Origin of the sequence: Oscillibacter sp. 1-3 (genome assembly GCF_000403435.2) — a bacterium.
In the GTDB taxonomy this organism is placed as follows: domain Bacteria; phylum Bacillota; class Clostridia; order Oscillospirales; family Oscillospiraceae; genus Oscillibacter.
Map to the genome: position 1 here is coordinate 384586 of NZ_KE159703.1, position 115343 is coordinate 499928.

The window sequence follows — 115343 nt, forward strand, 5'->3', positions numbered from 1 at the left end:
GATGACCACCACCCTGCCCGCCATGGAGGAGACCGTCCGCCGCCTGCGGGCCCTGGACAACCCGCCGGCGGTCTTTGTGGGCGGCGCAGTGGTAACGCCGGAGTACGCGGAGAGAATCGGCGCGGGCTATGCCAGGGACGCCCGCCAGTCTGTGGAGATCGCCAGGAGGGTGCTGGGATGACGGATATTCGGACATATCTGAAAGCGGGAGAGCCGCTGCTGTTTGACGGGGCCATGGGGACCTGGTTTGCCGCCCTGCCCGGCCGGACGGGGGAGCGCTGCGAGTTGGGAAGCCTGAACTGCCCGGAGGAAATTGAGGCCATCCACCGGGCCTATCTGGAGGCCGGGTGCCGGGCGGTCAAAACCAATACCTTCACGGTGAGCCTGGACCTTGCCCGAGGGGACGGGGAGACGGCGGAGCGGATCGTGGAGGCCTCCTGCCGTCTGGCGCAGGCGTGCGCGGAGCCTTACGGGGCCTATGTCTTCGCCGACATCGGTCCCGCTCCGGAGAGCCGGGAGCTGAGCCGGGCGGAGAACTACTGCCGCCAGGCGGACCTCTTTTTGGACCGGGGCGTCCGGCACTTCCTGCTGGAGACCCTGCCCAGCGACCACGGCCTGCGGCAGCTGGCCCAGCACCTCAAGGCCCGCTGTCCGGAGGCGTATCTCATCACCTCCTTCGCCGTGTCCTTCGACGGCGCCACCCGGGAGGGGGACTTCGGACAGACGCTGCTCCGCCGCGCCGCCGCCCTGGAGGAGATCGACGCCGTGGGCTTCAACTGTGTCTCCGGCCCCCACCACCTGCTGGAGTACATCCGGGGGCTGGACACCGGCGGCGTGACGCTGTCCGTCATGCCCAACGCGGGGTACCCGTCGGTGCTGGGCCGCAGAACGGTGTTCCAGGGAACGCCGGACTACTTTGGCCGGAAGCTGGCGGAGATCGTCCAGGCGGGGGCCTCCATCGTGGGGGGCTGCTGCGGCACCTCCCCCGCCCACATCGCCGAGGCGGCAAAGGCCCTTGCCGCGCCGCGGCGGATTACGGTTTGCGTCCGCTCCGGCGGAGCGCCGGAGCCCCGTCCCGCCGCCTCCGCCAACACCCTGGCGGAAAAGCTGGACGCCGGACGGCGGGTGATCGCGGTGGAGCTGGACCCGCCGGTGGACGACGACATCTCCTTCTTTCTGGAGGGGGTCAGAAAGCTGCGGGACGCGGGGGCGGACGCCGTCACCATCGCCGACTGCCCCATCGGCCGCCCCCGGGCGGACAGCAGCCTGCTGGCCTGCAAGATAAAGCGGGAGCTGGGCGTCGAGCCCCTGCCGCACATGACCTGCCGGGACCGGAACCGCAACGCCGCCAAGGCGCTGCTGCTGGGACTGTCTATGGAGGAGGTCCACAACGTGCTGCTGGTCACCGGGGACCCCATCCCCTCGGAGGACCGGGACGAGGTGAAGAGCGTCTTCAACTTCAACTCCCGGCGGCTGGCCGCCTATGTCTCCGGCCTGAACGAGACCGTTCTGCGGACGCCCTTTCGCATCTTCGGCGCCTTGAATGTCAACGCGAAGAACTTTGACCAGCAGCTGAGGATTGCCCTGGAGAAGGAGGAAAACGGCGTCACCGGCTTTCTGACCCAGCCGGTGCTGTCCCGGGAGGCGCTGGAGAACCTCAAAACCGCCCGGCAGACCCTGCGGGGAAAGATCCTGGGGGGCATCTACCCGGTGGTGAGTCACAAAAACGCCTGCTTTCTCAACAATGAGATCGCCGGAATGCACATCTCGGAGGAGATTGTCTCGCTGTACGAGGGAAAGGGCAGGGAGGAGGCGGAGGACCTGGCAACAGCGGTCTCCGCCCGGATCGCGGGGGAGATCGCCTCCTGCACCGACGGCCTGTACCTGATGACCCCCTTCAAGCGGGTGGCGCTGATGGCGCGCATCCTCCGGGAGATCCAGGGAGCGCATAGGGTTTAGGACCGCCCTTTTCAAAGGGCGGCGGGTCCAGGGCTCTGCCCTGGCAGATCCGGGCGGAGCCCGGAAGAAAGGCGGACGCCTCCCGAAGGGGAGGCGTCCGCCTTGTTTACCGGCTTCCGTATTTCCTTTGAAATACCGCCAGGGCCTTCCGCAGGGGCTTGAACAGCGCCAGGGCTACCACGAAGTTTCCCGCCCCGTGGAACAGGTCCATGGGGATGCCGGCCACCCACCAGCTCACGGCGAAGGCCCACCCGCCGGTAACCCAGTACACCAGGGCGCACAGGGCGCCGAACAGCAGCCCGAAGCACCCGGAGAGGGCCGCCCACACCAGTGGGGACTCCACCCGCCGCAGCAGCCGCGCCGCGGCGAAGAGCACCAGCCACACGTACAGATAGTTGATGTTCCACAGTCCGATGCCCCACACCGCAAACTCCAAAAACACATAGAGATAGACGGCATACAGCCCCCGCCAGCCAAAGCACACGGCCGCCAGCATGACCATCAGGGACACCGGCTCAATGTTTGGCAGCTGGGCCATGGCCATTTTCAGTGCGAAGGTCATGGCGCCCAGCAGGCCGAACAGGGCCAGCTCCGCAGTGGTCAGCCGCCGGTCAGCCGACGGTGTAGAACCACCCATACCGGTCACCGTCGTGGAGAACCACGGAGTCGGCGCCGGTGGCGGCGTCCTCGCCGTTGCAGGTCAGGCGCCACCAGCTCTGATTCTCGGCGTAGTCCACCGTCTCGCCGTCCACGGTCTCCACGAACAAGCCGTAGTCCCCGGCGCTTCCGGAGATCAGCCCCTCCTGCTGTAGGAGCTCGCCCAGGTACTCCAGGTCCGTCCGGTAGGTGAACTCCGCGGTGGAGCCGTCGGCGTGGGAGACCTCCACCGTCACCGTCTTGACGCCCTCCACCGTCTCCGGCAGGCTGGACTGCCATACGCGCCACAGGCCGAAGGCCAGCGCGCAGAACACCGCCGCGGCAATGATTCCATAGAGGTATTTCTTCTTCATCCCGATTCCTCCAGATTCTCTATTTTGCATATCCGCTTGGTTTCAGTATACCATAAATTGGGACATTGTAAAGGTCCGCTTGATTTTCGCGGTCTGGAAACTTTCAAAAAATGGCAAAAAATCTGAGGGGACGCTATTGTCTTTATAGATAAGGTGTGATAGGATATGGTCAGGAGTATACTCCAAGTGCTTTTTGAGTGCGGGAGCGTCCGCCGGTTCAAGGCGGGGATTCCTGCTCCCCGGGGTGGGCTGCGGCGCGCCCCGGACTTTTGACACGGAAAGGAGGGGGAGGCTCTATGGAACACCGGCCGCCGGGAGGGCGGCCCGCCGGCGCTGGCATTGGCGGCGGCGGTGACCTGCACAGATGCAGCGGCAAACCATTGGAAACGATGGGACGCAAAGCTACGGAACTAAGGCGCATGGTGAACGCCCATGGGCGTTCATTCATGGGGAGAAGCCTCCCCATGAATGCGCTATGTCCGCCGGGCTGCGAGCATGAGCAAACCACGGGAAACCGTGGGACGCAAAGCTTTGGGGGCTAATGCGCCGGTAAGCGGCGTGGACAGAGGCCGCGCAGCGGCGCGACGCCAGCCCGGCCGCCGGATACTTTGCATCCGAATTCTGCAAAGAAAGGAAGAGAATTATTGAGCAAAAAGAAAATTTCCTGCAGGCGGGGACTTTCCCTGTTCCTGGCCCTTGTGATGTGCGCGGGTCTTCTCCAGATGCCGGCATTGGCGGCGGAGCATGAGCACAACTCCGCGGGGTGGGCCTGTGAAAAGGATGAACTGACCTGCACAATTTTGGAGCACACGCATGAAGAAGCCTGTACTTCTGAGGAACCGCTGTGCGGCCTGGAGGAGCACCGGCATACGGACAGCTGCTGGAGCTGGAACTGCGCAGAGCCTGAGCCGGATGAGCCGCCTGTTCAGCCCGGACTGTCCGCGCAGGATGAGCTGCCTGTACAGGATGAACTGCCCGTTCAGGATGAGACGCTTGTGCAGGATGAGGTTCCCGCTCCGGACGAGCAGCCTGTGCAGGATGTGCAGACCCATGTCCCCAGCGCGTACATGGACATTGGGGAGATGACGCCTGAGGGGAAGGTTGACCGAATCATCGAATTGATGAAAGAGGTTCCAAATCAAATCACCGAGGAGAACATGGATGTGTATGGCCCCATTCTGGAAGAGTGCGACCAGATTATGGGCGGCGAATACATGGAAAACTTTGGCGACGCTGAGTTGGACTATGCGTATGAGGTGGTATTTGAGGAATTTTTTGCCGCGATTGACAAATTTGTCCCTGCATTTAATGCATATCAAGAGCTGCTCGCAGAGCAGGGCAATGACGGAAAGGCCCTCATTGAGTCCCGGGACGAGGGGATTCAGCTGACATATGCGGACGGCGTACTCACCGTCAGCGGGGAGGGCATGTTTACCGGGCTTTTGATTAACAAGGTGTCTTACACCAGCATTAAAGACTACAACAGCGAGCGGCCGGAGACTGCCATCAGCGAAGTTGTTATTGAGGGCGAAAACGCCGAGAATCCCATAAAGATTGGGTCTTCTTTGTTTAGAGACGCCGGATTGACGAAGCTGACTGCGGGAAATATTTTGGCTGAAAGCATGGCGTTTCAGGAAGCGTTTGTCCAGGGCGCCAACATTGAGCTTACCGATTCCACTGTATGCGCCTCAGTCTTTACGGACTGCGAGGGACTGGGTACGGTTACGCTGAATCATGTGACTTTTCATGATAACTACGGCAGATTCCATCTGTTTTCCGGGAGCTCTATCGACCGCCTGGTCATTCGGAACATGGATCGGATTGGAGGCTATGCGTTTTCCGGCTGCAAGATCAAGGGCGAGGTCGATCTGTCCGGCGTGCTCTATATTGGCGAGCATGCATTCAGCGGAACGGGCAGCCCCGAGCTGAAAAACATCAGCGAGGACGCTGTTGTGGAATACAGTGATGTATTTGCCAGCCAGGTGGAAAACTGGAGCGAGCGTGTGGCGGGTATTCTGCAGGGCAAGTTCCGGATGGACCCCCCAAAGACTGCCGAACCCATTGCGCCCCAGGGCTGGACGTCCAGCAAGACGGGGAAGGAGAACAGCACGGAAGGGCAGACGAGCACACAGATCACCGAGGAGGCCCGCTGGAGCGACGCTGAACTCACAGAGGCCGACGTGCTGATCCAGACCTACCTTGCCGACGTGCAGCAGATGGATTTCATCTTCGTGATGGACCTGTCCAACTCCATGAGTTCCCGCGGCGGCAGCGATTCCCGCTATTCCCGCTTTAACGAAATGCAGTCCAAGCTGCTGGATGTGAGCGGGGAGCTGCTGGCCTCCGGTGATGAATACGACTGCCAGGTTGCCTTTGTCACCTTTGGCGGCGATTCTGATCCATGGTATCCTCTTCCATGGGGCGAGTCCGTTATTACAAAGGGCACCATGGATTTCCAGGATTTCACAGACGAAGTGGATGAAGCCGCGGCGTTTATCACCGGCTCGAAAGTGTATGATGAATATACTGATTACGGTTTGGGGCTGAACAAGGCCCTGGAGCTGGCTGAGAGCAATCAGGAAAAGGGCCGCAGCACCGCTGTCATCCTCATCTCTGACGGCAGCCCGAACAAAGGCGACGGCAAAACGGAGGCGGAGCAGATCAAAGCCCTGGGAGTGCCTGTTTTTGGGGTGCTTCAATCCGTGCCTGAAAGGGAAATGGAAAATGCCGAGGCCGCTATGCGGAATATCTGCACCAACGGCTTCTTCTTCAACGGAGATGATACGGAAGGATTCAGCAAGGCTGTGAACGACGCCGTACATAATGCCTTGAGGACCTGCATCCTGACTGTGGATGTCAATTCCAGCTTTACGTTGAACGCGGACAGCATAACGGCTTCTGCCGGTGTGGCCGATGTCAGCGAGGACGGAACGGCCATCACTTGGACAATCGTCGGCAAGACGTTTGAGAAGCATACGCTGAGCTACAAGCTCAGGCTGAATCCTGAGAACGGCGCCTATCCTGAGGGGACGTTCGATACCAACGCCGGCAGCGCGCATCTGCTGGTGAGCGGTCTGGAGGTCAATGAGGTGGAGACGCCGCAGCTGACCCGTACCCAGCCCGTGCGGTCCCATACGCTGACGGTCCGCTACCAGTATTCCAACGGCACCCAGGCGGCCGCGGCGGCGGTGCAGACAGTGGCGGAGGGCGCGAGCTACTCCGTGACTTCTCCGGCCATCAGCGGCTTTAGAGCCAGTATCGCTGTTGTAAGCGGCACCATGGGCACCGAGGATCTGCTGTTTACCGTGACCTACACCTCCACCGGCGGCGGAGGCGGAGGCGGTGGCGGCGGTGGCGGTGGCGGCACCGGAGGCGGCGGAGGCGGCGGAGGCGGCGGAGGCGGTACCGGCGGTACCACCATCGCCGATACCGAGGTCCCCCTGGCTGGTGATCTCCAGCTGAACCGGGAGGACCACTTCGCCTACATCAAGGGCTATGAGGACGGCACCGTCCGCCCCAACAACCCCCTGACCCGCGCCCAGGTGGCCACCATCTTCTACCGCCTGCTGGACGAGATGTCCCGCACCATTTACTTCCAGGATACCAATGAATTCACCGACGTGGCCGATACCTTCTGGGCCAACAAGGCGATCTCCACGCTGACCAACGCCGGCATCATTACCGGCTTCCAGGACGGCACCTTCCGTCCCAACGCGTATATCACCCGCGCCCAGTTTGCGGCCATCGCCGCCCGTTTTGACAACGTGGTGCCCGGCCTGGAGAATCCCTTCTCCGACGTGGCCGAGGACTACTGGGCCCGCGACCTGATCGCGTACGCGGCGGACCGGGGCTGGATCAACGGCCAGGGCGGAAAGTTCCGTCCCCTGGAGAACATCACCCGCGTGGAGGCCATGGACTTCATCAACAACGTCCTGGAGCGCCACGTGGACGAGGAGGGCCTGCTGGAGAACGCCACGACGTGGAGCGACGTTCCCGTCGGCGATCCCAACTACTATGTGGTTGAGGAGGCCACCAACTCCCACGACTACACCCGCCGCAAGGAGGGCGAGCTGATGGAGAATTGGACCGCCCTCAACGAGGACCCCGTGTGGGATGAGTAAGTTCGGGTACCGCGCAGGTTCCGGCTTCTGAGCAAAAAGGCCCCTCCGGTATTTGCCGGAGGGGCCTTTTCCGCTTTGCGAAAAAATCTCTGGACACAGGGCGCAATGTGTGCTATAATCACTGTCGCTTTCGTACTGTAAAGCGATATATCGGCAAAGTTAGGAGAGAGAAAATTTGAAAGTATTGCTGAAAAAAGAGAACCTGTTCCTGCGGGTCGCCGTCGGCTTCGTCCTTGGCGTCATCCTGGGCCTGACGGCAAAGGATTTCTCCATTGCCACCAAAGTGGTGGGCGACCTATACCTCAACCTCATCAAGCTGATGATTATTCCCATCGTGGTCTGCGCCGTCTTCTGCGGCATCGCCAACATCAAAGACGGCAATCTTCTGCGGCGCATCGGCGTGCGCACCGTGGCGCTGTATGTGCTGATGTTCATTGCCTGTGCCGTCATCTCCCTGGCCATTGCCTGGGTCATCCGGCCGGGCCTTGGCACCGTGTTTGAAAACGCCCCCGTCTACGAGGGGGAGATCACCACGCCCACCGTCACCAGCTTCCTCATGACCATCGTGCCCACCAACATCATCAAGGCCGGCGCTGACGGCAGCACCCTGCCGGTGATCCTCTTCACCATCGTCTTCGCCATTGCCATCCTCTCCGTCGGTGAGAAGGGCCGCCCTGTGCTGGACTTCATGAACAGCCTGTCCGACGCCTTTTTCAAGATGCTGGGCTACTTCATGGAGATCTCCCCCATCGGCGTGCTGTCTCTGATGGCCTACTCCGTGGCCCAGTACGGCGCGGGCATCTTCAGCGCCCTAGCCAAGTACATCGGCACCTGCTGGCTGTGCTGCATCGTGGTGTTCCTCGTGGCCATGGTGCTGCCTGTGAGCCTCTACACCAAGGTCAGCCCCATAAAATTCATCAAAGCCTGCGGCAAGGTGGCCCTGGTAACCCTGTCCACCACCTCCTCCGCCGCCACTCTGCCCACCACCATCAACGTCAGCGTGGAGGACCTGGGCGCGCCGGAGGGCGTGTCCAAGTTCACCCTGCCCCTGGGCTGTACCATCAACATGTGCGGCGGCGCCTGCTCCTTCTGCTGCCTGGCCGTCTTTGTGTCGGACTTTTACAGCATCAACCTGCCCCTGGGCACCATCATCTTCCTGGTGCTGGTGGCGACGCTTTTGAACATGGCGGCCCCGGGCATCCCCGGCGGCGGCGTGGTGCTGGGCGCGTCCTTCCTGTCCATCCTGGGCCTGCCCATTGACCTGATGGGGCCCATCAGCGGCTTCTACCGCCTGCTGGACATGGCCTTTACCACCATCAACGTGGAGGGCGACGTGGCCGCCAATCTGATGATCGCCAAGAGCATCGGTGAGTACGACGGCTCCATGGCGAAGTGAGCGCGCGATGATGAAGATCGGTTATCAGGGCATTGAGGGCAGCAACTCCGAGGCCTCCGCCAAGAGCATGGCGGCGCGTCTTGGGTGGACCGATGTGGAGTACGTCCCCCTGGTCCACTCCCAGGGCGTCGTCGGCGCCCTTAAGGCCGGAGAGGTGGACTACGGCGTCATGGCGACGCTGAACCACGTGGCCGGGGTGGTGCTGGAGACGGAGACGGCCCTGCGGGGCCTCAGCTACCGGATGCTGGCGCTGGACTGCATTCCCATCCACCACTGCCTGTTTGTCAAGGACCCCTCTGTGAGGGAGATCCGTGCCGTGGCCTCCCACATCCAGGCGCTGAAACAGTGCCGGGAGAGGTTGGCCCGGGACTATCCGCAGGCCGAGTGGAAGGAGGAGGAGGATACCGCCATCGCCGCCCGGCATCTGGCGGAGGGCGTCCTGCCGCCGGACACCGGCGTGCTCTGCCGCAGGGACGCCGGGGAGTCCTTTGGCCTGCACCTGCTGCAGGAGAATCTGGAGGACGACGCGGAGAACGCCACGGAGTTTGAGCTGATCCGCCTCACCGAGCGGGGACCGGACAAGCTGATTGTTGTGGCGGGCCTGGGCCTGCTGGGCGGGTCCATGGCCAAGGCGCTCAAGCGCTACACCGGCTGTACTGTGTACGGCTGGAACCGCACCCGCTCCGTGGCGGAGGCCGCGCTGGCGGAGGGCGCCGTGGACGGCATCGCCGACGAGGCGATCTTTGCCCAGTGCGACCTGCTGATTCCCGTGCTGTACCCGGAGGCCACCATCCGTTTTCTCCGCGAAAACATCCCGCTGATGAAGCGGGGGGCCCAGGTGGTGGACCTGGTGGGCGTCAAGCAGCGGCTGGTGGAGGAGATCACGCCCCTCGCCCTGGCCTGCGGCGTCCGCTACACCGGCGGCCACCCCATGGCGGGACTGGCCAGGGCCGGGTATGAGCGGTCCACCCCGGACCTGTTCCAGGGGGCCAGCATGATTCTGGCACCCACAGAGGCCACCGCTCCAGGGGATCTGGAGACGTTGGAGAGCCTCTTTGCCCAGGTGGGCTTCCGCCGGGTCAAGGTCTGCGACCCGCGGACCCATGACCGCATGATCGCCCACACCTCCCAGCTGGCCCACATTGTGTCCAACTCCTACGTGAAAAGCCCCGTCTCCCCGGACTACGTGGGCTTTGCAGGGGGAAGCTACAAGGACATGACCCGCATCGCGTGTCTCAATGAGAAGGTCTGGAAGGAACTGTTCCTGCTGAACCGGGACGCCCTTTTGCCGGAGGTGGACCTGCTGATCCGCCACATGATGGAGCTGCGGGAGGCCATCGCGGCGGAGGACGGGAAGCGGCTGGAGGAGCTGCTCCGCCTGGGCCGGGAGGCCAAGGAGCACATTGACGCACTGAACCCGGACCAGCCCTCGGAGTAATCGGAGAAGAGAGAGACCCCTCCTGGGTTCCCCGCACACACCCCTCCTTCCCGTTGAATCAATCTCCAGCGTTTTTTGACCGCCTGGGACTGCCCCAGGCGGTCTCTCTTAATTTCACAGATATACCTGCACATGGGGCAGACGCTCCAGCTCCCGGCGGAGACAGCCCAGAAACGCTCCGCTCAGCTCCGGCTTGCGACGGGGGCCCAGGAGGCAGAAGATCCGCTCCTCCGGCGGTCCCTCCTCCAGCTCCAGGATTCGGATGTCCACCCGGCGGCGCATGGAGAGGGCCACAGATACGGGCGCCGCCGCCCAGCTGTCCGCCCAGCTTCCCTGCCAGCTGAAAAACTGCTCCAGCAGGGACATCTGGTCCAGCACCGCCCGGGGCTGGGCCCCGCCGGAGAACCAGAAGCTGTGCCAGAGATCGAACTCCGGGTTCCAGGGCAGCCGCAGCTCCCGGGAGGGGTCCAGCATGGAGGGGTGTACCCGGGGCGGCAGACTGCAGGCGTTTCCCGCCGCCAGCACCATGGGCTCCCGGTAGGCGGGAATGGTCTCCACCTGGGGATAGAACATATCGTCCGAGATCAGCGCGATGTCCAGCGTCCCCTCCGCCATGTACTGGTACGCCTCCCAGGAGTGGCAGTTGTGAAAGGTCAGGGCGCAGGCGGGGTTTTTCTCCAGAAAGGTCCGGAACACGGCCGGCAGCAGATAGGTGCTGACGCTGCCCACAGACCCCACCCGCAGTGTCCGGCTTCGGTCCCGCCGGGCCACGTCCCGGGCCTCCTGCCACACCTGCCGCCACTTCTCCGCCACCAGGACGAAGTCCTGCCCCTGCTCCGTCAGCTCCAGACGGCGCCGGCCCCGCTTTCGGACCAGCAGGACGCAGCCCAGCTCCTGCTCCAGGGCTTGGATGTGGCGGCTCACCGCCGGCTGGGTGATATACAGCGTCTGTGCCGCGCCGGAGAGACTGCCGGTCCGCACAGCGGTCAGAAATACCTCAATCTCCTGATATGTCATAATCTGTCCTCATAAATATAATATTTTTATTATATATTAACGCCTCATTTGGCATTTTACAAGGGGGAATTTTGCCGGTATACTGAATAGGCCGATTCTTCAAGGGGGTGCGCGCATGACAGCCGATCTGACACAGGGGCCCATCCGGCGGCAGATGGTCTCACTGGCCCTGCCGCTGCTTGCCGGCAATATTTTGCAGCAGCTCTACAACACGGTGGATGTGACCGTTGCGGGGCGGTATGTAGGCGAGGAGGCCTTCGCCGCCGTGGGCGTGGCCGGGTCCGTGATGAACCTCTTTTTGTTTCTCATCACCGGCTGCTGCAACGGCGTCGGCGCCCTGCTTTCCCAGTCCCGCGGCGCCGGGGACGCCGGCGCCTTCCGGCGGGAGTTCTTCCTGGCCTCCGCCTTTGGCGGCGGGTGCTCCCTGGCCCTGGCAGCGCTGGCTGCTCTGGCGCTGCCGCCGCTTCTGACGGCCCTTCGCACGCCGCCGGAGATCGCGGCCCCCGCCGCAGTCTATCTCCGGGTGATCTTCCTGGGATTTCTTCCGGCCTTTGCCTACCAGCTGGGCTTTGCCGTGCTGCGGTCCGTGGGCAATACCGCCGCGGCGCTGGGGTTTCTCATGGCGTCCATGGCGGCAAACCTGGCGTTGGACCTCCTCTTTGTGGCCGGGCTTCACTGGGGCATTGCCGGGGCGGCCTGGGCCACGGTGCTGGCCCAGACGCTGGCAGCGGTGTGCTGTCAGGTCTACCTCCGGCGGCGGTTTTCCCATCTGGTCTTCCGCCGGACGGACATGGGGTACGATTCCCGGCTCCTGGGAAGGATCGTCCGGTTCAGCCTGGTGTCCGCCCTGCATATGTGCAGCCTGTACGTCGGCAAGCTCCTGGTCCAGGGCACGGTGAACGGCCTGGGGGCCGGGGCCATCACCGCCTACACCGCCGCCACAAGGGTGGAGGGGTTTGCAAACTCCTTCGGAGACAGCGGCGCGGCCTCCATGTCGGTCTTCACCGGGCAGAACACCGGCGCGGGAGACGCCCGGCGGAGCCGGGCGGGCTTTTTCACCGGCGAGCGGCTGCTGGCGGTCCTGGGGCTGGTGATGTCCGCCCTGATGATCGCCGGGGCGGTGCCGGTCCTCACTCTGGTGCTGCCGGAGGGGAGCGGGGAGGCGGTTTTCTCGGAGGCCCGGGGGTATCTCCGGCTGGTGGCCTGCTTCTATCTCTTCAATTTCCTGGGCAGCGGCATGGTGGGCTGGTTCCAGGGCCGGGGACTGGTGAACCTGCCGGCCATGGGCGCCGCGGGACACATCACGGTGCGGGTGGTCCTCTCCGCCCTGCTGGCGCCCCGGATGGGCCTGCCCGCCGTGGCCCTGGCCACGGGATTGGGATGGGCGGGGGTTGTCTCCGTCTGGAGCTTTCCCTTGCGGAGGGACCTGCGGAAAGCGGCGTCAGAGAGCTGAATCAAAACGGGGCGCGCCGGTTCCCGGCGCGCCCCGTTGGCGTTTATTTGGTGTAAACGGAGAGGGTCCCATAGTATTTGCAGATGGTAGAGCCGTCCGTTACATACGGACCCACGTCCGCGGGACCGTACCGCAGGAGGAAATAGTCCAGGTCGTGGAGAGCTCGGTACTCGTTGTTGGCGTGCTCCATGGAGTGCTGCTCCGCGGCCAGCCGGACCTCCTCCCGGATGTATTCCAGGGCGGAGCGCAGGCTCTGGCTCCGGACGCTCGCGGTCAGCTCGTCCAGCAGGGCGATGAAGTTGTCCGCATCATACGCGTTTTCCGTGACCACCGGCGTTCCATATTTGGCGTAGAACTGGTCCTCGGTGAGATGCTCCCGCCGACAGACGGTCTCTATATCCAGCTCTCCGTCATAGGCCCAGCCGGTTTGGATCTCGCCTGTCCGGTCGAAATAGTTCCAATAGAGGCTCTCCGGGTTCTCCAGCTCCTGAAAGATGTTGTCGTACAAATATTTGTGCTCCCACCACAGATTTGCCTGCCGGATGACCGTATTCAGCCGCTGGACCTGGCTCTGGGTCATCCCCGCCAGAGCCTGCCTCCGGGCGGCGAGGACCTGCTCCTCCGAGGGGACAAAATCCTGTTTCTCCGCCTGCCCCCGGGGCGTAATCACAACGCTGCCCCGCACGTTCCCCACGGCGCCCTCCGGGGCGCGGACGAACAGGCGGTAGGTCCCGGCCTCCGCGGGGAAGGTGAAGCTGGAGGCGCAGCGCAGTACGCCGTCTGTGCGCGGGTTGGATACGGAACAAAAGCGCCGGCTGTCGGGGCTCTCCTGTCCCCTCACAAAGCCCACCTGGAGAAACGGCCCCGTCTCCGCGGAGACGTCGTAGCGGATCTGGTCCCCGGGGGCCAGATCAAATTCCCCCAGCCAGGCGATTCCGTCCTGCTGCGGCCCCAGACGGGGGATGTTGACGGTGACGGCGCCTCCGCCCGCCGTCGCTCCCGCCGGAGACGCTGTGGTTACCGGCTTATCCCAGCCGTCGTCCGGGTCGTTCATGTCCGCCAGCAGGGCCTCCGCCTCCGCGCTGTCCATGAGCGAGACCGCTGTGATGGCGCCGTCCCCGCCCCGGGAGACCTTGATGTCCACGGTGCCCTTGGGATTTATGCTCAGCGTGACAAAGGAGCTGTCGGCTGAGCGCACATCCAGGAAGATCCGCACCAGCTGATTGTTCCAGCGGTACTCCTGGCCGTTTTTGGTGACGCCGTGGGCGGCGTACTCCCGGACCAGCCGGGCCTCCGCCTCCGCTTTCAGGGTCTCAAGCTCCTCGTCCCGGTCCAGGGTGTCCAGCAGCACGGAGGTGAAGTTGAGCCGTCCGTCCTCCCGGGCTCTGGCCAGCCAGACCTCCAGCTCCGCCTGGCTGGCCGTGTGCTCCACCAGAAGGGAGAAGAAGGCGATGTTCCCGCCGTCATAGGCCCTCTCCGCCAGGCGGGCGGCCAGGGGGCTGCCCGGCTCCAGGTGCTTGAGGGCCATGGAGAAAAAGGCGGTGGAGCCGTCGTCATAGAGCTTTTCCAGCATCGCCTCCTGGGCGTTCTTGTTCAGCTGGGGGAACACCGCCCCGAACTGGGGAAGTGCCCCCTCCTCGTAATACCGCTCCGCCAGGGCGGCGGGGTCGGCGCCCTGGATGTTCCGCGCACTGACCACCAGCGGCCGGGTTATGGGAAAAGGCTCGGACCGGAGCCGGCCCAGCAGGGCGGACAGGGCGTCCATGGCGGTTTTGTCCCCCGCCATACCCTTGCAGGCGTCTTCGAAATAGACGGTCATCGCGCCGCCCTCCGGCAGGGCGGCCCTGGCGCTGGCATAGTCCTTTGTTGCGGCTTCGCTGATGTTCCAGGCCACCTCGAAGAGATAGGGCGGCTGGTAGTAGCCCTCCTGGGTGTAGAAAAACGCGGCGTCCGTGTCTCTCTCGGGGGCGGCGCTGCTCCGCGCGGGACCGCTGTAGGCCCCCGCCGCCGCGGCCCCTGCCGTCAGGGCGATGGTCAGCACCAGGGACAGCGCCGCCGCCGTCCGGGTGGTCTTTTTGAAGCTCATGATTGCCGTCAGCCTCTCTTTCAGCAGTTTTCCGTTTTCACTCAGCGTCGCCGAGCCGCAAGATGCCCCGAGAACTCCGCCGGCCTCCGCGGCCCGGAGCAGCATATCCCCGTAGGCCCGCCGCTCCGGGCCGTCCAGAGTACGAAGAACCGATTCGTCACAGGCCAGCTCGCAGGCCCGGCCGATCTCCCGGGCCATCAGCCACACCAGAGGGTTGAACCAGTGGAGGCACACCGCCGCCTGTACCAGCCATTTATAAGCCAGGTCCCGCCGGCGGCAGTGGGTCAGCTCATGGAGGACCGTGTAACGGAAATCGTCCTCCGGCATCTCCAGAGCGGTCAGGACGATGCGGGGCCGGAAAAGGCCCAGCAGCATGGGGGAGGAGGCCTCGGGGGCGACAAACAGCTCCACGGGCCGCCGCACGCCCGCCTCCGCTCCGATCCGGGCCAGACGGTCCAGCAGGACGGGATCGGAGACCTCCCGGCACCCGGCCCGGATGAACCGGGAGAAGTCCTGATAGGCGGTGACCTTCCGGGCCAGCAGAATCAGCGCGCCGCCCAGCCACAGGGCGGAGAGGAGGCTCCAGAGGTCGATCTCCGCCTTCGCCGGCGCGGTCTCCGCGGGGACGCCGGGAGAGACGGGGATTTCGCCGCCGTCCCCGGCGGGCTCCGGAAAGTCGGGAGCCGTATTGCCCGGGGCGGCAGGCGCGGGAACGGAGCCGGAGACGGCCGCCGCATCCGGCTCGACGGTCCGCTGGAACAGCGTTCCCACAGGACTCCCCTCCGGTGAGAAGGGCAGGAGCAGGCGGGCCACCGCCGCCAGCCAGATATAGTACTGCCACCGCCGGCTGAGCCGTTTCCGTGCCAGCGGCCCGCACAGCAGCAGCACCAAAATCACCGCAGAACCGGAGACGGACAGGGACAGCACGGTCTTGAAGACGCCGCTCATGCCTCTCCCTCCTCCCAGAATCGCCTCAATTCCTCATAGTCCCGGGCGGACAGGGCCTCCCGCCGGATCAGGGCGGCCACCAGGTCTCTGGCGCTGCCCTGATAGAGCTTGTTCACCAGGGACTGGGTCTGGGACGCCTGATAGTCCGCCTGGGATACTGCGGCGGTGTACTCGTTGCGCCGGCCGATTTTCCCCACCTTCAAAAAGCCCTTGTCCACCAGACGGGACAGCAGGGTGATGACGGTGTTTTTCTGCCAGGCGCGGCCCGTCTTGGCCAGCTCCGCCATAATGTGCGCATAGAGCGCGGTGCCGCCGGCGGCCCAGACGATCTTCATCAGCTCCAGCTCGGAGTCGGAAATTTGCTGCGGCATACCATCAGACCTCCTTTTTCTTGGACTATATCTTGTAGTCTTGACGCTATGATAACAGTGTGTAGTCCAAATGTCAAGAGGGAAGCGAAAAAATTCCAGGTCCCAGAGCAGCGGGTAAAAGTCCGGGGAAGCGTCCTCTTCGCAGATTTTATGCAGGGGCCGGGATTTGTCCCGGTCCGTCCTCCGGAAACCTCAGCGTTTTCAGAAAACGGGCGGGGACAGAGCCCCGCCCCTGCAAAGCCGCAGATGCTTGGGCGTTTTGCCATTTATCAAACAAGGCCTGAAATCACGGATGGCAAAATGCGCGGCCGGACACGCCCGAGTCCGAAAAACTCTTGCCAAAACCTAGGGGAATTGGTATAATACTGCCGGAATTTTGACATTCCCGCGGTGTTTTGCGGCGGGTTTACGAAAGCGAGGAATGAGAGAGATGAAAAGACGAATTCTTTCCCTGCTGCTGGCGGCGGCCCTGCTCGGGGGGACCGTTCCCGGGACCCTGGCGGCGGAGACGGCTGCGGGACAGGTCCTGGGAACCGTCGCCGCCACGCTCCGGCTGGATTTCCCCCAGCGTTTGGAGGAGATCCGGGAGCGGGACGTGCAGGTGGCGCTGTTCCGGGACGGAGAGCGCCTGGGGCGCCTCTCCCTGGGCTGGGAGGACGGCGGCGCCCAGGTGGGCGGCTATCCGGCGGCGGTGGCCCTGCGGAACGAGGACGGCGGAGAGCTGGGCGGCGGAAGCTGGCCCGGCTATCTGGACGTCACCGTGGAGAACCTCCCCCAGGGGGACTACGCCCTGGAGTTCACCGGGGAGGGGTATGTCCCCTATACCCAGCGTCTCACCCTCTGGGACTACTCCCAGCACGTGACCCTGGGCACCGGCGACGGCACCTTTACCCTGGGCGACGTGGACGGGGACGGCGCCGTGAACCGCCGGGACCGGGAGCTTCTGAGCGAGGCCCTGGGCTCTGATGACCGCCGGGACCTGGAACAGTTCGACCTGGACGGCAGCGGCGAGATCGACGTGGTGGACCTGGCCTATCTCACCCGGGCTATGGATGCAGACGGCGGCGCGGCGGTGCGGAACACCGCCATTCTGCGTCCTCCGGTGGACACGGCGGCCATGCTGAACGCCCTGCTCCGCTCCGGCGGGAGCGTGCTCTCCGGCAGTGTGGACGACCTCTTTTTGAGCAACGGACAGACCGTCGTCCTCTCCGGCGGGGACGGCGTTTTGGAGCTGGACATTCCCCTGGCGGACCCGGTGGAGCTGGAGGAGCTCCAGATCGTCTCCCCCGAGGGCCTGGGGGCCGTTCTGGCGGGCTCCGCCGCGGTGGAGTACCAGGACGGCGTCCGGGAGGACATCCCCTTTGACCTGTCCCTGCCGGAGGGGATCTACGCCATCGGTCCCATGCCGGGCAGCAGCGTGGTCTCCATCTCCCTGGGCCGCCGGGTGCCGGTGAAGGAGATCGTCATCTCCGTGACCCGCACCGAGGGCGGCGATTACGCCGTGGTGGAGTCCATCCGCTTTCTCCAGGAGATCGTGCCGGACAATCCCGCCCCGCCCAACAGCGAGATCAAAAATCTCACCGCCCAGGCCGGGGACGGCCGGGTGGACCTGCGCTGGGGCGAGCTGCCCAACGTCTCCGGCTACCGGGTGGACTACCGCCTCCGGGACGGCGGCGAGGCCCGGTCCCAGACCGTGGACGTGCCCCGGGCGGAGATCACCGGCCTGGAGAATCTGAAAACCTACCTCTTTACCGTGACCCCCGTGGACGGCGGCTGGCAGGGGAGAACCTCCTCCGCCGTGGCGGCCACGCCCCAGCCTGCCAAGGCGCCGGACGCGCCGGACATGGTGAACGTGGGCGTGCTGGACGCAGCCCTCACCGTGTCCTGGAAGGCCGCGAAGAACGCCACCTATTACGAGGTCTATTACCGGCAGGAGGGGAGCGGCGTCTTCCAGCGCTACGGCGGGCAGCTCTCCGGCACCGGCACCACCATCAACGGCCTGACCAACGGCGTCACCTATGAGATCTATATTCTCGCCGGCAACAGCATGGGCCTCAGCGGACCCTCCCGCACCGCCTTGGGCACGCCGGAGTCCCCGGATTACAGCCGCCCGGAGGGAATCCCCGCAGCCGGCGTGCTGGACTGGCAGGATATTGATCGGGTCTGGCTGGGCGACCCCAACAACGTCTCCCCCAGCGCCTACACGGCGGCCAATCCCTTCCGGCCGGAGAACATGGCGGACGGGAATTACAGCACCCACTGGACCTCCCACTCCTACGGCGACGGCAACTGGTGGGACAGCAAGCAGGTCTTTGCCTCCTTCAGCCGGCCCGTGGATCTCAGCGCGGTGATCTGGGTGCCCCGGCTGGACGGCGGCTACGCCTCCAATCTGCGGCTCTACGCCGTCACCGTCTGGCGGCAGGGCGATAATCTAAACGGCCCCGGCACCCTGCTCGCCCCCGAGCCCGGCCAGGGCGGTAGCGTCTCTGACGCCAATACCTGGCTGCCGGTCCAGGGGAACCCTGTCTCCACGAAGTTTGCCGTAATGCCCTTTGAGCCGGTGACGGACGTGGTGCAGATCGCCGTCTCCATCGAGCAGTGGGCCTATACGGCGGTGAGCCTGTCGGAGCTGATGTTCATGGAGTACGACCCGTCCCGCAGCCTGCAGGACGACATCTCCGCCCTCTTTGCCGGCGGGCTGGGCGGCCCCCACACGGAGCTGGTCCCCGGCGTCACCCAGGGGACCATCGACGCCCTGCGCCAGCGGCTGGAAAGCGACGAGCGGAACTACTACCTCTACACCGCCACCATGGCGGACGAGCTGGACCTGGCGGAGGCCCTTCTTCTCCGTCAGCCCACAGGCAGCCGCGTTCTCACCGGCCTGGACGGCCGCAGCGGCGCCCTGGACGGCGCGAAGTACAGCCAGGGCGGCAGCGAGCTCCAGCCCTTGGGCGCCGCCGCCGGAGCCGGAGAGGAGATCACCGTCTACGCCTCCATCCCCGGCAGTCAGACGGTCACGGTCTACGCCAGCCAGTACAACGCCGAGGCCAGCCAGTGGCTCCAGAAGATCGGCACCCTGCGAAACGGCCGGAATGTCCTGACCGTCCCCAAGATCGGCAGCCAGAACACCCCCCGGGGCGGCAGCCTGTACGTCACCTGCAGCGGGGAGAATCCGGAGCAGGTCTCCCTCACCGTCCGCCGGGCGGTGAAGATCCCCCTGCTGGAGCTCTCCGACTGGTACGCCCTCAGCGACACGGCCCGACAGGACCGCATCTGGGAGTACGCGGCGGAGCTGGAGGCATATGTCTCCGCCCAGGGCGTCACGGACGCCGCCAAAACCGCCGACTGGCACAATGTCACGGAGATCTCCCTGCCTGCGGTGCTGCTGTCCCTGCCCGCTCTGGCGGCGCTGAACGGCAGCGGCAGAACCCAGGCGGAGCGGGCGGAGACCCTGTACAATAACGTTCTGGCCTGGGAGGACCTGATGCACATCTGCAAGACCACCCAGGGCATTGACAACACCTATGAGAAAAACGACATGACCACCCGGCAGAATATCCGGTGCATGCAGATGTTCTCCGGCGCGTTCATGTACGCCGCCGGGAGCCACATCGGCATCGGCTACGGCTCCTGCGCCGGCATGGTCTGCGGAAAGCCCGTCAGCGCCATGGGGGCGGGGGCCTCGGCCAACGGCCTCTTCGGCTGGGGCATTGCCCACGAGATCGGCCACAACATGGACAAGCTGGGCAAGGCGGAGATCACCAACAATATCTACGCCCTGATGGTCCAGACCTACGACGGGAAGCAGAACACCCTGGCCTCCCGCCTGGAGAGGAGCGGCAAGTACCCGGCCGTCTTCACCAAGACCGCCCAGGGGCTTCCCGGGGACTCCAACAACGTCTTCGTCCAGCTGGGGCTCTACTGGCAGCTCCACCTGGCCTATGACGGCGGTGACAGTCCCATGGACTTCTACAACCGCTTCTTCAAGGCCTGGAAGTCCGGACAGTACTTCGCCGGCGCGTCCTCCTATCAGGACAGAGTGGCCCTGACGGCCTCCGCCATAGCAAACCGGAACCTGGAGGAGTTCTTCACCCGCTGGGGCATGGTCCTCAGCGACAGCGCCAGGGCGGCGCTGGCAGGGTACCCGGAGGAGCCCAGGGCCGTCTGGTACCTCAGCGACCAGAGCCGCCGGGCGCGGCTGGCGGGGACCCAGCCGGCCGGCGGGAGCGCGGCCGTTTCGGCATCGCTGACGGCTGACAGCGAGATCACCCTGACCATCGCACCCAGCTTTACCGGGACCATCCAGGGCTATGAGATCCGCCGCAGCGACGACGGCGGGCAGAGCTTCCGGCCCATCGGCTTCACCGCGGAGACCACCTATCAGGATGTCGTGGGCTCCGCCAACCACCGGACCTATACCTATGAGATCGCGGCCTATGACATCCTGGGCAATGCCGTCAGTACAGCCCGGTCCAACGAGGTGCGGGTGGCCTATGACAAGACCCTGCCGGAGAGCGCCTACACCGTGAGCCGGAGCGGGGACACCGTGACCTTCACCCTGCTGGAGGAGACCGCCGTCTCCGGATGGAAGGTGAAAAACGCCCCCGCGGAGGGAGAGTTCTCTGTGGAGATTCAAGATAGCGCCGGACAGTCCCGCATTGCCCGCTCCGGCAGCTTCGCCCAGGGCAATCAGGCTGTGGATGACCAGAGCAGCTACCTCGCCTACTTCCAAAAGCCCGGTGCGGGGCCGGAGGACACCCGCATCTGGACCTATGACGCCGGAAGCGTCACCGTCACCGGCGTTCCCGCCTCCGTGCCGGAGGGGGACATCCAGCTCATCAGCTACGCCGGGGACGACGTGGCCTTCCTGGAGGGGGGCTCCGTGGGCGTCCTGGCGGAGGACTACCGTTATCTCACGTCCTCCGGCAGCGCCGTGATTCCCGCCGGGACGCTGGTGATCACCGGCACCTATCGGGGCGACCCGCTGTACCAGACTGTGAAGATCGAGGGCCGGTTCACCCGGACCGCGGTCAACGGGGACGGCACCGAGGCGGAGGACGCCGTGGAGACCCGCTTCCTGGACGGCAGGGCCCTGCTCTTTGCCGAGGTGCCGGAGGACGGCGCGGTCAGCGACATCAGCGACGGACTGTTCCTCTTCATCCCCAACGTCCAGCGGGAGGCGGAGCTCCAGGGGGAGCAGAGCGACTGCGGCGGCGAGAACCTGCTGCCCAGCCAGATGCGGGCGGTCCTCTCCCGTACGGACCTGCCAGACAGCGCGGAGACCCAGCGGGTCACGGCGGAGACGCTCTGGACCGACACCCCCGGCGGCGCGGACCTGCCCGCCATCGTATTGGAGGATTGAGCCTATGAGACGGATGAAAGCGGCCCTGCTTGCGGCGCTGTGCCTGTTCTGGACCCTTCCGGCCGCGGCGTCGGCCTGGGACAGTGAGCCAAGGCTGGTCCTCCAGGAGGAGGGGGATCGGGTGTACCTGACGGTGGAGGGCCTGGAGGACCAGGTCTACGGCCTCCAGCTGGAGCTGACCCTGGAGGGGAGCTGCCCGGACGCCGCCTTTACGGCGGAGGAGCTGGACGCCTACGTCCCGGACTGCCGGGCGGAGGCGGAGGGCGGTGAGACCGCCGTCACTATCTACATGAGCGCCCTGACCGGCGAGGACCCCATCAACCGGGGCCGCCGGCTGTACCTGGGGTACCTGGAGCCCAAAAGCAGCTGTACCCTGCCGGACCGGGCCCGGCTGACCCTGCTGGACCGGGACCTGCGGTCCTACACGGAGACGGTCTCCATTGGCTCCGACTTCCGGGACGATTACGACGGGGACGGATACCGGATCTACACCAACGATCCCAGCCACGGCACACTCCGGGTCCGGCCCTCTTTCGCGGAGGAGGGGGAGACGGTGACCGTCACCGTCACGCCGGACTCCGGCTATGAGCTGGAGGAGCTGACCGCCTCCTTCGGGTGGCGGGACCTGCGCCTCACGGACCGGGGCGGCGGGAGCTATACCTTCACCATGCCGGACGGCGAGGTGGACGTGGAGGCCTCCTTCCGTCTCCGGGAGGGGGGTGCGCTGCCCTTCACGGACATTCCGGAGGGCTTTTGGTGCTATGACGAGGTGGGATACGTCTATGAGCGGGGGCTGATGAACGGCACCGGTCCCAACTCCTTCTCCCCCAACGGCTCTACCACCCGGAGCATGATTGTGGCGATCCTGTACCGGATGGAGGGCTCTCCCGCTGTGGGCAGCGCGGACTTCACCGACGTGTCCTCCGGCATGTACTACGCCCCCGCCGTGGCCTGGGCCAGCGCCAACGGCATTGTCAACGGCTATTCGGACGGTACCTTCCGGCCCAATGCGGCCATCACCCGGGAGCAGATGGCGGCCTTTTTGTACCGCTACGCCCGCTATAAGGGGAGCGGCGTCTCCCAGCGGGCGGACCTCTCCGCCTACACCGACGCCGCCGGGATCGCCGGCTACGCCGTGGAGGCCATGGCGTGGGCCAACGCCGCGGGGCTGGTCAACGGCACCTCCCAGACCACACTCTCTCCCCGGGGCACCGCCACCCGGGCCCAGGCGGCGGTGATTCTGACCCGCTTTGCCCGAAATCTCTGATGGGACCCCGGCAGGGCCGGGCTGGGAGATACAGAAGAGAAAAAGCGCCGCCTGCTGAAAGTAGGCGGCGCTCTCCTTTTTTTCCAGCTCTTTCAGGTTGGATTCAGCATCCCGTGTTAAAGTGCGTCCATCTCAGCACGAATTGGAAAGGACGTGAAAGCCATGACCCAGTACCGGCACGAGTGGAAGCACGAGATCAGCCTCTCCGACCGGATTGCCCTCCGCCAGCGGCTGCGGGCGGTGGCCAGGCCGGACGGCCACGCCCGGGACGGGCGGTATTTCATCCGCAGCCTGTATTTCGACAACCTGGCCGACAAGGCTTTGCGGGAGAAGCTGGACGGTGTGGACCGGCGGGAGAAGTTCCGCATCCGGTATTACGACGGGGACGTCTCCCTGATCCGCCTGGAGAAGAAGAGCAAGCGCAGCGGCCTGGGGAGCAAGGTCTCGGCGTTTCTCACGGCGGAGGAGGCCCAGGCCGTTGTTGACGGCAGCTGGGACTGGATGCCCGGCAGCGGCAGGGACCTGGTCCTGGAGCTGTACAGCAAGATGAAGTCCCAGGGCCTGCGGCCCCGGACCATCGTGGACTACACCCGGGAGGCCTTCGTCTACGGCCCGGGCAACGTCCGGGTGACATTGGACTACGACATCCGAACGGGTCTGCGGTGCACGGATTTTCTGGACCCGGACTGTATCACCGTTCCGGCGGGGGACGCCCCCGCCATTTTGGAGGTGAAGTGGGATGCGTACCTGCCCGCCGTCATCCAGGACGCAGTGCAGCTGCCGGGCCGCCGGGCAGGCGCCTTCTCCAAATACGCCGCCTGCCGGGTCTACGGCTGATGCCGCGTTTCAAAAGCCCCCGCCGCGCCGGGACCGGCGCCAATTGAGTACATCAATAAGGAGCAGAATCATGACTTTCAACGACATCTTCAAATCCAGCTTTCTGGAAAACGTCACCAGCGTCAGCCTCCTGGATACGGCCATCGCCCTGGCGCTGGCCTTCGGCCTGGGGCTGTTCATCTTCCTGGTCTATAAGAAGACCTTTACCGGCGTCATGTACGCCTCCAGCTTCGGCGTCACCCTGGTGGCCCTGACCATGATTACCACCGTGGTCATTCTGGCCGTCACCAGCAACGTGGTGCTGTCTCTGGGCATGGTGGGCGCGCTGTCCATCGTGCGCTTCCGCACCGCCATCAAGGAGCCTCTGGACATCGCCTTTCTCTTCTGGTCCATCGCCGTGGGCATCGTGCTGGCGGCGGGGATGATCCCCCTGGCGGTCTTTGGCAGCGTGTTCATCGGCGCGGTGCTGCTGGTCTTCGTCAACCAAAAGTCCCATGCAGACCCCTATATCGTGGTGATCCAGTGCGACGGCCACGACAGCGAGGCCCGGGTCAGCGCCTGCCTGGAGCAGCACACGGAGCGGTGCGTGGTCAAGAGCAAGACCGCCCGGCGGGACATGGTGGAGCTGAACATGGAGATCCGTCTGAAGGATGCAGACACGGACTTTATCAACACCCTGGCGGAGCTGGAGGGCGTGGACAGCGCCGTGCTGGTGAGCTACAACGGGGACTATATGGGATGAGGAGGCGCGGATGTCGACGCATAAATCTATCGACCGCATCTGTGCCGCGGTCTTTGCGCTCACCCTGCTTCTGACCGTCCTCTTTGTCAACGGCGAGGCCCTGGGCCTCCAGCCCGCCTCCAGAACCCAGGGGTACGAGGCGCGGCTCTTTGACACCGCAAGGGTACATACCATCGACATTGTGATGGACGGCTGGGAGGACTTCATCGAGACCTGCGAGAACGAGGAGTACGCCGCCTGCGCCGCCGTCATCGACGGCGAGGCGTACAAAAACGTGGGGATTCGCGCCAAGGGCAACACCTCCCTCAGCACGGTCTCCGCCCTGGGCAGCGACCGGTACAGCTTCAAGATCGAGTTTGACCACTACGACGCAGGCAAGACCTATTACGGCCTGGATAAGCTGTGCCTGAACAACATCATCCAGGACAACACCTATATGAAGGACTATCTCACCTACCGGATGATGGGGGCCTTCGGCGTGGCCGCGCCCCTGTGCAGCTATGTCTATATCACCGTCAACGGGGAGGACTGGGGGCTGTATCTGGCGGTAGAGGGCGTGGAGGAGAGCTTTCTCCAGCGAAACTACGGCAGCGGGTACGGTGATCTCTACAAGCCGGACAGCCAGAGCTTCGGCGGCGGCCGGGGCAACGGCCGGGACTTTGACATGGAGAACTTCATGGAGAATCAGGCCGGCGGCGAAAACAGCCCCCGGGTTCTGACTGTGGCGCCTCCGGAACTGCCGGAACAGGGCGTGGCGCAGGCGCATGACCCGGCTTCCCTGTCCGGCGGCGAGGCGTCCGGCGGTCTTCCCATGGAACAAAAAACGCCGCCCTCCGGCGGCGGCTTCGGCGGCATGGGCTCCGACGACGTGAAGCTGAAATACAGCGATGACGACCCGGACAGCTACGCCAACATCTTCTCCAGCGCCAAGACGGACGTGACGGAGGCGGACCAGGAGCGGCTGATCCAGGCCCTGAAAGCCCTGGACGAGGGGACGGACATCGAGCGCGCTGTAGATGTGGATCAGGTCCTGCGGTATTTTGCGGTCCACAACTTTGTGGTCAACGGAGACAGCTACACCGGCTCCATTATCCACAACTATTATCTCTATGAGGCGGACGGGCGGCTCAGCATGATCCCCTGGGACTACAACCTGGCCTTCGGCACCTTCCAGGCCAGGGACGCCTCCGACGCCGTCAACGACCCCATCGACACCCCGCTCTCCGCCGCCGGCGACGGCGACCGGCCCATGTTCGACTGGATCTTTGGCAATGAGGAGTACACGGCGCTGTACCACCGGTATTTCCAGGCGTTTTTGGAGACCGTGGACCCCGCCGCCATCATAGAGGAGGCCCGCGGCCTGATCGCCCCCTATGTGGAGCGGGACCCCACAAAGTTCTGCACGTACGACGAATTTGAGACCGGCGTGGACGCCCTCAAGGCCTTCTGTGCCCTCCGTACCGAGAGCGTATCCAGCCAGCTGGCGGGGGAGATCCCCTCCACGAAGGACGGCCAGTCCGCCGCCGGCGCGTCTTTGGTGGACGCCTCGGATCTGACCCTGTCCGATATGGGCACCATGGAAATGGGCGGCGCCGGAGGCCGCGGCGGACGGGCGGAAAACGGCGGTCCGCAGATGGGCGGCGGAGCCGGGCCGGCCGGCCGGGAAATGGAAAACCGGCCGGAGGGACAGCAGGGCCCCTCCGGCTGGCCGGGACCCATGGAGATGGCAGTCCCGGGTGAAAACGGTGATCCGCAGGCCGCCGTCCCGGACGGACGGACGCCGCTCCTGCTGGGCGTTTCAGCCCTGGTCCTGCTGGCGGGTGTTCTGGCCGCGTGGAGATTTCGCCGCCATGGGCGCAGACCGCCGCCCGGACCCGGCAGAATCAGCCCCGCCGAAGCTCAGGAGAACTGGGAGTGCCCCCGCCGGTAGGCGTCGTTGTCCTTCTGGGACAGCTCCCGGTCCACCTGGGCCAGCTGCCGCTCCAGCTCCCTGACCCGGGCCTCGTCCGTCTCGGTCCGGAGTCGGCTCTCCAGCTGTTCCCGGCGCTTTTTCAGCTGTTCGATCTCCCGGTCCACCTTGCTGGTGTCACAGGTGCATTTCTCCTCTCCTCTGCCGGAGGCCGGTTTTTCCGGTCCCCCCGGCGGAGTGGATTTTTCATCCTCCGGCGGTGTATCCGCCGTCTTTGGCTCCGGGTCGTCAAAGAAGATCCTGGGACTGCCGTCCTCGTCCTTTCCCACCCAGTAGAGGCCGCAGGGCGTGTGCGCCTCCTCAGGGACGTACTGGTCCGTCGCGGGAACCGGGGCGGCGGTCCGGGGGGCCTCCCGTTGGGGCGGCTGAACAATGGACGTCTCCCGAACGCCCGCCGGGGCGGCGGGGGAGTGGATCATGCCGGAAATGGGTTCCATACCTGTCTCTCCTTTCAGAGTTGTTCTGTGAGTCCAGTATCCCGTTTCCCGGCGGAGATTTCAAGACATTTGCTCTGAACGGCCCTCTGGCCGCTCTGAGATGTTCAGCAGCACATGGAGGCGGAAGCGGCCGCCCTCCATTTCCGTCTGCATGGCCCCGTGGTACTTCTCCGCCGCCGCCTTCACATTGCGGAGGCCGGTCCCAATGGGCGGCAGGGGGCCGGGGGGACAGGTGTTTTCAAAGGACAGCCTGTAAAAATTCCCCTGGCGGCTGCCCGTGATCCGCAGAGACCTGGGCTCCGGAGCGGCGAGACAGGCCCGGACGGCGTTGTCCAGGGCATTGGCGAAGATGACGCACAGGTCAAAGTCGTCCACGCCGCTCTCCCGGGGCCAGAGCAGGGAGACCTCCGCCGTGATGCCCTGAGCGGTCTCCAGCTTGTCCGCCAGCAGGATGTCGATCACGGCGCTGCCGGTGCGGAAGGTGGGAGACAGGGCGTCCGCCGCAGTCCGCAGGGATGTCAGGTAGGCGGCGGCCTCCTCTGCTGCGCCGGTATTCAGCAGTCCCTCCAGTACCGTGAGGTGGCTGTTCAGATCGTGGCGGAGGGCGCGGGTCCGCTCCTCCCGGGCCCGCGCCTCCCGGATATAGGCCCGCTGGGCCCGGGCGGCCTGGGAGAGGGCGTCCAGTGCCGCCTGGGCCCGCTGTCCCTGGCAGGCGCGGCGGTAGGCGTGCAGGGTACACAGCAGAGCGCTGAGGCCCAGGACCTGGAGAGCCAGCAGGCCCAGGTGCTTTCCCGGTTCCGCCGGTGCGGGAACAGACAGGCGGCCGTAGACGGTCTGGGTGAAAAAGACCTCTGCGGCGAAGAAGAACACGGTGGTCAGCAGGGGGAGGCGGAGATAGGGGGCCGGCTCCTCCTGCGGAGGGAGACACTTCAGGATCAGCTGGCAGCTGCCCCAGCACAGGGCAAAGGCCAGCAGGACGGCCAGGATGACCAGCGGATACAGAAGAGGCGTGCCCGTTATCCCAATAAAGGCGATACACTCCAGGGACCCTATGATGCCGGAGGAGAGCTGAGAGGTGTAGACCGCCAGCACCGCCGCCGCGCAGGAGAGAGACCGGGAGCTCTTCAGCGCCAGACGGCTGAAGGCGAAGAGGGCCAGCAGCTCCCCGCCCGCGGCAAAGGCCTCGCCCAGAGCGAGGACGTGGGAGATTGCGTCTATGGCGCAGAGAAACAGGAGATACCCGCCAAAATACCGGCGTTTGGCGGGCTTCCCCGACAGGCGGCAGGTAAACGCGATGTGGGCGGTCACCAGAGTGGCCAGGGTCAGACCCTCCAGAAGCAGGCTGAACCAGTCCATATCAAAAAGACCTCTCTCTCATGCGGCGCAGCAGCGCCTGGGTGAAGTCCCGCTCCCGCAGCCGGGAGACCGGGACCTCGCCGCCCTGGGACAGCGTTACCCGTCCTCCGCCGCAGCCCAGGACAAAGTCCAGGTTGACAAGGTAGCTCCTGTGGCACCGGAAGAAGCGCCCGTCCACCTGCCGCTCCAGGTTCTCAAGCTTTTCGTAGTAGTCCACCAGTCCGCCGCTTTGCAGGTGGAGGTAGACCTTCCGGCCCAGAACCTCCCCGTACACGATGTCCCCCAGCGGGATCATCCGGCGAAAGCTTCCCCGCTGGACCAGAATGCGTCCGCTGTCCCGCCGCTCCAAAGCCCGGAGGGCCCGGTCCATGGTACACTGGAACCGGACGGCGTCCAGGGGCTTGAGCAGATAGTCGAAGGCCTCCACGGCGAAGGCGTCGAACACCAGCTCGCCCAGCACCGTCACAAAGATCAAAAGCCCCCGGCATCCGGCCTGCCGCAGGCGGCGGGCCGTCTCCATGCCGTCCATCCCCTCCATCTGGATGTCCAGAAGGATCAGGTCAAAGTCCCCGGCGTGTTCCAGCAGGGCCGCGCCGGAGGAGAAGCCCTCTGTCCGGAAGGGCAGGCGCTGTTCCGCCAGATAGGCTGTGAGACAGGCGGTGAGCTCCTCCAGCATCCGGGGCTCGTCGTCACAAAGCGCGCAGTTTATCATAACAATCACCATTTTACAGCATACCAAATATCCGAAAAAAGAGCAATCCCGCTGTCGTGAGACGGCGGGATTGTGTTATGAACGGCACTAAAAGAGGTCCGCCCACTGGCGCAGCAGGGATTCCGCCAGGGCCTCGTCCTCTTTCAGATAGGCCAGGTGCAGATTGTACAGCACTCCGTCCTCCACCAGATAGCCGCCCATGCCGTAATAGCCGCTGGCAAGGCCGGTGTCGGTGATGACCTGGTACCGCCGCCCGCCGGCGGTGGTGCGGAGGGATTCGCTGAATTCCACATCCTCCGTGGTTCTGGCCCCGATGACGACCGTGTCCTCGCTGTCCTCCGTGAAGATGGTGGCAAAGGTCTGGAGGCGGACGCCCTCCACCTCATAGTCCACCTCCAGCTGGATGCGCAGCAGATGTCCCTGGGGATCACCGGTGACGTCCAGCGTCGTCCGGGTCTCCTCCAGGTCCCAGTCCAGCCCCCGCAGGGCATCCAGGCCGATATACGCCCGGGCCTCGGCGGCGGAGGGGAAGTGTGTCCGCCGCAGGGTGCCGGGATACCAGCTGCTGAGGGGGTTATAGTTCTGGAATTGCCGGGCGATCTCCTCCCCCGCCTCCCGGATGTCTCCCGTCAGGGCGGAGACGGGGAATTTCTCCACGTCCGCCGCCAGGTCGTAGCCGGATTGGGTGAAGTCCGAGCCCGGCGCTCCCCGGGCGGTGAAGCTGTCCAGCAGCCAGGTGCCGCCCCCGGCGGCCACCGCCGCCGCGGAGGCCAGAAGGCACACGCACGCCGCGGCCAGGACGGTCCGCCGTAGCCGGGGACGCCTCCTTCCGGCGGGGACCTCCGCCGCCGCCCGCACATAGGCTGGGTCCGCCAGCTCCAGCTTTCTCAGCAGTTCTTCGCCTGTCATGGGTCGTAGCCCTCCTTTTTCAGAGATTCCCGGAGACGGTTCCGGCTTCGGTAGAGGGAGACCTTCACCTTGCTCCGGGTCAGGGCGTACCGCTCCGCGATGGCGGCCACGGAGTCCATGTACCAGTACCGCCGCAGGAAGATGTTCCGGCTCTCCTGGCTGAGAGACCCCAGAAAGCGGTTGATGGTCTCCGCCAGAACCAGGTCGTCCAGGTGCTCCGCGGCGTTGTCCGGGGCGGGAAGGCACCGCTCCAGCTCTCCGGTGAGCTGGAGAAGGGGGGCGCCGCGCTTCCGGCGGCTCCGCTCCCGGCAGCGGTCCAGCGCCGTGTGGCGGGCGATCCGGGCCAGGAAGGGGAAGAGGTAGTCCCGGGGCTCATGGGGCGGGATGGAATTCCAGGCCGCTAGATACACGTCGTTTTCGCACTCCTCGGCGGTCTGGGGGTCCTCCAGCAGGTTTTCCGCCAGAGCCCGCAGGGCGGGGCCGTACTTCTCGGCGGTGCGGGCCAGGGCGGACTCGTCCCGGGCCAGGTATAATTCTACAATCTGACGGTCCTCCACAGGCCATGTCCCCTCTCCGGTATGGATCTCTCTGCTGATCTAAGCGCTGATTGCGGCGGTCCGGTTACGGTTTTTCAAAAAATTATAGAGGAAAATCCTGTTTCTGTAAAGATTCCGAAGCCGCCCTCGTCCGGAGGAAAAATTTCTCTTGACAAACAGGGGCCCTGCGGATAAAATAGCTTCAATTATTTTAGTTAAAATAATTTAATTAAAATAATAAAAATTTCGACAGACGAGGAGCGGACATATGGAATTCGAGAAAGTGCGCGACGTGATTGTGGAGACGCTGGGCTGTGAGGCCGAACAGGTGACGGAGCAGGCCACCCTGGAGGAGCTGGGGGCGGACTCCCTGGCCGCCGTGGAGCTGATTATGGCCCTGGAGGAGTCCACGGGCATCTCCATTGACGATGCCGACGCGGCCAATCTCAAGACCGTGGGGGACATTCTCAGCTATCTGAAGTCCCATCAATGAAGCCCCTCCGGCGGGGGAGGCGCGCCTCCCCCGCCGGACCAACCTGAACGGAGAGGAACTGTCATGACCAACCAGGAGATTTACGATTTGATTGCCTGCTTTGACCGCAGCACCGCCCAGACGATGCGGCTGTCCATGCAGGATTTTTCCATAGAGCTGACCCGGGGCGGGGCCCAGGCGCCCGCGGAGCCCGCCGCCAAAGGGGCGGAGATGGCCCCCGCGCCCAGAGCCGGGGAGACCATCAACGCCCCGCTGGTGGGGACCTTTTACACGGCCTCCTCGCCGGACAGTCCGCCTTTTGTGACGGTGGGCGGCCGCGTGGAGAAGGGGCAGACTGTGTGCCTCATCGAGGCCATGAAGATGATGAGCGAGGTCTCCGCCCCCTGTGACTGCGTCATCGAAGAGGTGGTGAAGGCCAACGGCGAGCTGGCGGCCTTCGGCGAGCCTCTGTTCCGCTACCGGCCATGCTGAGGCGGGTATTGATCGCCAACCGGGGCGAGATCGCCCTGCGGGTTCTGCGGAGCTGCCGGGAGCTGGGCATTGAGACTGTGGCCGCCTATTCCGAGGCGGACAGCGAGGCGCTCCATGTCCAGCTGGCCACCCAGGCGGTGTGTGTGGGCCCCGCCCGGGCGGCGGACAGCTATCTCAACCAGGAGGCGCTTTTGACTGTGGCAAAGGCCGCTGACTGCGACGCAGTCCACCCTGGGTACGGTTTTTTGTCCGAGAACGCGGACTTTTCCGACGCCTGCGCTGCCGCCGGCCTGATCTTCATCGGCCCCTCCGGGGACGCCATCCGGAAGGCGGGGAGCAAGTCCGCCGCCCGGGAGATCATGCGCGCCGCGGGCGTGCCGGTGACGCCGGGGTCCGACGGGGCGGTGCGCTCCGCGGAGGAGGCTCTGCCTGCCGCGGAGCGGGTGGGCTGGCCCGTGCTGCTGAAAGCCAGCGCCGGAGGCGGCGGCAGGGGCATCCGCCGCTGTGACGGCCCGGAGGACCTGTCCGCCGCCTTCGCGGAGGCCCAGGCGGAAGCCCGGGCCTGCTTTGACAGCGATGAGATGTACCTGGAGAAGCTGGTGCTGAATCCCCGGCATATCGAGTTCCAGATCCTGGCGGACCGCCAGGGCAATGTGATCCACCTGGGGGACCGGGACTGTTCCATCCAGCGGCGGAACCAAAAGCTCATCGAGGAGGCCCCCGCCCGGTGCCTGACGCCGCAGCTGCGGCGGGAGATGGGCGAGGCCGCCGTCCGGGCGGCTCGGGCCGTGGGATACGAGGGCGCTGGCACGGTGGAATTTCTGCTGGACAGCGATGGAGAGCAATTCTACTTCATGGAGATGAACACCCGCATCCAGGTGGAGCACGGGGTCACGGAGATGGTCACCGGCGTGGACCTGGTGCGCCAGCAGCTGCGGATCGCCTCCGGCCTCTCCCTGGGCATTGCCCAGGAGGATGTGCGGCTGGAGGGCCACGCCATGGAGTGCCGCGTCAACGCCGAGGACCCGGCGCAGGATTTCCGGCCCTGCCCCGGCAGAGTGGAGTTTCTGCACTTTCCCGGCGGGCCAGGGGTGCGGGTGGACTCCTGCCTGTACAGCGGCTGTACCCTGCCGCCGTACTACGACTCCCTGGCGGCAAAGCTGCTGGTCCACGCTCCCACCCGGCTGGAGGCTGTCCGCCGGATGCGCCGCTGCCTGGAGGAGTTTACCCTGGAGGGCTTCCCCACCAACGCGGAGCTGTCCTACGAGATCTTGTATCACCCGGTGTTCCTCCGGGGCGGCTGTACCACCGCCTTTTTGGACGGACACCTCAAAGAGCTGCTGGAGTTTAACCGGCGGCTGGCGGAGAAGGAGGGAGAGGCATGAACGGCGTCTTTGCCAGGCGGCGGGCCCGCCTGCTGGCCATGAAGGCCCTGCGGGACAGCTACGCCGCCGGAGAGAAGACCTTCACCTGTCCCCGCTGCGGCGGAGACAGCGACCGCAGGCAGGTGGCGCAGGCGCTGTACGTCTGCCCTAGGTGCGGACACCACCTCCCCCTGGGGGCCTATTACCGCCTGAGCACCATCCTGGACCCCGGCTCCTTCCGGGAGCTGAACGGAAAGCTCTCCGCCGCGGACCCGCTGAGATTCCCGGGCTACCGGGAGAAGCTGGACGCCGCCCGGAGAATGACCGGCCTTCAGGAGGCCGTGGTCACCGCCGCGGGGACCGTCGACGGGCGCAGGTGCGTTGTGGGCGTCATGGACAGCCGCTTTCTCATGGGCAGCATGAGCGCCGCCGTGGGGGAGAAGATCACATTGGCCATTGAGTACGCCGCCAAAAACAAGCTGCCGCTGATTCTCTTTTCCGCCAGCGGCGGGGCCCGGATGCAGGAGGGGATTTTGTCATTGATGCAGATGGCCAAGACCAGCGCCGCCCTGGCCCGGTTTTCCCAAAAAGGGCTGCTGTTCATCTCTGTGCTGACGGACCCCACCACCGGCGGTGTCACCGCCAGCTTCGCCTCCCTGGGGGACGTAATCCTGGCGGAGCCGGGGGCGTTGATCGGCTTTGCAGGTCCCCGGGTGATCCAGCAGACCATCGGAGAGACGCTGCCGGAGGGCTTCCAGCGCGCGGAGTACCAGGATGAGCACGGCTTCGTGGACGCGGTGGTGCCCCGGAGCGAGCTGCGGGAGACCCTGTCCCGGCTGCTGCGCCTCCACGAGAGGGGAGGAAAGACATGAGCGCACTGACACCGGCCCAGCGGGTGGCCGCGGCCCGGCACCCCCAGCGGCCCGGCATCACCGACTATATCGGGACGCTGTTCACCGGTTTTTTTGAACAGCACGGCGACCGCCTCAGCGGAGAGGACGGGGCCATTCTGGGCGGAATCGCGCTGTACCACGGGCGGCCTGTCACCGTTATCGGCACCCGCAAGGGCCGGACGGCGGAGGAGAACATCCGGTGCAATTTCGGGATGCCCAGCCCCGCAGGCTACCGCAAGGCCCTGCGGCTGATGCGGCAGGCGGAGAAGTTCCGCCGTCCGGTCATTACATTCATTGACACCGCCGGGGCCTATCCCGGCCTGGAGGCCGAGGCCCAGGGCCAGGGGGAGGCCATCGCCCGGAACCTCTTTGAGATGAGCCGCCTGACGGTGCCCGTGATCGCCGTCATCACCGGCGAGGGCAACAGCGGCGGCGCCCTGGCCCTGGGCGTTGCCGACCGGGTGCTGATGCTGGAGAACGCCGTGTACGCCATTCTCTCCCCCGAGGGCTTCGCCTCCATTTTGTGGAAGGACGCCCAGCGGCATCAGGAGGCCTGCGGCGTCATGAAGCTCACGGCTCCTGACCTCCTGGGCCTGGGGATTATCGACGAGATTATCCCGGAGCCGGAGGGCGGCGCCCACCTGTCCCCCAGGGCCGTCCTGGGCGAGGCGGACCGCTGTCTCAGCCGCCATCTGGCGGAGCTGCTCCGCCAGAGCGGGGCGGCTTTGGCGGAGGGACGGTACCAGAAATTCAGACGGATGGGCGGAAACATCCGAAAGGAGGACCCATGAAGGGAATCAAGATCAGAGGCATGGGCCGCTGTGTGCCGGAGCGGGTGGTCACCAACGGCGACATGGCGGAGCGGGTGGACACCAGCGACGAGTGGATCACCAGCCGCACGGGTATCCGCCGCCGCCATCACTGCACCGGGGAGACCCACACCTCCCTCTGCGCCGGAGCGGCCCGGGCGGCGCTGGAGCGGTCCGGCGTCTCCCCGGAGGAGATCGGGGCCTGCATTGTGGCCACGGTGACGGCGGACAATCTGGTGCCCTCCGCCGCCTGCGCCCTCCAGCGGGAGCTGGGCCTGCCCGGCGACATCCCCTGCTTCGACCTCAGCGCCGCCTGCACCGGCTTTCTCTTCGCCCTCCACACCATGGAGTGCCTGCTGAACGCCTCGCCCCGGAAATTCGGTCTGGTGGTGGGGGCGGATACCCTCAGCCGCGTGACCAACTGGGACGACCGGGGCACCTGCATCCTCTTCGGGGACGGGGCTGGGGCGGCGGTGGTGGAGTGCCGGGAGGGCTGGCCCTCCATCGGCGCGGAGCTGGGCTGCCACGGAGACGAGCGGCTGCTGCGCCTGCCCGGTGTGGAGAGCGGGGAGCGGAGCCTGATCTCCATGGAGGGGACCCGGGTTTTCAAATTTGCCGTGGAGGCGGTGCCCTGGTGTATGGACCGGGTGCTGGAGCGGAGCGGATATACTCTGGAGGATGTGGATTTCTTCGTCTTCCACCAGGCCAACGCCCGGATCATCGACCTGGCGGCCCGAAAGTACCGCATCCCGCCGGAGAAGTACTACAAGAACATCGCCGAGTACGGCAATACCTCCGCCGCCAGCATCCCGCTGGTGCTCAGCGAGCTGGAGGACATGGGCCGCGTGGGTCCCGGCTCCCGGACGCTGGTCGTGGGCTTCGGCGGCGGCCTCACCTGGGGCGGCTGTGTGATCGAATTCACGGATGGCAGAGTGTGAATCGGGAATTTTGGAATTTCGGGTCCGATTCCTGAGCATATAGAGAGGAATGTAATTTTGATGAAGCTGAATGAGATTCTGGGGACCGAGTTTCCCATCATCCAGGGCGGTATGGCCAATATCGCCACCGGTGAGTTTGCCGCCGCCTGCTCCAACGCGGGGGCGCTGGGCATGATCGCCACCGGCGGCTGGGACGCGGACCGGCTCCGCAGGGAGATCCGCCGGGCCAGAGAGCTGACTGACAAGCCCTTTGGCGTAAACCTCATGCTGATGAACCCCTGCGCTGACGAGATGGCCGGGGTCATTGCGGAGGAGGGCGTCCAGGTGGTCACCACCGGCGCGGGCAACCCCGGCAAGTACATCCCCGCCTGGAAGGAGGCGGGGATCAAGGTTTTGCCCGTGGTGGCGGCGGCGGTGCTGGCCAAGCGGCTGGAGCGGTATGGAATTGACGCCGTCATCGCCGAGGGCACGGAGTCCGGCGGCCATGTGGGGGAGATGACCACCATGGCCCTGGTGCCCCAGGTGATCGACGCGGTGGATGTGCCCGTGGTGGCCGCCGGCGGCATCGCCTCCGGGCGGCAGATGGCGGCGGCCCTGGCGCTGGGGGCCTGCGGCGTCCAGGTGGGCACCTGCCTGCTGGCAAGCGAGGAGTGCCCCATTCATGACAACTACAAGCAGGCGGTTTTGAAGGCAAAGGACAGCGACACGGTGGTGACGGGCCGGTCCGTGGGCGGACCGGTGCGGTGCCTGAAAAACAGGATGACCCGGGAGTACCTGGCCCTGGAGAAGCGGGGCGCCACGCTGGAGGAGCTGGAGACCGTCACCCTGGGCGGCCTGCGCCGGGCGGTGTTCGACGGCGATATGGACACCGGCAGCGTCATGGCCGGACAGGTGGCGGGAATGCTCCGTGAGATCAGGCCCCTGCGGCAGATTTTTGAGGAGCTGTATCAGGGCGGAAAGGCCGTTTTGGAGTCGGTGAACCGGGAATGGCAGTGATCATCCGGGGAAGGACGCTGTCCATCCCCATTTTACAGGGCGGTATGGGCGTGGGCGTCAGCCTGGACCGCCTGGCGGGGGCAGTGGCCGCCTGCGGCGGAATGGGCACCATCTCCACCGCCGCCTGCGGCTTTGACGAGCCGGACTATGCGCAAAACCCCAATGGCGCCAACCTCCGGGCCCTGGCCCGGCAGGTGCGCCGGGCCAGGGAGGCGGCCAGAGGTGTGGGAATGGTGGCGGTCAACGCCATGGTGGCCACTACGCAGTACGCGGACAGCGTCCGCACCGCCCTGCGGGCAGGGGTGGACGCCGTAGTGAGCGGCGCGGGGCTGCCGCGGGACCTGCCCGCCATTGCGGCGGAGGTGCCGGAGAGCGGCGCCGCCCTGGCGCCGGTGGTCAGCAGCGGGCGGGCCGCAGCCCTAATTTGTAAGCTGTGGGACCGGCATTACCAGAGAGTCCCCGACTTTGTGGTGCTGGAGGGTCCCCTGGCGGGGGGACACCTGGGCTTTTCCAGAGAGGAGGCCCTGGCGGCGCAGAGGGGACGGCTAAAGCCCCTCAGCACTCTGCTCCATGAGGTTTTGGAGGCGCTGGCCCCCTTCCGGGAGAAGTACCGGCGGGACATCCCCGTGTTTGTGGCCGGCGGCGTGAAAGACGGCGGGGAGATGCGCCGCTGCATGGACCAGGGCGCCGCCGGGGCCCAGTTTGCTACCCGCTTTATTGCAACAGAGGAGTGCGACGCCAGCCCCGCCTATAAGCGGGTGCTGCTGAATGCCCGGAGGGAGGACATCACGATCGTCCAAAGTCCGGTGGGACTGCCGGGCCGCGCCCTTCGCAGCCCGCTGATAGAGCGGGTGGAGCAGGGCATCCAGCCGGCGATTGACCGCTGTATCCAGTGTCTGGTGCCCTGTGGCCGGAAAACAGCGCCCTACTGTATCTCCAAAGCGCTGGTTGCGGCGGTGCGGGGGGACTGGGAGAACGGCCTGTTCTTCTGCGGCGCAAATGCTGGAGAAGTGACAGTTCTCTCCACAGTGCGGGAGCAGATAGAACAGATTATGAACGAATGGAGGGCCGCCATATGAAGCTGGGCTTTTTATACGCCGGACAGGGCAGCCAGCACCCTGGCATGGGGGCGGATCTGTACGAGGCGTACCCTGTCTTCCGGGCGGTGCTGGACGAGGCGGCAGGGGAGGTGGACTTCGACCTGCGGGAGACCTGCTTCCAAGATCCGGACGGGGTATTGAATCAGACCCGGTATACCCAGCCCTGCATGGTGGCCTTTGCCGCCGGCCTCACGGCGGTGCTGGCGGAACAGGGGATTGTTCCCTCCGCGGCAGCGGGCCTCAGCTTGGGAGAGTATTCGGCGCTCCACGCCGCCGGGGTTTTTGATGCGAAGACTGCTGTAGGGCTGGTGGCGTTCCGGGGAAAGGCCATGGAGGAGTCCGCCGCCGGACACGACAGCGCCATGACGGCGGTTTTGAACCTGGACCGGGAATCCCTCCAGGCCGCCTGCGAGGAGGCCTCCGCCCTGGGCGCCGTGGTCATCGCCAACTACAACTGCCCCGGCCAGCTGGTAATCGGCGGAGACCGGGCGGCGGTGGAGAAGGCCGCCGCCCTGGCAAAGGAGCGGGGCGCGAAGCGGTGTCTTCCCCTGCGGGTCAGCGGACCCTTCCACACGCCGCTGATGGCCTCCGCCGGGGCGGCGCTGGAATCGCACCTTCGGACCGTTCCCTTTGAGGAGCCCCGGATTCCGGTGATTTTCAACTGCCTGGGGGATGTGCGGGAGGAGGGAACGTCCATTCAGTCGCTGCTGGTCCGGCAGGTTCAGAGCAGCGTCTATATGGAGGACTCCATCCGGAGGATGGCCGCTATGGGCCTGGATGCACTGGTGGAGATCGGCCCGGGGAGGGCCCTGACCGGATTTGTAAAAAAGACCGTGCCGGAGTTCCCGGTCTGCCCGGTGGAGACTGCGGCGGATGTGGAGGCCCTGACGGACACCCTGAAACAGCTGACGGAGGGAAGGACATAATATGGATTTTACAGGAAAGACAGCCCTGGTCACCGGCGGCAGCCGGGGGATCGGACGGGCCGTGTGCCTGGAGCTGGCGAGAGGCGGGGCCAATGTGGCGCTGTGCTTCGCCGGAAACGAGGCCGCTGCCCGGGAGACGGTCCGGGCCGTGGAGTCCCTGGGGAGAAAGGCGCTGGCGGTCCGGTGCGACGTATCTGACGCGGGCCAGGTCAGCGGTCTTTTGGACGCGGTGCTCCATGGCTTTCAAAGGATCGACATCCTGGTGAACAACGCCGGGGTCACGCGGGACAATCTCCTGATGCGGATGAGCGAGGAGGACTTCGACGCGGTGATGAACGCCAACTTGAAGGGGACGTTTTTGTGCATGAAGGCCGTCAGCCGCCTCATGCTGAAACAGCGCTGCGGCCGCATTGTCAATCTCAGCAGCGTGGTGGGCCTGCGGGGCAATGCCGGACAGGTGAACTACGCCGCCAGCAAGGCCGGGGTCGTCGGCATGACCAAGTCCCTGGCCAAGGAGCTGGCGGGCCGGGGGATCACCGTCAACGCCGTGGCCCCGGGCTTCATTGAAACCGACATGACCGCCGCCATGCAGGACGCCGCCAGAGCGGCCGCCCTGGCGGCCATCCCCATGGCCCGTCTGGGCGCCGCCGAGGAGGTGGCCAGGGCCGTGGCCTTTCTGGCCAGCGATGACGCCGCCTATATCACCGGCCAGGTGCTGGCGGTGGACGGCGGAATGGCAATGTGAAAATTGGGGAGTGGGGAGCTTTGCAATTCGCAGTCCGATTCCTCATTCCTAAGAATCTGTATTCATAGGCGGGAAATATTGGATGGGCGAGGTGTTTTACTGTCCTGCAAGGCAAAAAATCGCAGGAATACCGGATGTATTTCACGATTTTTTACGCGGCAGGGCGGCAAAAGGCCCGGCCGGAAGGTGTTCAGCGCCTGTGAATACAGGCGCTAAGTCCTGCAGTAATCGTCAAAATTGCTGACAACAGGCCGCCGAGAGCGGCGAACCCTGTGCGTTGTCTGTAGGGGCCGGCCCGTTTGTCAGAGATTTTGACGTCTGCTATAATTCCTGATTAAAACAGGGGGTTTTCGTATGGAACGACGCAGAGTCGTCATCACCGGCCTGGGCGCGGTCACGCCCCTGGGCCTCACCGCGCCGGAGAGCTGGCAGGCCGTGCGGGAGGGTGCCTGCGGCATTGGGCCCGTCACCCAGTTTGACCCAGCCGGCATGAAGGTCCGTCTGGCGGCGGAGGTCAAGGGCTTTGATCCGGAGATCTGTATCTCAAAGCCGGAGGCCAAGCGCATGGGCCGCTTTACCCAGTTTGCCGTGGTCTCCGCCAGGGAGGCCCTGGAGGACGCCGGATTTTCCCCGGAGGAGGCGGAGGCGGACCGCTGCGGCGTCATTGTTTCCAGCGGCATCGGCGGTCTGGGCATCACTGAGGAGGAGCACGACCGGGGACTGGCCCGGGGCTGGGACCGGGTATCCCCCTTCTTCATCCCCTCCGGCATCTGCAACATGGCAGCGGGACAGGTGGCCATCGCCGCCGGCTTCCGGGGGATGTGCGCCTGCCCTGTGGCCGCCTGTACCGGCGGCACTAACGCCGTGGGGGACGCCTTCCACTACATTCGGGACGGCTACGCCGACGTGTGCCTCTGCGGCGGCACGGAGTCCGCCGTCACGCCTCTGGCGGTGGGGGGCTTTACCTCCATGCGGGCCCTGACCCAGACGGAGGACCCCTGCCGGGCCTCCATTCCCTTTGACAAAGAGCGCAGCGGGTTTGTCCTGGGCGAAGGCGCGGCCGTTTTGCTGCTGGAGGAGCTGGAGCACGCCAAAAGGCGGGGAGCGAAGATCTACGCCGAGGTGGCGGGCTACGGCGCCACCTGCGATGCCTACCACATGACCGCCCCCCGGCCCGACGGCAGCGGCGGCGCAAAGGCCATGGCCATGGCTCTGGCGGACGGGGAGACCGCGGCGGAGGCGGTGGGCTACATCAACGCCCACGGCACCTCCACCCACCTGAACGACGCCATCGAGACCGCCGCCGTCAAGGCGGTGTTCGGGGACCACGCCCGCAGACTGGCCGTCAGCTCCACCAAGTCCATGACCGGGCATATGCTGGGGGCGGCGGGGGCCGTGGAGGCTATGTTCACCGCCCTGGCCCTGCGGGACGGATTCCTCCCCGCCACCATCAACTACCGGGTGCCGGACGGGGAGTGCGACCTGGACGTGGTGCCCAACGAGGGCCGCGCCGCGGCGGTGGAGTACGCCATGAGCAACTCGCTGGGCTTTGGCGGCCACAACGGCAGTATCCTTTTGAGAAGATGGGAGGCGTGAGAGATGGGAATGCAGTATGACTCCAATCAGATCGCCCGAATTCTGCCCCACCGCTACCCCTTCGCCCTGGTGGACCGCATTGTGGACGGTGAGCCGGGCCGGTGGGCCAAGGGCATCAAGTGCGTCACGGTGAACGAGCCCTTCTTCCAGGGCCACTTTCCCCAAAAGCACGTGATGCCCGGCGTCCTCCTCATCGAGGCCATGGCCCAGGTGGGGGGCGTGGCCATTCTGGCCCTGCCGGAGAACCAGGGGAAGCTGGCCTTTTTGGGGCGGGTAAAGGATGCCCGCTTCAAGCGGCAGGTGGTTCCCGGGGACGTGGTGGAAATGGAATGCGTGCTGACAAAGCGCAGGGGCCCCGTGGGTGTGGGGACCTGCCGGGCCACGGTCAACGGGCAGGAGGCCGCGGCGGCGGAGCTGACCTTTGCCATCGGCGGGGAATGACCCTTGCCGTTTTCCCGAAAGTTTGCTATACTGTAAAAAGAACGGAGACTCTGCGGGAAAGCGGGCGAGGGCAATGTTGCAGCATGCGTTTTTCAATGTCTATACCAAGTTCAAGGTGCATTTTTACCAGGAGATCTTCCAGCGCTTCCAGACCCGGGAGGCCAATCTGACCACGGTGGAGACCTTCTGCGTGGAGACGATCCAGGCGCTGGGCAGCCCCACGGTGAACGAGTTCGCCACCTTCATGCGCATCTCCCCGCCCAATGCCACCTACAAGGTCAACAGCCTGGTGAAAAAGGGCTATATCCGCAAGGTGCAGTCCGCCGAGGACCGCAGGGAGTACCACCTGGAGGTCACGCCCAAGTATTTTGACTACTACAATATCTCCACCAGCTACCTGGTGGAGGTGATGGGCCGGGTGACCAGGCGGTTTTCCGCAGAGGAGTGCGCCCGGCTGGAGGAGATGCTGAACGTCGTCAGCCGGGAACTGATGCCGGAGGTCCAGATCCCGGATGTGAAGTTGTGACTGGCAGCGCAAAAAGGCCCCGGCGGTTTCCGGTGAAACCGCCGGGGCTGTCTATCTGTCTTCATAATGAACAGATCCGCCTTTGGTGCAGCGGCCAGCGGCTGGCCCGCCGGATGAAAACAATGGATCGGGGAGCGCCGGGCTCAGATCGCGCCGCCGTTTCCGGCGGAGGTCTGCCGCAGCAGGTCGGCAATGGTGACGCTGTCCAGATATTGGCCGATCACCCGGTCCAGCCCCTGCCACACGGGCAGGGTGAGACAGGCGGCGGCCCTGGCGCAGGGGACGGCGTCCGAGTCCAGACAGGCCACGGGGGCCAGGGAGCCCTCCGTCAGCCGGAGGACCTCGCCCGCCGTATACTCCCCCGGGGACCTTGTCAGCCTGTATCCGCCGCCCTTGCCACGGAGGCCGGCGACCAGACCGCCTCTGACCAGCAGTTTGATGATGGCCTCCAGGTATTTCTCCGAGATCTCCTGCCGCTGGGCGATCTCCTTCAGCGGAATGTATTCTCCGGGTATCTGACCGGCCAGATCGGTCATGACCCGCAGCGCGTACCGTCCTTTTGTAGAGATCAGCATATGGTCCCCTCCGTCTGCGTATATGCCTAATTATACAATTGAGCCGATGGGAAATCAACCTTTTATTGAGAAGCTGTACCAGTCGGCGGCGGGCATACCGTAAAAAACGGAGATTTGCCTTTAGTCGCTATTGAGAAAATCGAATCTGTGTGCTATGGAGGTACTGCGAGGTCTGCACCGCCCCATGAAAAGTGGACAATGGACAGTAAAGGGGAGAAGCGATACAATAGAGAAAGAGAGGAGAGCGCCATATGCCCGGGTACCACATCACGCCACGGCCAGTTGTGGAAGAGATCCTGCGGCTGCATATTGAAGAGGGATATACCTACCGGCAGCTGGCAGATAAATTCAATAAGCCTTTTAAGACGATCCAGAACACCATTTACAATGAATACAAAAAGCAGAGGCTGCTCGTTGAACATGGCAAGGTTCCGAAACGTCCCAGCAGCTTCCTCACTCCAACTGCGGACCAATATCTTGCTCTGCAAAAGGAGAACCGTCAACTGCGAATGGAAAATGAGCTGCTGCGAAATTTTCATCAAAAGCTTGGAAAGAAGTGAGGCCATGCGTGAAGTTTGCTGTTATCCATCAATACCGGAAACAATATTCCATTCAAATGATGTGCCGTTTCTTCGGCATCTCCCGCAGCGGTTATTACCGCTATGTAAAGAACCTGGACAGGCCCAGGAAGAACGCAGACATTGCGGATATGATCCGCCAGTGCCATCAAGCCTGCCGCAGAACTTCCGGATGCCGGAGAGTCCAGATTTGGCTGGAACAGGAGAAGGGAATCCGCCTGAATGAAAAGACGGTCCTGCGTATTATGCGAGATTATGACCTGTTCTCGCAGATTCGCCGCAGACGGTCTTACAACAAGGCAGTGGAGTGCTTGCGCCGTTATTCCAATCTCTTGAACCGGGAGTTCCGGGCAAAACGTCCCAATCAGAAATGGGTAACAGATATCTCTTACATCATACCGCCGCTCCAAAATCATCTCCATCTGCCTGTAATCAGGAACGCCATGTTGGCTTTGGTATATCCCAACAATCAGGCGCGCCAGCCTTTCGTCTTCCAGCTGCTTGACGCTTGCTGTCCGGTTAAGCTATTTATAATACCCGGCCCGGCTGACGTCCGCCGCGGCGTAGAGTTTGTACACAGGCCAATGATACGCTTCATGCAGTTCCTTGACGGACTCATAGGCTGCTTTCTGCCGTACCCCGCTGATGTCCGGCAGTTGATCCCCGCGCCAGCAAAGCTGCTGGTACTTCTGTTGTACCACCAGTTCCATTTCCAATTTCAGGTTGCTTACCATCAGATGCTGATTCTCTGCGGCAAGTCTGGAAGAACGATGTCCGCCGTCCAATCCTTCCAGGCCAGCCTTATGATATCTTTGTACCCACCCATAGATTTGCTGGTATGTAAATCCAGAGTGAGTCGCAGCCAGTTTATAATTTTTCCTGTGAGCAATACAATACTCCACCGCCTCTTTACGTTCCTTATAAGATACCATGGTCAATTGAACACCTCTTCTGCCTCCGGGAGAACGGAATCCTTTTTGACCATTATACATCATAACCCATTGTTCCAGCTGCGATTTTGACCGCAGCTGGTATTTTTTGCAGACTGCCTCTATGCTCATCTGGCCGGACAGATACGATTCTGCCGCCTGCTGCTTCACAATTGCGGGATAGTGATGGTTCCCGGCATGATGGCACAGTCCTTCCTCGCCAAGTAAATCATAGTTCAGCAGCCACTTCTGCAATGTGCTGCGGTTTACCCCGGACCTTGCCGCAATTTGATTGAGGCTGCCGACTCTGGCATAACACTGTTTTACTGCGTGGATTTTCGTTTCCGAGCTGATCGTTTCCATAATAATGCTCCCCTTCGAGTAGTGTTCGAGTTTTCTCTTGCTTTGTCTAGGCCATGTTTGAAAAAAGTCAAAACGCCCAAACGGTGGATCTTTATCCGCCACTCTGCGTTAAATGTTCTTGCCGGGCGTCAGCCCGCCTGCAAAGATTTGCCTTGATTGGCAAAAAATCTCTCGCCGTTGGGCATTCTGCCTTTTTTCAAACAAGGCCTACTCTATGGGGAGCATATCAGAAATTTAGCGCCTTTTTTCAATGGTGTGCTGTGAGGGTTCAATTCCCTCCAGTTGCTCGAAAAGCGGGATTAACGCTTATCCACATTCAATGTAAATGCATATATCCCTCTTTGTCAACTCCTTTACGAATCAAAGTTTCTGAAATTCACTCTTGAATTTTAGAAAAAAAGCAAGTATAATAGTTATATTGTATGCCGGTGTGATGGAATTGGTAGACGTAGCGGATTCAAAATCCGCCGGTGGCGACACCGTGTGGGTTCGAGTCCCACCACCGGCACCAAACCAAGAACCCACTTTAGATGCCGTAGGCGTTCAGCCTACGGCATCAGTGGTTTCCAGGGATTTTGACCCTTGATTTTTCACCAGTCAAACGGGAGATGTAAATAAGGGTTTTCGAGCAGCTGGGGGGATTCGAACCCTCGTAATACACAATTGAAAAAAGGCGCTAAATTTCAAGCGCCGATTTTATGCGTCGATCAGATGGCAATGAACAGTGAAGTGCCCCCTGTCAAGTAGACAAAACAGAGAAAAAGAAAGGCAGGAATGGCAATGAGATAGCTTTTGCCTCTATTTCACCCCAGCTGCCAAGAATTCCATAGGCGTCACACACCCAAGCTTTTTTTGGTATCGTTCATGGTTGTAGAAATAGATGTATGCGGCGACCGCCTCGCAAAGCTGGCTGTAGTCATCAAAATGATGTAAATAGTACATCTCGGATTTCAAAGTACCCCAAAATCCTTCCATGGGCGCATTGTCCAGGCATTTTCCTGGACGGGACATACTTTGACAGACACCGGCCTCCTTCATCCTTTTTTGAAAGGCGCGGCTGGTATATTGTGCGCCCCGGTCGCTATGAACCAGCGGATGCGCATCGGGATACTGCCGGAACGCCCATTCAAAGGCTTCGAAGACCAAAGCGATGTTATTACGCTGCCCGAATGAAAAACCTACAATATTCCTTCCGTACAAATCCAGGACTGCGCACAAATAAGCTTTTCCGCTTGTCCCATATTTGAATTCTGTTACATCCGTCAGCCACTTTTCATTTGGTTTCTTTGCCGCAAAGCCCCTGTTCAAAATATTTTCCGCAAGATATTCATCCGAAGACTTCTTCCTGCGTGTCCGCTTTCTTCTCCTGCATACAGAGCGGAGGTCAAGGAGCCGCATCAGCCGGTATACCCTCTTCAGATTACACTTGATTCCATACCGTCGTTCCAAAATGATCTGCATCTGCCGGTAACCGGGAACGCCGTGCTGGCTTTGGTATATTTCAACAATTAGATGAGCCAGCTTTTCGTCTTCCCTCTGCTTGGGACTTGCCGCTCGGTTGAGCCATTTGTAATACCCAGCCCGGCTGACGCCTGCTGCCATACAGAGCTTGCACACAGGCCAGTGATACGTCTCATGCAGTTCCTTGACGGTTTGATAGGCCGTTTCATGCCGGACCCCGCTGAAGTCCGGCAGCTGATTTCTGGGCCAGCATATCTGCTGGTATCTCTGCTGTACCGCCATTTTCATTTCCAGTTCCAGGCTGTTCATCCGCAGGCGCTGGTTCTCCGCGGCAAGGCCGGACGAACGATGGTCACCGTCCAACCCCTCCAAGCCTGCCTTGTGGTATCGCTGTACCCAGCCATAAACCTGCTGATATGTGAACCCGAAGCAAGCCGCGGTCAGCTTGTAGTTTTTTCCATGAGTGATGCAATACTCCACCGCTGCTTTACGCTCTTCATAAGATACCATGGTCAACGGAACACTCCTTCTGCCTCCGGGAGAACGGAATCCTTTTTGACCATTATACAACTTAATCCACTGTTCCAGCTGCGATCTTGACCGCAGCTGATATTTTTTGCAGACTGCCTCTATACTTATCTGACCGGACAGATACAGCTCTGCCGCCTGCTGCTTTACGATTGCGGGATAGTGATGATTCCCCTTCCGGTGACGCAGCCCTTCCTCACCAAACAGATCATAATTCTGAAGCCATTTCTGTAGGGTGCTGCGCTGCACCCCAAATCTTGCTGCGATTTGATTCAGGCTCCCGGCTCCGGCATAGCACTGCTTCACTGCATCGATCTTTGTTTCCGCACTGATTGCTGACATAATGATGCTCCCCTTCGAGTAGTCTGCAAGTTTTTCTCGCTTTGTCTACTCTATGGGGAGCATATCATTCTGAAGCAGAAAGGAGAAGCAAACATAATGAATACAGACGAAAAAAACAGGTATTTTCAAGAGCTTGCCCACAATCTCCAGCATGAGGGATTCACCGTAAAACCGGAAACGGAAGACGGCCTTCTGCCGGTGGACCTGGACGGACAGCGTCTCTGTCAGATCACGGAGACCAGCGGTGTCCGATACTGGAAGGAGGACGTGGCCAGTGACAGCCGGCAGGAGGCCTTGGACTGGGTAACGGCCATCACCAAGTCCACTGCCGAGTATATGCGCCAGATGGAGACAGCGCCTCAGCTGACGGCCAGCGGTCTGACGGGTGACTACCGGCTGCTGGCTGATTTCAATAATGTAGTGCTGGCGGGTCACCCTACCCGGTACGGCGTCCAGTTTGTCACCTGGGAACGGGTGCGGGAACGCACCGCTTTACACCAGGGACACTACCACGGTCCTGACATCGGCCTGGAAAGCTATACCGCCGCCAAGCGAGACTTCGCAACCCGTTCCGGCCTTGTTCCCCGCAGCGCCCTTTTTGCTCCGGAGCAAATGACGGAGATTTACCGCTGCATACATGAAACATTGGACGGCAGCTGCCCCATCACAGAAGAACGGCAGAAATGCCTGGAATCCACTGCGGAGCAGATTGAGCACAGCGTCCCGGATCTGGACGAGCGGGTGGCGCTCTCTAATGGCAAAGAATTAGAATATGCAGATGCATTATTCGCTGAAAGCAATGGGATGCAGTTCGGTATTTAGCTTTGGTTTACAAGGAAAAACAGCTCCCTGATTAACAGGCATAAACGGGAGACAGTTATGGCCCAATATCACAGCGGTTATTTTCGCCTGCGTGTACTTGGCCTGGGCAGTAATGGCTCCCCCTCAAGCCATATCCCATTATAACTGACGTGTGTATTTGAAAGCTTCATACCCACGAGTTTGGAAAGTCCCTCCAACGCTTCAAAATCCGATATACAGGGCTCTTCCTGTGAGTCATCCAAATTTGGATCATATATGACAGCACGCCAGAAATACCGGTCTTTGACTTCAACGCTGAAGTTCTCTCCATGTGTAAAAACGGTGCGCCGGAGAAGGTCGTGAAATTCATCAAAGCTATAGAATATACAGGTGACTCTTTTCATAAGCATCTTTCCCCTACTGTGTTTCCCGTATTTTTCGGAAACAGAAATTGCGCTCCATGGGAATTCCATTCGGAAAGGAACCATCCGATGGGAAAAAATATTCCGGAGGCTGAAGCCCTGGTTCAATGGTGGCATGAACCTGATCATAAAAGCGTATCGTTCCCAACAGCTCATAATCCGGATCTTTAAAAACTGATCTTATATTTTCCCCACCTTCTGCAAGCAGCAGAATGCCGCCAGGACGCAGGCAGGACTTCATCGTTTGGCTTACATCCCCTGCGTTCTGCGAAATCAGAAGGTCTGCCTGTGGGATGTCAAGCGGATACCGGTAGTCCTGATAGTAAAAACAGAACCTGCATGGTTCAGAATATACCTTGTTTTTATCCAGGTATTTTTGAATACGTTCCCGCTGCTGAAAGAAATCATTTATGACCGAAAATTGGTCAATATAAATGACATTCGGAATATAGAGTGACGGAAACAAATCATCGGCTGAACCGGGGTAGCACGCGGTTTGAACTTGATATGCTTTCGCCACGGTCCGATAGAGCAATGGCTTGCCGGGTGTATAACAGATGAGATCAAAATCCGGAAGAAGCAGCTCCATAATGGCCTCCCATGTGTGGCTTTCAGCGCAGAAAACACTCTGTGTTACACAAGTATTGTAGCGAATTTACCCGGAAAAATCAATCGTGGCAAGGCGGAATGTAATTCTACTAGAATTTTATATTTGTACCATTTGAGGCCGTTTCCCGGAAAAAGGGCAGCGCCTCTTTTCTTTTTGTCCTTTTTTCGGGAACTGCAAATAACATTGAGGAGGACAAAAAGAATATGGCACGATATTTCATGGGTGACACCCGTCTGGCGGGATTTGAGAGGATGATGATGGACCCATCCAGGAGGGTTCCCATCCAGACCGATACCCGGAGGAAAAGGCCCCAGAAGAAGCCGCCCCGCAGCCAGCCGCCGCTTTCCCCAGCGCGGAAGACGCGGGAGGGCGGCGTATGAGCTATGTGATCAAAGCGGTCCTAAGCAACCCCCAGCGACCGGAATGCGGGCAGATCACCATCCCCTTCCCCATCCCCGCTGACCAGTACGATCAGACGATTGAGATGCTCCGGGCAATGGACCTGGGCCACTCTGTGGACCGGGACTGCGCGGTGGATGATGTGGACAGCCACTACAGTGTGCTGAGCACACTCAATGGTACGCTGGTCAATGTGGACCAGCTGGACTATCTGGCAAAGCGGCTGGACAGCTTCTGCACGGGCGAGGACGCCCAGTTCCAGGCCATGGCCTGTAAGCTGGAGTTAAAGGACGTCAAGGATTTCATCAATCTCACGTTCTGCTGCCTGCAGGCCACGGTCATCACAAACTTTTCCGAACTGGAGCAAGTCGGGCGCAGCCATTACATGAATCTGAATGGTGGCAGCGCCAAAACGAAGGAGCTGGAAAATCTGGATGGCGTTGAAACCGCCCTGCTGTTGATCGACAGCGGCGGCGAGACGGTTACCCCTTACGGTGTGGTCTACGACAACGGCATGGTGCTGGAGGAGCTCTACAACGGGCATCAATTCCCCGCATATCTCTATGACAGCCCTCTCATGGTGCTGGAGGTCACGTCGAAACAGGGCCTCGCGGAGGGGAAAAATCCGGAACACCTGTACCTCCCCGCTTCGGAACACCAAATTGAGCGGACACTGCTCCGGGTTGACATTGACACAATGTCTGACGCACGGGTGCGCCTTGATTTTGATGAGCTGCCGGAAAAAGTGGCGGAGGCCTTGAATCTGGAGCGGCTGTCCGGTGATGGTCTTTCCGCTCTCAACCGGATGTGCCAGGCCATTTCAACGATGAACGAAGCGGATATGGAGAAGCTGAACGCGGTGGTCCTGATGGCAAAGACATCGGGCGCTGTCTCCATCTGCCGTCTGGCGGAGAACCTGGGCCAGTTCAGCTTCGTTCCCGGCGTTCGGACTCCGGAGGAATATGGCAGATACATGATCCGGCAGTCGGGAAAGTTTCAGTATGACGAAGATCTGGAGGACTGCTATGACTACCGGCGCTATGGGGAACAGCGCGTCCGGCAGGAGAGCGGGCAGTTCAACGAATGCGGCTACGTGGTATATCACGGCGGCGTTCCGCTGGAGGAGCTGACACGGGACGCACCCATGGAACCGCGCCGGGAAAGCCCGGCTCCGCGGGAAGAACCGCCGGGGAAGATTGCCCTGACCCTCGCCACCGCGGACCGGTGGTATTATCTTACGCTCCCCGCCTCCGAGGAGGAGATGACACAGGCAAAACGGGACCTGGACGTGGAGGACTTTTCCCAGGCCGGCATCACCGCCGTTAAATTCTCCGCACCGCAGCTGGACAGCCTGATCCCGCTGGATACGATCTGTGTAGAGGACGCAAACACATTGGCGCACTGTCTCCAGAAGATGGAACGGGAGGAGGGCGAACTGACAAAGTTCTGCGCGGTCCTGGAGGCGGAACAGCCGGACACCCTTGCGGAGGTCCTCAAGATTGCCATGAACCGGGATGACTATGAGCTGGCCTCGGAGAACGCGGAGGAGTACGGAAAGCAGGTGCTCCGCCGCATTGGGGCAGACGATGAGATCATCGACACCATCGACGGCTATATGGACTTCGCCCAACTCGGCACAGACTCCCTGGCGGAGGATGGCGTTCGCCGGACAGAGTTCGGTCTGGTCCGCCGCCTGAGCAATCCCTTTCCGCCTGAGCCGGAGATCGGACAGACGATGCTGTGAAAATCGGCCTGATTGACGTTGACGGCCACAGCGGATTTCCCAATCTGGCGCTGATGCGTCTGTCCGCCTGGCATAAAAACCGAGGTGACGTTGTGGAGTGGTGGAACGGCTTCTGCCATTATGACCGCGTCTATATGAGCAAGGTCTTCACATTTACTCCGGATGTTGATACTGTGATTGACGCAGACGAAATCATCCGGGGCGGCACCGGCTATAAGAACTACGGCAGTCTGCCAGACAAAATTGAGAGGGCCTCACCGGATTACTCGATCTACCCAGGGGTTGATTACGCCATCGGCTTTCTGACCAGGGGATGTATCAGACGATGCCCCTGGTGCATCGTCCCCCAAAAAGAGGGGCAGATCAGACCGGCGGCCACCTGGGAGGAGATCAAGCGTCCGGACAGTGACAGGATCATCTTCATAGACAACAACGTCCTGGCCTGCGAACACGGCCTCCAACAGATCGAGGCCATGGGAGGACAACGGATTTGGGTAGATTTCAATCAGGGATTGGACGCCCGCCTCATTACTCCGGAAACCGCGGCGCTCCTGGCCCGGCTGAAATGGATCAAATTTGTCCGTCTGTCCTGTGATACCTCTGAGATGCTCCCGGTAATCGAGCGGGCTGCTGCGTATATGAAGGAAGCCGGAATCGCGAAATCCAGGTTCTGGGCCTACATGCTGGTCCAGGACGTAGAGGAGGCAAACCGGAGGGCATGCGCCCTGGACAAGATGGGTATAGAGATCTTTGCCCAGCCCTACCGAGACTACAACGGCAGCGAACCCACCGAGGAACAGAGGCGGTTTGCCAGATGGGTAAACAGAAAGCCGATCTTTCGCTCCTGCACCTGGGAGGAGTTCAAAAAAGAGTAGACTTCCGGGCGGTTCTGTGGTATCTGTTGTGTTCACAAATCAAGGAAAAGGAGATGAAACCCCTTGTACATTGACCTTTACAAAGACCGGATGCACCCGGCGGAGCTGTTCGGGAAGCAGGTCCTCTACAGCGAACAGCCCATTGCTCGGGAGGAGGTCCCGGAGGGCTGGCACTGCTATGATCTCTGCGGGACCGACCGGAAACCGGATCAGCCGCTGAAGCTGACGGACCTTGCCGTGGTGTACCGCGTCGGCACGGTGCTTTCCCCCCAGCCCTTGAAGAAGGTTACCACCGCAGAGAGAAAAGTGAAGGACCTGGTTCTAACCTATGAGGAGCCGGTCACGCTGGCGGAGTTCTGCCGTCAGCAGCATCTGCCCTGTCCCCAGGACCCGAGAAAATTCACTCTGCGCCCCGCTTCCCCCGAGGAGGCGGGGCTGTTTTTTTCCCAGACGCCGGAGAAGGATAAGAATCTTGGAGCAATCGGCCACGTCCGCATGGACTTCGGCAGCGGTGGGAAGTCCTTCTATCACACCTGGTGGCCCAGGGGGCCGGAGGAGCTGAACACGCAGGAGTTCAAGGCCGAACTCCAGGAGGTTGTAGACGAGCTGAGGAAAACCGTGCTGAAAAGCCTCGGTTCCATGCGCCGCTACTGCTGGGGCCACGGCGGGGAGATCAACGGCAGTTCCCTCTGCCAGAATTACGGCTTCACCGTGGAGACGGAGCGGTACCTCTACCGCCTGCGGTGCAATCCCGCGGAGGGCGACTACCAGGCGTACCTCTCCTGCTTTGACAGGCAGGCCCAGCAGATGGGGCTGACGGAAAAAGGGCACCGGATGCTCAGGGACACCGCCGATCCCGCCCTTCCCCACAGCTACGACTGGTATGTGATTGAGCATATCAATACGCCTGAGCGGCGGTTGGATCACCACCTCCCCCTGGAGGAGGCCATACCGCTCTACGCAAGTCTTGACTGCGGGGACAAGCGGCTGGGCGTCACCAAGGACGGCATCGCCGCCGTGGATCTCGCCATTTACTGGGATGGCCGGGAGTGGCTGTCCGAGGACCGCCTGAAGCTGGACAGCTTCAAGGATGACCCGGTGGTAACGGACGCCGCCAGCCGGCTCCAGCAGATGCTGGATGAAAGTCCGGCTGTCGGGCGGGTGACCTTTGCCAGCGGTGAGAAGTGGAGCTTCACCGATCCCCAGAGGTACCTCCAGACCGTCCGGGAGGAATTGCCATACCAGGCATCCACCGGTTTCCGCTGCGAGACCTTGACCGATGACCCCGCAGTCAGAAAGGCTGTGGATGATATGATCTATGATCTGTACGGGGAGGAAAATCCCCGCCGGATTGAGGACTATGGCAATACGGGCATGACGATGGGAGGCATGAGCTGATGGAGCCGCGGTACAGAGTATACGAAAACGCCATGTGCCGGTGTATCGCCGGCCTGACAGAACACGCAGCCCCCTTCGCGGCACAGCATCTGGAGAAGCAGATCCCCCCGTCTCCGCCAGCACTACAGATGGAGGGGATAAGCCTATGAGAGAGATGCGTACAGACTCCTTTTGGAGTCTAATCGCGGAGATGAAAAAAGAGTGCGGTCAGGATATGGACGCATCTCTCCAATGGCTGACAGAACAGCTCACCGCCCGCGGCCCTCAGCAGGCTCAGAATTTCCATGACATTTTTCACGGATACCAGCAGCTCGCCAATCAGTATGGCCTCTGGAACGCCGCCTCGCTGATGTGCGGTGGGTGCTCGGATGACGGCTTCATCGATTTTCAGGCCTGGTTGATCGCCCAGGGCAGAGAAGTCTATCTGGCGGCGCTGGCAGATCCGGACTCGCTGGCGGATACGGAAGCCTATGGCGGCTGCCAGTTTGAGGCCCTGACCTATGTGGGGAATACAGTGCTGGAGACGCTGACAGGTCAAAGCGCCTATGACAGTATGGACCCGGCCGCTTACGACGCGCTGGTGGCGGAACTGAGACAGGATATTACCTATGGCGAGGGAATTGGCTATCCCTACGAATGGGATGAGCTTGAAACGTATCTTCCCCGCCTGTGCGCCAAATATCTGGAGCCGGGCACGGTGGAGTCCATGCTGGAGACTGGCAGTACAATATGGTACTCCGGCAGTCCGGACATCCAAAAAGCGCGGGCAGGCGGCCCGCCGCAGCGAGGTGTACCGCAAATCAACATGAATATGGAGGGGATGTAAATGAGTCAGATATCAAAAGAGTGGCTGGACTTTCTGCGCCAGCAGTTCCCTGTGGGAAGCCGGATCAAGCTTCAGGAGATGAAGGACCCCTACTGCCCTGTGGAGCCGGGTACCATGGGGACGCTGGAGAGCATCGACGACATCGGCACCTTCCACGTCAAGTGGGACAATGGCCGGGGCCTCGGCCTCGTGCTGGGTGAGGACCGGTTTTCCGTCCTGCCCCCGCCCCTCCAGACGCTGAAGCTGTACGCCCCCATGACAGCAAATTTGTTCACATCCGATGAGTACGGCGATGTGAGCGGGGAGAGCGAACCGCTTAACGGGAAAGAGCTCCGGAGCTATCAGGATCAGATCCTGGCGGCCCTGATCCGGGAACGGAAGCCGGAGGAGGCGGAACGGGGCGTCATGCACTGGTACGGCAAGGACGACGCCGTGAACCAAAAGGTCCGCTCCGCCCTGTTCACCGCGGAGGAGCGGGAGGGACAGCTCTGGGCGGTGGTGGAATGCCAGGTGCAGGATACTTTGACGCCCATGGAACTGGAAACCCTGACTGATTACCTGGGCGGACAGATGTCCGATGGCTGGGGAGAGAGCTTCGAGCAGCACGATATTGATGTCGGTGATGGCTGTGAGCTGTACGTCCATCTGTGGAACAGCGATGACTGGAGTATCATGACGGAGCAGGACCGCTTTGATCCTCACTTTACTGAACGTCTCCCGGAGCTGTGCTATTCGGTCCTGCCGGAGGATGGCTCCCTGATCTGCATCACCAAGGATGCTGGTTGGCAGGCAGCGGAGAACAACAGCGAAAAGCCTGGCCTGAACCGCCACATGGCGGACTACCGCAACCGATACCGGGGGATTACCCCGGCTCAGGAGCAGGCCATGCTGAGTGGCTGTCTCCATGGCTGGGACTGCCCCGCCGCGGACCCAAAGACCTATGAGCAGGCCCTCCAGTCCCCCACCGATATAGAGGCTGGAATACCGATGGGAGGGATGACTCTTGGCTAAGGTGTTCGACATTTATCTGGCGAAAGCGGACCAGCCGGACAGCGCCGCCTGCGCGGAACTGTCCCTCCCCGCAACGCCCTATGAGATGCAGGACGCCTTTGACAAGCTCCGGCTGACAGAGGGCGAAATCCCGTACTGGGAGATCACAGGGTACCGTCAATTCGAGGAACTGTCCTCCGTTTTGAACGATACCTGCGGGCTGCAGGACCTGAACGCCCTGGCGCAGAAGCTGTCGGAGCTGGATGAACGGCAATGCACCGCCTTCGCAGGACTTCTGGCCATAGAACAGCGAAAAAATCAGCCCATCCCCATCTCAAGGCTGATTGACATCGCCCATAGCACGGATTGCTGTCATGTGGTGGATACGGCTCTGAACGACTTCCGGCTGGGCCAGTTCCTGGCGGAAAACGACTTCCTGCCGGAAGCTGTTGATCTGACAGACGAGGTGTTCGAGCTGCTGGACTTCGAGCGGATCGGGCGGGAACACCGTCAGGCGGAGGGCGGGGTCTTCGTGGAGCGCACCGCGGACCACCCCGGCAGCTATGTGGAACAGCACAGCGCACTGGCGGAGGTGTATAAGCCGCTGGATCTGGCACCCAAAAAACCGGATTATATATTCCGTGTCGGCGTGATTCACCACCCTGACGCCGTGCCCGGCGCAGATCCCACGAAGGAGGTTTTTCTAAATCTCCCCGCCGCAGAGGAAGAATTTCAAAAAGCAGAGGAGCAGCTGGGTGACACTGGCTGGCTCGGAACCGTATTTACCAGCTTTGATGGCGTTATACCCGGCATAGAGCAAATGCTCTATACAACCGAAGATCTGCCGGAGCTGAATCAGCTGTCAGAGAAGCTGTCCGGCATGGAACCGAAAGAATTGACCGCATACAAGGCCCTGCTGGAAGCCGCAAACTGCCGTGATCTTCTAAGCGCCTCCCTGCTGGCGGATTCGCTGGACAAGTACATTTTCTCTCCGCAGTACAGCTCCCCCATCGAAGTGGCGAAGGGGGAGCTTTCCACAATTCTCTGTGACCGGGAGGCGGAGATCATCACGCCCTATGTGAACCTGCATCAATACGGGCAGGCGCTGATCCGGAGCTACAATGGAGTGCTGACCGCCTACGGCCTGATTGAGCGGGTGGATGGGCAGCCGATTCAAGGCGTAGAAGAGAGCCCCACGCAGGGCGGAATGGAGATGAAGTGACATGGGAGAGTTTGATCATCTGCTGGACCTGCCCGGTACTCCCCAGGAACGGGCGTGGCTGGAGGAGCGGCTGGAGACACTGAGCGTCCGTGAGGGTTATGTCCGCGCTGCCGACTCTATGCGGCACCCGCCTGAAACCGCGGCTGAGGTTATCAACAGCATTCAGAATCTGTCCGGGTGCGAGATCCATCCGGCCGGCAGTTACGAGGAATTGGGCCGGTTCAGCCTGGGTCAGGCGTCCAAGCTGCCGGAGGAAGTCCTGCCGTATGTGGACTTCGACCATATCGGGCAGCAGTTTGAAAACGATCATCCCGGCCTGTTTATTGGGAGCTGCTATGTGGAATATCCGAAAGAGCCGCCGGAACCGGCCTACCGCGGAGAGGGCACCCCTCTGCCGGAGGACAGCGACTGGAGCGTCAAGCTGAGGCTGGCCTCTCCCGCTGTGCCGGAGGGGGTGTGGCTGCGGCTGCCGGATTATGACGGACAGACGCCGGAAAAATCCACCGAAGTCACACTTGCGCTGGAGGCACTGCGGGTCAAGTCTCTGGAGGACTGCACCCTGCTGGAGGCCCGGTGTATTCTCCCGGAAGCCGGGGACCTCATGGAACAGTACGACAGCGTTACGGAGCTGGTCAGGGACGGCGACAATCTTGGCTTCATTCTGGACGAGCAGGGGCAGGGCGAACCCCACTGGAGGGAAAAGTTCGCCGCCGCCCTGGGGTATGAGGGCTGTCATACTCTGAAATTCGCTCTGGATATCTCGCAGAATCTCTCATGCTACGAGTGGGTGCCCCGTGACGGTCTGAAAGAGTTTGCCGCGAAAAATCTCCGCTCCTACGGCGTATCGGAAGAGCTGATCCAATCCGGCAATATCCATCTGAAGGACTATGCGGAGGATCTGCTGGAGACCTCCGGATATATGGAGGCCAGCGGTGAGACCGGCTATCTGATCCGCAACAGCCGGGAATTTGTCCGCGAATACACCGCCCCGGAACAGGGCGGCATGACCATGCAATGAGTATACCGGCAATGAAAGGTGGTGGTGTCAAATGGGCACAGCCCATACCAGAGAAAAAGTGAATAAGTAAATCATTATAGGGGCCGTTTTCCGAAAGGGACAAACGGCCCCTTCTTTTTTTGCGCTCTTTTTCGGGAAACCGGCCCCGGAAAGGACAAAAAAATGCGGAAGAATCAACTGTTGGCCTACCTGAAGGGCGCCTGCTCCGGGCGGAGATATACCGTGAAAGGCGCCGAGCTGGAGCAGGTGCTTCACCTCAGCGGCACGGACCTGAGGAAGCTGGTAAACCGTCTGCGGCAGGATGGCGTCCCCGTCTGCAGCAGCCGGGACGGATACTTCTACGCCAGAACTGCCGGAGAGGTCTATACCACCATTCTCCAGCTCCAGGCCATGGTGCGGGGCCTGGAGGCGGCCATCCACGGCCTGGAGTCCGCGCTGGAACAGTTTGGAGAACCCTGCGGGGCCTCCGATGAAACCCGGCAGAGCGGCCCCGGCGGTGAGGAAGGGGGTGGCTGACATCGCAAGGCCAGTCATCCCATGGGTGGGCGGGAAGGAAAAGCTGGCACCCTATATCACCCAGGTCTTTCCGCCCAACATGAAGCAATATCTGGAGCCTTTCGGCGGCAGTGCCGCCGTACTGCTGAGTATGCCGCCCCGCCCCGGCAGGCTGGACATCTACAACGACCTGAATGTGGAACTCAGCAACCTCCATCTCTGCGTAAAAGAACGCTGCAACGCCCTGCTTCGGGAACTGCGCTTCCTCCCCATCCACTCCAGAGCGGTCTTTGAATTCTATAAGGACTTCGCCGCGCATAAGGAGATCACCCTTCGGAACATCCAGGAGGAGCTGGAGATCCTGGATGACCCGGCGTGCTTCACCCCGGAACAGGCCGCGGAGCTGCGGCCCATCTTCCAGGAGCGGCTGGAGCTCTATGACGTCCAGCGGGCGGCGGCCTATGTCATGCGGGTCCGGGGCAGCTTCAACGCCACTACCAACTCCTTCGCGGTTAAGGATCTGAACGTGTCCCGGTTCCTGTACCTCTTCATGTCCGCCTCTGAGCGGCTCCAGGACGTGGCGATTGAGAACAAGGACGCCATCGAGATCATCCGGGAGCGGGACGGCGTCAACAGGCTCACCTACTGTGACCCACCCTATTTCGGCGCGGAGCGGAGCTACGACATGGAGATCGCGGCGCAGTACCACACCCGGCTTCACCGGGTTCTGCACAAATGCCGGGGGCCTGTGGCGGTGTCCTACAACGATCACCACTTCATCCGCCGCCTGTATGACGACTTCTATATCCTGGCTTTCACACGGGACAATCCCATGGCGAAGCGGAGCGGCGCGCTGTACGGCGAACTGCTCATGACCAATTATGATCCCACTCCATTCCTGGCAGATCAGCTGACGCTGTTTGGCGGACAGGAGACGGAAAAGCTCCGGCTGGAGCTGGTGCATACCCCGAAAAAATCACTGATTAAACTTTAATATTGGAGGTTTCCTATGAATTCCCAGAAAATGACAAACTGTAAGAAGTACAACACGGCGGAGTCCGTCGGTCCCCTGTCCCTTCTCCTCACCTCCAGCGGCATGGAGCTCGGTACGCCTGTCGACATTCAAGCCTCCGAGGACGCCGCGGTGGTTTTGAGAGAGACGATGACGGCCGCGGAGCTGGTTGGGACCATCCAGTTCCTGCGGACAATTGCGACAAATCTCCTGATCCATCTGGCAAACACATGCGGCCCCTGTGACAACTGCAGCGCGGACTGTCCCTGCCTTCAGGGTGAGGATGAGTTTCCCATTCCGGACGCACTGCTGGAAGAGGCCGGTATTCCCAAGGGCGCCAAGCTGGACGTCTTCGCGGAGGAGGGCACGATCCATATCACCGCCGCGGAGGGACCGGACCTGCGGGATGTGCCGGAGGCTCTTCTGGAGATGTTCCGGCAGACGGGAATCTGTCTGGATGAGCTGGACGGTCTGATGCGGGAAAACGGGGTTATCTATGGCGGCTGATTTCCCCCATGTGTATCCCTATTCCCGGCAGGAAGCCCAGAGACGAAAAGAGGAGCGGCTGTACACGGATAGCTTCAAGACAAACGTCAGCTGCGCGAGGGCCGTCGAATGTGCTGTCCGGGACCATTGCAATGGAGCGGACGGAGACCTGACAGAGGGCTGCGCCTTGTCCGTGCTGGAGCAATACGGATTTAAGCGGGTGAACTTTGTCCTTGCCAATTCGATCTCACAGCTGGATGATCCGGACCAGATCAGCAGTGCGGTCCGCCAATGGGGACAGAGGACTTTCGTACCCCCGGACCGCAAATACAACATCTATTTCGCGGTGAATGCGGCAGCGCCGCGGCTGGAATCTTTTATCCGGCAGGCACAGGAGGCATATCGAGCCCTTGGCCTTTTCGGACCGGAGCACTGCACCGGTGACCGCCACGAGCAGGACTATGCCGGCAAGGTGCTGGTGATGAGTCCTGACACGCTCCGGGAGAGCTGCTGGGACCCCCGCAATCAGCTCTGGTACGGTGAGGGGGGCTTTGGCTGCACTCCTCACGCCAGAGGACAGGCAGTCTTTGCCACCTGCCTGGGAGACGGCGAGCAGACCCGCTGGAACCGCTCCGACTTTGCCGGCGTTCTGGATGAACAGTACCTGCCGGACTGGGCGCGGGAGAAGCTGGAGGAGCTTCGCGGCCTCCGGCAGGAACCGGAGCAGAGCGGCCCCATCATGGGCGGCATGGGTTGAGGAGGGATATCTGTGACGAGGATTGAGATCCACACATATCTTGCCAAAAAGGTAGAGGCAGCTTGGACGGCCTATGAGGAAGCCATGCTGCAGCGTCCCGCCCGCTCCGTCTTCGCCAAAGCGGCTGAGATCGATGCCGCCCGCACCTGCTTCGAGGAGCTGGTTCTGAACGCCAAAGCCTATCCGGACGACCTGCTGGAATATCTGCTGCGCTTTGATGATCCGCTGGAGGCCATGCGGGAGCAGTGGATTCAGGAACAGAATGCGGCCTGCAGCGAGACCTTCAAGCACGCCCTTCGGAGCCTGCGGGAACACGGCCCCGAGCCGGAAACCGTTCCCGCCACAGGCGGTATGACGCTAAAGTGACCCCATTTTATCCAGAATATTTTAAGGAGGAAACGACAATGAAACAGACCCCCACCCCGGCTCCCGTCCCCCAGCGGGAGATACTCCCCATGCAGGTGGATGTGAAGATCCACTCCCTCCACGCCAGCGGCCCCGTCCTGGCGGACGCCTCCGTCAACCTGAACGGCTGCTTCGCCGTCCGGGGCGTGAAGGTGGTGGACGGTAGCAACGGCCCCTTCGTCTCCATGCCCAGCTACAAGGGCAGGGACGGCTACAAGGACGTCTGCTTTCCCTGCACCAAGGAGTTCCACCAGCAGTTCCACCAGGCGGTGCTGGACGCCTACCAGCAGTCGCTGACGCAGCTTCCCCAGCGGCAGCAGGAAAACGGCGGGCAGAGCATGGACGCTCCTCCCGCCCCGGAAATGGGAATGTAAAGAGGAGGAAAAGAACATGAAAAGACTGACCACTGTCTGCGCCCTGGCCCTGGCGCTGACCATGGCCCTCGCTCCCGCCGCTCACGCGGCGGAGTGGGCCGACCCCGCCCAAGTGTGTTATCCCACCTCTGTTACCAGGAATGAGGACGGCACCGAGATCCGCAAGATCTATGACCTGTCCCCGGAGGACGATCCCGTCGGGATTCCCCGCTCGGACTTCCAGCAGGACGGGTACCATTATACGCTGGTGGATCTGCTGAAACAGGAGCTGCCGGAGCATGAGAGCCGCCAGCACACCGAAACGGTGACGCTGGAGAGCAAGAGCAAGGACATGGCCTCTGTGCTGGCCCTGCTGCCCCAGGAGAAGGAGTTCATCACCGAGGACGGCCTTGCCGGTATCCTGACCCTGCGGCTGGACACGGTGCAGGTGGAGCCTTCCGGCTATGCAAGCTCCACCAAGCAGGTCTCCACCACTCGGAGCTATCCCAACCTGGCTGGGCAGGATACCCAGTACATCCCCAAGACCATCCAGGACGGCGGGCGCACCCTGACTCTCCAGGACGTCAGCTGGCAGACGGACAACACCGGCAGTCTGGACGGCTATGCCCTGGGTGACCGCTACACCGCAGTGGCCACCTACACCGGCAGCGCCACCAGCAGCTATATCAAGGGGTACACCGTCTCTGCCGATTACACCGGCACCGTCAGCAGGATTGCGCTGAACAAGACCCGGTATGTGGCCATCTTCGAGGGTACGCCCCTCCAGCCGGCGGAACCCGCGGAGGAGATTTCGGATATCAACGCCTCCGCCTCCGGCTTCAACTGGCCGCTCCTGCTGGTGCCCCTGGGCCTCATCGCCGCAGCTGGCGGCGGCATCGGCATCGCTCTGTTCCTCAAGCGGCGCAATGAGCTGGCGGAGGGCAGCGATGGGGATGCCTGATCCCAGCCATACATTATAAAAGAAAGGGCTGACAAACACGATGAAGAAATTGACCATGCTGCTTCTGGCTCTGTCCATGGCGGCGTCTCTGGCCGTCCCCGCCAGCGCCGCCGGGCCCATGGAGTACACCTTTGACGGGACAGGAGACCCGGAGTACGGCAAGCCCACCTCCATTGAGGTAATCTACACCGCAGACGGCGGGGCCAGGAAGAATGAGGATGTGAGCAAGAATGCCGCCCTCGCGCCGCCCTCTTTCGGGAGTCCCAGCGCCGACACTCTGCACACCGGTACGCCGCTGACGCCCAATCTGGCCCCCGGCTATCAGCCGACTGCTGGAGCCGTTATCAACGGCAGCTCCGCCGTGATCCAGTCCCCCGCCATGGGCGGCGGGGCGGCCTCCGGTGCCGGGGCGCTCTATGTTCCCGGCTCCTCCACCGTGACGGTGACCGATCCCGGCAGCACTTCCAGCGGCTACACGGAGGTGACGGACGACCTCTACTACAGAGGCGGGCATCTCGGCACACTGGAGATCCCCGCCATTGATTTGGAGGTGAAGATCTACCAGGGCACGGACAGCAGGACCCTGGCAAAGGGTGTGGGCCACTTTACGGAGACCTCCATCTGGGCTGGAAATGTTGGACTGGCCGCGCACAACCGGGGGACCAATTCCTACTTCGGTCAGATCCACACCCTGGAGGCCGGAGACAGGATCACCCTGACCACCAAACTGGGGACCCGGACCTATGAGGTGACCTCTGTGGCCAAGGTCAGCGAGACGGACCGGAGCAGTCTCACTGACACGCGGGACAACTGTCTGACGCTGTACACCTGCGTCCGGAACGAGCGGGATCTCCGCTGGTGTGTCCGTGCGGTGGAGATTTCCTGACTATGTAATCTGCTTCGTTTTTACCTTTCTTTTTCTACCTCTCCTCTTCCGCTTTCCCATAGCTTTCAACCCCTCTTTGGGGTATGATGTGGGCAGGAAAAGATCAAGGAGGCGCAGAGAATGAAAAAGAGAGACCTCGGGACCCTGGCCGTTGGCATGGCGCTTGGCGCTGTGCTGACCGGCGGCGCGGCTGCCGCGGGCGTGATGGCGGAGCCCAGCTGGCAGAACATTTATGTAGACGGCCATCAGGTACACATGACCGCCTACAACATCGCGGGCAACAACTTCGTCAAGCTCCGGGACATCGGAAAAGAGGTGGGTTTCAATGTCTACTGGGCCAACGGCGTTCAGGTGGACAGCAGCTCCCCTTACACCGGAGAGGCCCCGACCCAAACGCCTCCGCCCACAGCGGCGCAGGCGGTCCGGGTGAGCAGCTACAAGGGAGATACCCTGAACACGGGAGACCGCAGCGGGCTCATCATTAGCCCCAGCGGGGCGGCCTATACGGTGACCTCCAGCGATCCGGCGGTCATCGCAGTTGAAAAGGTATCCGGGAGCTGGGTCGCCGTGGCGAAGTCAGCCGGGACCGCCACGGTCACCGCCAGAAGCAGCTCTGGAGAGACCGGCCAGCTCACGCTGACTGTGACCGGCGGCACAGCGGGCGAACAGCCCTCCGCACCAGAGGGCGGGATTGACCTGTCCGCCAATATGGAGGTCCGGCAGGAGATGGTCCGCCTCATCAACCAGGTGCGCCGGGAAAACGGCGTGGCGGAGCTGGAGGTAAATGAGGCCCTGATGAATGCCGCCCAGGACTGTGCCGCCCACCAGATGCGGAATCACAGCCTGTATGAATGGCAGGTACTGCGGGATTACGGCTGGCCTTATGGCGGCGGATTTAACCTGACCTGCTTCACGGCCAGCGGGTATCACTACGCCGCGCAGACAGCAGTCTTTAACTGGGTCAATTCCTCCGGGCACTTCCAAACGATGATACGGGAAGATGCCACTTGCCTCGGTACTGGCGTCTACCTATCCGGCGGCACAGCCTACTGCTACATGGTGGTAGGCGATCCCAATGCGTACAGCCCTCTATAACCTAACATTCGATCCACGCAATTAAGAAAAGCCTTTCAGCAGATGCTGAGGGGCTTTTCTTTTTGCAAAAGCACATGAAAGGACGTTATTTTTATGAAAAAACGAACCCATTTTCTATGGACACGCATGACGGCCATGCTTTTGGCATTGGTCTGTGTCCTCGGTCTGTTCCCCTCGCAGGCCATGGCCGCGGGAGACACGATCAAGCTGGACCGCTTTGGAATGTCCGGTGTGTCCTATGAATCCGCGGCTCTTGGCCGCTGTTCCCTGCATCAGATGTACTACGCCGATGGAAGCAAGACGACCACCGGATTCTGCGGCACCAAGGGCGGCGGCATGGGGCAGTCTCTGCTGGGTCAAACCTGGGGACATAAAACGACCCTCTCCGATCCCACGGTATCCATGATGATGGCGTACTATTATGCCCACTCCACTGGCGTATTTACCGATCAGGCCGAGGCTCTGGGCGTGAACACCATCTGGGATGACGGCTATACCTGGTATATGAACGCCTGGGTACAAGCTATCATCTGGCGGTACAAGCAGGGCAGTCTCGGCGATCCCGTGGTGGGGTGTGCTGAGGAACTCATGGCTGTCTATAACTCTCTTGAGGGTACTCACTTTACCAGCATTGACGATGAGAGGGACGGCTCCTCCTTCCGGGACCGGACGCAATATATTATTGACCTTGGCAATCAGGGCGTCTGGGGAGACTGCGCGGTCTATGAGTATACCTTCACCGGCGCGGGAAGCTCCACCCATCCTGCCAGTTCCGTGCAGAAGGTCATCCTCGGTGAGCTGTCTGTAGATCATGAAACACAGGACGATTACTCCCTGATTATCAGGAAAGTGGATTCTACCAATCCCACCAAGGGCCTGCAGGGAGCGGAGTTCCATGTGCAGGCGGAAAACGGCTCCTTCTCCAGGGATGTGGTGACTGGGCCGGATGGAACCTGCCGGCTGGACGGCCTCACCGCAAATACCTACGCCGTGACCGAGACCAAGGCGCCGTATGGCTATGAGATCGACAACGCCGGCCCGGAATATGTGGTTCTGCCCAACGGCTTCAGTAGCACCGTGACCGTCACCTTTACGGACACCCCGCCCGCCACCGGCGAGGGCACGATCCGCAAAGTGGACGCGGACGACCCCTCCACGGGTCTGGCCGGGGCGGTCATCAAGATCACCGGTGTAGACAACAACTTTGTGGGCACCTACACCACCGGCGTGGGCGGCTATCTCACCGATGTGCCCTGGGATCAGATGCCCGTGGGAAGCTATACCGCGGAGGAGGTCACCCCGCCGGAGGGGTACAGTCTGAGCCCGGATGTCAGCAAGACCAAGCAGACCTTCGTCTGGGATGGCAAGACCGATATTGCCCTCATTTTTGAAAACGACGCCCGTGTCAAAATTCGGCTGCTGAAACTGGACGACAGCGGCAATCCCCTGCCCGGCGCGGTGTTCAACGTCTTGAAAGATGGCCAGATCATCGCTAGTGAGGAGACAAAGGCGGATGGCAGTATCACCATCACAAACGTGACGGAGGGAATGTACGCTTTTGTTGAGGTAAGCGCCCCGGCTCCTTTTGCCAGACTGCGGGAGCCGGTCATCGCCCATGTGGATCAGGCCGTCATCAACGGCGGCGGCACTGTCACCGTGACGGCTGCCGACAAGCGGCTGCCTAATTTGACGATTCTGAAGCGGGACAAGCAGACCGGCGGCGTGATCCCCAACACCCATTTTGAGGTCAAGGGCATTCATTTTGGGTTCCACCAGGATGTAGAGACCGGCCCGGATGGCAAGGCGGTCCTCACTGGTATCCCCGTTGACTCGTATACGGTAACGGAAAAGAGTGTCCCGGACCCGTGGGTCGTTGGCGATGAGCCGACGCAGACAATCTGGCTGGGTGCCGGGGATGACAAGGAGCTGATCTATGACAACCTCAAGCAGCCCCTGCTCACGCTCAGGAAAATTGACGCGGACAGCCAGACCCCGATCCCCAAAACCGTCCTGACCGTCAAGGCCCTGGACGGCACGTATCAGGACGATTGGACCACCGGGCCGGACGGCACCGTCTCCCTCCGTGTTGCTCCCGGCACCTATCAGATCACGGAAAAATCCGTTCCGTCGCCCTACTACCTCCCCGACAAGGACGCGGACAGGGTACAGATCATCACCCTCAGTCCCGGCGATGAAAAGACGGTGGTTTTCCGTAACCGCAAGGCCCCGGAATTGACCGTTTTCAAGGAGAATTCCATCACTGGGGAGCCGATTGAACACGCTAAATTCCATGTCGTCTACACCAGTAATGGCGAGGCTGCGGAGGCCCCCGCCACCATCGACTACGGCGAGGTTTTCACGGACTCCAGAGGTGAGATCCGGGTCCATGAGCTGGGCAAGCGGCTGTATCCCGGCGAATTCACCATCACGGAGCTGGAGCCCGCTGACGGTTTCCAGCTCAAGGAACCCCTCATCCAGACGGTCATTATCCACGGAAATGAGAGCAAGACCGTCCGTTTCCAAAATACGCCTCTCTCGGCACTCGTGGTCTGGAAGTATGATTCCGTCACTGGCGAGCCGGTTGAGGGCGCTATTTTCCAGGTCCGCTATATGTCCGGCACCAGCGGCTCCGGCGGCACGGTGATCGGCACCTACAAGACCGGCCCTGGAGGCAGTTTCACCATCAACCGCCTGAAAGCGGGCGCCTACACCGTGGAGGAGCTGGCCAGCGACGGCGACCACGTCATGGACACCGCCCCGCAGACGGCCTATATCTCCGGCAAGGAGCAGGACGTGGTGCAGCTCTACTTCGGCAACAGTCCCAAGGGCGCAATTTTGATCAAGAAAATTTCGGCCGCCGACCATTCGCCTTTAAGTGACTGCGAGTTTTTTATCACGGACAGCCACGGGACCATGCTGGGCGACGCCAACGGCAAGTTCGTGACGGACTCCGCGGGCACCATCCTGATCTCCAATGTAGACCCCGGCACCACCATTGTGGCTCGTGAAACCAGAGCAAAGGAAAATTACATCCTGGACGACGTGCCCCAGACCGCCACGATCAAGGCGGGGCAGACGGTAACCCTGGAGTTCCGCAACCAGCCCAAGGGGTCTGTCACGCTCTACAAGTACAGCAGTCTGGACCGCCGGACCCCCTTGGAGGGCGTGGGCTTCAAAATCACCTTTGCCAATGGGCAGGTGGTGGACAACATTGGCGGGAAGCTGTCCAGCAATGGCATCTATTATACAGATGCCGAGGGCCAGATTAACATCAGCGGTGTGACCGGGACACTGGTATTTACTGAGGTTTCCACAATCCCTGGCTACCTGATTGATGAAAACCGCAAGAGCCAGACCATTGTGGTGAATCCCGATGACCACCAGAGCGTCTACTTCTACAACCAGCCCATTGGGTCCATCGTGGTCAAGAAAATGAGCAGCACCACGAAGGAGCCTTTGAGCGACGTCGTGATCCGCATCACCCGGGCGGATGGAACTGTCGTGGGCGAATCCAACGGCGAGTTCCGAACGGACGAAAACGGCTTTATTAAGGTGGACGTGGAACCCGGCAGCTATATCGTGCAGGAGGTAAAAAGCAAGCCCGGATTCCTGCTGGACGACACCCCGAAAACGATTGAAGTCAAGGGACCCGGCACCTACAATATCGAGCTGTTCAACCAGCCCCTGGGGTCCCTGGTGATCCACAAGTACAGCAGCCTGGACCGCAAGACGCCGCTGGCAGGTGTACAGTTCAAGGTCAGCTACGCCCCCGGCTGCGTGGTAGACGATGAAAACGGAAAAATTTCCTCCAACGGCGTCTACTACACCGGACCTGACGGAACCATCACGATCAACGGCATTGTGGGCACTGTGACTGTGACAGAGCAGGCCACAATCCCCGGCTACACCATCGACCCGGAGACCCGGAGCCAGACGGTTGTTGTGCGCCCGGATGACCGGCAGGAGCTCTATTTTTACAACAGCCCGAAAAATACCCTCATTATCGAAAAGTACATTGAGGAGGAGGGTAGTGAGCACAAGCCCCTGAAGGGTGTGACTTTCCTGGTCACCGATTCTTCCGGAGCCGTGGTCGGCAGCAGCAACGGCGAGTTTGTGAGCGGCGACGATGGCCGGGTGGTAATCGCCGGCGTGGAGCCGGGGTCCACCATCTCCGTGCGGGAGATCAAGGTACCCGATGGCGTGGTGCTGGATGGCATCCCCAAGACCATCAAAATCAGTGACGACGGAGCCAATATCCTCCGCTTCTACAACAAAAAGACGGGCTATCTCGTGGTTCGGAAGCTGGATAAAATCAGCAAGGAGCCTTTGAGCAACGTTCAGTTTGAATTGACCTACGCCGAGGGCGGCTATGTGGACGACGCCAACGGGCACCTGTCCTCCAAGGGCCTGTACACTACAAATGCCAATGGTGAGATTCGTGTCCCCGTGGTGGGCACCGTCGTGGTGAAGGAGGTCAAGACCCTCCCCACCCATATCATCGACGAGGCCACCCGCATCCAGAGTGTCACAGTGAATCCGGCGGATACGCAGACTTTGGTGGTGTATAACGAGCCTCTCTGCTCCTTGACGCTCACGAAAAAGGATGCGATTACTGGAAAGCCCGTGCCCAACACCGAGTTCACATTGCGGGACGGCGATGGCAATGTTCTGGGCCGCTACACTACCGGCCAGGATGGAACTGTAACGGTGACAGGCCTGATTCCCAACTCCACTGTTGTGGTGGTGGAATCCAGAGTGCCCTCCAATTATGTCCTCGATCCCACGCCCCATGTCATCACGGTCCGCAACGGCAGCAACAGCAGCATGATCACCGGCTCCAGCAGCGGTGGGACCTCCGGCGGAGGAAATGACGTAGTCGTGGAGAACATCCCCAAGACCACCCTCACCATTGAGAAGTATCTGGAGACGGAGACCGGGAATCAGCCCCTCAAGGGGGTCACTTTCCTGGTAACCGATTCCAGCGGCGCTGTGGTCGGCCCTGACAATGGTGAGTACATCACCGATGAAAATGGCCGCATTGTGATCCCCAATCTGGAGCCGGGCATCACCGTCACCGCCAGAGAGATCAAGGTCCCTGACGGCATAGTGCTGGACTCTGCCCCCAAGAGCATTGAGATCAAGGGCGGCATCGGTGGGCAGACCCTCCGCTTTGTCAACAAGGCAACCGGGTATCTCGTGATCAGGAAACTGGATAAGCTGACTTCCAAGCCGTTGGCCGAAGTGGAGTTCAAATTGAGCTGCGCCTCCGGCGAGTATGTGGACGACGCATACGGGCATCTGTCCTCCCTGGGTCTGTATAGGACGGACGCCAACGGAGAGATCCGGGTGCCTGTTGTTGGAACAGTGGTCATTGAGGAGACCAAGCCCCTGCCCAATTACACCGTTGACCCCGGCACCAAGCGGCAGGTAGTTACCGTTCGCCCCGCGGACACCCAGACCATCACCGTGTATAACACTCCCATCGGCGGTTTGGAGCTCATCAAGGTCAACGAGGCCGACAAAACCCAGCGCATTCCCAACACCACTTTTGAGATCCGGAAGATGGACGGCGGGCTGGTTGATACTGTCACTACCGGTGAGGATGGCCGCGTCCATGTGGATCTGGACGCCGGGAACTATTGCGCGGTGGAGACCGAGGCGGGCAAGGGGTTCCAGGTGGACGGCACACCCCATTATTTTACCATTGAAGACGGCAAAACCACGACCCTGACCGTGACCAACAGGGCTTTCAGCGGCATTCTGATCCACAAGATCGATTCCGCCAGCAAGGCTGGGATCTGTGGGGTGACCTTCCTCCTCTATGATGCCAGCAAGAATCCCATTGGGCAGTACACCAGCGATGATAAGGGGTACGTTTATATCGACGACCTGCCCGGCTCCGGGCGGTACTACCTGCGGGAACTGGAGAATGACGGCTATCTGGTGGATACCCAGCTGAAGACGGTCTATGTCACCGATGGCACCACCACCGAGATCACCTGGGAGAATACCGCTGTCACCGGACAAATCCAGATTACCAAGACCAGCGCCGATTACAACTCCATGAATGGCTGGCCCGCCGGTACTCCGATCCCCGGCACGGAGTTTGAGATCTACCACTACCGCACCGGCAATCTGGTGGATACGGTCAGAACAGACAAGAACGGCCTGGCCGTGTCTAAGCCCCTGCCTCTGGGCCGGTACAAGGTGGTGGAATCCAAGGCCGCGGAGTTCTACGGCATCGACCAAACGCCTATTGAGGTGGAGATCGAGTACGCCGGTCAGATTGTCAAGGCAGCCATGACCAACAAGGCTCTGTACACCAACGTCAGCATCAAGAAGACAGGCTTTGTGGAGGTCATGCCCGGCCAGCAGATCCGCTATGATTTCAGCGGCATCGCCAACAACTCCACCACCGCCCTCACCAGTTTCTACTGGAGAGATACCCTGCCCAACGCGGTGCGTCTGGACAAGATTGTCACAGGGACTTACAACGTACAGGGGAATTACAAGATCGTGTACAAAACGAACCTGAACGGCGAGTACCGCACCATGTACGACAATCTGAACACCCAGCAGAACAACGTGCTGGATGCCTCTCCCGCCGCTCTGGGTCTGGCCTCCAATGAGTATGTCACCGAGTTCATGCTCTCCTTCGGCGTCGTTCCCGGCAATTTCCGGCAGGTGGAGGCCCCGAGGGTGTACTGCAATGTGGTGTCCTGGCTCACCGGAGGTACCCAGTTCGTCAACCAGGCGGACGTGGGCGGCGTCTACAATGGGCAGTGGATCATGGCCACCAGCCGGTGGGTCACCAGAGTCTATAAGCCCGCCAGGCCCCTGCCCCGCACCGGCTATTGAGCAATTCCATCTGTGTTAAGAGAGGAGCCGTCCGAAAGGGCGGCTCCTCTCCCTGTATCTGGAGGTGAGAATTTGAAAACAGAGGGAAAAAACCGATTTCAATTGGAAAGCCTCCGTCAGTTTGTACTGGATGGGAAGCCGCTGAGTGCGGAGGTGTTTTGCGGTGCGATGGCTGGTATGTTTCCTAATGTGAAAGAGGAAGCGATCCAGCCGTGGCTCGAATTCGTGGATGAGATTACTCAGAGCGGCCAGTATGTTGACTTCCAGGAGGAACCGGACCTGGAGACTGCCAAAGCCCACTGGTACGATACCCTCCTGGCTGGCTTTTGCCAGCTCAAAGCCGAGCATGGGGAATCCTCCGCCGCGAGAACGCTGGAGCTGGGACTGGAGCGTCTTTGCCTGTACCCCTATGAGCTGGAGGAGGCCACGGTACAGCTCGGTCAGGGGGCCAGCCTGGAAAAGCTGGGACAGATGATGCGGGACGGCTTTCTGGAAAGCGAAACAGCGCAGTTCCCGAAGCTGCGGGATGTGCTTGGGTTAGACGCCTCGGCTCAAAGTCCGCAAATGAATATGAACTTTTAATAGGGAGGAAAACCGACATGAAGTTTAAGAAGATGATCCGTATCCTCGCCATCGCCATGATGGTGGCGGCTCTCTGCTGCGCCCCCGCCCTCGCCGCGGGGGATGTCGCCGCAGCTGTGGAGAGCACCTGGAAGGGCGCCGCCACGCAGATCAAAACCGTGGTGGAGAAAGTGGTCTTCCCGGCGCTGGATATGATCCTCGCCATCGCTTTCTTCACTAAATTGGGCATGGCGTATTTTGATTATCGGAAGCACGGACAGTTCGAGTGGACCGGCCCGGTGATCCTCTTCGCCTGCCTGGTGTTCACCCTCACCGCCCCGTCCTATATCTGGGGCATCATCGGCATCTGACGATGCCGGAAAATGACTTTCTGGCAGGAATTGCAGACGGTCATCAGGGTGCGGTACCCGGACGCAGTCTGTCTCGGAGGCGCCTGCTATCTCCGCTTGAATGGCGGAAATCTGGCGAAAGTGGAATCCGCCTCCAGCGGCGGCTATTATGACGGACTCCGGCTGACCGTGCTGAACCGTCTGTCCGGCCCGGTGGACACCGTATCGCTCCGCTCCTGGGATCTGCCCCATCGCAAGGGGAGCGAATCCAAGCGCGGAGAAGACGCTGGGTGGGATGTCTGCCGTCCATCGCCGGATATTGGCGCGCTCTGGGAGCTGGCGGAGAAATACCTGTGCCTATTCCGGGAGCCGGACTCAGAAATGAGGTGATCAATCATATTTATCTTTGACTTCGTAGCCTCCACCATCATGGACAACCTCATCGACTGGTTCTACGGACAGGTGGTGGGCTTCCTCGGAAACTTCTTTTCCGTTATGGGCAACATGGGCGTGGAGCTGTTCGAGCTGGACTGGGTGCAGGCTATTGTCCTGTTTTTCTCCCAGCTGGGCTGGGCGCTGTTCGGCGTCAGCCTGGTGGTCTCCGGCTTCGAGTTTGGCATTGAATACTCCACAGGCCGGGGGAACCTCCGGCAGACCGCTCTCAACGCCGTCAAGGGTTTTCTATCCGTCAGCCTGTTCACTGTGGTTCCCGTCCGGCTCTACGCCCTGTCGGTGTCCTTGCAGGGAACCTTCGCCATGGGCCTGACCGGAGCCGGGACCAGCATTGGCACCGTGGGAGAGCGGATCATCGAGGAACTGACTAGCGTGGAGAGTCTTGCGGACATGGCGGGTGCGCCCAGCTTCGGACTCAGCGTCCTCACCAGTCCGATCATGCTGATCTTCTGCATCATTATGATGGCCTACGCTGTAATCAAGGTGTTTTTCGCCAATCTGAAACGGGGCGGCATCCTGCTCATCCAGATCGCCGTGGGAAGCCTCTATATGTTCAGCATCCCCAGAGGGTATGTGGACGGCTTTGTCCAGTGGATGAAGCAGGTCATCGGGCTTTGCCTGACGGCGTTTCTGCAATCCACGATCCTTGTGGCGGGATTGATGGTGTTCCGGGAAAACGCCCTGCTGGGGCTGGGCCTCATGCTCTCCGCGGGAGAGGTGCCCAGAATCGCCGGGACTTTCGGCCTGGACACCACCACCAGGGCCAACATCATGAGCGCCGTATACACCGCCCAGGCAGCCGTCAACACCACCAAGGCAGTGGCGGCAACAATCAAGTAGGACAGGAGAAGAAAAATGCTCACTATGGGAAGCCTCTTCGATGGGATCGGCGGCTTCCCACTGGCGGCGGTCCGGGCGGGGATTGACCCCCTTTGGGCCAGCGAGATCGAAGCCTTTCCCATCGAAGTAACGAAACACCATTTCCCCGACATGATCCATGTGGGGGACATCACCAAACTGGACGGGGCGAAGCTGCCGCCTGTGGACATGATCTGCGGCGGCAGCCCGTGCCAGGATCTCAGCGTGGCTGGAGCGAGGGCCGGTCTGAACGGTGCCCGCTCCGGCCTTTTTATGGAACAAATCCGTATTGTAAAGGAGATGCGAAATGCAGATTTGGAACGAGGACGGACAGGGCTCGCTGTTCGCCCCCGATGGATGTGCTGGGAAAATGTGCCCGGCGCGTTCAGCTCAGGGACCCCCAAGGGGGAGGATTTCCGCATTGTCCTGGAGGAGATCGTCCGAATTAAAAGCGATTCCGCTCATGTCTCTGGACCTTACCCCTGGGCATGGCAACCTGCTGGGCGAATCGTACTGGGAAATGACTTCTCCCTGGCTTGGCGGGTCTTCGATGCTCAATACTGGCCCCGCACCCCTCAGAGAAGAAGACGTATATTCCTTGTCGCAGATTTTGCAGGAAGATCCGCCCCGCAAATACTATTTAAGCAGGACAGCCTGCCTGGGTATTCTGCGCCGGGCCAGGGAACGGGGGAAGGAGCTGCCTCCCCAGCTGAAAACGGCGCTGATGGCTCAGGCGGGGCTGGTTCCACTGTCATTTCCGGCAGTTGAACCCATTGCCTTCGCCGCGAACCAGAGGGACGAGGTGCGGGATCTTCATGATGTAGCCGGTGCGCCGGGCGTACAACCCGGAATGAAACAGCAAACCTTTGTGGCGGACTGTCTCACACCTTGGGACACGCAGCAATCCCGCATCTTTACCCCGGAGAGCAAAGCCCCCACCCTGGCCAGCGCCGATGGAGGTGGAGGACGGAATCCTGGTGGGCTGCTGTTTGCGGCGGGCTTTTGCGCCGGCGCCAGCCCAGCCGCCGGAAGCATCGGCTATCAGGAGGAAGTATCGCCTACATTAAAAGCCTCCGCCAGCGGAAACATGATGCCCTCTGTCCTTTGCCTGAACGATCAGGGCGGAAGTGTTATGGAATGCTCTGAAGATGTGGCTGGGATGCTGCGGGCACAGGAGCATGGACACCAGCCGCTGGTACTTGGGATGCAGTGGGACCAGGAAGATATAGAGCTGCCCAAGACAGTCGAACTCTATGAAAATCATGGCATTGACGCCAGGTATACCGGCCCGCACAAGGTATCACCCACATTAACGAACCGCGGCGGCACCGGAGGCAACAATCTCCCGCTGATTGCCCAATCCGCTGAAGTACTCTGTATCCTGGGCAATACCGTAGACTGCGCGCCTGAGCACGGCGGACACGGTCTCGGCATTCAGGAGGGAATTGCCTATACATTGACCTCCGAACACCGCCACGCTGTCTTTACCAGGCAGCGATCAGACCAGTTCCAGGAAGGAGACGTTGCCTCCACGGAAAGCGCCCAGCAGGATAAGAACGCCACCGATCTCATCTATCAGGCAGCGGAGCAGTCTGACGCTCAGGAACCGGCTCTCTGCTGTGCTGCAGAACCGCCCAGGCTCATCCGGCGTCTGACGCCTTTGGAATGCGAGAGGCTCCAGGGTTTTCCCGATTTTTGGACAGACCTGTCCGGCGCGTCCGATTCCGCACGCTATAGGGCTTTGGGGAACTCGGTCGCAATTCCGTGTGTGGAGTATATTATGCGGGGCATCGCCATGGCGGTTTTGCCGAAGCAATAACATTGTCGGTTTCGCTTCCTTTGAAAAAGCTTCTTTGTTGGTATGTGTGAATAGCTATTGCCCGGCGTTTCCGATATACTTGCCCTACCACCCAGGAAAGGAGAGAACACCCGTGGCAGAAAATGTCAAAAATCTCTGTGCCCCTATTCCGGCGGAACTCCACGCGCAGCTCCGCCAGCGGCAGGAGGAGTCCGGCCAGACTCTGAGTCAGTACATGACCTGGCTCATCACCAAATTCTATGAATCGGAGGGAAAGACCACTATGAAAGAGAATCAGAGAACCGTAGCCTTCCAGGTTCCGACCGAGCTGTTCGAGCAGTTCAAGGACTACCTCAAGCGGAAGGGAGTCAAGCAGAACGCCTTCTTCCTGAACTGCATCCAGCAGGCGCTGGAGGAAGATTGTGATGAGGAGGGAACGCCGTGCTGACATGGGATGATAAGCCCGAGAAAGACCAGTCGGGGAAGATCCTCAGTATGACCTATATGGCCCGCATCCCCCACTGGGGCGAGGCCAGAGTCCATCCGCACATCCACCATCCCGGTGAGATGTTCCTGAACTGCCCTGGGCTGGGCATTAAAATGTACCCGCTTGGTAAGGTCTCAAACACAGATGCCCTAAATCTCGCTGAGACGGCACTGAAGAAAACACTGGAACAGCATGGGATCTGGTGCCTGGAGGCGCTGGCCGCCATCGGACTCCCAGAGGATTAGAGCAAAGGGGACGGCACTGCCGCCCCCTCTCAGTTTCAACCCTGCCGCGGTGGTTTTACGTTGACATCCGGGCTGATCGTCCCCTCAATAGCTCCATGCTCCGCCTCAAACTTTTTGATGCTCTCCCGAAAGGGTGTGTTGGCATGGACGGGTAAGTCCCTGAAGGACCTGGGGAGGCGGTCTCAGGATTCTGGATAGAACTGTTTCCCCTCCTCCGACAGCGCCGGGGTGCAGTAGCCGTTCATGTTATGCCGCCACATTTCTTTCAGACGCTCCTGGTTTTTTTCCAGGAATGGACGTATCACTTTTTTATCATCCCGCTTTAACGGCTGTTCCAAAGGTACATCTATCGGCTCCAGGGTATCCAGCGCATACCGGGCCTCCACTCCGCCTTTGGACACATGGACATGAGGCAGATGCTGATGGTTGTGCTCCTTGGAGCGCACAGTAAAGGTATAGCCCTGATTTTGCATTGATGCGCCGCCTACTTGAAACCATGCCAATTCCAGATGTTCTGTATTCAAATGGCGGCAGATATCTTTCAGGGATTTATCCTCATCCAGCCCCAGCATATAATCCTGATGCAGGATGTAAATATGCTCCCATGTAAAATTTTCCATACCCCAGTCTCCCAGGTTTTCCTGTATTTTCTGAGACTGTTTTATGTGTTCCATCAGTTCACCGGCTGTACAGATGCCGAGCCATTCCAAATCACCGCCAGTATAGGTCTGTTCAATAGTGTAGTTTGGCTCGTAGATCACGATTTTCTCAGTAAAGGTCCTCTCGCTCATTCCGCAGAAATAAAGATGAAAACAGATGCCCATATTGCTACCTCCTCAATGGTTAGAATTATAGCAAAAGGGGCGTCAATTTGGAAGATAGTCTTTTCGTACTCTGCGGGCGCGTATCTACGAGTTTACAGAATGCCTGCCAGAGTACAGCTGGTATGGGCAGGCCGCCCCGCTGAAACTCAGCATCACCATCATTGAAAATGCCGATCTCGTTCTGGCCTTCTGGGATGGCAGCTCCAAGGGCACAAAATATGTGATCGACAACTGCAAAAAACGAAATATCCCTGTACAAGTTTATCTGTCCGCCAAGTGAGGTGAATGACATTTCATGTACATCTATCCTGACAACCTGAGAGCGAAGCCCAAGCTGTGGCTGTGGGAACTGCGGGATGTGGCGGCCATTGGCATCGGCGCGCTGCTCTCCGTTCTGGCATTGGTCCAGGGCTGGGGAATGCTTCTGCTGGTGCTGACCGTACTCTACGCCTTTTTAAGCATCCGGGTGGAAGACGCCAGTATTCTGGATTTCCTCCGCAATGCCGTCTGCTTCCTTTTCCTGCACCAGCAATACTATCTGTGGGAGGAACGAAAATCTTGAATCGAAAACAGAAAAAAGAGCTGCGGCGGCATCTGTCCACCCGGCAGCTCATGGGGATCGACCAGCTCACCGAACACGGCCTGAAGACGGCCAGGGGTGAGCTGGTTTTTTATTTGGTCAGCCCGGACAACCTCTCTGTGCTGTCCACAGAGGGCGTCCGGGGCCGTGTCCGCGCCCTAACGGAGCTTCTGCGGGGCATGGAGGCGGTGGAGCTGCTGGCCCTGGACTCCCGTGAGTCCTTCCAGAGCAACAAGCACCACTATCAGGCCCGGCTGGAGCAGGAGGATCTACCCGCCCTGCGGGAGCTGCTGCGGCAGGACATGGGCCATCTGGACGAGATCCAGTCCACCACCGCCTCGGCGCGGGAGTTTGCTCTCGTTTACCGCCTGGATGACAAATCCACTGAGGATGCCGGGTACCTGAAACAACTGGAGAAGCGCATCCGGGACTGCGGCTTTCACGTCCGTATGGCGGAGGAGCAGGACATGATGCGCCTGCTGGCGGTGTACTACCAGCAGGACGTGACTACAGAGCAGTTTAACCATTTTGACGGAGGAAGGAGCGCCAATGGCTAAAAAACAGACAAAGAAAAAGGTGCGGACGGCAAAGTCTTCCACACCCCCGCCGCCCAAGGACTTTCTGGACATGATCGCCCCCGCCGCCGTGAAATTCAACACGGACAGCTATATCCTGGGCGGGGCTTACCACTGCACCCTGGCCCTGCGGGGCTATCCCACCAGCACAGAAGAGCTGGCTCTGCTCCAGCACCTGGGCGAGAAAAGCGGCGTGACCCTCCATATCTATGCCCGCCAGGTCACGCCGGCTGAGGAAAACGCCATCCTCCACAACGCCACGAACCGCAGCCGCATGGAGCGAGGCAACACCAACGACATGAAGCAGAGCATTACAGCGGAGGCCAACCTCCAGGACGTGGCCGCGCTGATCACCACCATGCACCGCAACCGGGAGCCGCTGGAACACTGTGCCGTGTTCATTGAGCTCTCCGCCAGAGACGCGGACGGCCTGCGCTCCCTGCGGGACGATGTGCTGGCGGAACTCACCCGCTCCAAACTGAACGCCGACCGCATCCTCCTGCGCCAGCGGGAGGGCTTTTTAGCGTCCAACCCTGCTGGAAGCAACGTCTTCGGCTCCCTGTATGAGCGGGTTCTGCCCGCTTCCAGCGTGGCAAATCTCTTCCCTTTCAACTACTCCGGCAAGAACGATCCCAACGGCTTCTACATTGGCAGGGACCGCTACGGCTCCAACATCATTGTGGATCTGGACCGCCGCGCTGAGGACAAGACTACCGCCAGCGTCCTCATTCTGGGCAACTCCGGCCAAGGCAAGAGCTACCTGCTGAAGCTGCTCCTGTGCAACATTCTGGAGAGCGGCAAATCCGCCATTTGTTTGGACCCCGAGCATGAACTCATCGATTTGTGTGCCAATCTGGGCGGGTGCTTCGCTGACCTTATGAGCGGGCAGTACATCATCAATCCGCTGGAACCCAAGCTGTGGGATACCGAGGGGGAAGAAAATGGGGCCCCCGGCGAAATTCAGCGAAGCGGTTTCACTGGGGAGAGGAGGAATAGCGGAATGAGCGAGTTCTCACCGTTAGGCGAGAACGAGGGATATGTAGCTTATGACGACGATGAGGCTCCGGCAGCCTTCCGACAGCGAACCCGCCTGAGCCAACACGTCTCCTTCCTCAAGGACTTCTTCCGAGCCTATAAGGATTTTTCTGACCGCCACATCGACACCATTGAGTTGATGCTGGAGCGGCTGTACAAGAACTGGGGTATGAACAACCACACCAACTTCCAGTCTATGCGGCCCGAGGATTTTCCAATCCTCTCCGACCTCTATGATGTGATTGAGGACGCCTACCGGCACTATGACCGGGAGGAAAACCCGCTGTACCCGCGGGAGCTTTTGCAGGAAGTCCTGCTGGGCCTCCATTCCATGTGCCGGGGCGCCGAAAGCAAGTTCTTCAACGGCCATACCAACATCACCAGTTCCCGCTTTCTGGTCTTCGGGGTGAAGGGGCTCCTTCAGGCCAGCCGGAACGTCAAGGACGCCATGCTGTTCAATGTCCTCTCCTATCTCAGCGACAAGCTGCTGACCGAGGGAAACACAGTGGCCACGCTGGACGAGCTGTACATCTGGCTCTCCAACGTGACAACCATTGAGTATATCCGCAACACCCTCAAACGGGTGCGCAAAAAGGAATCGTCCCTGATCCTCGCCTCGCAGAACCTCGAGGACTTTGACGTGGACGGCATCCGGGAGCTGACCCGGCCCCTCTTCGCCATCCCCACCCACCAATTCCTCTTCAACGCTGGCAGTGTGGATAAGCGGTTCTACATGGACAACCTCCAGCTGGAGGAGTCCGAGTTTGAGCTGATTCGCTATCCCCAGCGGGGCGTCTGCCTCTACAAGTGCGGCAACGAGCGGTATCTGCTGGAGGTACACGCCCCGCCCCACAAGGCGGAATTGTTTGGAAAAGCGGGTGGGCGGTAATGGAAAAAGAGTGGTTGAACACACAGCAGTGTTTGAATAGAGTAATTACAATGGATCTGTTCCCTGAACGGTTTCCTGAGCTGACTGAAGATCAGATTGCGCGTCTTAGAGATACGCTGGAAGTGATTGAACAGGCACTTGATGATGTGGCGGACATTCTACAGAGTGAACAGGAGCAGACTGCGGGCGGTATGGGAATGGTTATGGGGCCGTGAGCTGGATATCCAGAATGTCCTCAATCAAAATTCGCTCTCCCCCCAGCAGGATCAGGACGCCCTCAAAATCGTCAATTTTCCTTATCTGACCGGTGGTGGTAACATACGCACCCCCGGTTTTCCGTTTGTCTGGCCGAAACCAGGTCAAGGTCACCTGCGGGTGGCTGTCGAGACGGTCCGCCAGCCTCTGCAGCTTCGTGTCTAAAAGAGCCTTTTCATCCTCCGTCAATTCCACCCGTTCCTCCGTCAGCCTGGCCGTCTCATGGACCGCATCCTCATAGCCGGTCAGAGCCCGGAAGGGCATGAACTGCGCCGCCCGGTCGAGCATGGGCATCTGAGGACGGGAGGCGGAGATATGGTGCGGCAGATCGATGATATCATCGTATTTCCCCATTACGCTTTATGCCCTCCGATCTGCTCATTGCGGCTCTTGGCAGTAGCGCCCTCCTTCAGGTTCATGCCTTTGAGGATTGCGTTTTTGCCGTATTTTTTCTTGATATCCAGCAGGGTCCGCTGTACCTTCTTTTCCCGCTCCAGGTCAGCGGTCTCCTGGGCCTCCCGCTCCTGCTTTGCGGCGTAGTCCGTAAACAGGTCCAGCTGCTCCACGGCCTTCTTGCCGGGAGCGGACTCCTCATCCGTCACCCGCGCGGCGGTGAGATAGAGACGGCGCACCAGCAGCTTCCGGTCGATGATACGGTCAAACAGCTCCAACGCGGCGGTGATAATGCGCCGTGTGGAGGCGGTGTACTCCTCCAGGTTGGCGGTGCCGTGGGCGTGCTTGGGAATAGAGCGCCCATAGCGGTCCTTTGTGACTTCGCCCTGATATGTGCGGCCTTTCAGATTCTCAATATCATAACCCACCGTCAGCACCAGCTGATCTGTCACCAGGCCCTTGTCCACCAGATCCAGCGCCAGCTGATCCGCCATCTCCCGCACCACCAGCCTGGCCTTGTCATAGCTGTAGGGACATTGCAGGACCTGCCCGGAACCAACGCTCCTGCTCTCCGGCTTGTATGCCTTGATGTCCGCCATGGTGCAGGGCTCCCAGCCCCAGGCGTGGTCGATCAGCAGCTCGGCGTTGACGCCGAACAGCCGGTAGAGCAGATCTTCGTCCGTCAGAGAGCAGCGGGCAATATCACCCATGGTGTAAATGCCGTGGGCCTCCAGCTTTCTGGTGTAGCCGCCGCCCACCCGCCAGAAATCGGTAAGAGGACGGTGATCCCACAACAGGCGGCGGTAAGTGCGTTCGTCCAGCTTGGCAATACGGACGCCGTTCACGTCCGGGTGGATGTGCTTTGCCACAATATCCATGGCCACCTTACAGAGATACAGGTTGGTGCCGATCCCCGCCGTGGCCGTGATACCGGTGGTCTCCAGCACATCCAGGATGATCCTCATGGCAAGCTGCCGGGCATTGCATTTGTACGTGTCCAGGTAGTTGGTCACGTCCATCAGCACCTCGTCAATCGAATAATTGTGGATGTCCTCGGGCGCGATGTATTTCAGGTACACGTTGTAGACCCTGGTGCTCCACTCCATGTAATGGGCCATCCGGGGCGGAGCCACGATGTAGTCCACCGCCAGGCCAGGGTCTGCTTTCAGTTCCGTATCGCTGAAGGAGGCGCCGCTGAACTTCCGCCCCGGTGCGGAGCGGAGCCGCTGGGCGTTGACCTCCTTGACCCGCTGAACTACCTCGAACAGCCGCGCCCTGCCGGAGATGCCCCAGGCTTTCAGGCTGGGGGTGACCGCCAGGCAGATGGTCTTCTCCGTCCGGCTCAGGTCCGCCACCACAAGGTTGGTGGTCAGGGGATCGAGGCCGCGCTCAACGCACTCCACGGATGCGTAGAAGCTCTTGAGATCAATGGCGAGATACGTTCGCTCTTTCACAGTGCGGCCTCCTTTCCCTATATCATCCTACTTTTATCATAGCATACCCAACTCCGGCCGGACAAGCCAAAATCATACAGGGAGGAATCAAAATGAATGTAATTGAACTGGAGCGTTGGAAACCCTCTGAGGAGGACCCCCGTAAGCTGGAGTACGCGGGCCAGCCCATGGCCCAGGAGGTGTTCGAGGAGCTGAAGTGCCGTCTGGAGAGCATGGGATACCTGCCGGACGAGTATTTTCTCTTGGACGACCACTGGAAGAATGGCCGGAATATCCCCAAGGGGGCCGACATCTTCTGCACCACCGATTATGGCGCCAGCGAGGGAGTATATCTGGACGTGTACCTCAAGTGGTATGACGAGAACCAGAAAAAGAGCATCACCAGGAGCTTTATCACCGGCAAGACCCTGGGCGAGAACGGGAACGACCTGGACCGGATGTTCCTGATCTCCTCCGCCATCACCAAGGCGTTCCACGGCGACCACGCCACCCACGCCCGGTACATGAAGATCGGCGGTGTGGAGGACGATACTGGCGGCAGCGTGGTGCATCTCAGCCAGCAGGAGCAGAAGGTTATCATCAAGGCGCTGGTGGAGCAGCGGGAGCGGCAGGAGCAGGCCATGTCCCAGACCGAGCAGCTCCTGCGCCGTATGACCGGCAGCATCACGGAGTACGTCAACACAGTAGGGATGCGGCCCCTGCGGATGAGCGGCTATGACAAGGCGATCCTCGCCATTCAGGATGGGGAGATGTCCGTCTTTCAGGAACTCTGCCCCAAGGTGCTGGCGGAACATACGGACGATCTTCTCATTGCGGCAGCGGGACGCCCCGGCGAAGTGGGACGCAGGATGATGGCGCTGGTGCTTGCCAATGACGTGCGCTTTTCTGAAGATGTTTACCGCGCTGCCTGTCAGAAAGCGGTGGACATCGCGGATGGGGACCGAGTGCGGCTCCTGCTGACTGCGGCGGATCACTACGTGCCGGAGCTGTCTCCGTCCTTCCATGGAGAAATGGCAAGCTATGCCCACACGGATCACCGCTTCATTGCCACAGAGATCATCAAGCATTGCAGTGAAGAGCAGATCGCCGCCGCACCGCCCCGTCTTCTGGAGCAGTTCGCCGCAGATCATGACCACCGCACACTGTCTGCGCTGGTGGAGAAAGGAATCTCCGGAGGCTCCAGCGCCTGGAGGGCGCTTCACATGCTGACCTATGAGGGCCGAGACAGCTGGATCGCGGAGGAGCTTCTGAAAAAGAGAATGTGGGTGGAGACCGACGACTACGGCGCCCTCCACGCCTGCGTCCAGAACGACGCCGTTGACGTGTGCAAGCTGCTGCTGGACGGCGGGATAGACTTTGACGTCTATCAGCAGTGGGCGAAGAACCACCCTTGCGATGGTCATGAGAAGACCATGCAGGCTCTGGAGGATCATTGGTCCGAGATCCAAACGAAAATGGCACAGGTCCCCGCCCAGGAGAATGGGGGAATGACCTTTGGCTGATCCCATCCTGCTGGCAAAAGCGGCGGACGCTGTTCTCTCCGATGAAAAGACCCGGAAAGCGGCTGGCTGGGCACTGGCAGCCATTCTCTCACCGCTCATCCTGCTCATCGCCTTTTTCTGTGCCCTGGGTTCCGGAGCCGCGGATCACAATATCTCCGCCGTGGAGTTGTGCTTTTATGATACCGCCGCCATCCCGGCGAATACCCCGGAGGAGTACCGGGCCTGCATTGAGGCTATGCGTACCAGCTTCGGTCAGCTGGACACTGCCATCGCCGCCATCAACGAGAATACAGAAGAAGAAAATCGCCTTGACGATATACGCGTCAAGGCGATTTTTTATACTCTGTACTTCGGCACCGAATCTCACGGAGACGCACAAACCTTTGTGGACTGCTTCGTCACTTACGAGGAGCGTACCCGCACCGTCCCCGTGGAGGGCAGCGACCCTCCCGCGGAGACGGAGGAGATCTACAGGGTGGCCATCCCCATTGAGGATCTTGGGACCGTCTGGCGGAACATCGCCGCCATGGGCGTAACGCCCACCGCCGAACAGCAGGCCAATGCGGACAGCATCTACAACCTGATCCGATACGGCGCTGCGGGAGGCGGCAGCGGCTTCGCCGGTTCGGATGTCCCCTTCATCGGCGCGGACGGCTTCTGCTCTCCCATTGGGGAGAACTGGCGAAACGTGGTCACCTCGGAGTTTGGCTACCGCCGCGACCCTTTCACCGGCGAGCGGCGGGGGCACAGCGGAATGGATCTGGCTGTACCCACGGGAACCTCCGTCCGCGCCGCCCTGCCGGGGACCGTGACCGTGTCCACCTACAACCAAGGCGGCTACGGGTACTATGTGATGATCGACCACGGCGGCGGACTCGCCACCCTGTACGGCCATTGCTCCCAGCTGCTGGCGCGGGTGGGCCAGACGGTGGAAGCCGGAGACGTGATCGCCCTCTCCGGTTCCACCGGGCGCTCCACCGGCCCCCACCTCCACTTCGAGGTACGGGTCAACGGGGAGCGGACCAATCCCCGCAGCTATTTGCCATAAACGCAGAGAGAGGAGGAACGCACGATGAAATTCAAAGCAAACTTTGTGGAGAAGCCGGCCAATTTCCAGATGGACGACTGCCAGATCGAAAAGGTGGTAGAGCTATCCCATGAGGATTTCTGTCGGCTGAAGATCACACCTCTGGCAAATCAGCCATTCCTTGCGGAACACAAGAAATATATGTTCAGCCGGGACGGTGTGATCCACTGCCTGCTGGCGCTGGGCCAGGGCAGCAACGATGGGATACTCGTTGATGCGGAACAGTATGACTGCGCCCGTCTCGCGGCCTATATCCCCGGAATGCGGGACATCGTCAACGCCAAGATGGATCGGGCGGCGGATTTTATCATCCGGTGGGGCACGGAGAACACCGCCAGCGGAAGCTGGTGTGTCTATTTCGAGGATCTGGAGGAGCATCTCGATCTGACAGTCCGGGAGGGCAGCGGCTTTGACTCTATGCTCCGAGCCGCGCTGAAACGCTGTCCCGAGGTGGCGGCGGTGGATATGCACGACGGCTGTATCAAGATGGAGTACCACCCGGAATACTGCCGGCAGCTCAACGGTGTCTCGAAAAACGAAGCGTTGGGGCCGCGCCTGAAAGAGATTCTCCCTGTGCTGGCGGGCGGTGGCCTGACGCTCCTCACTCATGAAGAGACGGACTATGTCGTGCTGCCGGAAAAACTGCTGAAACTCAACGCCGCCGGGCAGGAGGATTACGCCGCCCTGCTGGACGCACGGGTAGCGGAGATCGTCCCCGGCCCGGAGGGAACCGAGGTGGTGCTCACTGAGGTGGCCCCGGAAGAGCTGGTGAGATTCAACGAAGCCCACGAGGCGGAGCGGGCCATGGGCCCCGCCATGGGAGGACGCTATGGACCGATTTGATATTAGCCGTGTCGCCATGGGGCTCACCACATACGCCATTGAGCGGCAAAACGGTTTTGAGAGACATCAGCCGGAGGACTCTCCCCCTTGGCAGGAACAGCGCCGGTTCTGGACGGACGCCACCCTCCAGGGCATGGCAAGACTGGATGGGCTGACGCCCGACCCAAAGCTGATGGAGCAGTATGATCTTGAACTGGAGCAGGCCCGCGGCTGTTATTTTACCGTTCCGGCCACACAGCAGATGCAGAAGGATACCATCCGAGAGCTACGGCGCTTCATCGCCGTGCTGGAGGCTGCCGGTGATGACCGCCGACGCCAGATCAATGTGGTGCGGGAGCTGCTGGAAGATATGTCTCTCCACCCCCACTGGTGGAATGGAAAGGACAACGGCCTTGAACGCGCCCGTGACGAGGCGGACCTGGCGCTCCAGCGCATGACCGCACAGATGCCTATCCGCTTTACCCGCGTTCTTCTGGGCGGCGATGCCGGACCCCACTGGGCCAGCGGTTTTGTCTCCGGCGCCGTGACTGATGCCGAGTCGGTCAAGCAGGCTCCGGTGTATCAAGATGCGGTTCGGAAATACCCGGAGGTTACGGACTGGCCCGCCCTCTGCACCGTCTATGTGGGGCACGGCCTGTCCTCCGCTCTGGGAACGGTGGACGCCTCCAGCTTCGATCTGGAGATTATGAACCGGGCAGGGGACAGCTTTCTCAAGGAGCAGGGTGTCCGCTGTGTGGGTGGTCCCCATCAGATGGTTGTCCCCGCCGGGCCGGCACAGAGTCAGGACAGCCCCGCTCCTCTTCAAATGGGGCTCAATATGTAAAGCAGGAGGAACCAACACAATGGAGAAAAATGAGATCACGCTGTCTTTTGACGGCGAGAGAATGCGCGCTCTGACGATTTATCTGAAAAAGGAAAACACCACGGTGCAGGAGAAGATGGATGAGGCCATGCGGATGCTCTACGAGAAGTCGGTGCCCGAACCGGTACGGGAGTATCTGGATATCATATCCGCCCCCGCCGCCCGGCCCAAGCGCCCGCCCCGCCCCAGCCAGCCCAAGGCGGCCGTGCCCAGTCCGACAACTGATCCTGTAAAATCAGAGAAGGAGGGTACCGTATGAGCGGTGATGTACAACTGGAGCTATGGATGAACGAGTATGAGCTGGACGCGCTGGCCGCTGCGCTGGCGCGGGAGGATACTACCGTAGAACAGCGGATGCTGGATGCGCTCACGGAGCTGTATGTGGCACGGGTGCCTCGTGAAACCCGGCAGGAAATCAGTGCCCGCATTAAAGAGGAGCTGGCAGCGCGGGATGCGGAAATGGAGGCGTCTCGGAAATGCGCGGTGTTCCATGTACGGGAGAATGGCCGGGAGGAGTATTTCCGGCTGGATCAAAATCAGGAGCTGCTGGATACTGCCCGCACTCTGCGGCGGTATCTGCGGCAGGAACCGGGAGCGGACTCCGGTTCCTTTTCGGAACTGTTCCCCAGACGGGAGGCGATCACCCCTGATGAGTTCGAGCGGCTGGTCCTTCTCCGCATGGAGAACACCGGCAAGGTCACCGGCGCATTTGAGATTGACTTTGACAAACGGGAGTTCTCCGCTGTTCACATCATGGATGGCTGGAAGACGTTCGCCATAGGGGACGTATCCGTCGCCGCATATTACGCCTTCCGCAAGGAGGGGCTTAATACGGATGGGCGGTACAGAGTCCTGATGGACAAACTGGACGGCAGAGAGATCACATCCGCAGGTCACCTCTCCGCAAGGGAGATTTCTTTTGCGGAGGAGATCAGCGAGATCAACGGCCTGCTGAATTTCTACATGGAGACCGGCTTCAACGTAGACGCGGTGTTCGGCACACACGTCTGCACCAGCGAGAACGATGACACTCTGAACGTGTACGCCAACTACGACTGCTCCGCCGGGCAGGTCTGCGATGAGCTGGAGGTCGACCTGCACCGGGCAGATGGACGTGAGGAGTCTCTTCCGTACACGCTCAACGCCGCGGAAAAAGAAGTCCTGCTGCGGAAGATGGACGCCTACTGCCAGGAACAGACCGGGCAGACGCTGAGGGACTACAGCGCCCAGCTGATGGCGGACGACATGGCGCCGCCCACCCAGCCCTTGATGTGACGATGGCTTTTGCGTCTATGTAAACCGGCAACCCAATTTTTCGTTGGCTTTGCTGAATAGCTTTCCCGGCAAAGCTGTGCCATTGTGTTGACAGCCGCCAGCGGCGGCACAAAATAGAAACAGGAGGAACAAGCAGCATGACAACTGAGAGAGCGCAAGAACTTCAGGTAAGGATCACCAAGGAGGCCCTGGCCCTGATGGTCATCCACGGCGAGAGCGTCAGCACCGCTCCCAGCGAGGAGGACGTCAGCGTGGCCCACTTCGAGGAAGCCGTCACCCTGATCGGTAAGGCGTGGAACCTCCCCGCCGGGGACACCACAGAGAGCCTCGACCTCATCGAGAGGGAGAAGGACGTCCTCCGCAGGATCGCCGCTGGCGAAAGCGCCAGTCACGTCCTGCCGGAATCGGAACTCCCCATGAACGCCACTGGCATGGAGACGCTGGACAACGTGTGGGACCTCTTCGAGACCGCCGTCCAGATGGATGACCGGGAGCAGCGCACAGCGATGTTCAAGCTGGCCAGTGAGCTGGCGGAGTGCCAGAACCTGCTGGACTGGATTGAGAAAACAGCTGCGGAACGTAAGCTGCCGGAGATTGCCGCCGGCTGAGACCCCCAGGAAGCGGGGCCGGCTCACGAGGACGGGCTGGCCCCGCTCTCTCGGTAGTACGATTAAAATAAGGACGGTGATATAACTATGGAAAGAACTGATTTCGAGCGGCAGATCAACGCGCTGATTCCCCGGCCCGACCCGGAAACCACCGCGGAACTATTTGAATTTGGGCAGGAGCTTGGCGAGACAGCCGAATGCTATGGCGTCCGGGCGCTCCTCACCAGTCTGCAGTTCATCGCCCGGAATTTTGACAGGCAGACGCTCCAGGGTGCCTACGAGATCATCCAGCACGGGTTCGCGGCGCTGCCCGGTGAGATGATAGCCGCGGCGGTCTATCTGCAAAACGGATGCACGCCCCAGCATGCGGCGGAGATGGCGGAGACGGGAATGCTCATGTGTTTCCATCAGCCGGACAGCGCGAACGAATCCAGCCCGTTGGCCCTCTGCACAGTGATAGAGAACGGCACCTCACGCGAATTTCACACACTGCACTTTGGCGGCTTTGATCCGGAGACAACCCTGCGGGCTGCGCAGGAGTACGCACAGATCCACCGCTCCTCCGTGGCCGGCGCACTGCTGTTTCTCACCACAGACATGGAGATAAAGCTGGGCGGCGGATACAAGAAGATTTTAGTAAGCGGAGAGCCTGATATGACCAAGGCTTTGTCCGCCATCTTCCGCCGCTGTCCCGCGGTGGCCGCACACCTGACCTTCGACGTCGACCGCGGTCAGGCGGAGGTGGAGTACAACCCGCTGTGGCTGGAGCTGCGTCAGAAGCAGGAGCCCGAGCAGGGCGGGATGCAGCTGACGGTGTAGCGGAGTGTGCCAGGGGCCGTTCCCGATGCGGAGCGGCCCTCGCTCTTATTCCCCTGCTGTGTGCCGTAACAGCGCCCGTGTGCCGCGCTCTGTCCGGAAGGGCGCATCCCTGACCACCGCGCCCATTGCGCCGCCCTGTGGCGGCTCTGTGGCCAAGTGTTCAGCGCATCCGTTCCCCCGGCACTCAGCTGAACCCACCCTCCGATTTGTTTGCAGGATAAAGGCAGGTGGTCGCTTTTGCGCCCACCTGCCGCTCACACCGCCCCGCAACGCGGGTCGGGGACAGGGACGAGGTGGTCGGTTTGGACCCCTGTTGGCTGTGGCAGGTGGTCGGAAACGGAAATAACAGAGGAAAAACCGCCCGGTTTCAGCCTTTTGCAAGGTGGCTGTGCCGGGTGGTTTCTGCAGAAAATGGAGGAATTTCCCTATGAGAAGAAAACAGCCCGTTTCGGTGGAACCGGGCAGTCCCACTGAAATCAAGACCCGCATCCCCGTCTGGCTGTACCCCTCCACGCTGGAGGTGATGGACCGGGCGGCGGAGACGGCGGGGGGCAAGAGCCGCAGCGAGTATCTGGAAAAGGCCGCGCTGTTCTATGCCGGTTACGTCTCCGGGCAAGACGCCACCGCCTACCTGCCGCCCGCGCTGGCCTCCGTCCTGCGGGGTACGGTACAGGACACGGAGAACCGGATCTGCCGTCTGCTCTTCAAGCTGGCGGTGGAGCTGGACATGGTGATGAACGTGCTGGCGGCGGGGATGGAGATCAGCGACGACGCGCTCCGCAGTCTCCGGGGCCGGTGCGTCCAGAACGTGAAGAAGACCAGCGGCAGCATCACCCTGGACAAGGCGGTGGAGTACCAGAGAGGCGGTGCGTGATATGGCATGGACTGCTGTCCATGAGAAACTGCTGGAGAAAGTGAACCAGGAAATGGATGTGTATGCCCGCAGCATGTGGGATCTTCCCGGCCATGCCGTCTTCGGCAAAGCAGATGAGATCGCCGCTATGGGCTTCTGCTGCAATCAATTGGTGGGACATCTCCACGACTATTCTATGAAAAGTGTGGAGCTGCTCCTGCAATATGAGAAACCGCTGGAGACAGTGTGCTGTCACTGGATGGCGGAACAGGGCGTGGATCTCGAAGCTGAGTTCGACCATGTCTTTCGTGAGTGGGGATACGAGGAACCGGAGTCCGGCATGGACGTGCCCGGTATGTCCTGATACAGGTGAAAGGCGGTGACAATCCATGCCCCGGATCATATTCAAGTGTCCCTACCTCAAGCCGGGGACAGAGAGAGCCGCCGCCCACCTGGGCAACTACGTCCGCTATGTCGCCACCCGTGATGGCGTGGAGAAGCTCACACCGGACAAGGCCGCCCTGCCTGCCACCAAAAAACAGCAGGCCATGGTGGAGCAGCTCCTGCGGGATTTTCCATTGAGCCGCGGGATGTTTGAGTATGAGGACTACCAATCCTCCCCCACCCGCGCCGCCGCCTCGGAGTTTATCACCAGAGCGCTCGAAGACAACTACGACCAGATTGCAAAGCGTGAGAACTATGTCAGCTACATCGCCAAGCGGCCCCGTGCGGAGCGGATCGGCACGCACGGTCTGTTCAACGGCACAGGCGATGTGCTGGAGCTGTCCAGGATCGCAGAAGAGGTGGCGAACCACCCCGGCAATGTATGGCTGCCCATTATCTCCCTGCGCAGAGAGGACGCCGCCCGCCTCGGCTACGACAGCGCCAAACATTGGCAGGCCCTCCTCACCTCCTACGCTCCGCAGATCGCGGAGGCCATGCGGATTCCCTGGAACCAGTTCCGCTGGTATGCCTCCTACCACGACGAGGGATCGCACCCTCATGTCCACATGGTCTGCTGCAGCGCGGACGGACGCTCCGGCTTTCTGGATCAGGAGGGCATCGCCAAAATAAAGTCCGGACTGGCAAAGAATATCTTCCGCCAGGAGCTGACGGAGATCTACCGGCAGCAGACCCAGCGGCGGGATGATCTGGTGCGGCAGTCTGGCGAGGTCATGAAAGAGCTGACCCGGCAGATGTTCTCCGGCACGTTGGAGAACCCGCACATTGAGCAGCTCATGGGCGAGTTGTCCCAGCGGCTGAAAAGCACCTCCGACAGAAAGCAGTACGGTTATCTGAAGGCGCCGCTGAAAGCAATTGTGGATGAGATCGTAAACGAGCTGGCAAAGGACTCCCGTGTGACCGCTGCCTACGACCTGTGGTATCAGCTGCGGGAAGAAGTGCTGCGGACATACAAGGATGACCTGCCAGACCGTCTCTCCCTCTCACAGCAGAAGGAGTTCAAACGGATCAAGAATCTGGTGATTGAGGAGGCGGTGCGGCTGGGTGAGCATACTGAGGTATTCGCGCCGGCGGATACCCAGGAGCCGTCGCAGGCCGGCGGGGACGCCGGCCCTGAGCCGGAGGCAGAACCGGCGGATACGCCGGAGGCGTCTGACGAAGCGCCGCCTGCCGTGGTATGGAGCAGGAGATACAAACAGGCGCGGTCTTTTTTACTTGGGGATGACGATACGCCCCAGGATCACAAGCAAGCCTGCAGCCTCTTCATGGAGGAGGCCCTCGGCGGCAACGCCCTCGCCATGCACGACCTGGGCAGAATGCTTGCGGACGGCACTGGCGTGGGCGTTGATCCGGAGCAGTCTCATGCGTGGTACGCCAAGGCGCTCTCTGCCTTCCAGACCGTGGAGCGGCAGCACCCCAGCCGCTATGTGGAGTACCGCATCGGGAAAATGTGCGCTGGCGGGCTTGGGACGGAGCAGGACAATGAAACGGCCGCAAAGTGGTTTTCCAAAGCGGCTGAACAGCAGCACAAGTATGCGCAATACGCCCTTGCCGGACTGTACAGCCAGGGCAAAGGTGTGCCGCAGGATGATGAAATGGCGCTGGAGCTGTATACCCTTGCCGCGGCACAGGGTGTTCCCTATGCCGCATGGGAGCTGGGGAAACGGTATCGGGACGGCGTTGGCTGCACCGCAGATGACCGCCAGTCCGCCCGGTATTTTTCCATGGCCTATCAGGGCTTCCGGACGCTGGCAGATCAGCGCCCCGATGACCGGCTCCAATACCGCATCGGCTGGATGCTCCTGCACGGCGTAGGGACAGAGCGGGATGAGAGCGCTGCCTTGAGGTGGCTGGAGAAAGCTGCCGAACTGAAAAATCCCCATGCGGAGTATCAGATGGCAAAGCACATCCTTGCAGATCCCTCCGCCGCACCTGACCGAATCAATCAGGCGGTTGTCTGGCTGACCCATGCGGCGGAAGCTGGGCTGGACTATGCCCAGTACGCCCTCGGCAAGCTGTATCGTGACGGCGGGCCGGTAGTGCAGGACACGATCCAGGCGGTGATCTGGTTCTCTCAAGCGGCAGAGCAGGGCAATGAGTACGCTATGTACGCCCTTGGAAAACTGTACTTGGAGATAGATCATCCCTCTGCCGCTCTGTGCTGGTTCCAGCAATCCGCCAAGTTGGGAAACCAGTTTGCGCAGTACCGGCTGGGCAAGCTGCTTTTGAGCGGCGATGGCGTGGCAAAGGATACCGTGGACGCTGTCCGCTGGCTGACGGAGTCTGCGGAACAGGGCAACCAGTACGCGCAGTACGCCCTGGGCAAGCTGTACCTGTTGGGAAAGGATGTTCCACAGAACAGGAAAGCCGCCGTCCGCTGGTTCACTTTGGCCGCAGAGCAGGGCAATGAGTACGCCCGGTTTTTCCTGGACCACGTGGACGACTCGTCCTCCCTCTTCGCCAGCGCCACCCGGCTTCTCCACCACATGGGCCGCATCTTCCAGGATCAGGCCCCGCCATCAACAGGCGGGATCTCCTTCGTGGACAGCAAATTGAGGAGGAAGATCAGAGAGAAGAAGATCGCCATGGGCCACAAGCCGGATGACCATGAAGAACCGGAGATCACGCAGCGGCAGCTATGAGACATCAAAAAGGGACGGCTCATCAGCCGTCCCCAGTCATATATACAGCCCTGCTTTTTCTGCGCGAACTTGGGTTTGGAAATGGAAGCAAGTCACTTTTTTAACATGACTCTACCAATCTACGTATTCCGCTTTTTTCAATTCGTCCAGCCTTACGACAAAGCCGGCAAGATTTTCACAAAACATCCTGTCACCATCTATCACACCGTAGATACGCTCAGCCTGTTCCTCAACAGGAATTTCATCGTTTGAGGATATGGTTATTGTGTATATATAGCCGCAGAGTGAAACGCCCTCTTTCTTGGCAAAAATATCTGCTTTCAGTCTGCTGGTGCCGTCTGGCAGCCGTTCATTGTCGCACGCCATGATAATATCCAGTGTCAGGTCACTGTTGATCCCTATTTCACTAAGGGACAATTCAAAGGAAAAGCAGCGGCGGTCAAACATCTCAATATTGCGTTTATCAAAAATCGGAAGAAATGCTTCCATGGGTATTACCTCCAATGTTGTTTCTCCAAGCATATCAGAAATGAGTTTGTGCCGCAGGCCGTTCCTGCGGCATTGGGATCACACGCTGAAATTCAGCTGGTGATAATATCCGTCGAAGACATGGGCGATGGGCTTGTCCGCCACATCGGGCCGCTCCGGGTCGTACAGCAGGTGGCCAACCTTATAGACCACACCGTTGATCATGACAGGCTCTCCCGCTGTGCGCCCGCCGAAGCGGGTCAGCCATGCCAGCGCCTCCCGCACCGTGCAGCCCCGCCGCAGTTCCCCGCTCTCATCCCATATCGGATCATAACTCAGCTCCATACACTACATCCTTTCCTCCTGTAAAAAACAGCCGCTGCATATTATAGCCGGAGTGCCGGAGAAAAGCAATGTTCGGGATGGAGAAAAAAGATTGGAATATTTTGTATGGTCCATGGGGCGATTGCGGATTGACAAATCGAAACTCGCCGGCGGGGTATGTTTCGCGCGGCGTTCTACGCCTGCTTTTTGCCGTGGCAGTACCAGAAGAGACAGCCCAGGCCCGCGCCGCCCAGGATGTTTCCCACTGTCACCGGCAGGAGATTTCGCAGCAAAAAGTCTCCCCAGGTCAGAGCGGTCAAGTCCACGCCCGCCTCCGCCGCCAGGGACACGTATGCGGGGACCGTCCGGGCAAAGAGCCCTGCGGGTATGTAGAAGAGGTTGGCGACGCAGTGTTCAAAGCCGCAGATGACGAAAAAGGCCACCGGCAGATAGGCCCCCACCACCCTGCCTGTCAGATCCTTGGCGGACAGGGACAGCAGCACCCCGGCTGTCACAAGGATGTTGCAGAGGATGCCCAGGATTACAGCGTTCCCCGCCGGAAGCGCACATTTCCCGGCCGCCAGCTTCATGGTGAACACCGCCAGCTGTCCTCCGGAGTAGTTCAGCTGTCCTCCAAAAGCACAGCCGGCAGCTGTCAGCATGGCGCCCACGGCGTTGCCGAAGTAGACTACGCACCAATTTTTCAGCATCCCGCCCGCTGTGGCCTGACGGTCCAACAGGGAGATGACGATCAGCGTATTGCCGGTAAAGAGCTCCGCTCCCGTCAGGATCACCATCGCCAAGCCAAAGGGAAACAGCAGCCCGCAGACAATGCGGGCTGCGCCTACATTGGCGATGGAGTGGGCCGCGGTGTTGGTCACCGCCCCGCCCATGGCGATGAAGAATCCGGCCAGCACCGCCAGAAGAAACATCTTTTCGATAGGCATCCGAGTCTTGTTCCGGCCTGCCAAAGCATAGTTGGCGGCGCACTCCGCCGGGGTGAAGAGGTTCATGGCAAATCCACTTCCTGTATTGATATGCGGATCACCGGATCTCAATGAAGCCAGTGATGATGTCCACCGCTTCCGCCGTCAAGGCCGCCGGCGCTTTCTCTACAAAGGAGGCATTCCGGCTGTTCAGATCCAGCATCCGCGCCTGATCACAGAGCACTACACCGTCCGTCTTCACCGTCCCCTCCAGCCGGATGTGAAACGGATGTCCTTTGTCCGTATGGGTAATGGGGCAGACCATGGTGAGACTGCTGATCCGGTTGAACAGATTGTTGCTGACCACAAGGGCCGGACGGCGGCCGCGCTGCTCATGGCCCGCCTGGGGATCAAAATCCAGGTAGACAATGTCCCCCTGCTCAAAAATGGTCACCATACCTCATCACCTGACCTCCCGCCCCAATCGACTTCCTGATCATTCAGCCGCGGGATCTCCTCTATGGGTCTGCCATAAAACGCGGTCAGCCGCTCCTCCAGTGTGCGGTGCCCGAATCCGGCCTTTTTTATATGGATGCCGCCGTCAGCCTGGGTCAGCTCCACCCGGTCATTTTCCCGCAAGCCTAACGCATCCAATAGTGCCTTGGGAATCCGCAGGCCCTGGCTGTTGCCCCATTTTTGAATCGTCGCGTACATGAAAACACCTCCCAAAAGCAGTATATACAAAGTATAAACAGAAGTCAACAGGATATGTATATTTCAGAGGTGATTGAAATGCCCTATATCCATTTTACCGAAGAACAGAAGCTCCGGGCGGCCTCTGTGGATCTGGTGGAATTCCTTCGCTGCCAGGGGGAAAAGCTGATCCCCTCCGGACCGGAGTACCGCCTGTCCAGCGACCACAGCGTCACCGTCCGCGGCAATGAGTGGTACGATCATGCCGCAAAGCAGGGCGGCGGTCCCATCTCCTTTGTCCAGCAGTTCTATAACCTCTCCTACCCGGAGGCCGTCACCCGTCTGCTTGGCGGGGCACAGGGCACTGTCCATGCCCCCGCGCCAAAGCAGAAGGAGAAACCCAAGAGAGAGTTTACCCTTCCGCCCGCCAACCGGGATATGCGCCGGGTATACGCCTACCTGCTGAACCGCCGCTTCCTGGACCGGGACGTAGTCAGCGCTTTTGTCCGGGCAGGTCTGCTGTATGAGAGCCGCGAAATTTCCAAGGACAAGACCAGGGAGTACCACAACGCCGTCTTCGTCGGCAGGGACGGGGACGGCGCTGCCCGCCATGCCCACAAGCGCAGTGTCAACGACATCGGCAAGACTTTCCGTATCAACATAGAGGGCAGCGATCCCCGGTGCAGTTTCCACCACACCGGCTCCAGCAATCGGCTCTATGTCTTTGAAGCTCCTATCGATCTGCTGTCCTTCCTCACCCGGTATCCCAGAGGCTGGCAGGAGCACAGCTTCGTCGCCCTCTGCGGCACCAGTGAACATGCCATGCTCTGGATGCTGGAACGAAATCCCAACCTCCGCACCGTCTGCCTCTGCCTGGACCACGACGCGGCGGGCATCGAGGCCAGTGGGCGGCTGACCGAAATTCTTCATAAACACGGCTATGACGAGGTTGGAGTGATCCAGCCGGAGCACAAGGACTGGAACGAGGACCTCAAAGCCCACCGGAGCCTCCCCGCACAGGCGGCGGAGGAGCATCCTCAGCTCATCATCTCGCCGGAGGTCTGCGGCAGGATCAGCCGGCGCGTAGAGGGCTCCCGCAGAGACTACTGGGAACAGGATATTCCCAATCTCATCGACTACGCCAAAATCTGCTTTCGATGGAAGCAGTTCGACCGAGCCATGGAGTGCATGGAGCACGCGTCCGCCCTGGCGCTGGCGGTCTACGGACGGGAGCTGCGGCAAATGGGAGATCCGCGCTCTCCAGAGGAGCTGGCGGAGGTGCTGTACCGCCGCATCCTGCCGCATCAGAATCGGGGCAGCCTGCAGCGCCGCCCGGCGGAACTGGCAGCACAATTCCAAGGCGTGCTGGAAAAAGCTTCGGCTCCCGGCATCCGCGATGAGTCCGAGAAACGGGAGCTGGCGGACAGCTGGCTGGAGCTGGCAGCATCCTTCGCCAAGGTGCCGGTCAAGTATGAGGCGGACATTTTGAAACAGCAGCAGAAACAAACACAGCAGCCAATACAACAGGAAATGGGGTAAGCCTATGACATCACAGACGATTATGCTGATTCTACTGGCAGGAGGAATGCTTCTGCTCATTGCCGCCGCCACGCATTTCTCTGGAAGCGGGAATCTGGACAATATCAAATCCAAAACCGTAGGAGACGGCCAGCACGGAACCGCCCGATGGGCCAACAAGAAAGAAATCCGGCAGACCTACCGGCACATCCCTTTCCATGTGTCCGAGTGGCGCTCGGGGAAGAACCTGCCCAAGGAACAGGGGCTGGTGCTGGGCTGCGCAGGAAAGAAGAACGCCGTCACCGCACTGGTGGACACGGACGATATTCAGTGCGTGCGCTTCGTTTCTTGACAATCTGCGTAGAAATACGCAATAAAACAAGACAGATTTCGCAAGGAATCTGAACTCTATGCTTGATTGGGCAGGGGAAGTGCCTGCTAACCCCGGTGTGACGGGTAATCAAAACTCTAATACTCCGACGTGCGCCTATAGTGTCATATGGGACGTACGGAGCTCGGTGAAGAGCGGATACGTGGTCTGAGACGGCCATGCCCGCAGGAGGCTATAAATCGGTCATGTCCAGTATGTTTTGTTGCAACCGACATATGTCCTGAGTGTACGGCTCGTAAATGTCAGGATGGTAATACAGCCATCCGCCCCCATGCGGGGTACTGCCGCCGTTGAAATTTGCAATGGTGGAAAACGGCAGAAAACCGAAAAGGTCGAATGTCTTTGGCAGAAGCTCACACCAGCCAAAGATGGCAGTCGGGCTAAAGGGACGGGCTAAAACCGATATGAAAAGCTAAAGCATAGGGAACGAAGGAACCATGGACGGCACTTCATTCTGTTGAAGTAAGTAAAGTGGCACCTTTGCCGCGCAGGCAGGAAATGGCCTGCTAATCCATGGGGCAGCAGCCCGTAGTAGCGATGATGTCCGCAATAATAAGGCGGACGGAGCGAAGGGGCATAGTCAGTGTAGATTGTATGTGAACAGAAAGTCGAGGAAGCCGTAGGCATACCTGACTAAAACCAGAAACACCAATTCCGGAAAGGAGGCGGTGCGTATGGCACAACAATTCGACTACCCGAAAACCGAAACCCAACTACGCGAAATCCAGGATAAGCTGTATCAGCACAGCAAGGAGGCTCGTGACGCAGGTGACCGCCCAGTGTTTAAGGGGCTTCTGGAAATCATGTCAGCAGAAGTAACCATTATCACAGCAATCCACAACATTAAAAGCAACCACGGCAGTGAAACTCCCGGTGTGGACTCCAAAACTATGCGCAATGATTATCTGCATAATCCTTTTTCCTGGGTAGTTAACGATATTCAGAGCGCATTCAGACACTATGAACCACAGAAAATACGCCGGGTGTACATCGACAAACCAGGAAAATCCGAAAAGCGTCCGCTGGGTATTCCCACTATACGGGATAGAATCGTACAGGAATGCATGAGAATCGTGCTGGAACCTATTTTTGAAGCACAGTTCTTTGCCCATTCCTACGGTTTTCGGCCCATGCGGGACGCACCTATGGCATTAGAACGAACAAAAGAACTTGTATTCAACACAGGCTATTACTGGATTGTCGAGGGAGACATCAGCAAATGCTTTGACCGCATAGATCACTCTATTCTGCTAAAACGCCTATACCACATGGGCGTGAAGGACAGGCGGGTACTGCAAATCATCAAAGCTATGCTGAAAGCCGGGGTCATGGACGAATGCGAGGTAAATACGGAAGGAACACCTCAGGGCGGATTGATTAGCCCATTGTTGGCAAATGTCTATTTGGATATCATGGATGAATGGATTACCAAACAATGGGAATTAAAACACACCCAATATCAATACGCACAGGTACAAAGCCGATACGCCGCTATGCGGAAGAGAACGCATCTGATACCAGGCTGTCTTGTCAGATACGCAGACGACTTTGTTATCATCACTGATACCCGCGCCCACGCCGAGAATTGGAAGATACGGTTACAAACTTTTCTCCAAAACAAAATGAAACTGACATTATCCCAAGAAAAAACGCTGATAACAGATATCCGAAAGAAACACATCAAATTTTTAGGTTATGAGTTCAAAATGGTTCGGGGGAAGTCCCGCCGGGGTTACATTCCACGGACGATTCCGGACCGGGACCGACTAAAGCGGAAAGCTGATAAAATCGCGGAGGACATCAAGAAAATCCCGCGCAATTACAGCCGGGAACAGATGATTGGCGCAATGAACCGCATCAACAGCCAGATTAGAGGGATTATCCAATACTACCAGTGTTGCACATGGGTAAATATATCCATGCAGAAACACAGCAGGCGGCTGCAACTCACAGCAATGCGTCGACTGAGGCAGTATAAAGGGGAATGGATTCCGGCAAATGAAGTACAAAATCTTCCCCGTGTCCACCAGAAATATAAGCAAAAGATTCCCTCAATCAAATACCGCGATATTTATGTAGGCTTCACCGCGCTTACCTTTTGCAGATGGGAACGCACTCCAGGTAAAAATCAAGCCGAAACACCTTATACTGAAGAAGGCAGACAGATACACTTTGAACGAACGAAGAAAAAGAAAATCCAGGCTCGGCTTGACGAAATGTATTCGGAGAAAACAGCTCAAATCATTCTCCACGGGAAATGGAACAAGCTCAATAATTTTGAGTTTATCATGAACAGGGCTTATGCCCTCAACCGCGACAAGCTTAAATGCCGTGTCTGCGGAGGGTGGCTCATTTCTGGTACTCCATATGCCCATCGCATTAACCCTAATCTCCCATTGAACAAGGTAAACAGGGTCAACAATCTGGTTTCGCTCCATAAGAAATGCTTTATGGCGGTAAATGACCCCAACTATGATATTAACCAATTTGATGTAAAAGCTCAAAATAAAATCATCGGTTATAGGGAAAAACTGGTTATTTCACATACACGCAACAATCAATCTGCATTGATGGAGCGCCGTGTGCGGTGAAAGTCGCATGCACGGTGCGAAGCGGGGGAAAATCCGCCCTGACTGCTGCTCTCTCATGAGGGCAGTAAAAGCGGCGGATTACCTATCGCTATCTGATGATCGGTGCTTCCGGTGTGGGCAAGACAGCGTTCTTTCTGTATCCCAACATGGAGTACGCCTGCGCCAGCGGGATGAGCTTTCTCGCCCTTGATACCAAAGGAGATCTCGCCCGGAATTACGGCGCCGTGGCCTCAAAATACTACGGCTACAAGGTGGCGGTGATTGACCTGCGCAATCCCACCCGCTCGGACGGGTACAACCTCCTCACGCTCATCAACCGGTACATGGATATCTGCCGGGAGCAGCCAGAGAATCTGGCGGCGAGGGCCAAGGCGGAAAAGTACGCCAAAATCTTAGCAAAAACCATTATAAATCCGGAAGGTGACGCTTCAAATTACGGGCAAAACGCATTTTTTTACGATGCAGCCGAGGGGCTGCTCACTGCAGTTGTTTTGTTGCTGGCGGAGTATCTGCCGCCCACAGAGGAGGCTTCACAGGAGCGGCGGCACATCGTCAGCGTGTTCAAGCTGGTGCAGGGTCTGCTGGCTCCCAGCAAAACCGCCAAGGGCAAGAACGGCTTTCAGGTTCTGATGGACACCCTCCCTGACACCCACAAGGCCCGGTGGTTCGCCGGCGCCGCGCTCAATTCGGCGGAGCAGGCCATGGCCTCCGTCATGTCCACCGTACTCTCCCGGCTCAACGCCTTTCTGGACTCGGAGCTGGAGCAGGTGCTGTGCTTCGACAGCGCCATTGACGCGGAGCTGTTTGCCTCTCAAAAATCCGCCATCTTCCTTATTTTGCCGGAGGAGGACCCCAGCAAGAATTTCATGGCCGGCCTGATGATTCAGACGCTGTCCCGTGAGCTGTTCTCTGTAGCGGACGAGAACGGCGGCAGGCTGCCCAACCGGGTGGTGTTGTTCTGCGATGAGCTGGGAACCATGCCGGCTTTCGACATCCTGCCGCTGTTCAGCGCGGGCAGGTCCCGGAAATTGACACTGGTTCCCATCATCCAGTCGCTGGCCCAATTGGAAAAAAACTACGGCAAAGAGGGTGCGGAAATTCTTACAGACAACTGTCAGGACACCATCTTCGGCGGCTTCGCACCCAACTCCCAGACCGCCGAGGTGTTGTCCAAAGCCTTGGGAAGCCGGACAGTCCTCTCCGGTTACATCAGCGTCGGAAAGGACAAATCCCAGACTCTGCAAATGACGGAGCGGGCGCTCATGTCTCCGGATGAGCTGAAATCCATCCCCAAAGGTCAATTTGTAGTGATGAAGACGGGAACCCACCCCATGCAGACCCGGCTGCGGCTGTTTCTGGAGTGGGGCATCTCCTTCGGCGACCCGTACCTACTGCCAGAGAGAGCCGCACGTACAGTAGCCTACGCCAGCGAGCAGGAGCTGGAGCAGGCCATCTTCCGCTGCCATCACGCACAAAAGGCGGAAAGTCACATGCCTCTCGCTCCCCCGATTCCTCCGAAGACTCCATCCGCCAGAGGCGGGGCCTCCTACGCCCAGGCAAGACGCCCCAGGCGGGAGCCGCCAGCTCCCGTGGTTGTCCGCACGGATAAAAGTCAGGAGTAGCCTATGGGATATTTTGAGAAGATCTATCAGTCCGATCTCAGCCACCGTGCCAGAGCGGTTTATATGTACCTGAAAGATCACGCCGACAGCGATGGGAAGTGCTGGCCAGGAATCCGGACGATTGCTGCAGAACTGGGCCTCTCACGCTCTACCGTCAAGCGGGCCCTGAATGATCTGTACAGGGCAGGGCTGATCTCCAAGGAGTTCCGCTGGCGGGAGAACGGAAGCTGCAGCTCCAATCTGTACCGGCTGAAATAGCGTGAAAAAATATAGTTCACCGCCAGGGGGCAGCTATGCCCTGGCGGTGAACTGAGGATGGGCCGCTGGTGGACCACCCAGAAGTACCCACTTTAAGGGAAAACTTAGAGCAGAGAAAGAATACAGTGTTCTCAACAATCTGAATTCAGCCAGTTTTTTGGCCGCAGTGCAGCAATTGTGAGAGCTTCCGATGCAAAACTGCGCTAATTGTTTGGGTTTGCCTCATCCATGAGCGACTGATAGAACGTTCGCAGCTCCGCAAGACTGGTGGTCCGGTTATGGATCGGGATGGATGCCCACACAACATCATGGTAGCGTTCTTTCGGCTGATTCCGCAGCCGGGGATCGATGATAGAGACTATGCCCTTATCGGAAAAGCTCCGGATCAGCCGCCCGATTCCCTGTTTCAGCCTGATAATCATCTCCGGCACTCGGACATCCATCATGCCATCCTTTGCCAAAGATACCTTGTGCTCAATGATGGGGTCCGGCACCGGAAACGGCAGGCGGAAGATCACAAGGTTGGACAGGCTTTTGCCCCTTATGTCTATCCCCTCCCAATACGCGCCGGTCCCCAGTAGTACGGAATTCACATCGTTCCGAAATTCGGAGAGTACCTGGTCCTGAGAAGCTCCCGGTTGCTGCATTAAAATTTTATATGGTAGTTTTCTCTGCTGAAGGGCCATATAGACCTCTTCAAGGTCAGTCTTGGCCGTAAACAATACCAGCGCCTTTCCGTTGGAGATCTCCAAAATCTCAATCAGCCGCTCCACACCCCGCTGAATAAAGGCGTCGTGGTCCTCCCGCGGATGCGGCAAATCATCGCAGTAATAGATCATGGCATGTTCATCATAGGGAAATGGAGACGGTTTCGGCTCGGACAAAAAGCCACTCTCATCCAGAGGAAATCCCGTATTACTGATAAAATAGGCGTATCGTTCCGGAAGGCTGCCTTGCGCGGCGTTTGTCATGGTCGCGGACGTCAGGATGGTGCAGACATCCCCGCGGAAATACAGATTGCTGATGATGTCCTGGGTGTTTTCAGGACAGTAGACCAGCTCTGCGCGGTCTCCCCGTCTCTCGATCCAGAGCAGGCTGCTGCCCAGATCAGAAACCATGTCGAGCAGATCCTCAGCTTTTGTGTAAAAATCATCCGCCCCGGAATACCGGCTGCCGCGCCTCAAATCATAGGTCGAATAAACCTGAATATTCTCCGACAGAGCGTCAAGTGCCTCCGCCATGCTGGACAGCAGTGCCAGGGCCTCGGGATCATCTTTGAAAAAGAACCGTTCAGCATATTTCATATCCTGCGTGGAATCCGCGATCTGCTGCTGCATCTGCCGCTGCAGGCATTGGAAAAAAGCGCGGACAGCTCTTTGTGCCGTATTAATATCCTTTTGAATATAGGGGATCTCTGTTGACATCACATCATTTTGCGCTTCACTGATCATCTTTAGAAGCCCGTTTTGACTGATGCGGTCTGTCGTGGCGCTCCGCACCTTGCCCTCCAGATTGTGGGCTTCGTCGATCACGACAACTTCCACGGTTCTGTTGATCAGACCGTCCTGACCTCTGAACAGCTTCTGGAGGTGAGCAGTCAAAAAGTCCTGGTTGCAGATGACGATTCCGTCTGTAAACCGAATAGCCTCCCGCATTCTGCGGTATGCACAGGAGTGGTGACAATTCCGGCATGGATAGCCATAGCGGGTGATACAGATCCGGTCCCAGAGGCTGGCAGGAAAATCGCCGGGAAAATCCGCCCGATCCTGAAAACCTTTGTCAATCAGTTCCCGCAGCGCATCCGGCATCTCAGCGTCCGGACGCTCCAGATACTCTTCCGCCCGTTTCCGGCAGAGGTAGTTTGCCTGGCCCTTTGCAAGCGTGACCTCACACCGCGTCTCCAGCCGCTCCTGTAAAGCGGCTGCGTCGTTTAACAGCTGTTCCTGCAAAGCAATTGTTGAGGTGGCGATTATCGCAGGCTTTCTGGTGCAGTGATTATACAACAGGAGGGGGACAAGATAGGCGTAGGATTTTCCGATCCCCACCCCCGCCTCCACCAGAATGTGCTGATCCTTTTTCAGCGCGTCAAGGATCTCAAAGGCCATATCCTGCTGTCCCTCACGCTCCTCAAAATCAGGATGGTTCTCCGTATCCCAAAAGAATGACGTGACCTGTTCGCTGATATTATATATTTGTTCCGCCCGCGCCTTAACCCGGTTTTTGCGAGAACTGAATATGTTCCATTTATAGTAATTCAAAACAGAGACCTCCCAATCCCGCTTTCCGCAGACGTACAATTCACCTGCCGCAATTTGCCGTTTTCACATCCTTTTAGATGCTCTCAAACCCCACAGGCTCCCAGCTATCCTTGATTTGGATGGTTTCTCCGACGTTTTGTTCCTTATAATCACTCCGAGGTATTTGGTACTCTGCGTAGAAATGCGCGTTGGCAGTATGGCACTCTAAGACGACCACATATTGATCCGGGGTTCTATGGATACGCGGAACAAGGAGGGCCAATTGTCCTGGCACCGCTGCGGACACTGATACATATGTATCTCCATCAACCGCTTCATACTTAGTGATTACTCCGGAGGTTGGTTTATGCGCGGAAAAAAACCGCCTGATTTTCTGGTTCATCAAATAGCGGCGGAGAGAGAAAACAACCACTGCGCAGGTATACAGGCCAAACAGCGCAATCAGTATGATCGTCAGGATCTGAATCATATCATATGGCGGGCGAAATAATTCACTCAATATGTCCATCAGCATAATAATATCCCCTCAACTATAATGACTTGGAGGCGCAAACCATAAGACACCGGAAAGCGGATACAAAAGGCAATAAAACTATATCATGTTCCGTGCAGGTTTGCAATGTCTGGCTCTGAACCTGGAGAGCCCCGCACTGCCCAGGCAGCAGCGTCCATGGACTCGGAGTGCAATTATCTGGTGGAGACCAGGGTCATCGACGGCAGAAAGTACATCCTGATCCCCGTGGAGGAGGACGTGGAGATCAATGGGCTCCCATCCAGTTCACGGCAGAAGAATAAAACAAATGGTATGAAAAAGGCGCGGCGCACTGTAAAGTGAGCCGCGCTTCGCTTTTCGCTTAAATCTCAAGTTTCCGCATGGAGTCTTTCATCGTCTTGACCACATCCGTAATCAGCTTGATCTCCTGGCGGCTGCAATCTGCAAGCAGTTCCGTGATCCAACTGTCATAATACGGACGGGCCTTATCCACTTCAATACAGAGCAGCTCATCAGCGGAACATTCCAGCGCATTAATAATATCCACCATCACCTGCAGGCTGGGTACACTGTTTCCGGTTTCGATATGGCTGATATGGGTAACACCGACACCCACCATTTCAGCAAGGCGCTCTTGTGTCATTTTCCGGGACTGTCGCACCGTGCGGATACGGGCTCCAATATCTTTATAGTCGATCATTACAAATATCCTCCAAAAACCAGATACTTGTATTGTATGTGCAGTTTGGCTATGCTATAATAACTTAAAAGCGCAATAGACTTTATAGGCATATAAACGGCGAAATTATTAATACTCAATGACCGGACACAGTAAATTCAGGAGTGTCCTTTTACAGATGAAAGAGGTAAACATGGATAATGACAACTTGATATACCCGGAGAATTTTCCCTTTGATTCGCATTACCTTGAACTGAAATACGGTTCAATTAAACAATCAGAGTTAAAGTGTCCGGGTGTGTACTTTCTACGCATGGAACCACCTGACGGTCAAGCCCGTCGTTGTCTATATATTGTCACGGAGGAAGCGCCGATTAACAAGGAAGCCCGTAAATACGGCAAGAGAATACCCGACCGTCCGGAGTTCTGCCTGTTTGAATATGAGAGCTGGGATTACCACTGGAAAATCATTGAGTATGAGATCCTGCGGTACCGTGTAAAAAACAAACTCCCTCTGGGGGCAATGTCAATAAGTTAAGCAAGCAATAGACAACCGGAAGCGTGAATTGTTAGAAAAAGGGGGGCAACAAAGGAGGACTCATTACGCCGGTATAAACTGGGGCATGACAAAAAAGCGGATATGAATCCGCCCAAAAGGAGCAGGAAACAAAATTAAGCCACTCTGTAAACAAAGCAAATATTTGGTCTAATGCACATTTTACGTGGTCGCTTTCGTCCTGGCCGTATTGGTGAAATGAACTTTGACAGAAGTATATTTATGCTGTCTGAGGAAATATTTCCATGGAAGAATTTTCGGCAAATATAGGCAGCAACAGAAAAGTTAACTTTGTAGCAGTATTTTCTATCCGCTTGCTGGAGAGTAATTGTAGAAGTGATCAACTCAGAAAAATTGTACATGGTCAGCCGGGCAAAAATCTCCTGAAACAGATACTCTGGTTTCTTGGAATGAAAATGTAGCAAACCAATTGTATATTTCAAATCGCGAAATGAAGTTTCAATGCCCCAGCGCAAGGCATAAAGGCGTTTTACCTCTCCAGGTGGAAAGTCATCTGCGTCAAGGTTTGTGACAATCGTTTCGGAAGTGTCGTTGGCGATTTTGAACCGGATAATTCGAATGGGAAGCTCATAGAAGAAGAACGGATCGTGTTTTCTGGTAGTAGTCGGAAGGAAGTCGAATCGGGAATTATTATGAACATATCTATACCGATTTTTGTCTTGAGAAAGTGCTTTGGCCTCTCTCGTATTTCGTCGGAATAGCAATAGGGGGAAGAAAAGATCAAATTCGTCAGAATCAGGTAAATCAAAACCGCATATAATCCCAGGCTTTCCATTTTTTATGCGTATAAGATATTTCCAGCCTTTTTCCTGAATGTGGGCAAGATTATTGTAGGATTCGAATCCTCTGTCGGCAAGCAAAATGGCCTGCTGCACAGGAGAACGATCTACCATGTCAACCAAAGCTGTATGTTCATTTTGGCATCGCCGTTTTTGTATGACCGCATCAAGGTATGTGTGCTGAAGCAAATCGTACAGGGCATTCAAGTGTAAAAGATTATAAGGACGCTGGCCATTCGCACCTGGAAAATAGGAATCCGGATCTGTCTTATTTGGTGCGCATAACAAATCTGAACCATCAATAGCGAGCAGCTGGTAATCTTTATAAAGATGTTGTCCAGTTCTGATTTGAGCAAATGATTGAAATAAAGATTCAAAAGCCTTTGGTAAAATCTTAGCTCTTTGTTGAATAAATGCAGGGGTAGATGCAACATCTTCTGCACATCCAAAGCAGTCCAGAAGTTCATTTGTTAGGGAACTGCCGCCCATACCCAGTATGGTGGCGAGCATGGTTTCAAATGGCAATTTTCGTTTTCGGCAGAAATCTCTTCCCGGCTCTCTGACATAATGTTCCTTATTTTCTCCCATATTCTGAATAATGGAAACTAAAGCTTTTCGAATATCGATTGGCGTCATATGGCTCCTCCTCTGTAATGACTTGAGGTATTGGGGATATTTTCATTACAAAGGGGTTCTCTCACTAACAAAGTTAGTGAGAGAACCCGCACAAATTTCGCCTATTGTCAATAGTTTTTTATATTTTTTGTTTCTATCTTGGCTCGTTTTCCTAACTTATTGACATTGCCTCTGGGGGAGTTTGAGGATCTGCACACCGCCGCGGTTTATGGTATGGAGGTCTGCCCAGAGTATTTCGGAACTTATCCCGTACCGCTCCTGACACCCTGGGGATACACAGCGCGTTACAAGACCATCCACAACGGCGTCTACTGGATCGAGACTGATCAGTGTGTGTCAACCCTGGCTGTTTGCTATGTGATCCGGGATGACTTCTCAAAGATGACCCTCTGCCTGTCAGAGTTGACCGAGTATGACAAGGAACATGGCCTTGACCATACGCTTGGGTACTGCTTTTTCCGGGAGGCTGACAGTTGCCTCCCACTCCTGGAGTTGGTGCAAAACAATAGCCGGTGGGACTGGAGTCTGATTGACAAGCCCGCACTGATGAACGCCGTCTGGACAAGATTCCCAGTGTATGCCGCCGCCCACAACATGCGGGAACAGTGGGGCAGAAATGATGGCTTCGGTATAATGCTCCGGGCCCTGGGAATTGAGACTGAACTCCAGAGCTCACCAGAGAACATGATTGTACTGACGCCGGACGGCGGGATCAAGTTTCTGAATTTTTTATAGAGGGGACCTTTTATGAATCACATGATCTCGGAGGATTTTGTTCGGATGCTGCTGGATGAGGTCTCTACGGAAATTCAAGAATTCCGGAAGTGCTGCTCATCCTGCTATCAGGTTCACCACGAAGACTACCTCCGCTGGCTCCACCACATGGAATCGCTTGGGGAGTGGGTTTATGCCCAATATACAAATGTGGTATTTGCTGCCTTTCTCAACTACGAGGAACCGATCAATGATTACTTTTATGTGCGGGGACTCCTGGTTGCCGCCGGTACGCTTACGGGTCAGGATGTTCAGTTGGACAGCCTGGAATGTGTCCCCAATCTCAAGGAGAGAAAGAAGACTCTTGACCAGGTCTGCAGCCGCTTCGTGGAGCTACTGCCGCCGGAGGAACAAGCCGAATGCGCCAGACAGTTTACGGAGAGGATCGAGCAAATCAATGACTCCAGGCGATTTTTCTTCCTGCACGGGTTTGAATTGATGTTTATTCTTCTGAAACGGACGGGCTATGATATGTCTGATGAACAGTTGGAAAATTTACATGAAATCGTGCAATCCGAACCGTGAGAAAATACTTCTTTCAAATAAGGGGGCGGATACCAGTGATCCACCCATTTGACTTGCGGTAAAGCATGTCTTTCCCATATATAAAGAGAGGCCCAGACGACAAACTGTCAGGGCCTCTCTTTGGATATGCCGCTATGGATGTGAGATTAGAAGAGTGCGCTCCTAGGTCTCGTCAATCTTTTCATTGGGATAAGGATTATTCACTATTAGGATGCAGCTCATCTTATTATCGGAAAGCCTAGAAACAATTGACCCTTTTTGAATAAGAAGCGATAAGAGTAGATGCTAATCTATACTGCAGTGCAGATCAGCAATTTCTGTTTCCCCAATTGGACAAAGCCCATGCAAAAATACGAATTATTATCACAACGATTAGGAAAATGATACAGCAAATCATAATTTTGCGAATAGCATATAAAGGAATCAATTTTTCTAGCCAACCCGCACAGAACCAAAAGTTGTTCGAGTGATAAACAATCACAAGCGCCACACAAAAGTGAATAAACCCTCGTTCAAATTTTTTGGCAATGGAAATCCATTTCTCTATATTCATGAAATTGTTTCCTTCCAATTTTGTATGATAGCAGCATAGATAAGCTCCAATTCGTCGACTTGTTCCATTGTCATTTTTTCACTTATGGCATTATGATTGTCAACGGTTCCCATATGGAATCCACCGATTTTCCCGTCAACTCGAATAGAGATTACAAGCGGTACTAATATGTAATCCAGATTATATTCATCACAGAGTACTCTTTTCATAGTGGTATAGTACTCCTCATTTTCTTCCGCAGCCGTATCAAAATATGACACTTGAACCCGTTCCGATTTAGCAACCTTCATGATAATCGGGAGTGCCTCCTTGCACCACGGACAATCCTCAAACCCAAAATAAACAAGCATCGGATGGTTTCCGGAAAAAGCCTTTTCTAATTCATGGGCTGTTATCTCAGACATTGATGCTCGATTATTCCATGTTAGGTAGCTTGCCAATAGAAAAAGCAAGGCAACGGGCAAAAGTGTTTTTTTATACCACATCGCTCTTCTTTAATACCCTGGATAATCGTATTGCATACATCCGCTTCCAGAGGGCGGATCGGTCCAGTATGTAAAATTCCTGCTCTTTACATATGTCCGTCTTCCTGTTCCAGAGCCTATGTCGTACCAATCTTGCTCGACTCGTCTATATAAAACACAGTCACTTCTCCAATATTCGATCTCATGAACTTCAAAATTTTGAAAAGAATCACCACCCAATGTTAATGCTATAGAAGACACAATTGTAATAGCTCCCAAAATTGGATGGCTCACTTTATATATCATTTCTCCAGCAGTAATCGTTACTAATCCCAATACTTTGACCCATGCTCCAGTCTCATATATTGACGTATTGATTACAACCCAATCCGATGTAGCTTTTGCGATATTGTTTGAAAAGTCTGCCTCTGTTGATTCTTGTGCGGCGCTCGTGAACAGATGGCAATGATTACATAGAACAAGCGGATTTTTGCCATTGAGTCGCATAATGAGTTCATCGTTTTCTAGTGTAATCTTATATTCTTCCTCGCCAATCAAAATAGAAACGTAGTTTTCTTCGTCAGCCGAAAACATGATATAGCTTTCAGTGGTTTTATCATATTGAATATGGTGGTAAACAGAGTCTTCATCAATTCCTTCCTTTACCGTCACCATGTTTGGCGTTCCCTTTGAAAGCTGATACATTAAATTGTAGTTTTGTCTCAGGAACTCCTCTGGCTCATCCGATGCAGCCACACGGGAGGTAGAGGAGTGGCTAATGGGTTCGGCTGTCATTTGGGATTTGTTTGCTTCGACAAGTTCTCTGTAATCTTCACGAATTTCCGCACATGAAATAGTAGGCACATGATGATACTGATTGGTTGGCACTGGCTGAATCGCAAAGACCGATGAAGTGAGTAGAAGTACTGCGAGAAAAAGGCTAATTCCTTTTACTATATATGTTCTCTTCATAGTTAATCCTCGTATTGTAGAGTAGTAGTTATTAAAGCCCCTCTCCAAGGGCTGTGCTACACTGTAAGCGAGCTATATTGTGGGCTTTCCAGAAGAGAGCTACGGATGGAAATCTGGAAAGATAAGTCAATAGGGTCTTTGAACTGTTCAGAAAACAGAGAATGTATCATACAGACCAGAGAAGAGAATCTCTGGTCCATATGGAATTGATTCTTAAGACTTAAGAGGCAGTAGTATCAAAAAAACTCTGTATCCATATAGCGGTTCTGGCATCGCTTTCAAGAAATGAAAGGAGGCTTTTAAAAGAACTCGCTTGTTTTAAAGCTTCGGATAGTAATGAAATATAATCATTGAATGTGCTAAATGTTCTATCCTTTTTTTCACCATTTAATTTACTTATATCTGTTGGTAGAAAAAATGCAACATCTCGTACTGCTTCAACAAATATAATTCCGTTTGCGTATTTATTTTTTTCAGATTCTGAAAAGCACAATCTCTCTGTTCGTGCGCAAATATTGCCTGCCGAAAAGAGAAGCATATCGCGTTGCTTATTGTATTCAACGCTGTTCATTTCATTTACAGCAGATAACAGTCTTTGCCCTTCATCGATAAATATAGGGAGGCCACGCATAGCTGTGTTTTCATCGCTTTTGATTGCTGCATTGAATATATAATTATGTGTTAACACAATGAAAGAAACCACAGCTATGCATGCCAAGAGAATAAACTGCCTTCTTTTGATCATATATTCAGGAAATAGCAAACGAGCTTGTAGTAATAGTTTTTGTGCTAATAAGGAACAATGCAAATTGAGTATCAGCCTGATAGGTCAAATTTGAATATCCTTGGTACGTTCCTGTACGCCCATTTGTAAGAATATTGAATCCTGCAGGGAATGCAGCATTGACAGAATCAAAATTCGCTCCCAGCGTTTCAATGGTTACATCAATATAACTATTGCTGCCATCGTGTACATAATATGGGTCCCCACTTTTTCCATCCAAGATGTTGCTAAGGATGGAAGCAGGAAAACCATAGTATGTTAGTAGATCAATAAACCCTACCAAAATAGTCTTCAGAAGGTTTGTCTGATACGCAGGAGTACCATTCTCTTTTTCAATTATTCCGGCAATACCCTCAACTGAGGATATGCTAGTGTCTAATCCAACTCTTTTTAATCCAATTCTAAAATTATAAACACTTGCGGAAATGAACTGAGATGTTGGAAAATCATCTGCAGATATATTCCCTGAGTAAGAGCGAAGCTTAAAAAGAAATCTTTTATTTTGGTTATCTTTATAGGAGTACAAAGTCGACGCTGTTCCTGATCCCGTAAATACACCACTCGAAATAAAGTTTCCACTCTTAGAGGACAAAGTAGTAAGGCTGGCTCTAGGCTCAATAGCACTAGGAGACGGCATATCAAGGATTTCCTTTTCTTCTTGATTTTCAATATAGGCAAGATACAGAGGGACAAAATCCTCAGTCATGACAGATGTTCCAAAGCAAAAATAAAGTTGGCGTGCCTCTTCATTTGTAAAGAAGTCTTCTGGAGTCAAAGTCACTCCGGCGCTAATGGTATTGCGCTGGGCAATCTTATTCAAACCAACATTAACTGTATACTCTTTACCATTGATTTCAACAGTCCCCGCTAAAATTCCTCGAATTAAGGTGTAATTTTCGCTGATTTCATATGCCAAAACATCACCACTTGTCGTAATAGGATATGTAGTTCCAGAAATTTTTAGAGTGAAGTCTACATCTGCTTTACCAGATAACTCTCCATAAGGAATGCGGATATCGTAACTGTATGTAGTTGTTTCGGGTTGAATTTCGGAACAAAATTCAGACTCCAAATCGTCAATATCTGAGAGGGTAGTCAAAATCTCTTCTGCCTCTCGCGCAGAGCAACTTAAGGAATCTACTGCATATGCGGGAAGGGTGATACTGAAAATAAGTGCAAAGCTAAGGACCAAACTGATAATTCTCTTTTTCATAATAAATTCCTTTCCGTGAATACCAATGTTTAGCAACCGAATTGCTTATGGAGAATAATTGCGCCCATTTTTTTGTTGCTTTCAGATTTTTACATAATAGTTTCTCCCTCTCTTTCGTTTATGCATAGGTTGTTAGTTTATTTTTGTGTGTTGGGAAACGGCTGAAATGTCCCGGCGAATACACTTGGAGATTTTGCAAAAAGCGGTTGGCAGACTGGCCGGCGGCACTGTCCCCGGGAAAACGCAGGAGAGCCGCCACATTGCGCAGGTCGGACTCCACGAACTTGTACCGAAAATCCACGCTGACCTGATGGCGCACCCCATTTTCATCCCGGTAAGCGGCCCACATATTGGCTTTGCCGGGGTGCCTCGGATCAAATTCCGGGCCGGAATAGTCTTCGAAGGTCTTTGTGCCGTCCAGGTGGGTGACGATACAGGAATCGACAATGCCCTTGTTTCCCTCCGAGCCGCCGGTCTGATAAAACCACTGGAAGTCCCTGGGCGGAACCTGGTCCGGATCAATCATGTACTGCTCACTCACATCAAATTTGTTTGAAAAGGCGGTGTTGAAATTGTAGTAGAGGTTTAGTCCCTTCCCCTTGTAATCAGGCACGGAGATGTAGTCCTCCCAGCCCGCCTCCTGAATCAGGGCGTTGTAGCGTTCCGTGGCGGAGGCAATCGCCTCTTCGGTCTTGAAGTAGTAATCAGAATTATAGTACTTATAGGTCCGCTGAGAGTTCATCTCGCCGGTGACGTACTGCCGTCCCTCCTGGTTGTTCCGCTGGACCGCCGCGTCCAGGACCATCCGCCGGAACTCGCCGTAAATACTCTCCAGGGCGGCAGGCCCCATCATCCCATCCCAGAGGGGGCTGGGGTACCCGGTGTCCTTCGCCACATCGGTCAGATGCTGGTATCCCTGCTGAAAGACCTCTGTCAGGGAATCCGCATCCATGGTCCCGTCCAGAAACTGCCCGGCCGCCAGTTTGGTCTGCTGTTCAAACTCCTTCCAGGCAGCGGCCGTGCCAGGATTTCTGCCCAGAGCGGGGCCAGTGAAGTTCGGCCTCCACGTCTCCAGCCGGTGCTCCGGGCTCATGTCCACCTCAACCCATGTGTCTACATCAGAAGGCGTTTCTTTGGTCTTGATCTCATGGGAGATATCCAAAAAAGTGAATTTGCCATATTCGACCCACTTGCCGCCTCTGGGGGCGTTTTGAACCTGCTCCATATCCCTTACCATCTCCTTTCGAAGAACTGACATCTATCACAGATCAGCATACCTTACTTATGTTTTCTGCTGTAAATGGTTTGCCATCAATGGTTCCATACACTTTCAAGGTGTAGGTTTTTCCCTTAGATGCCGCATATGTTTCACTCAGGATGAGGAAACTGTTGCCTTCACCGGACGAAGAACCAACGAAATTTGTCTCCTGCCATAGTTCCATAGTTGCACAAATTTTTTTGCCGTTTTGTGAAATTGAAACTTCACATACAGCGGTTGTCCCGTTGAAATACAGCTTAGGAGAAGCGACTGCTATCCGACTTTCCTGTATTTCATTGGCTTGAGCGTTCACCCCCATTACCATAATGGCAACCAAGAAACAGGTCAATAATCTTCTTTTCATAAACACACCTCCTTTCAAAAAATAAAACCAAAAAAAAGAGCAAATGGAGACAGTAAGAAATGACCAAATTGAGAGGCAATATTTATGCAATATGACAGGAATTTTGAGTTTAATTCCTCCGGTTAACCCAATGTCATAAAATTAAGGAGCGAGCCGCTAGCTCGCTCCTTAATTTTATGACATTACAGCTAGACCGGAGGTCTGAACAAGGCCGGGAAGGGTCACCTCTGTTTGTACCTTTTTACAAAATTGTCACACAGTAAATTGCCAGCACGCTTTGCGCGTAGTTCTGTTTCATCTCAAAAGCATATCAGGGTGACCATCAGTGGAGTCTACTTTTCTACACAAGATAAATTGTCATTTCTTATTTTGAATAACAGACTCTGCTATTTGAACCATTGTTTCCTCATCAAGATAACCGGTGATAGAAAAAACAACACCTGCTTCTTCATCTATCCAAGTCAATCCATTTGATTCCTCAGCAGAGGCCTCCTCATAAAAATCACCAAAGCTGTCCCCAATTCTCACTTCTTTTATTTGGAAGTCCTCTCCCATTATCAATTCTTCTGTTCCACTATCCGCTATATTACAAATAAAAATTATTTGCTTTTCCCTGTTTGAATACAAAATTACTTTTGTAGCATATCCGGTCTCAATCCGTTCCATCATATATCCATCGGGAATCCACTGAGGAACAAAGTCTACTGAGATCTTGGATCGATCCTCAGTCGCAAAAAAACGATAGAAAACTTTATTTTCAGAAAATTCCCGAATCCATCTTGAAACCGACGCCCTAGCTTCTGTATCCAGGGCTAACCAACCGGATAAGCCAACCAAAATTGCCAAGAAGCACGCTGCTGCGCATTGTAGAAACTTTCGTCGTTGTTCCCTATTCTTGAATTGTCGCACCAATTGCTCCATCTTTTTTTCAAAAGCTACAGAAGGCTCTGGTAGTATACCATCATCTTCCGGAAGCGAATTCAGCATTGCATTTTGTACTTTCCATGCGGCCGCTTGAAGCAGTTCATCCGTTAAAATTTGTTTCATAACATTCTCCGAGTTCATCCAACTTTTGTTCTAATTGCTTTTTTGCCCTCCACAAGACTTTTTGGACATTTTTCTGTGACATTCCCAAAAGAGCGGCAATTTCTTTGGTGGAATATCCGTTCGCATATCGAAGAAGTATCAATTCCCGGTATCTTGCCGGCAGCTGAGAGAGTGCGTCAGCAATACCAAAGTCACCGGGAGCGGGAATAGCAATGCCCATTAACTCATTACTTTCATCATAAGGTATTGCCGAAGATCGCTTTTGAAGGATATTGATGGCCTTGCGCTCCGTTATAATGACGATGTAACTGCGCGTCTCTGGCCGATCAGCATCCTGAATTTTTTTAATGTTCCTAATAATAGACAAAAAAGCCTCGTGAACTGCGTCTTCCGAATCATCCTGATTATTTAATATTTGGTTAGCAACATAGAGCATTAGTTTTCGGTACTTTTTATAGAGCAGAGTAAATTTATCTCTATCGGATAAATCCTCCAGCATTTGCAAATAAACTATCATCAGACGTTTACCCTCTTTATTGTAAATTACATAAGTTTCATTTTTATTTCAAATAATTCATTGATGCGAAAATATACAATTTTCTCCTTGTATCTAATTATTATATCACATTTTTTAGGTCAAAAAAAGCCTTATATATAAAATAAGGAAAAATCTAGCGTGGTTGTCTGGATATGTTTAATACTAGATGGTGTCGTCAATAAAAATGTAGGCAACGAAGCTAGTCACGCCGAGAAGATCTATATGACAAACATTGTAATGGGGGAAAAACATAATTACATGGTAAAGGAGCCACAGATCCTGCGGCTCCTTTACCGTATATGCGATATATCTCTACACCACTAAGTTGCTTTTTCCTCTACAGACCGTTTCAAAGGTGTTGAGTAAAGTTATTGCCTATACACCCATTTCTACACCAGAGATGATTGACATAAATGATTATCTGCTGTATAATCCGGTATAGAACATATGTTCTATTACTCGGTGAGGGTAACAAATATATTAGTCCAAGCCATAAATCGCTTGAAACAACCGATTATCAACAGTTAGTCAGTCGCTTTGAGGAAAACATGGAGGTATTGAGTGCCGCATTTATCTGTGGGAGAAATCGAGAGCATCGCCCGCCGTGTAATCACTGCATATAAAAAGCTGCCTTCCTTAGCAGGCCAACAGGTAAGAATGGTTCAACCGGAGCTGTTGGTAAAGGATCTGCTCGGTCTGTCCATCGCGTACCATGTGCTCTCCTCCAACGGCAGTGTTCTGGGGCTTACTTCCTGCGGCGAGGTCGGTGTCCACATTTATGATGACCCGGATCACCCGGAGTATTACTTTCTGGATGGCAAAACACTGCTGGTCGACAGCAGTCTGATTGCCGATGGAGCCAACCAGGGGCGGTATCATTTTACGCTGACCCATGAAGGGTGCCACCAGATTTTCCAATTGCTGTTTCCAAAAGAGTACATAGGCTGTGCCGCACGACGGCAGATCCACTATTGTAGACAGCAGTCTGCCGCAGCTGGCGGTTCCTGGGAAGAATGGCGCACAAATATTCTGACGGCGTCTGTTCTGATGCCGGAGGATATGGTGCGGGACAATTTAGAGGCCTTTGGGCTGGGCGGAAAACAATTGGTCCTGAACCGAGTGTTTGCCCGCTCCGATTACGAACGCTTCGCTGAAATGGCTGCTTACATGGGCGTATCAAAGACCGCCCTCTCCATACGCCTCAAGCGGCTCGGTCTTCTGCGTGCAGATTATCTGCGGAACCCCTATGCCCTTGTTGATATTTACCCGGAAGAAGGAGAATTGTAAAACGCGCAAAGGAGGACTATTTATGCCA

At 58.5% G+C, this 115343-nt stretch carries 110 protein-coding genes, 1 tRNA gene, 3 pseudogenes and 1 riboswitch (2 of these 115 only partly in view); of the genes and pseudogenes, 79 read left to right on the plus strand and 35 right to left on the minus strand.

Annotated elements, in window-relative coordinates:
* Both C816_RS01870 and C816_RS01875 read left to right on the plus strand, forming a co-directional pair.
* Nucleotides 1-181: the 3' end of a homocysteine S-methyltransferase family protein gene (locus C816_RS01870; RefSeq protein WP_016320706.1), read on the plus strand. Its footprint begins 2174 nt before the window's first position; only the last 181 of its 2355 coding nucleotides appear in the window; its start codon lies beyond the left edge, outside the window; the stop codon is at nt 179-181.
* Nucleotides 178-1959, plus strand: a complete 1782-nt coding sequence (locus C816_RS01875; protein WP_016320707.1) for a bifunctional homocysteine S-methyltransferase/methylenetetrahydrofolate reductase — start codon at nt 178-180, stop codon at nt 1957-1959. Before C816_RS01870 ends, C816_RS01875 begins: the two co-directional genes overlap by 4 nt.
* Before the next feature lie 106 nt (nt 1960-2065).
* Here C816_RS01875 and C816_RS01880 read toward each other — a convergent pair whose 3' ends face one another.
* Both C816_RS01880 and C816_RS01885 read right to left on the minus strand, forming a co-directional pair.
* The gene (locus C816_RS01880; protein ID WP_016320708.1) at nt 2066-2596 is read right to left on the minus strand and encodes a hypothetical protein; all 531 of its coding nucleotides are present in this window, start codon (nt 2594-2596) and stop codon (nt 2066-2068) included.
* On the minus strand, nt 2571-2969 hold the full coding sequence (locus C816_RS01885; protein WP_016320709.1) for a DUF4430 domain-containing protein: 399 nt from the start codon (nt 2967-2969) through the stop codon (nt 2571-2573). The genes C816_RS01880 and C816_RS01885 overlap by 26 nt, the downstream gene beginning before the upstream one ends.
* A 361-nt stretch (nt 2970-3330) precedes the next feature.
* Nucleotides 3331-3464: riboswitch (cyclic di-GMP riboswitch) on the plus strand.
* A gap of 149 nt (nt 3465-3613) precedes the next feature.
* Here C816_RS01885 and C816_RS01890 point away from each other — a divergent pair.
* The 3 genes from C816_RS01890 (at nt 3614) to C816_RS24115 (ending at nt 9924) form a co-directional block, all read left to right on the plus strand.
* Nucleotides 3614-7090, plus strand: a complete 3477-nt coding sequence (locus C816_RS01890) for an S-layer homology domain-containing protein (protein ID WP_016320710.1) — start codon at nt 3614-3616, stop codon at nt 7088-7090.
* Nucleotides 7091-7265: 175 nt separating this feature from the next.
* Nucleotides 7266-8486, plus strand: a complete 1221-nt coding sequence (locus tag C816_RS01895) for a dicarboxylate/amino acid:cation symporter (RefSeq protein ID WP_016320711.1) — start codon at nt 7266-7268, stop codon at nt 8484-8486.
* Nucleotides 8487-8493: 7 nt separating this feature from the next.
* Complete coding sequence (locus tag C816_RS24115) at nt 8494-9924, plus strand: prephenate dehydrogenase/arogenate dehydrogenase family protein (protein WP_196803602.1); 1431 nt, start codon at nt 8494-8496, stop codon at nt 9922-9924.
* Between the two features lie 114 nt (nt 9925-10038).
* Here C816_RS24115 and C816_RS01905 read toward each other — a convergent pair whose 3' ends face one another.
* Entirely contained in the window at nt 10039-10941 is a 903-nt protein-coding gene (locus tag C816_RS01905; protein ID WP_016320713.1) for a LysR family transcriptional regulator, read from the minus strand.
* A 115-nt stretch (nt 10942-11056) separates the two neighbouring features.
* On the opposite strand from C816_RS01905, the gene C816_RS01910 reads away from it, so the two are divergent.
* The gene (locus tag C816_RS01910; RefSeq protein ID WP_016320714.1) at nt 11057-12394 is read left to right on the plus strand and encodes an MATE family efflux transporter; all 1338 of its coding nucleotides are present in this window, start codon (nt 11057-11059) and stop codon (nt 12392-12394) included.
* Nucleotides 12395-12437: 43 nt separating this feature from the next.
* Here C816_RS01910 and C816_RS21460 read toward each other — a convergent pair whose 3' ends face one another.
* Both C816_RS21460 and C816_RS01920 read right to left on the minus strand, forming a co-directional pair.
* On the minus strand, nt 12438-15428 hold the full coding sequence (locus C816_RS21460) for a M56 family metallopeptidase (RefSeq protein ID WP_016320715.1): 2991 nt from the start codon (nt 15426-15428) through the stop codon (nt 12438-12440).
* Nucleotides 15425-15799, minus strand: coding sequence for a BlaI/MecI/CopY family transcriptional regulator (locus C816_RS01920; protein ID WP_016320716.1), 375 nt, complete (start codon nt 15797-15799; stop codon nt 15425-15427). Before C816_RS01920 ends, C816_RS21460 begins: the two co-directional genes overlap by 4 nt.
* Nucleotides 15800-16229: 430 nt before the next feature.
* Here C816_RS01920 and C816_RS01925 point away from each other — a divergent pair, with 430 nt between their 5' ends.
* The 5 genes from C816_RS01925 (at nt 16230) to C816_RS01945 (ending at nt 25937) form a co-directional block, all read left to right on the plus strand.
* Complete coding sequence (locus C816_RS01925; RefSeq protein ID WP_016320717.1) at nt 16230-21161, plus strand: M60 family metallopeptidase; 4932 nt, start codon at nt 16230-16232, stop codon at nt 21159-21161.
* A 4-nt stretch (nt 21162-21165) separates the two neighbouring features.
* Complete coding sequence (locus C816_RS21465) at nt 21166-22428, plus strand: S-layer homology domain-containing protein (RefSeq protein ID WP_016320718.1); 1263 nt, start codon at nt 21166-21168, stop codon at nt 22426-22428.
* A gap of 162 nt (nt 22429-22590) precedes the next feature.
* Entirely contained in the window at nt 22591-23265 is a 675-nt protein-coding gene (locus C816_RS01935) for a polyphosphate polymerase domain-containing protein (RefSeq protein WP_016320719.1), read from the plus strand.
* Between the two features lie 70 nt (nt 23266-23335).
* Nucleotides 23336-24007, plus strand: coding sequence for a DUF4956 domain-containing protein (locus C816_RS01940; RefSeq protein WP_016320720.1), 672 nt, complete (start codon nt 23336-23338; stop codon nt 24005-24007).
* A gap of 10 nt (nt 24008-24017) precedes the next feature.
* On the plus strand, nt 24018-25937 hold the full coding sequence (locus tag C816_RS01945) for a CotH kinase family protein (RefSeq protein WP_016320721.1): 1920 nt from the start codon (nt 24018-24020) through the stop codon (nt 25935-25937).
* Here C816_RS01945 and C816_RS01950 read toward each other — a convergent pair.
* The 5 genes from C816_RS01950 to C816_RS01970 all read right to left on the minus strand — a co-directional run bounded on the left by C816_RS01950 (nt 25907) and on the right by C816_RS01970 (nt 29947).
* On the minus strand, nt 25907-26413 hold the full coding sequence (locus C816_RS01950; protein ID WP_016320722.1) for a hypothetical protein: 507 nt from the start codon (nt 26411-26413) through the stop codon (nt 25907-25909). The genes C816_RS01945 and C816_RS01950 overlap by 31 nt on opposite strands.
* 60 nt (nt 26414-26473) lie before the next feature.
* Nucleotides 26474-27769: a sensor histidine kinase gene (locus C816_RS01955; protein ID WP_016320723.1), complete on the minus strand. Its 1296-nt coding sequence runs from the start codon at nt 27767-27769 to the stop codon at nt 26474-26476.
* A 1-nt stretch (nt 27770) separates the two neighbouring features.
* Nucleotides 27771-28481: a LytR/AlgR family response regulator transcription factor gene (locus C816_RS01960; protein WP_040654523.1), complete on the minus strand. Its 711-nt coding sequence runs from the start codon at nt 28479-28481 to the stop codon at nt 27771-27773.
* Nucleotides 28482-28568: 87 nt separating this feature from the next.
* Entirely contained in the window at nt 28569-29390 is an 822-nt protein-coding gene (locus tag C816_RS01965; RefSeq protein WP_016320725.1) for a hypothetical protein, read from the minus strand.
* Nucleotides 29387-29947 (minus strand): RNA polymerase sigma factor, encoded by a 561-nt coding sequence (locus tag C816_RS01970; RefSeq protein WP_016320726.1) that lies wholly within the window; start codon nt 29945-29947, stop codon nt 29387-29389. Before C816_RS01970 ends, C816_RS01965 begins: the two co-directional genes overlap by 4 nt.
* 247 nt (nt 29948-30194) lie before the next feature.
* Here C816_RS01970 and C816_RS01975 point away from each other — a divergent pair, with 247 nt between their 5' ends.
* The 13 genes from C816_RS01975 (at nt 30195) to C816_RS02035 (ending at nt 41224) form a co-directional block, all read left to right on the plus strand.
* A complete protein-coding gene (locus tag C816_RS01975) occupies nt 30195-30419 on the plus strand; it encodes an acyl carrier protein (RefSeq protein WP_016320727.1) in 225 nt (74 codons plus the stop codon).
* A gap of 63 nt (nt 30420-30482) precedes the next feature.
* The gene (locus C816_RS01980) at nt 30483-30890 is read left to right on the plus strand and encodes an acetyl-CoA carboxylase biotin carboxyl carrier protein (protein WP_016320728.1); all 408 of its coding nucleotides are present in this window, start codon (nt 30483-30485) and stop codon (nt 30888-30890) included.
* Nucleotides 30884-32275, plus strand: a complete 1392-nt coding sequence (gene accC / locus C816_RS01985) for an acetyl-CoA carboxylase biotin carboxylase subunit (protein ID WP_040654525.1) — start codon at nt 30884-30886, stop codon at nt 32273-32275. The genes C816_RS01980 and accC overlap by 7 nt, the downstream gene beginning before the upstream one ends.
* The gene (gene accD / locus C816_RS01990; protein WP_016320730.1) at nt 32272-33126 is read left to right on the plus strand and encodes an acetyl-CoA carboxylase, carboxyltransferase subunit beta; all 855 of its coding nucleotides are present in this window, start codon (nt 32272-32274) and stop codon (nt 33124-33126) included. Before accC ends, accD begins: the two co-directional genes overlap by 4 nt.
* Nucleotides 33123-33938 carry an acetyl-CoA carboxylase carboxyltransferase subunit alpha gene (locus C816_RS01995; protein ID WP_016320731.1) on the plus strand — a complete coding sequence of 272 codons (816 nt, stop codon included), beginning with the start codon at nt 33123-33125 and terminating at the stop codon, nt 33936-33938. Before accD ends, C816_RS01995 begins: the two co-directional genes overlap by 4 nt.
* Entirely contained in the window at nt 33935-34894 is a 960-nt protein-coding gene (locus tag C816_RS02000) for a beta-ketoacyl-ACP synthase III (RefSeq protein ID WP_016320732.1), read from the plus strand. Before C816_RS01995 ends, C816_RS02000 begins: the two co-directional genes overlap by 4 nt.
* Before the next feature lie 60 nt (nt 34895-34954).
* Nucleotides 34955-35890, plus strand: a complete 936-nt coding sequence (locus C816_RS02005; protein ID WP_016320733.1) for a nitronate monooxygenase — start codon at nt 34955-34957, stop codon at nt 35888-35890.
* Nucleotides 35881-36969, plus strand: coding sequence for an NAD(P)H-dependent flavin oxidoreductase (locus tag C816_RS02010; RefSeq protein ID WP_016320734.1), 1089 nt, complete (start codon nt 35881-35883; stop codon nt 36967-36969). The genes C816_RS02005 and C816_RS02010 overlap by 10 nt, the downstream gene beginning before the upstream one ends.
* Nucleotides 36966-37916: an ACP S-malonyltransferase gene (fabD, locus tag C816_RS02015; RefSeq protein WP_016320735.1), complete on the plus strand. Its 951-nt coding sequence runs from the start codon at nt 36966-36968 to the stop codon at nt 37914-37916. Before C816_RS02010 ends, fabD begins: the two co-directional genes overlap by 4 nt.
* A 1-nt stretch (nt 37917) precedes the next feature.
* Nucleotides 37918-38661, plus strand: coding sequence for a 3-oxoacyl-[acyl-carrier-protein] reductase (gene fabG / locus C816_RS02020; protein WP_016320736.1), 744 nt, complete (start codon nt 37918-37920; stop codon nt 38659-38661).
* A gap of 354 nt (nt 38662-39015) precedes the next feature.
* The gene (fabF, locus tag C816_RS02025; protein ID WP_016320737.1) at nt 39016-40257 is read left to right on the plus strand and encodes a beta-ketoacyl-ACP synthase II; all 1242 of its coding nucleotides are present in this window, start codon (nt 39016-39018) and stop codon (nt 40255-40257) included.
* Nucleotides 40258-40266: 9 nt separating this feature from the next.
* Nucleotides 40267-40698, plus strand: coding sequence for a 3-hydroxyacyl-ACP dehydratase FabZ (gene fabZ / locus C816_RS02030; RefSeq protein WP_040654770.1), 432 nt, complete (start codon nt 40267-40269; stop codon nt 40696-40698).
* 73 nt (nt 40699-40771) lie between these two features.
* Nucleotides 40772-41224 (plus strand): MarR family winged helix-turn-helix transcriptional regulator, encoded by a 453-nt coding sequence (locus C816_RS02035; protein ID WP_040654526.1) that lies wholly within the window; start codon nt 40772-40774, stop codon nt 41222-41224.
* A gap of 143 nt (nt 41225-41367) precedes the next feature.
* Here the strand turns inward: C816_RS02035 and C816_RS02040 are convergent, their stop codons facing one another.
* Nucleotides 41368-41799: an RrF2 family transcriptional regulator gene (locus C816_RS02040; RefSeq protein ID WP_016320740.1), complete on the minus strand. Its 432-nt coding sequence runs from the start codon at nt 41797-41799 to the stop codon at nt 41368-41370.
* Nucleotides 41800-42083: 284 nt separating this feature from the next.
* On the opposite strand from C816_RS02040, the gene C816_RS02045 reads away from it, so the two are divergent.
* Nucleotides 42084-42359 carry a hypothetical protein gene (locus C816_RS02045; protein WP_242832088.1) on the plus strand — a complete coding sequence of 92 codons (276 nt, stop codon included), beginning with the start codon at nt 42084-42086 and terminating at the stop codon, nt 42357-42359.
* Nucleotides 42360-42508: 149 nt separating this feature from the next.
* Nucleotides 42509-42604 (plus strand): annotated as a pseudogene (locus C816_RS25510) (hypothetical protein); the annotation flags it as partial.
* A gap of 297 nt (nt 42605-42901) precedes the next feature.
* Here C816_RS25510 and C816_RS02050 read toward each other — a convergent pair.
* Entirely contained in the window at nt 42902-43669 is a 768-nt protein-coding gene (locus C816_RS02050) for a helix-turn-helix domain-containing protein (protein WP_016320742.1), read from the minus strand.
* Nucleotides 43670-44093: 424 nt separating this feature from the next.
* On the opposite strand from C816_RS02050, the gene C816_RS02055 reads away from it, so the two are divergent.
* Nucleotides 44094-44180 (plus strand) — tRNA-Leu (locus tag C816_RS02055).
* 287 nt (nt 44181-44467) lie between these two features.
* Here the strand turns inward: C816_RS02055 and C816_RS22235 are convergent.
* Complete coding sequence (locus tag C816_RS22235; RefSeq protein WP_016320743.1) at nt 44468-46000, minus strand: IS3 family transposase; 1533 nt, start codon at nt 45998-46000, stop codon at nt 44468-44470.
* A gap of 96 nt (nt 46001-46096) precedes the next feature.
* Between C816_RS22235 and C816_RS21470 the strand changes: the two genes are divergently transcribed.
* Nucleotides 46097-46822, plus strand: coding sequence for a hypothetical protein (locus C816_RS21470; protein ID WP_016320744.1), 726 nt, complete (start codon nt 46097-46099; stop codon nt 46820-46822).
* A 77-nt stretch (nt 46823-46899) separates the two neighbouring features.
* Here C816_RS21470 and C816_RS02070 read toward each other — a convergent pair whose 3' ends face one another.
* Nucleotides 46900-47205: a hypothetical protein gene (locus C816_RS02070; RefSeq protein ID WP_040654527.1), complete on the minus strand. Its 306-nt coding sequence runs from the start codon at nt 47203-47205 to the stop codon at nt 46900-46902.
* A 13-nt stretch (nt 47206-47218) separates the two neighbouring features.
* On the minus strand, nt 47219-47812 hold the full coding sequence (locus tag C816_RS21475) for a hypothetical protein (RefSeq protein ID WP_016320745.1): 594 nt from the start codon (nt 47810-47812) through the stop codon (nt 47219-47221).
* Nucleotides 47813-48036: 224 nt separating this feature from the next.
* Here C816_RS21475 and C816_RS24120 point away from each other — a divergent pair, with 224 nt between their 5' ends.
* From C816_RS24120 to C816_RS02195, 25 genes and pseudogenes are all read left to right on the plus strand, one after another.
* Nucleotides 48037-48213 (plus strand): hypothetical protein, encoded by a 177-nt coding sequence (locus tag C816_RS24120; protein WP_016320746.1) that lies wholly within the window; start codon nt 48037-48039, stop codon nt 48211-48213.
* Nucleotides 48210-49976: a DUF6329 domain-containing protein gene (locus C816_RS02080; protein WP_016320747.1), complete on the plus strand. Its 1767-nt coding sequence runs from the start codon at nt 48210-48212 to the stop codon at nt 49974-49976. The genes C816_RS24120 and C816_RS02080 overlap by 4 nt, the downstream gene beginning before the upstream one ends.
* Nucleotides 49973-50851 (plus strand): radical SAM protein, encoded by an 879-nt coding sequence (locus C816_RS02085; protein ID WP_016320748.1) that lies wholly within the window; start codon nt 49973-49975, stop codon nt 50849-50851. Before C816_RS02080 ends, C816_RS02085 begins: the two co-directional genes overlap by 4 nt.
* A 63-nt stretch (nt 50852-50914) precedes the next feature.
* Nucleotides 50915-52249: an LPD28 domain-containing protein gene (locus C816_RS24125; protein ID WP_016320749.1), complete on the plus strand. Its 1335-nt coding sequence runs from the start codon at nt 50915-50917 to the stop codon at nt 52247-52249.
* Nucleotides 52250-52394: 145 nt separating this feature from the next.
* Nucleotides 52395-53075 (plus strand): DUF4240 domain-containing protein, encoded by a 681-nt coding sequence (locus tag C816_RS21480; protein WP_016320751.1) that lies wholly within the window; start codon nt 52395-52397, stop codon nt 53073-53075.
* Nucleotides 53076-54086, plus strand: coding sequence for a DUF4314 domain-containing protein (locus C816_RS02100; protein WP_016320752.1), 1011 nt, complete (start codon nt 53076-53078; stop codon nt 54084-54086).
* A 1-nt stretch (nt 54087) separates the two neighbouring features.
* Nucleotides 54088-55287, plus strand: coding sequence for an antirestriction protein ArdA (locus C816_RS02105; RefSeq protein ID WP_242832128.1), 1200 nt, complete (start codon nt 54088-54090; stop codon nt 55285-55287).
* Nucleotide 55288: 1 nt separating this feature from the next.
* Nucleotides 55289-56305, plus strand: a complete 1017-nt coding sequence (locus tag C816_RS02110; RefSeq protein ID WP_016320754.1) for a hypothetical protein — start codon at nt 55289-55291, stop codon at nt 56303-56305.
* A gap of 162 nt (nt 56306-56467) precedes the next feature.
* A complete protein-coding gene (locus C816_RS02115; protein WP_016320755.1) occupies nt 56468-56821 on the plus strand; it encodes a helix-turn-helix domain-containing protein in 354 nt (117 codons plus the stop codon).
* Nucleotides 56814-57794 carry a DNA adenine methylase gene (locus C816_RS02120; protein WP_016320756.1) on the plus strand — a complete coding sequence of 327 codons (981 nt, stop codon included), beginning with the start codon at nt 56814-56816 and terminating at the stop codon, nt 57792-57794. Before C816_RS02115 ends, C816_RS02120 begins: the two co-directional genes overlap by 8 nt.
* Before the next feature lie 15 nt (nt 57795-57809).
* Entirely contained in the window at nt 57810-58319 is a 510-nt protein-coding gene (locus C816_RS02125) for a hypothetical protein (RefSeq protein WP_016320757.1), read from the plus strand.
* The gene (locus C816_RS02130) at nt 58309-59055 is read left to right on the plus strand and encodes a DUF3849 domain-containing protein (protein ID WP_016320758.1); all 747 of its coding nucleotides are present in this window, start codon (nt 58309-58311) and stop codon (nt 59053-59055) included. Before C816_RS02125 ends, C816_RS02130 begins: the two co-directional genes overlap by 11 nt.
* Nucleotides 59056-59067: 12 nt before the next feature.
* Nucleotides 59068-59421, plus strand: a complete 354-nt coding sequence (locus C816_RS02135) for a hypothetical protein (protein ID WP_016320759.1) — start codon at nt 59068-59070, stop codon at nt 59419-59421.
* Nucleotides 59422-59459: 38 nt separating this feature from the next.
* The gene (locus C816_RS02140; protein ID WP_016320760.1) at nt 59460-59834 is read left to right on the plus strand and encodes a SpoVG family protein; all 375 of its coding nucleotides are present in this window, start codon (nt 59460-59462) and stop codon (nt 59832-59834) included.
* A 16-nt stretch (nt 59835-59850) separates the two neighbouring features.
* Nucleotides 59851-60774 (plus strand): hypothetical protein, encoded by a 924-nt coding sequence (locus tag C816_RS02145; protein WP_016320761.1) that lies wholly within the window; start codon nt 59851-59853, stop codon nt 60772-60774.
* Between the two features lie 40 nt (nt 60775-60814).
* A complete protein-coding gene (locus C816_RS02150) occupies nt 60815-61660 on the plus strand; it encodes a class D sortase (protein ID WP_016320762.1) in 846 nt (281 codons plus the stop codon).
* A gap of 120 nt (nt 61661-61780) precedes the next feature.
* Nucleotides 61781-62755 carry a CAP domain-containing protein gene (locus tag C816_RS02155; protein WP_016320763.1) on the plus strand — a complete coding sequence of 325 codons (975 nt, stop codon included), beginning with the start codon at nt 61781-61783 and terminating at the stop codon, nt 62753-62755.
* A 93-nt stretch (nt 62756-62848) separates the two neighbouring features.
* Nucleotides 62849-69613, plus strand: a complete 6765-nt coding sequence (locus tag C816_RS02160; protein ID WP_016320764.1) for a SpaA isopeptide-forming pilin-related protein — start codon at nt 62849-62851, stop codon at nt 69611-69613.
* Between the two features lie 177 nt (nt 69614-69790).
* A complete protein-coding gene (locus tag C816_RS02165; RefSeq protein ID WP_242832090.1) occupies nt 69791-70195 on the plus strand; it encodes a hypothetical protein in 405 nt (134 codons plus the stop codon).
* Between the two features lie 17 nt (nt 70196-70212).
* A complete protein-coding gene (locus C816_RS02170) occupies nt 70213-70545 on the plus strand; it encodes a DUF3852 domain-containing protein (RefSeq protein WP_016320766.1) in 333 nt (110 codons plus the stop codon).
* Nucleotides 70546-70557: 12 nt separating this feature from the next.
* Nucleotides 70558-70914, plus strand: a complete 357-nt coding sequence (locus C816_RS02175; RefSeq protein WP_016320767.1) for a hypothetical protein — start codon at nt 70558-70560, stop codon at nt 70912-70914.
* Between the two features lie 39 nt (nt 70915-70953).
* Nucleotides 70954-71817: a conjugal transfer protein TrbL family protein gene (locus tag C816_RS02180; RefSeq protein ID WP_016320768.1), complete on the plus strand. Its 864-nt coding sequence runs from the start codon at nt 70954-70956 to the stop codon at nt 71815-71817.
* 15 nt (nt 71818-71832) lie between these two features.
* Nucleotides 71833-73654, plus strand: a pseudogene (locus C816_RS02185) (DNA cytosine methyltransferase).
* Between the two features lie 112 nt (nt 73655-73766).
* Nucleotides 73767-74081, plus strand: a complete 315-nt coding sequence (locus tag C816_RS02190; protein WP_016320770.1) for a hypothetical protein — start codon at nt 73767-73769, stop codon at nt 74079-74081.
* Nucleotides 74075-74365 carry a hypothetical protein gene (locus tag C816_RS02195; protein WP_016320771.1) on the plus strand — a complete coding sequence of 97 codons (291 nt, stop codon included), beginning with the start codon at nt 74075-74077 and terminating at the stop codon, nt 74363-74365. Before C816_RS02190 ends, C816_RS02195 begins: the two co-directional genes overlap by 7 nt.
* Before the next feature lie 182 nt (nt 74366-74547).
* Here the strand turns inward: C816_RS02195 and C816_RS02200 are convergent, their stop codons facing one another.
* Nucleotides 74548-75189: a DUF4160 domain-containing protein gene (locus C816_RS02200; RefSeq protein ID WP_016320772.1), complete on the minus strand. Its 642-nt coding sequence runs from the start codon at nt 75187-75189 to the stop codon at nt 74548-74550.
* A gap of 295 nt (nt 75190-75484) precedes the next feature.
* On the opposite strand from C816_RS02200, the gene C816_RS02210 reads away from it, so the two are divergent.
* The 4 genes from C816_RS02210 to C816_RS02225 are packed head-to-tail and all read left to right on the plus strand — an operon-like array spanning nt 75485 to nt 78483.
* Nucleotides 75485-75751 carry a hypothetical protein gene (locus C816_RS02210; RefSeq protein WP_016320773.1) on the plus strand — a complete coding sequence of 89 codons (267 nt, stop codon included), beginning with the start codon at nt 75485-75487 and terminating at the stop codon, nt 75749-75751.
* Entirely contained in the window at nt 75748-76326 is a 579-nt protein-coding gene (locus tag C816_RS02215; protein ID WP_016320774.1) for a hypothetical protein, read from the plus strand. Before C816_RS02210 ends, C816_RS02215 begins: the two co-directional genes overlap by 4 nt.
* Entirely contained in the window at nt 76319-78268 is a 1950-nt protein-coding gene (locus C816_RS24685; protein WP_016320775.1) for a VirB4 family type IV secretion system protein, read from the plus strand. The genes C816_RS02215 and C816_RS24685 overlap by 8 nt, the downstream gene beginning before the upstream one ends.
* Nucleotides 78268-78483, plus strand: a complete 216-nt coding sequence (locus C816_RS02225) for a hypothetical protein (RefSeq protein WP_016320776.1) — start codon at nt 78268-78270, stop codon at nt 78481-78483. The genes C816_RS24685 and C816_RS02225 overlap by 1 nt, the downstream gene beginning before the upstream one ends.
* Here the strand turns inward: C816_RS02225 and C816_RS02230 are convergent.
* Nucleotides 78470-78877: a YolD-like family protein gene (locus tag C816_RS02230; RefSeq protein WP_016320777.1), complete on the minus strand. Its 408-nt coding sequence runs from the start codon at nt 78875-78877 to the stop codon at nt 78470-78472. The genes C816_RS02225 and C816_RS02230 overlap by 14 nt on opposite strands.
* The gene (locus tag C816_RS02235; RefSeq protein WP_016320778.1) at nt 78877-80370 is read right to left on the minus strand and encodes a Y-family DNA polymerase; all 1494 of its coding nucleotides are present in this window, start codon (nt 80368-80370) and stop codon (nt 78877-78879) included. Before C816_RS02235 ends, C816_RS02230 begins: the two co-directional genes overlap by 1 nt.
* A gap of 92 nt (nt 80371-80462) precedes the next feature.
* Between C816_RS02235 and C816_RS02240 the strand changes: the two genes are divergently transcribed.
* The 11 genes from C816_RS02240 to mobP3 all read left to right on the plus strand — a co-directional run bounded on the left by C816_RS02240 (nt 80463) and on the right by mobP3 (nt 91323).
* Nucleotides 80463-81872: an ankyrin repeat domain-containing protein gene (locus tag C816_RS02240; protein ID WP_016320779.1), complete on the plus strand. Its 1410-nt coding sequence runs from the start codon at nt 80463-80465 to the stop codon at nt 81870-81872.
* Nucleotides 81865-82920 (plus strand): M23 family metallopeptidase, encoded by a 1056-nt coding sequence (locus tag C816_RS02245; RefSeq protein ID WP_016320780.1) that lies wholly within the window; start codon nt 81865-81867, stop codon nt 82918-82920. The genes C816_RS02240 and C816_RS02245 overlap by 8 nt, the downstream gene beginning before the upstream one ends.
* 24 nt (nt 82921-82944) lie before the next feature.
* Nucleotides 82945-83802, plus strand: a complete 858-nt coding sequence (locus tag C816_RS21485) for a DUF6329 domain-containing protein (protein ID WP_016320781.1) — start codon at nt 82945-82947, stop codon at nt 83800-83802.
* Complete coding sequence (locus C816_RS02255) at nt 83789-84625, plus strand: hypothetical protein (RefSeq protein ID WP_016320782.1); 837 nt, start codon at nt 83789-83791, stop codon at nt 84623-84625. Before C816_RS21485 ends, C816_RS02255 begins: the two co-directional genes overlap by 14 nt.
* A 19-nt stretch (nt 84626-84644) precedes the next feature.
* On the plus strand, nt 84645-84923 hold the full coding sequence (locus C816_RS02260) for a DUF6103 family protein (RefSeq protein ID WP_016320783.1): 279 nt from the start codon (nt 84645-84647) through the stop codon (nt 84921-84923).
* Entirely contained in the window at nt 84920-85939 is a 1020-nt protein-coding gene (locus C816_RS02265; protein ID WP_016320784.1) for a hypothetical protein, read from the plus strand. Before C816_RS02260 ends, C816_RS02265 begins: the two co-directional genes overlap by 4 nt.
* Before the next feature lie 137 nt (nt 85940-86076).
* Nucleotides 86077-86547 (plus strand): hypothetical protein, encoded by a 471-nt coding sequence (locus tag C816_RS02270; RefSeq protein WP_016320785.1) that lies wholly within the window; start codon nt 86077-86079, stop codon nt 86545-86547.
* A gap of 87 nt (nt 86548-86634) precedes the next feature.
* Nucleotides 86635-87366 (plus strand): hypothetical protein, encoded by a 732-nt coding sequence (locus C816_RS02275; protein ID WP_016320786.1) that lies wholly within the window; start codon nt 86635-86637, stop codon nt 87364-87366.
* 427 nt (nt 87367-87793) lie between these two features.
* Entirely contained in the window at nt 87794-88240 is a 447-nt protein-coding gene (locus C816_RS02280) for a hypothetical protein (RefSeq protein WP_016320787.1), read from the plus strand.
* Between the two features lies 1 nt (nt 88241).
* Entirely contained in the window at nt 88242-88583 is a 342-nt protein-coding gene (locus tag C816_RS02285) for a hypothetical protein (protein ID WP_016320788.1), read from the plus strand.
* 25 nt (nt 88584-88608) lie between these two features.
* Entirely contained in the window at nt 88609-91323 is a 2715-nt protein-coding gene (mobP3, locus tag C816_RS02290) for a MobP3 family relaxase (protein ID WP_016320789.1), read from the plus strand.
* A gap of 111 nt (nt 91324-91434) precedes the next feature.
* On the opposite strand, the gene C816_RS02295 is transcribed toward mobP3, so the two are convergent.
* The 5 genes from C816_RS02295 to C816_RS02315 all read right to left on the minus strand — a co-directional run bounded on the left by C816_RS02295 (nt 91435) and on the right by C816_RS02315 (nt 93755).
* The gene (locus C816_RS02295; protein WP_016320790.1) at nt 91435-91812 is read right to left on the minus strand and encodes a hypothetical protein; all 378 of its coding nucleotides are present in this window, start codon (nt 91810-91812) and stop codon (nt 91435-91437) included.
* A 78-nt stretch (nt 91813-91890) separates the two neighbouring features.
* Nucleotides 91891-92136, minus strand: a complete 246-nt coding sequence (locus tag C816_RS02300) for a hypothetical protein (RefSeq protein ID WP_016320791.1) — start codon at nt 92134-92136, stop codon at nt 91891-91893.
* A 173-nt stretch (nt 92137-92309) separates the two neighbouring features.
* Entirely contained in the window at nt 92310-93128 is an 819-nt protein-coding gene (locus tag C816_RS02305) for a formate/nitrite transporter family protein (RefSeq protein ID WP_016320792.1), read from the minus strand.
* 31 nt (nt 93129-93159) lie between these two features.
* Entirely contained in the window at nt 93160-93498 is a 339-nt protein-coding gene (locus tag C816_RS02310) for a type II toxin-antitoxin system PemK/MazF family toxin (protein WP_016320793.1), read from the minus strand.
* Nucleotides 93492-93755, minus strand: coding sequence for an AbrB/MazE/SpoVT family DNA-binding domain-containing protein (locus C816_RS02315; protein ID WP_016320794.1), 264 nt, complete (start codon nt 93753-93755; stop codon nt 93492-93494). Before C816_RS02315 ends, C816_RS02310 begins: the two co-directional genes overlap by 7 nt.
* A 54-nt stretch (nt 93756-93809) precedes the next feature.
* Here C816_RS02315 and C816_RS02320 point away from each other — a divergent pair, with 54 nt between their 5' ends.
* The 5 genes and pseudogenes from C816_RS02320 (at nt 93810) to C816_RS02340 (ending at nt 100114) form a co-directional block, all read left to right on the plus strand.
* Nucleotides 93810-95273 (plus strand): DUF3991 and toprim domain-containing protein, encoded by a 1464-nt coding sequence (locus tag C816_RS02320; protein WP_016320795.1) that lies wholly within the window; start codon nt 93810-93812, stop codon nt 95271-95273.
* Between the two features lie 4 nt (nt 95274-95277).
* Entirely contained in the window at nt 95278-95604 is a 327-nt protein-coding gene (locus C816_RS02325; RefSeq protein ID WP_016320796.1) for a hypothetical protein, read from the plus strand.
* A gap of 713 nt (nt 95605-96317) precedes the next feature.
* Nucleotides 96318-98234 carry a group II intron reverse transcriptase/maturase gene (ltrA, locus tag C816_RS02330; RefSeq protein ID WP_016320797.1) on the plus strand — a complete coding sequence of 639 codons (1917 nt, stop codon included), beginning with the start codon at nt 96318-96320 and terminating at the stop codon, nt 98232-98234.
* Between the two features lie 92 nt (nt 98235-98326).
* Nucleotides 98327-99856: pseudogene (locus tag C816_RS02335) on the plus strand (type IV secretory system conjugative DNA transfer family protein); the annotation flags it as partial.
* Between the two features lie 3 nt (nt 99857-99859).
* Nucleotides 99860-100114 (plus strand): helix-turn-helix domain-containing protein, encoded by a 255-nt coding sequence (locus C816_RS02340; RefSeq protein WP_016320799.1) that lies wholly within the window; start codon nt 99860-99862, stop codon nt 100112-100114.
* A 203-nt stretch (nt 100115-100317) separates the two neighbouring features.
* On the opposite strand, the gene C816_RS02345 is transcribed toward C816_RS02340, so the two are convergent.
* Nucleotides 100318-102219: an ATP-dependent DNA helicase gene (locus tag C816_RS02345; protein WP_242832091.1), complete on the minus strand. Its 1902-nt coding sequence runs from the start codon at nt 102217-102219 to the stop codon at nt 100318-100320.
* Nucleotides 102220-102445: 226 nt separating this feature from the next.
* Nucleotides 102446-102886, minus strand: a complete 441-nt coding sequence (locus C816_RS02350) for a hypothetical protein (protein ID WP_016320801.1) — start codon at nt 102884-102886, stop codon at nt 102446-102448.
* A gap of 105 nt (nt 102887-102991) precedes the next feature.
* Here C816_RS02350 and C816_RS22245 point away from each other — a divergent pair, with 105 nt between their 5' ends.
* On the plus strand, nt 102992-103207 hold the full coding sequence (locus tag C816_RS22245; RefSeq protein ID WP_016320802.1) for a DUF4317 family protein: 216 nt from the start codon (nt 102992-102994) through the stop codon (nt 103205-103207).
* Nucleotides 103208-103226: 19 nt separating this feature from the next.
* On the opposite strand, the gene C816_RS02355 is transcribed toward C816_RS22245, so the two are convergent.
* Entirely contained in the window at nt 103227-103565 is a 339-nt protein-coding gene (locus C816_RS02355; protein WP_016320803.1) for a helix-turn-helix domain-containing protein, read from the minus strand.
* 172 nt (nt 103566-103737) lie between these two features.
* On the opposite strand from C816_RS02355, the gene C816_RS02360 reads away from it, so the two are divergent.
* Complete coding sequence (locus tag C816_RS02360; RefSeq protein WP_016320804.1) at nt 103738-104082, plus strand: hypothetical protein; 345 nt, start codon at nt 103738-103740, stop codon at nt 104080-104082.
* Nucleotides 104083-104216: 134 nt separating this feature from the next.
* Here C816_RS02360 and C816_RS22250 read toward each other — a convergent pair whose 3' ends face one another.
* Nucleotides 104217-105536 (minus strand): IS4 family transposase, encoded by a 1320-nt coding sequence (locus C816_RS22250; RefSeq protein ID WP_016320805.1) that lies wholly within the window; start codon nt 105534-105536, stop codon nt 104217-104219.
* A 159-nt stretch (nt 105537-105695) separates the two neighbouring features.
* On the opposite strand from C816_RS22250, the gene C816_RS02370 reads away from it, so the two are divergent.
* Nucleotides 105696-106271, plus strand: a complete 576-nt coding sequence (locus C816_RS02370) for a hypothetical protein (RefSeq protein WP_242832092.1) — start codon at nt 105696-105698, stop codon at nt 106269-106271.
* Between the two features lie 12 nt (nt 106272-106283).
* The gene (locus C816_RS02375) at nt 106284-106835 is read left to right on the plus strand and encodes a hypothetical protein (RefSeq protein WP_016320807.1); all 552 of its coding nucleotides are present in this window, start codon (nt 106284-106286) and stop codon (nt 106833-106835) included.
* 549 nt (nt 106836-107384) lie between these two features.
* Here C816_RS02375 and C816_RS02385 read toward each other — a convergent pair.
* The 8 genes from C816_RS02385 to C816_RS02410 all read right to left on the minus strand — a co-directional run bounded on the left by C816_RS02385 (nt 107385) and on the right by C816_RS02410 (nt 114007).
* Nucleotides 107385-107873, minus strand: coding sequence for a YbbN family protein (locus C816_RS02385; RefSeq protein WP_155978872.1), 489 nt, complete (start codon nt 107871-107873; stop codon nt 107385-107387).
* Between the two features lie 9 nt (nt 107874-107882).
* Nucleotides 107883-108824, minus strand: coding sequence for a hypothetical protein (locus C816_RS23360; protein ID WP_016320810.1), 942 nt, complete (start codon nt 108822-108824; stop codon nt 107883-107885).
* 220 nt (nt 108825-109044) lie between these two features.
* Nucleotides 109045-109569: a hypothetical protein gene (locus tag C816_RS23365; RefSeq protein WP_207636878.1), complete on the minus strand. Its 525-nt coding sequence runs from the start codon at nt 109567-109569 to the stop codon at nt 109045-109047.
* A 4-nt stretch (nt 109570-109573) separates the two neighbouring features.
* Nucleotides 109574-110821 (minus strand): hypothetical protein, encoded by a 1248-nt coding sequence (locus C816_RS23370; RefSeq protein WP_016320812.1) that lies wholly within the window; start codon nt 110819-110821, stop codon nt 109574-109576.
* Nucleotides 110822-110939: 118 nt separating this feature from the next.
* On the minus strand, nt 110940-112046 hold the full coding sequence (locus tag C816_RS02395; RefSeq protein ID WP_016320813.1) for a hypothetical protein: 1107 nt from the start codon (nt 112044-112046) through the stop codon (nt 110940-110942).
* A 43-nt stretch (nt 112047-112089) separates the two neighbouring features.
* The gene (locus C816_RS02400) at nt 112090-112443 is read right to left on the minus strand and encodes a hypothetical protein (protein ID WP_016320814.1); all 354 of its coding nucleotides are present in this window, start codon (nt 112441-112443) and stop codon (nt 112090-112092) included.
* Between the two features lie 357 nt (nt 112444-112800).
* A complete protein-coding gene (locus tag C816_RS02405) occupies nt 112801-113490 on the minus strand; it encodes a DUF4367 domain-containing protein (RefSeq protein ID WP_016320815.1) in 690 nt (229 codons plus the stop codon).
* The gene (locus tag C816_RS02410; RefSeq protein ID WP_016320816.1) at nt 113468-114007 is read right to left on the minus strand and encodes an RNA polymerase sigma factor; all 540 of its coding nucleotides are present in this window, start codon (nt 114005-114007) and stop codon (nt 113468-113470) included. Before C816_RS02410 ends, C816_RS02405 begins: the two co-directional genes overlap by 23 nt.
* 597 nt (nt 114008-114604) lie before the next feature.
* Here C816_RS02410 and C816_RS02420 point away from each other — a divergent pair.
* Both C816_RS02420 and C816_RS02425 read left to right on the plus strand, forming a co-directional pair.
* On the plus strand, nt 114605-115315 hold the full coding sequence (locus C816_RS02420; protein WP_242832093.1) for an ImmA/IrrE family metallo-endopeptidase: 711 nt from the start codon (nt 114605-114607) through the stop codon (nt 115313-115315).
* 22 nt (nt 115316-115337) lie between these two features.
* A protein-coding gene (locus C816_RS02425) for a hypothetical protein (RefSeq protein WP_016320818.1) crosses the window boundary here: on the plus strand, nt 115338-115343 show its 5' end (the start). The gene runs 228 nt beyond the window's last position; only the first 6 of its 234 coding nucleotides appear in the window; its start codon is at nt 115338-115340; its stop codon lies beyond the right edge, outside the window.

Coding starts and splice junctions, on each gene's coding strand:
- C816_RS01875 (WP_016320707.1), top strand. CDS start 178: ATGACGGATATTCGGACATATCTGAAAGCGGGAGAGCCGCTGCTGTTT.
- C816_RS01880 (WP_016320708.1), bottom strand. CDS start 2,596: ATGGGTGGTTCTACACCGTCGGCTGACCGGCGGCTGACCACTGCGGAG.
- C816_RS01885 (WP_016320709.1), bottom strand. CDS start 2,969: ATGAAGAAGAAATACCTCTATGGAATCATTGCCGCGGCGGTGTTCTGC.
- C816_RS24115 (WP_196803602.1), top strand. CDS start 8,494: ATGATGAAGATCGGTTATCAGGGCATTGAGGGCAGCAACTCCGAGGCC.
- C816_RS01905 (WP_016320713.1), bottom strand. CDS start 10,941: ATGACATATCAGGAGATTGAGGTATTTCTGACCGCTGTGCGGACCGGC.
- C816_RS01910 (WP_016320714.1), top strand. CDS start 11,057: ATGACAGCCGATCTGACACAGGGGCCCATCCGGCGGCAGATGGTCTCA.
- C816_RS21460 (WP_016320715.1), bottom strand. CDS start 15,428: ATGAGCGGCGTCTTCAAGACCGTGCTGTCCCTGTCCGTCTCCGGTTCT.
- C816_RS01920 (WP_016320716.1), bottom strand. CDS start 15,799: ATGCCGCAGCAAATTTCCGACTCCGAGCTGGAGCTGATGAAGATCGTC.
- C816_RS01925 (WP_016320717.1), top strand. CDS start 16,230: ATGAAAAGACGAATTCTTTCCCTGCTGCTGGCGGCGGCCCTGCTCGGG.
- C816_RS21465 (WP_016320718.1), top strand. CDS start 21,166: ATGAGACGGATGAAAGCGGCCCTGCTTGCGGCGCTGTGCCTGTTCTGG.
- C816_RS01935 (WP_016320719.1), top strand. CDS start 22,591: ATGACCCAGTACCGGCACGAGTGGAAGCACGAGATCAGCCTCTCCGAC.
- C816_RS01940 (WP_016320720.1), top strand. CDS start 23,336: ATGACTTTCAACGACATCTTCAAATCCAGCTTTCTGGAAAACGTCACC.
- C816_RS01945 (WP_016320721.1), top strand. CDS start 24,018: ATGTCGACGCATAAATCTATCGACCGCATCTGTGCCGCGGTCTTTGCG.
- C816_RS01950 (WP_016320722.1), bottom strand. CDS start 26,413: ATGGAACCCATTTCCGGCATGATCCACTCCCCCGCCGCCCCGGCGGGC.
- C816_RS01955 (WP_016320723.1), bottom strand. CDS start 27,769: ATGGACTGGTTCAGCCTGCTTCTGGAGGGTCTGACCCTGGCCACTCTG.
- C816_RS01960 (WP_040654523.1), bottom strand. CDS start 28,481: ATGATAAACTGCGCGCTTTGTGACGACGAGCCCCGGATGCTGGAGGAG.
- C816_RS01965 (WP_016320725.1), bottom strand. CDS start 29,390: ATGACAGGCGAAGAACTGCTGAGAAAGCTGGAGCTGGCGGACCCAGCC.
- C816_RS01975 (WP_016320727.1), top strand. CDS start 30,195: ATGGAATTCGAGAAAGTGCGCGACGTGATTGTGGAGACGCTGGGCTGT.
- C816_RS01980 (WP_016320728.1), top strand. CDS start 30,483: ATGACCAACCAGGAGATTTACGATTTGATTGCCTGCTTTGACCGCAGC.
- accC (WP_040654525.1), top strand. CDS start 30,884: ATGCTGAGGCGGGTATTGATCGCCAACCGGGGCGAGATCGCCCTGCGG.
- accD (WP_016320730.1), top strand. CDS start 32,272: ATGAACGGCGTCTTTGCCAGGCGGCGGGCCCGCCTGCTGGCCATGAAG.
- C816_RS01995 (WP_016320731.1), top strand. CDS start 33,123: ATGAGCGCACTGACACCGGCCCAGCGGGTGGCCGCGGCCCGGCACCCC.
- C816_RS02000 (WP_016320732.1), top strand. CDS start 33,935: ATGAAGGGAATCAAGATCAGAGGCATGGGCCGCTGTGTGCCGGAGCGG.
- C816_RS02005 (WP_016320733.1), top strand. CDS start 34,955: ATGAAGCTGAATGAGATTCTGGGGACCGAGTTTCCCATCATCCAGGGC.
- C816_RS02010 (WP_016320734.1), top strand. CDS start 35,881: ATGGCAGTGATCATCCGGGGAAGGACGCTGTCCATCCCCATTTTACAG.
- fabD (WP_016320735.1), top strand. CDS start 36,966: ATGAAGCTGGGCTTTTTATACGCCGGACAGGGCAGCCAGCACCCTGGC.
- fabG (WP_016320736.1), top strand. CDS start 37,918: ATGGATTTTACAGGAAAGACAGCCCTGGTCACCGGCGGCAGCCGGGGG.
- fabF (WP_016320737.1), top strand. CDS start 39,016: ATGGAACGACGCAGAGTCGTCATCACCGGCCTGGGCGCGGTCACGCCC.
- fabZ (WP_040654770.1), top strand. CDS start 40,267: ATGCAGTATGACTCCAATCAGATCGCCCGAATTCTGCCCCACCGCTAC.
- C816_RS02035 (WP_040654526.1), top strand. CDS start 40,772: ATGTTGCAGCATGCGTTTTTCAATGTCTATACCAAGTTCAAGGTGCAT.
- C816_RS02040 (WP_016320740.1), bottom strand. CDS start 41,799: ATGCTGATCTCTACAAAAGGACGGTACGCGCTGCGGGTCATGACCGAT.
- C816_RS02050 (WP_016320742.1), bottom strand. CDS start 43,669: ATGGAAACGATCAGCTCGGAAACGAAAATCCACGCAGTAAAACAGTGT.
- C816_RS22235 (WP_016320743.1), bottom strand. CDS start 46,000: ATGTCAGCAATCAGTGCGGAAACAAAGATCGATGCAGTGAAGCAGTGC.
- C816_RS21470 (WP_016320744.1), top strand. CDS start 46,097: ATGAATACAGACGAAAAAAACAGGTATTTTCAAGAGCTTGCCCACAAT.
- C816_RS02070 (WP_040654527.1), bottom strand. CDS start 47,205: ATGAAAAGAGTCACCTGTATATTCTATAGCTTTGATGAATTTCACGAC.
- C816_RS21475 (WP_016320745.1), bottom strand. CDS start 47,812: ATGGAGCTGCTTCTTCCGGATTTTGATCTCATCTGTTATACACCCGGC.
- C816_RS24120 (WP_016320746.1), top strand. CDS start 48,037: ATGGCACGATATTTCATGGGTGACACCCGTCTGGCGGGATTTGAGAGG.
- C816_RS02080 (WP_016320747.1), top strand. CDS start 48,210: ATGAGCTATGTGATCAAAGCGGTCCTAAGCAACCCCCAGCGACCGGAA.
- C816_RS21480 (WP_016320751.1), top strand. CDS start 52,395: ATGAGAGAGATGCGTACAGACTCCTTTTGGAGTCTAATCGCGGAGATG.
- C816_RS02100 (WP_016320752.1), top strand. CDS start 53,076: ATGAGTCAGATATCAAAAGAGTGGCTGGACTTTCTGCGCCAGCAGTTC.
- C816_RS02110 (WP_016320754.1), top strand. CDS start 55,289: ATGGGAGAGTTTGATCATCTGCTGGACCTGCCCGGTACTCCCCAGGAA.
- C816_RS02115 (WP_016320755.1), top strand. CDS start 56,468: ATGCGGAAGAATCAACTGTTGGCCTACCTGAAGGGCGCCTGCTCCGGG.
- C816_RS02125 (WP_016320757.1), top strand. CDS start 57,810: ATGAATTCCCAGAAAATGACAAACTGTAAGAAGTACAACACGGCGGAG.
- C816_RS02130 (WP_016320758.1), top strand. CDS start 58,309: ATGGCGGCTGATTTCCCCCATGTGTATCCCTATTCCCGGCAGGAAGCC.
- C816_RS02140 (WP_016320760.1), top strand. CDS start 59,460: ATGAAACAGACCCCCACCCCGGCTCCCGTCCCCCAGCGGGAGATACTC.
- C816_RS02145 (WP_016320761.1), top strand. CDS start 59,851: ATGAAAAGACTGACCACTGTCTGCGCCCTGGCCCTGGCGCTGACCATG.
- C816_RS02150 (WP_016320762.1), top strand. CDS start 60,815: ATGAAGAAATTGACCATGCTGCTTCTGGCTCTGTCCATGGCGGCGTCT.
- C816_RS02155 (WP_016320763.1), top strand. CDS start 61,781: ATGAAAAAGAGAGACCTCGGGACCCTGGCCGTTGGCATGGCGCTTGGC.
- C816_RS02160 (WP_016320764.1), top strand. CDS start 62,849: ATGAAAAAACGAACCCATTTTCTATGGACACGCATGACGGCCATGCTT.
- C816_RS02165 (WP_242832090.1), top strand. CDS start 69,791: ATGTTTCCTAATGTGAAAGAGGAAGCGATCCAGCCGTGGCTCGAATTC.
- C816_RS02170 (WP_016320766.1), top strand. CDS start 70,213: ATGAAGTTTAAGAAGATGATCCGTATCCTCGCCATCGCCATGATGGTG.
- C816_RS02175 (WP_016320767.1), top strand. CDS start 70,558: ATGACTTTCTGGCAGGAATTGCAGACGGTCATCAGGGTGCGGTACCCG.
- C816_RS02180 (WP_016320768.1), top strand. CDS start 70,954: ATGGACAACCTCATCGACTGGTTCTACGGACAGGTGGTGGGCTTCCTC.
- C816_RS02200 (WP_016320772.1), bottom strand. CDS start 75,189: ATGGGCATCTGTTTTCATCTTTATTTCTGCGGAATGAGCGAGAGGACC.
- C816_RS02210 (WP_016320773.1), top strand. CDS start 75,485: ATGTACATCTATCCTGACAACCTGAGAGCGAAGCCCAAGCTGTGGCTG.
- C816_RS24685 (WP_016320775.1), top strand. CDS start 76,319: ATGGCTAAAAAACAGACAAAGAAAAAGGTGCGGACGGCAAAGTCTTCC.
- C816_RS02225 (WP_016320776.1), top strand. CDS start 78,268: ATGGAAAAAGAGTGGTTGAACACACAGCAGTGTTTGAATAGAGTAATT.
- C816_RS02230 (WP_016320777.1), bottom strand. CDS start 78,877: ATGGGGAAATACGATGATATCATCGATCTGCCGCACCATATCTCCGCC.
- C816_RS02240 (WP_016320779.1), top strand. CDS start 80,463: ATGAATGTAATTGAACTGGAGCGTTGGAAACCCTCTGAGGAGGACCCC.
- C816_RS21485 (WP_016320781.1), top strand. CDS start 82,945: ATGAAATTCAAAGCAAACTTTGTGGAGAAGCCGGCCAATTTCCAGATG.
- C816_RS02255 (WP_016320782.1), top strand. CDS start 83,789: ATGGACCGATTTGATATTAGCCGTGTCGCCATGGGGCTCACCACATAC.
- C816_RS02260 (WP_016320783.1), top strand. CDS start 84,645: ATGGAGAAAAATGAGATCACGCTGTCTTTTGACGGCGAGAGAATGCGC.
- C816_RS02265 (WP_016320784.1), top strand. CDS start 84,920: ATGAGCGGTGATGTACAACTGGAGCTATGGATGAACGAGTATGAGCTG.
- C816_RS02270 (WP_016320785.1), top strand. CDS start 86,077: ATGACAACTGAGAGAGCGCAAGAACTTCAGGTAAGGATCACCAAGGAG.
- C816_RS02275 (WP_016320786.1), top strand. CDS start 86,635: ATGGAAAGAACTGATTTCGAGCGGCAGATCAACGCGCTGATTCCCCGG.
- C816_RS02280 (WP_016320787.1), top strand. CDS start 87,794: ATGAGAAGAAAACAGCCCGTTTCGGTGGAACCGGGCAGTCCCACTGAA.
- C816_RS02285 (WP_016320788.1), top strand. CDS start 88,242: ATGGCATGGACTGCTGTCCATGAGAAACTGCTGGAGAAAGTGAACCAG.
- mobP3 (WP_016320789.1), top strand. CDS start 88,609: ATGCCCCGGATCATATTCAAGTGTCCCTACCTCAAGCCGGGGACAGAG.
- C816_RS02295 (WP_016320790.1), bottom strand. CDS start 91,812: ATGGAAGCATTTCTTCCGATTTTTGATAAACGCAATATTGAGATGTTT.
- C816_RS02300 (WP_016320791.1), bottom strand. CDS start 92,136: ATGGAGCTGAGTTATGATCCGATATGGGATGAGAGCGGGGAACTGCGG.
- C816_RS02305 (WP_016320792.1), bottom strand. CDS start 93,128: ATGAACCTCTTCACCCCGGCGGAGTGCGCCGCCAACTATGCTTTGGCA.
- C816_RS02310 (WP_016320793.1), bottom strand. CDS start 93,498: ATGGTGACCATTTTTGAGCAGGGGGACATTGTCTACCTGGATTTTGAT.
- C816_RS02315 (WP_016320794.1), bottom strand. CDS start 93,755: ATGTACGCGACGATTCAAAAATGGGGCAACAGCCAGGGCCTGCGGATT.
- C816_RS02320 (WP_016320795.1), top strand. CDS start 93,810: ATGTATATTTCAGAGGTGATTGAAATGCCCTATATCCATTTTACCGAA.
- C816_RS02325 (WP_016320796.1), top strand. CDS start 95,278: ATGACATCACAGACGATTATGCTGATTCTACTGGCAGGAGGAATGCTT.
- ltrA (WP_016320797.1), top strand. CDS start 96,318: ATGGCACAACAATTCGACTACCCGAAAACCGAAACCCAACTACGCGAA.
- C816_RS02340 (WP_016320799.1), top strand. CDS start 99,860: ATGGGATATTTTGAGAAGATCTATCAGTCCGATCTCAGCCACCGTGCC.
- C816_RS02345 (WP_242832091.1), bottom strand. CDS start 102,219: ATGGCCTTTGAGATCCTTGACGCGCTGAAAAAGGATCAGCACATTCTG.
- C816_RS02350 (WP_016320801.1), bottom strand. CDS start 102,886: ATGCTGATGGACATATTGAGTGAATTATTTCGCCCGCCATATGATATG.
- C816_RS22245 (WP_016320802.1), top strand. CDS start 102,992: ATGTCTGGCTCTGAACCTGGAGAGCCCCGCACTGCCCAGGCAGCAGCG.
- C816_RS02355 (WP_016320803.1), bottom strand. CDS start 103,565: ATGATCGACTATAAAGATATTGGAGCCCGTATCCGCACGGTGCGACAG.
- C816_RS02360 (WP_016320804.1), top strand. CDS start 103,738: ATGGATAATGACAACTTGATATACCCGGAGAATTTTCCCTTTGATTCG.
- C816_RS22250 (WP_016320805.1), bottom strand. CDS start 105,536: ATGACGCCAATCGATATTCGAAAAGCTTTAGTTTCCATTATTCAGAAT.
- C816_RS02375 (WP_016320807.1), top strand. CDS start 106,284: ATGAATCACATGATCTCGGAGGATTTTGTTCGGATGCTGCTGGATGAG.
- C816_RS02385 (WP_155978872.1), bottom strand. CDS start 107,873: ATGTGGTATAAAAAAACACTTTTGCCCGTTGCCTTGCTTTTTCTATTG.
- C816_RS23360 (WP_016320810.1), bottom strand. CDS start 108,824: ATGAAGAGAACATATATAGTAAAAGGAATTAGCCTTTTTCTCGCAGTA.
- C816_RS23365 (WP_207636878.1), bottom strand. CDS start 109,569: ATGATCAAAAGAAGGCAGTTTATTCTCTTGGCATGCATAGCTGTGGTT.
- C816_RS23370 (WP_016320812.1), bottom strand. CDS start 110,821: ATGAAAAAGAGAATTATCAGTTTGGTCCTTAGCTTTGCACTTATTTTC.
- C816_RS02395 (WP_016320813.1), bottom strand. CDS start 112,046: ATGGAGCAGGTTCAAAACGCCCCCAGAGGCGGCAAGTGGGTCGAATAT.
- C816_RS02400 (WP_016320814.1), bottom strand. CDS start 112,443: ATGAAAAGAAGATTATTGACCTGTTTCTTGGTTGCCATTATGGTAATG.
- C816_RS02405 (WP_016320815.1), bottom strand. CDS start 113,490: ATGAAACAAATTTTAACGGATGAACTGCTTCAAGCGGCCGCATGGAAA.
- C816_RS02410 (WP_016320816.1), bottom strand. CDS start 114,007: ATGATAGTTTATTTGCAAATGCTGGAGGATTTATCCGATAGAGATAAA.